At 69.0% G+C, this 113960-nt stretch carries 121 protein-coding genes, 1 tRNA gene and 5 pseudogenes (1 of these 127 running past the window's edge); 97 read left to right on the top strand and 30 right to left on the bottom strand.

Features of this window, described 5'->3' with window-relative positions; genetic code table 11:
* Together OG883_RS43085 and OG883_RS43080 are read right to left on the bottom strand one after the other, a co-directional pair.
* Positions 1-6604, bottom strand: partial view of a UvrD-helicase domain-containing protein gene (locus tag OG883_RS43085; protein ID WP_266553723.1) — the beginning only. The gene continues 25841 nt to the left of window position 1, outside the view; the window shows 6604 of its 32445 coding nt (coding positions 1-6604); its start codon is at positions 6602-6604; its stop codon lies off the left edge, out of view.
* Positions 6605-7087, bottom strand: coding sequence for a hypothetical protein (locus OG883_RS43080; RefSeq protein WP_266553721.1), 483 nt, complete (start codon positions 7085-7087; stop codon positions 6605-6607). It lies immediately after the preceding gene.
* A gap of 1318 nt (positions 7088-8405) precedes the next feature.
* On the opposite strand from OG883_RS43080, the gene OG883_RS43075 reads away from it, so the two are divergent.
* The 4 genes from OG883_RS43075 (at position 8406) to OG883_RS43060 (ending at position 14548) form a co-directional block, all read left to right on the top strand.
* Positions 8406-8945, top strand: coding sequence for a hypothetical protein (locus tag OG883_RS43075; protein ID WP_266553718.1), 540 nt, complete (start codon positions 8406-8408; stop codon positions 8943-8945).
* Positions 8946-9464 carry a helix-turn-helix domain-containing protein gene (locus OG883_RS43070; RefSeq protein ID WP_266553715.1) on the top strand — a complete coding sequence of 173 codons (519 nt, stop codon included), beginning with the start codon at positions 8946-8948 and terminating at the stop codon, positions 9462-9464. It begins immediately after the preceding gene.
* A gap of 3405 nt (positions 9465-12869) precedes the next feature.
* Positions 12870-13850 carry a ParA family protein gene (locus OG883_RS43065; protein ID WP_266553713.1) on the top strand — a complete coding sequence of 327 codons (981 nt, stop codon included), beginning with the start codon at positions 12870-12872 and terminating at the stop codon, positions 13848-13850.
* Between the two features lie 71 nt (positions 13851-13921).
* On the top strand, positions 13922-14548 hold the full coding sequence (locus OG883_RS43060) for a hypothetical protein (RefSeq protein ID WP_266553710.1): 627 nt from the start codon (positions 13922-13924) through the stop codon (positions 14546-14548).
* 125 nt (positions 14549-14673) lie between these two features.
* On the opposite strand, the gene OG883_RS43055 is transcribed toward OG883_RS43060, so the two are convergent.
* The 3 genes from OG883_RS43055 to OG883_RS43045 form a co-directional block, all read right to left on the bottom strand.
* Positions 14674-16140: a helix-turn-helix domain-containing protein gene (locus tag OG883_RS43055; RefSeq protein WP_266553707.1), complete on the bottom strand. Its 1467-nt coding sequence runs from the start codon at positions 16138-16140 to the stop codon at positions 14674-14676.
* A 598-nt stretch (positions 16141-16738) separates the two neighbouring features.
* Entirely contained in the window at positions 16739-17545 is an 807-nt protein-coding gene (locus tag OG883_RS43050) for a hypothetical protein (RefSeq protein WP_266553704.1), read from the bottom strand.
* Positions 17546-18088: 543 nt separating this feature from the next.
* A complete protein-coding gene (locus OG883_RS43045) occupies positions 18089-18397 on the bottom strand; it encodes a hypothetical protein (RefSeq protein WP_266553701.1) in 309 nt (102 codons plus the stop codon).
* Positions 18398-19358: 961 nt separating this feature from the next.
* On the opposite strand from OG883_RS43045, the pseudogene OG883_RS43040 reads away from it, so the two are divergent.
* Positions 19359-20411 (top strand): annotated as a pseudogene (locus OG883_RS43040) (MinD/ParA family protein); the annotation flags it as partial.
* Between the two features lie 315 nt (positions 20412-20726).
* Here OG883_RS43040 and OG883_RS43035 read toward each other — a convergent pair.
* From OG883_RS43035 to OG883_RS43025, 3 genes are read right to left on the bottom strand one after another with little or no spacing between them, the layout of a single operon-like run.
* Entirely contained in the window at positions 20727-22178 is a 1452-nt protein-coding gene (locus OG883_RS43035) for a helix-turn-helix domain-containing protein (RefSeq protein ID WP_266553699.1), read from the bottom strand.
* Positions 22175-22972, bottom strand: coding sequence for an SAM-dependent methyltransferase (locus OG883_RS43030; protein WP_266553697.1), 798 nt, complete (start codon positions 22970-22972; stop codon positions 22175-22177). Before OG883_RS43030 ends, OG883_RS43035 begins: the two co-directional genes overlap by 4 nt.
* Positions 22969-23814: a DUF5753 domain-containing protein gene (locus tag OG883_RS43025; protein ID WP_266553694.1), complete on the bottom strand. Its 846-nt coding sequence runs from the start codon at positions 23812-23814 to the stop codon at positions 22969-22971. Before OG883_RS43025 ends, OG883_RS43030 begins: the two co-directional genes overlap by 4 nt.
* Before the next feature lie 374 nt (positions 23815-24188).
* Here OG883_RS43025 and OG883_RS43020 point away from each other — a divergent pair, with 374 nt between their 5' ends.
* Positions 24189-24863 (top strand): hypothetical protein, encoded by a 675-nt coding sequence (locus OG883_RS43020; RefSeq protein WP_266553691.1) that lies wholly within the window; start codon positions 24189-24191, stop codon positions 24861-24863.
* The gene (locus tag OG883_RS43015; protein ID WP_266553688.1) at positions 24856-26133 is read left to right on the top strand and encodes a DUF6545 domain-containing protein; all 1278 of its coding nucleotides are present in this window, start codon (positions 24856-24858) and stop codon (positions 26131-26133) included. The genes OG883_RS43020 and OG883_RS43015 overlap by 8 nt, the downstream gene beginning before the upstream one ends.
* Positions 26134-26163: 30 nt before the next feature.
* Here the strand turns inward: OG883_RS43015 and OG883_RS43010 are convergent, their stop codons facing one another.
* The gene (locus OG883_RS43010; protein ID WP_266553685.1) at positions 26164-27855 is read right to left on the bottom strand and encodes an ISAzo13 family transposase; all 1692 of its coding nucleotides are present in this window, start codon (positions 27853-27855) and stop codon (positions 26164-26166) included.
* A 241-nt stretch (positions 27856-28096) separates the two neighbouring features.
* Between OG883_RS43010 and OG883_RS43005 the strand changes: the two genes are divergently transcribed.
* Positions 28097-28477 carry a VOC family protein gene (locus OG883_RS43005; RefSeq protein ID WP_266553682.1) on the top strand — a complete coding sequence of 127 codons (381 nt, stop codon included), beginning with the start codon at positions 28097-28099 and terminating at the stop codon, positions 28475-28477.
* Here OG883_RS43005 and OG883_RS43000 read toward each other — a convergent pair.
* Positions 28474-28932 (bottom strand): annotated as a pseudogene (locus OG883_RS43000) (IS5 family transposase); the annotation flags it as partial. The gene OG883_RS43005 and the pseudogene OG883_RS43000 sit on opposite strands and share 4 nt — an antisense overlap.
* 87 nt (positions 28933-29019) lie before the next feature.
* Here OG883_RS43000 and OG883_RS42995 point away from each other — a divergent pair.
* Positions 29020-29940 (top strand): squalene/phytoene synthase family protein, encoded by a 921-nt coding sequence (locus OG883_RS42995; RefSeq protein ID WP_266553679.1) that lies wholly within the window; start codon positions 29020-29022, stop codon positions 29938-29940.
* Positions 29941-29961: 21 nt separating this feature from the next.
* On the opposite strand, the gene OG883_RS42990 is transcribed toward OG883_RS42995, so the two are convergent.
* Entirely contained in the window at positions 29962-30708 is a 747-nt protein-coding gene (locus tag OG883_RS42990) for a helix-turn-helix transcriptional regulator (protein ID WP_266553676.1), read from the bottom strand.
* Positions 30709-31356: 648 nt separating this feature from the next.
* On the opposite strand from OG883_RS42990, the gene OG883_RS42985 reads away from it, so the two are divergent.
* The gene (locus OG883_RS42985) at positions 31357-32361 is read left to right on the top strand and encodes a helix-turn-helix domain-containing protein (RefSeq protein ID WP_266553673.1); all 1005 of its coding nucleotides are present in this window, start codon (positions 31357-31359) and stop codon (positions 32359-32361) included.
* A 183-nt stretch (positions 32362-32544) separates the two neighbouring features.
* Here OG883_RS42985 and OG883_RS42980 read toward each other — a convergent pair.
* Both OG883_RS42980 and OG883_RS42975 read right to left on the bottom strand, forming a co-directional pair.
* Positions 32545-32618, bottom strand: a tRNA-Met gene (locus OG883_RS42980).
* A gap of 55 nt (positions 32619-32673) precedes the next feature.
* Complete coding sequence (locus tag OG883_RS42975) at positions 32674-32796, bottom strand: hypothetical protein (RefSeq protein ID WP_266553670.1); 123 nt, start codon at positions 32794-32796, stop codon at positions 32674-32676.
* Here OG883_RS42975 and OG883_RS42970 point away from each other — a divergent pair.
* The 4 genes and pseudogenes from OG883_RS42970 to OG883_RS47145 form a co-directional block, all read left to right on the top strand.
* The gene (locus OG883_RS42970; protein WP_266553667.1) at positions 32795-32929 is read left to right on the top strand and encodes a hypothetical protein; all 135 of its coding nucleotides are present in this window, start codon (positions 32795-32797) and stop codon (positions 32927-32929) included. The two genes, OG883_RS42975 and OG883_RS42970, sit on opposite strands and share 2 nt — an antisense overlap.
* A gap of 193 nt (positions 32930-33122) precedes the next feature.
* A complete protein-coding gene (locus tag OG883_RS42965) occupies positions 33123-33299 on the top strand; it encodes a hypothetical protein (RefSeq protein WP_266553656.1) in 177 nt (58 codons plus the stop codon).
* Positions 33300-33580: 281 nt separating this feature from the next.
* Positions 33581-33907: a hypothetical protein gene (locus tag OG883_RS42960; protein ID WP_266553653.1), complete on the top strand. Its 327-nt coding sequence runs from the start codon at positions 33581-33583 to the stop codon at positions 33905-33907.
* Positions 33908-34197: 290 nt separating this feature from the next.
* A pseudogene (locus OG883_RS47145) lies at positions 34198-34584 on the top strand (site-specific integrase); the annotation flags it as partial.
* A gap of 358 nt (positions 34585-34942) precedes the next feature.
* On the opposite strand, the gene OG883_RS42955 reads toward OG883_RS47145, so the two are convergent.
* A complete protein-coding gene (locus OG883_RS42955) occupies positions 34943-35407 on the bottom strand; it encodes a hypothetical protein (RefSeq protein ID WP_266553650.1) in 465 nt (154 codons plus the stop codon).
* Positions 35408-35449: 42 nt separating this feature from the next.
* On the opposite strand from OG883_RS42955, the gene OG883_RS42950 reads away from it, so the two are divergent.
* Positions 35450-36226, top strand: a complete 777-nt coding sequence (locus OG883_RS42950) for a hypothetical protein (protein ID WP_266553648.1) — start codon at positions 35450-35452, stop codon at positions 36224-36226.
* Positions 36223-36639 (top strand): hypothetical protein, encoded by a 417-nt coding sequence (locus OG883_RS42945; RefSeq protein WP_266553646.1) that lies wholly within the window; start codon positions 36223-36225, stop codon positions 36637-36639. Before OG883_RS42950 ends, OG883_RS42945 begins: the two co-directional genes overlap by 4 nt.
* 45 nt (positions 36640-36684) lie before the next feature.
* On the opposite strand, the gene OG883_RS42940 is transcribed toward OG883_RS42945, so the two are convergent.
* The 4 genes from OG883_RS42940 to OG883_RS42925 all read right to left on the bottom strand — a co-directional run bounded on the left by OG883_RS42940 (position 36685) and on the right by OG883_RS42925 (position 38706).
* Positions 36685-36969 (bottom strand): DUF6087 family protein, encoded by a 285-nt coding sequence (locus OG883_RS42940; protein WP_266553643.1) that lies wholly within the window; start codon positions 36967-36969, stop codon positions 36685-36687.
* A 12-nt stretch (positions 36970-36981) separates the two neighbouring features.
* Positions 36982-37215, bottom strand: a complete 234-nt coding sequence (locus OG883_RS42935; protein ID WP_266553640.1) for a hypothetical protein — start codon at positions 37213-37215, stop codon at positions 36982-36984.
* 289 nt (positions 37216-37504) lie between these two features.
* Positions 37505-38350 carry a hypothetical protein gene (locus OG883_RS42930; protein ID WP_266553637.1) on the bottom strand — a complete coding sequence of 282 codons (846 nt, stop codon included), beginning with the start codon at positions 38348-38350 and terminating at the stop codon, positions 37505-37507.
* Between the two features lie 26 nt (positions 38351-38376).
* Complete coding sequence (locus tag OG883_RS42925; RefSeq protein ID WP_266553634.1) at positions 38377-38706, bottom strand: hypothetical protein; 330 nt, start codon at positions 38704-38706, stop codon at positions 38377-38379.
* A 78-nt stretch (positions 38707-38784) separates the two neighbouring features.
* Here OG883_RS42925 and OG883_RS42920 point away from each other — a divergent pair, with 78 nt between their 5' ends.
* From OG883_RS42920 to OG883_RS42910, 3 genes are all read left to right on the top strand, one after another.
* On the top strand, positions 38785-39369 hold the full coding sequence (locus OG883_RS42920) for a hypothetical protein (RefSeq protein WP_266553631.1): 585 nt from the start codon (positions 38785-38787) through the stop codon (positions 39367-39369).
* A 75-nt stretch (positions 39370-39444) separates the two neighbouring features.
* Complete coding sequence (locus OG883_RS42915) at positions 39445-40197, top strand: nucleotidyltransferase domain-containing protein (protein ID WP_266553628.1); 753 nt, start codon at positions 39445-39447, stop codon at positions 40195-40197.
* 353 nt (positions 40198-40550) lie between these two features.
* Entirely contained in the window at positions 40551-40955 is a 405-nt protein-coding gene (locus tag OG883_RS42910) for a hypothetical protein (protein ID WP_266553625.1), read from the top strand.
* A 568-nt stretch (positions 40956-41523) separates the two neighbouring features.
* On the opposite strand, the gene OG883_RS42905 is transcribed toward OG883_RS42910, so the two are convergent.
* Complete coding sequence (locus tag OG883_RS42905) at positions 41524-42846, bottom strand: XRE family transcriptional regulator (protein ID WP_266553622.1); 1323 nt, start codon at positions 42844-42846, stop codon at positions 41524-41526.
* Positions 42847-43181: 335 nt separating this feature from the next.
* Here OG883_RS42905 and OG883_RS42900 point away from each other — a divergent pair, with 335 nt between their 5' ends.
* From OG883_RS42900 to OG883_RS42860, 9 genes and pseudogenes are all read left to right on the top strand, one after another.
* A complete protein-coding gene (locus OG883_RS42900; RefSeq protein ID WP_266553619.1) occupies positions 43182-43592 on the top strand; it encodes a 6-carboxytetrahydropterin synthase in 411 nt (136 codons plus the stop codon).
* Positions 43589-44332 carry a 7-carboxy-7-deazaguanine synthase QueE gene (locus OG883_RS42895; protein ID WP_266553616.1) on the top strand — a complete coding sequence of 248 codons (744 nt, stop codon included), beginning with the start codon at positions 43589-43591 and terminating at the stop codon, positions 44330-44332. The genes OG883_RS42900 and OG883_RS42895 overlap by 4 nt, the downstream gene beginning before the upstream one ends.
* A gap of 56 nt (positions 44333-44388) precedes the next feature.
* On the top strand, positions 44389-45033 hold the full coding sequence (gene folE / locus OG883_RS42890) for a GTP cyclohydrolase I (protein WP_266553613.1): 645 nt from the start codon (positions 44389-44391) through the stop codon (positions 45031-45033).
* A complete protein-coding gene (locus OG883_RS42885) occupies positions 45033-45851 on the top strand; it encodes a hypothetical protein (protein WP_266553610.1) in 819 nt (272 codons plus the stop codon). Before folE ends, OG883_RS42885 begins: the two co-directional genes overlap by 1 nt.
* Positions 45848-46918, top strand: coding sequence for a hypothetical protein (locus tag OG883_RS42880; protein ID WP_266553607.1), 1071 nt, complete (start codon positions 45848-45850; stop codon positions 46916-46918). The genes OG883_RS42885 and OG883_RS42880 overlap by 4 nt, the downstream gene beginning before the upstream one ends.
* A 22-nt stretch (positions 46919-46940) precedes the next feature.
* Entirely contained in the window at positions 46941-47627 is a 687-nt protein-coding gene (locus OG883_RS42875) for a thymidylate kinase (protein WP_266553605.1), read from the top strand.
* Positions 47628-47663: 36 nt separating this feature from the next.
* On the top strand, positions 47664-48584 hold the full coding sequence (locus OG883_RS42870) for a DUF2797 domain-containing protein (protein WP_266553603.1): 921 nt from the start codon (positions 47664-47666) through the stop codon (positions 48582-48584).
* Positions 48585-48644: 60 nt separating this feature from the next.
* Positions 48645-49487 (top strand): trans-aconitate 2-methyltransferase, encoded by an 843-nt coding sequence (locus tag OG883_RS42865; RefSeq protein WP_266553600.1) that lies wholly within the window; start codon positions 48645-48647, stop codon positions 49485-49487.
* Positions 49488-49516: 29 nt separating this feature from the next.
* Positions 49517-49813 (top strand): annotated as a pseudogene (locus OG883_RS42860) (NUDIX hydrolase); the annotation flags it as partial.
* A 219-nt stretch (positions 49814-50032) separates the two neighbouring features.
* Here the strand turns inward: OG883_RS42860 and OG883_RS42855 are convergent.
* On the bottom strand, positions 50033-50533 hold the full coding sequence (locus OG883_RS42855; protein ID WP_266553853.1) for an NUDIX domain-containing protein: 501 nt from the start codon (positions 50531-50533) through the stop codon (positions 50033-50035).
* 223 nt (positions 50534-50756) lie between these two features.
* Here OG883_RS42855 and OG883_RS42850 point away from each other — a divergent pair, with 223 nt between their 5' ends.
* A complete protein-coding gene (locus OG883_RS42850) occupies positions 50757-51962 on the top strand; it encodes a hypothetical protein (protein WP_266553597.1) in 1206 nt (401 codons plus the stop codon).
* A gap of 1031 nt (positions 51963-52993) precedes the next feature.
* Here the strand turns inward: OG883_RS42850 and OG883_RS42845 are convergent.
* Complete coding sequence (locus OG883_RS42845) at positions 52994-53779, bottom strand: helix-turn-helix domain-containing protein (RefSeq protein WP_266553594.1); 786 nt, start codon at positions 53777-53779, stop codon at positions 52994-52996.
* Positions 53780-54307: 528 nt separating this feature from the next.
* On the opposite strand from OG883_RS42845, the gene OG883_RS42840 reads away from it, so the two are divergent.
* Together OG883_RS42840 and OG883_RS42835 are read left to right on the top strand one after the other, a co-directional pair.
* Positions 54308-55528: an acetyl-CoA carboxylase biotin carboxylase subunit family protein gene (locus OG883_RS42840; RefSeq protein WP_266553591.1), complete on the top strand. Its 1221-nt coding sequence runs from the start codon at positions 54308-54310 to the stop codon at positions 55526-55528.
* A 312-nt stretch (positions 55529-55840) separates the two neighbouring features.
* Positions 55841-56506 (top strand): hypothetical protein, encoded by a 666-nt coding sequence (locus OG883_RS42835; protein WP_266553588.1) that lies wholly within the window; start codon positions 55841-55843, stop codon positions 56504-56506.
* A gap of 292 nt (positions 56507-56798) precedes the next feature.
* Here the strand turns inward: OG883_RS42835 and OG883_RS42830 are convergent, their stop codons facing one another.
* Positions 56799-57167, bottom strand: a complete 369-nt coding sequence (locus OG883_RS42830; protein WP_266553585.1) for a hypothetical protein — start codon at positions 57165-57167, stop codon at positions 56799-56801.
* Positions 57168-57526: 359 nt separating this feature from the next.
* On the opposite strand from OG883_RS42830, the gene OG883_RS42825 reads away from it, so the two are divergent.
* From OG883_RS42825 to OG883_RS42810, 4 genes are read left to right on the top strand one after another with little or no spacing between them, the layout of a single operon-like run.
* Positions 57527-58063, top strand: a complete 537-nt coding sequence (locus OG883_RS42825) for a GNAT family N-acetyltransferase (RefSeq protein WP_266553582.1) — start codon at positions 57527-57529, stop codon at positions 58061-58063.
* Positions 58064-58079: 16 nt separating this feature from the next.
* Entirely contained in the window at positions 58080-58511 is a 432-nt protein-coding gene (locus tag OG883_RS42820) for an alpha/beta fold hydrolase (protein WP_266553579.1), read from the top strand.
* Positions 58471-59115: an alpha/beta fold hydrolase gene (locus OG883_RS42815; protein ID WP_266553576.1), complete on the top strand. Its 645-nt coding sequence runs from the start codon at positions 58471-58473 to the stop codon at positions 59113-59115. The genes OG883_RS42820 and OG883_RS42815 overlap by 41 nt, the downstream gene beginning before the upstream one ends.
* A 6-nt stretch (positions 59116-59121) precedes the next feature.
* Positions 59122-59802 carry a hypothetical protein gene (locus tag OG883_RS42810; protein ID WP_266553573.1) on the top strand — a complete coding sequence of 227 codons (681 nt, stop codon included), beginning with the start codon at positions 59122-59124 and terminating at the stop codon, positions 59800-59802.
* 37 nt (positions 59803-59839) lie between these two features.
* On the opposite strand, the gene mihF is transcribed toward OG883_RS42810, so the two are convergent.
* Entirely contained in the window at positions 59840-60154 is a 315-nt protein-coding gene (gene mihF, locus OG883_RS42805) for an integration host factor, actinobacterial type (RefSeq protein WP_266553563.1), read from the bottom strand.
* A gap of 374 nt (positions 60155-60528) precedes the next feature.
* A complete protein-coding gene (locus tag OG883_RS42800) occupies positions 60529-61725 on the bottom strand; it encodes an aminotransferase class I/II-fold pyridoxal phosphate-dependent enzyme (protein WP_266553560.1) in 1197 nt (398 codons plus the stop codon).
* A gap of 423 nt (positions 61726-62148) precedes the next feature.
* On the opposite strand from OG883_RS42800, the gene OG883_RS42795 reads away from it, so the two are divergent.
* The 4 genes from OG883_RS42795 (at position 62149) to OG883_RS42780 (ending at position 64217) form a co-directional block, all read left to right on the top strand.
* A complete protein-coding gene (locus tag OG883_RS42795; RefSeq protein WP_266553557.1) occupies positions 62149-62433 on the top strand; it encodes a hypothetical protein in 285 nt (94 codons plus the stop codon).
* A 182-nt stretch (positions 62434-62615) separates the two neighbouring features.
* Positions 62616-63008, top strand: a complete 393-nt coding sequence (locus OG883_RS42790; protein WP_266553554.1) for a tryptophan synthase subunit alpha — start codon at positions 62616-62618, stop codon at positions 63006-63008.
* 25 nt (positions 63009-63033) lie between these two features.
* Positions 63034-63483 carry a tryptophan synthase subunit alpha gene (locus OG883_RS42785; protein ID WP_266553551.1) on the top strand — a complete coding sequence of 150 codons (450 nt, stop codon included), beginning with the start codon at positions 63034-63036 and terminating at the stop codon, positions 63481-63483.
* 206 nt (positions 63484-63689) lie between these two features.
* Positions 63690-64217: a ferredoxin gene (locus OG883_RS42780; RefSeq protein ID WP_266553548.1), complete on the top strand. Its 528-nt coding sequence runs from the start codon at positions 63690-63692 to the stop codon at positions 64215-64217.
* 2 nt (positions 64218-64219) lie between these two features.
* On the opposite strand, the gene OG883_RS42775 is transcribed toward OG883_RS42780, so the two are convergent.
* Positions 64220-65437 carry an IS110 family transposase gene (locus OG883_RS42775; RefSeq protein WP_266553851.1) on the bottom strand — a complete coding sequence of 406 codons (1218 nt, stop codon included), beginning with the start codon at positions 65435-65437 and terminating at the stop codon, positions 64220-64222.
* 371 nt (positions 65438-65808) lie between these two features.
* Here OG883_RS42775 and OG883_RS42770 point away from each other — a divergent pair, with 371 nt between their 5' ends.
* Positions 65809-66090 carry a dsDNA nuclease domain-containing protein gene (locus OG883_RS42770; RefSeq protein ID WP_266553545.1) on the top strand — a complete coding sequence of 94 codons (282 nt, stop codon included), beginning with the start codon at positions 65809-65811 and terminating at the stop codon, positions 66088-66090.
* Positions 66091-66153: 63 nt separating this feature from the next.
* Here OG883_RS42770 and OG883_RS42765 read toward each other — a convergent pair whose 3' ends face one another.
* Together OG883_RS42765 and OG883_RS42760 are read right to left on the bottom strand one after the other, a co-directional pair.
* Positions 66154-66891 (bottom strand): TIGR02391 family protein, encoded by a 738-nt coding sequence (locus OG883_RS42765; protein WP_266553542.1) that lies wholly within the window; start codon positions 66889-66891, stop codon positions 66154-66156.
* Between the two features lie 25 nt (positions 66892-66916).
* Positions 66917-67147 (bottom strand): hypothetical protein, encoded by a 231-nt coding sequence (locus OG883_RS42760; RefSeq protein WP_266553539.1) that lies wholly within the window; start codon positions 67145-67147, stop codon positions 66917-66919.
* A gap of 329 nt (positions 67148-67476) precedes the next feature.
* On the opposite strand from OG883_RS42760, the gene OG883_RS42755 reads away from it, so the two are divergent.
* The 12 genes from OG883_RS42755 (at position 67477) to OG883_RS42700 (ending at position 74910) form a co-directional block, all read left to right on the top strand.
* Complete coding sequence (locus OG883_RS42755; RefSeq protein WP_266553536.1) at positions 67477-67695, top strand: hypothetical protein; 219 nt, start codon at positions 67477-67479, stop codon at positions 67693-67695.
* 53 nt (positions 67696-67748) lie between these two features.
* Positions 67749-67964, top strand: coding sequence for a hypothetical protein (locus OG883_RS42750; RefSeq protein WP_266553534.1), 216 nt, complete (start codon positions 67749-67751; stop codon positions 67962-67964).
* A gap of 436 nt (positions 67965-68400) precedes the next feature.
* Complete coding sequence (locus OG883_RS42745) at positions 68401-68985, top strand: TerD family protein (protein WP_266553849.1); 585 nt, start codon at positions 68401-68403, stop codon at positions 68983-68985.
* A 322-nt stretch (positions 68986-69307) separates the two neighbouring features.
* Complete coding sequence (locus OG883_RS42740) at positions 69308-69754, top strand: hypothetical protein (RefSeq protein WP_266553532.1); 447 nt, start codon at positions 69308-69310, stop codon at positions 69752-69754.
* The gene (locus tag OG883_RS42735) at positions 69754-70419 is read left to right on the top strand and encodes a hypothetical protein (protein WP_266553530.1); all 666 of its coding nucleotides are present in this window, start codon (positions 69754-69756) and stop codon (positions 70417-70419) included. Before OG883_RS42740 ends, OG883_RS42735 begins: the two co-directional genes overlap by 1 nt.
* A gap of 295 nt (positions 70420-70714) precedes the next feature.
* Positions 70715-71005, top strand: coding sequence for a hypothetical protein (locus OG883_RS42730; protein ID WP_266553528.1), 291 nt, complete (start codon positions 70715-70717; stop codon positions 71003-71005).
* Between the two features lie 121 nt (positions 71006-71126).
* Positions 71127-71252: a hypothetical protein gene (locus OG883_RS42725; RefSeq protein WP_266553526.1), complete on the top strand. Its 126-nt coding sequence runs from the start codon at positions 71127-71129 to the stop codon at positions 71250-71252.
* Between the two features lie 276 nt (positions 71253-71528).
* A complete protein-coding gene (locus tag OG883_RS42720) occupies positions 71529-71909 on the top strand; it encodes a hypothetical protein (RefSeq protein ID WP_266553524.1) in 381 nt (126 codons plus the stop codon).
* The gene (locus tag OG883_RS42715) at positions 71906-72307 is read left to right on the top strand and encodes a hypothetical protein (protein WP_266553522.1); all 402 of its coding nucleotides are present in this window, start codon (positions 71906-71908) and stop codon (positions 72305-72307) included. Before OG883_RS42720 ends, OG883_RS42715 begins: the two co-directional genes overlap by 4 nt.
* Positions 72308-72370: 63 nt before the next feature.
* The gene (locus tag OG883_RS42710; RefSeq protein ID WP_266553520.1) at positions 72371-72544 is read left to right on the top strand and encodes a hypothetical protein; all 174 of its coding nucleotides are present in this window, start codon (positions 72371-72373) and stop codon (positions 72542-72544) included.
* Positions 72545-72746: 202 nt separating this feature from the next.
* Positions 72747-73679: a hypothetical protein gene (locus OG883_RS42705; RefSeq protein WP_266553518.1), complete on the top strand. Its 933-nt coding sequence runs from the start codon at positions 72747-72749 to the stop codon at positions 73677-73679.
* 445 nt (positions 73680-74124) lie between these two features.
* Positions 74125-74910 (top strand): hypothetical protein, encoded by a 786-nt coding sequence (locus OG883_RS42700; RefSeq protein ID WP_266553516.1) that lies wholly within the window; start codon positions 74125-74127, stop codon positions 74908-74910.
* 103 nt (positions 74911-75013) lie between these two features.
* Here the strand turns inward: OG883_RS42700 and OG883_RS42695 are convergent, their stop codons facing one another.
* Positions 75014-75253 carry a hypothetical protein gene (locus OG883_RS42695; RefSeq protein ID WP_266553514.1) on the bottom strand — a complete coding sequence of 80 codons (240 nt, stop codon included), beginning with the start codon at positions 75251-75253 and terminating at the stop codon, positions 75014-75016.
* A gap of 61 nt (positions 75254-75314) precedes the next feature.
* Between OG883_RS42695 and OG883_RS42690 the strand changes: the two genes are divergently transcribed.
* The 19 genes from OG883_RS42690 to OG883_RS42600 all read left to right on the top strand — a co-directional run bounded on the left by OG883_RS42690 (position 75315) and on the right by OG883_RS42600 (position 91645).
* Entirely contained in the window at positions 75315-75545 is a 231-nt protein-coding gene (locus OG883_RS42690) for a hypothetical protein (protein WP_266553512.1), read from the top strand.
* 479 nt (positions 75546-76024) lie between these two features.
* Positions 76025-77377 carry an IS4 family transposase gene (locus OG883_RS42685; protein WP_266553511.1) on the top strand — a complete coding sequence of 451 codons (1353 nt, stop codon included), beginning with the start codon at positions 76025-76027 and terminating at the stop codon, positions 77375-77377.
* 140 nt (positions 77378-77517) lie between these two features.
* Complete coding sequence (locus tag OG883_RS42680; RefSeq protein ID WP_266553510.1) at positions 77518-77781, top strand: hypothetical protein; 264 nt, start codon at positions 77518-77520, stop codon at positions 77779-77781.
* 152 nt (positions 77782-77933) lie between these two features.
* Positions 77934-78419 (top strand): hypothetical protein, encoded by a 486-nt coding sequence (locus OG883_RS42675; RefSeq protein WP_266553508.1) that lies wholly within the window; start codon positions 77934-77936, stop codon positions 78417-78419.
* Between the two features lie 202 nt (positions 78420-78621).
* A complete protein-coding gene (locus tag OG883_RS42670) occupies positions 78622-79620 on the top strand; it encodes a hypothetical protein (RefSeq protein WP_266553505.1) in 999 nt (332 codons plus the stop codon).
* A gap of 216 nt (positions 79621-79836) precedes the next feature.
* A complete protein-coding gene (locus OG883_RS42665; protein WP_266553502.1) occupies positions 79837-80538 on the top strand; it encodes a hypothetical protein in 702 nt (233 codons plus the stop codon).
* 272 nt (positions 80539-80810) lie between these two features.
* A complete protein-coding gene (locus OG883_RS42660; protein ID WP_266553499.1) occupies positions 80811-82067 on the top strand; it encodes a DNA cytosine methyltransferase in 1257 nt (418 codons plus the stop codon).
* A 316-nt stretch (positions 82068-82383) separates the two neighbouring features.
* Positions 82384-83328 (top strand): hypothetical protein, encoded by a 945-nt coding sequence (locus tag OG883_RS42655; protein ID WP_266553496.1) that lies wholly within the window; start codon positions 82384-82386, stop codon positions 83326-83328.
* Between the two features lie 300 nt (positions 83329-83628).
* Positions 83629-83892: a hypothetical protein gene (locus OG883_RS42650; protein ID WP_266553493.1), complete on the top strand. Its 264-nt coding sequence runs from the start codon at positions 83629-83631 to the stop codon at positions 83890-83892.
* Positions 83893-84049: 157 nt separating this feature from the next.
* Positions 84050-84676, top strand: a complete 627-nt coding sequence (locus tag OG883_RS42645; protein WP_266553490.1) for a hypothetical protein — start codon at positions 84050-84052, stop codon at positions 84674-84676.
* A 200-nt stretch (positions 84677-84876) separates the two neighbouring features.
* Positions 84877-85275, top strand: a complete 399-nt coding sequence (locus OG883_RS42640; RefSeq protein WP_266553487.1) for a hypothetical protein — start codon at positions 84877-84879, stop codon at positions 85273-85275.
* Positions 85276-85457: 182 nt separating this feature from the next.
* The gene (locus OG883_RS42635; RefSeq protein ID WP_266553484.1) at positions 85458-85895 is read left to right on the top strand and encodes a hypothetical protein; all 438 of its coding nucleotides are present in this window, start codon (positions 85458-85460) and stop codon (positions 85893-85895) included.
* Positions 85896-86099: 204 nt separating this feature from the next.
* Positions 86100-86858: a hypothetical protein gene (locus tag OG883_RS42630; RefSeq protein ID WP_266553481.1), complete on the top strand. Its 759-nt coding sequence runs from the start codon at positions 86100-86102 to the stop codon at positions 86856-86858.
* A gap of 341 nt (positions 86859-87199) precedes the next feature.
* The gene (locus tag OG883_RS42625; RefSeq protein ID WP_266553478.1) at positions 87200-88282 is read left to right on the top strand and encodes a DNA cytosine methyltransferase; all 1083 of its coding nucleotides are present in this window, start codon (positions 87200-87202) and stop codon (positions 88280-88282) included.
* Positions 88283-88540: 258 nt separating this feature from the next.
* On the top strand, positions 88541-89329 hold the full coding sequence (locus OG883_RS42620) for a hypothetical protein (RefSeq protein WP_266553475.1): 789 nt from the start codon (positions 88541-88543) through the stop codon (positions 89327-89329).
* 87 nt (positions 89330-89416) lie between these two features.
* Positions 89417-89587 (top strand): hypothetical protein, encoded by a 171-nt coding sequence (locus tag OG883_RS42615; RefSeq protein WP_266553472.1) that lies wholly within the window; start codon positions 89417-89419, stop codon positions 89585-89587.
* A 798-nt stretch (positions 89588-90385) separates the two neighbouring features.
* The gene (locus OG883_RS42610) at positions 90386-90526 is read left to right on the top strand and encodes a hypothetical protein (protein WP_266553469.1); all 141 of its coding nucleotides are present in this window, start codon (positions 90386-90388) and stop codon (positions 90524-90526) included.
* Positions 90527-90596: 70 nt separating this feature from the next.
* Positions 90597-90887 (top strand): site-specific integrase, encoded by a 291-nt coding sequence (locus OG883_RS42605; RefSeq protein ID WP_323181084.1) that lies wholly within the window; start codon positions 90597-90599, stop codon positions 90885-90887.
* On the top strand, positions 90884-91645 hold the full coding sequence (locus OG883_RS42600; protein ID WP_266553464.1) for a site-specific integrase: 762 nt from the start codon (positions 90884-90886) through the stop codon (positions 91643-91645). The genes OG883_RS42605 and OG883_RS42600 overlap by 4 nt, the downstream gene beginning before the upstream one ends.
* 47 nt (positions 91646-91692) lie before the next feature.
* Here the strand turns inward: OG883_RS42600 and OG883_RS42595 are convergent, their stop codons facing one another.
* On the bottom strand, positions 91693-92586 hold the full coding sequence (locus tag OG883_RS42595) for a hypothetical protein (protein WP_266553462.1): 894 nt from the start codon (positions 92584-92586) through the stop codon (positions 91693-91695).
* Between the two features lie 14 nt (positions 92587-92600).
* A complete protein-coding gene (locus OG883_RS42590) occupies positions 92601-94232 on the bottom strand; it encodes a caspase family protein (protein ID WP_266553459.1) in 1632 nt (543 codons plus the stop codon).
* 324 nt (positions 94233-94556) lie between these two features.
* Between OG883_RS42590 and OG883_RS42585 the strand changes: the two genes are divergently transcribed.
* The 26 genes and pseudogenes from OG883_RS42585 (at position 94557) to OG883_RS42460 (ending at position 113660) form a co-directional block, all read left to right on the top strand.
* Positions 94557-94958 carry a hypothetical protein gene (locus OG883_RS42585; protein WP_266553456.1) on the top strand — a complete coding sequence of 134 codons (402 nt, stop codon included), beginning with the start codon at positions 94557-94559 and terminating at the stop codon, positions 94956-94958.
* A 426-nt stretch (positions 94959-95384) separates the two neighbouring features.
* Entirely contained in the window at positions 95385-96635 is a 1251-nt protein-coding gene (locus OG883_RS42580) for a hypothetical protein (RefSeq protein ID WP_266553453.1), read from the top strand.
* Positions 96636-96758: 123 nt separating this feature from the next.
* Positions 96759-97190, top strand: coding sequence for a hypothetical protein (locus OG883_RS42575; RefSeq protein WP_266553450.1), 432 nt, complete (start codon positions 96759-96761; stop codon positions 97188-97190).
* A gap of 564 nt (positions 97191-97754) precedes the next feature.
* Positions 97755-98516, top strand: a complete 762-nt coding sequence (locus tag OG883_RS42570) for a hypothetical protein (protein ID WP_266553447.1) — start codon at positions 97755-97757, stop codon at positions 98514-98516.
* A 331-nt stretch (positions 98517-98847) separates the two neighbouring features.
* Positions 98848-99183, top strand: a complete 336-nt coding sequence (locus OG883_RS42565; RefSeq protein ID WP_266553444.1) for a hypothetical protein — start codon at positions 98848-98850, stop codon at positions 99181-99183.
* Between the two features lie 72 nt (positions 99184-99255).
* A protein-coding gene (locus OG883_RS42560) for an IS5 family transposase (protein WP_266553441.1) occupies positions 99256-100130 on the top strand; the annotation gives its coding sequence in 2 pieces (ribosomal slippage) (positions 99256-99600 and positions 99603-100130; 873 coding nt in all).
* 43 nt (positions 100131-100173) lie between these two features.
* Positions 100174-101337 (top strand): IS701 family transposase, encoded by a 1164-nt coding sequence (locus tag OG883_RS42555; RefSeq protein ID WP_266553438.1) that lies wholly within the window; start codon positions 100174-100176, stop codon positions 101335-101337.
* Between the two features lie 11 nt (positions 101338-101348).
* Positions 101349-101495, top strand: a complete 147-nt coding sequence (locus OG883_RS42550; RefSeq protein WP_266553435.1) for a hypothetical protein — start codon at positions 101349-101351, stop codon at positions 101493-101495.
* A gap of 285 nt (positions 101496-101780) precedes the next feature.
* Positions 101781-102260: a hypothetical protein gene (locus tag OG883_RS42545; protein WP_266553432.1), complete on the top strand. Its 480-nt coding sequence runs from the start codon at positions 101781-101783 to the stop codon at positions 102258-102260.
* A gap of 357 nt (positions 102261-102617) precedes the next feature.
* Positions 102618-103022: pseudogene (locus tag OG883_RS42540) on the top strand (HU family DNA-binding protein); the annotation flags it as partial.
* Positions 103023-103110: 88 nt separating this feature from the next.
* Positions 103111-103287, top strand: coding sequence for a hypothetical protein (locus tag OG883_RS42535; RefSeq protein ID WP_266553429.1), 177 nt, complete (start codon positions 103111-103113; stop codon positions 103285-103287).
* A 488-nt stretch (positions 103288-103775) separates the two neighbouring features.
* The gene (locus OG883_RS42530; protein WP_266553426.1) at positions 103776-104342 is read left to right on the top strand and encodes a hypothetical protein; all 567 of its coding nucleotides are present in this window, start codon (positions 103776-103778) and stop codon (positions 104340-104342) included.
* 286 nt (positions 104343-104628) lie between these two features.
* On the top strand, positions 104629-105318 hold the full coding sequence (locus OG883_RS42525; RefSeq protein WP_266553423.1) for a hypothetical protein: 690 nt from the start codon (positions 104629-104631) through the stop codon (positions 105316-105318).
* Between the two features lie 9 nt (positions 105319-105327).
* Complete coding sequence (locus tag OG883_RS42520) at positions 105328-105594, top strand: hypothetical protein (RefSeq protein WP_266553420.1); 267 nt, start codon at positions 105328-105330, stop codon at positions 105592-105594.
* A gap of 215 nt (positions 105595-105809) precedes the next feature.
* The gene (locus OG883_RS42515) at positions 105810-106271 is read left to right on the top strand and encodes a hypothetical protein (RefSeq protein WP_266553417.1); all 462 of its coding nucleotides are present in this window, start codon (positions 105810-105812) and stop codon (positions 106269-106271) included.
* 228 nt (positions 106272-106499) lie between these two features.
* Complete coding sequence (locus tag OG883_RS42510) at positions 106500-106784, top strand: hypothetical protein (RefSeq protein ID WP_266553415.1); 285 nt, start codon at positions 106500-106502, stop codon at positions 106782-106784.
* A 224-nt stretch (positions 106785-107008) separates the two neighbouring features.
* Positions 107009-107314, top strand: coding sequence for a hypothetical protein (locus tag OG883_RS42505; protein WP_266553413.1), 306 nt, complete (start codon positions 107009-107011; stop codon positions 107312-107314).
* 211 nt (positions 107315-107525) lie between these two features.
* Complete coding sequence (locus OG883_RS42500; protein WP_266553411.1) at positions 107526-108167, top strand: hypothetical protein; 642 nt, start codon at positions 107526-107528, stop codon at positions 108165-108167.
* Positions 108168-108780: 613 nt separating this feature from the next.
* On the top strand, positions 108781-109083 hold the full coding sequence (locus OG883_RS42495) for a hypothetical protein (protein WP_266553410.1): 303 nt from the start codon (positions 108781-108783) through the stop codon (positions 109081-109083).
* Positions 109084-109210: 127 nt separating this feature from the next.
* Positions 109211-109384, top strand: a complete 174-nt coding sequence (locus OG883_RS42490) for a hypothetical protein (protein ID WP_266553407.1) — start codon at positions 109211-109213, stop codon at positions 109382-109384.
* A gap of 187 nt (positions 109385-109571) precedes the next feature.
* The gene (locus tag OG883_RS42485; RefSeq protein WP_266553405.1) at positions 109572-110042 is read left to right on the top strand and encodes a hypothetical protein; all 471 of its coding nucleotides are present in this window, start codon (positions 109572-109574) and stop codon (positions 110040-110042) included.
* A gap of 279 nt (positions 110043-110321) precedes the next feature.
* On the top strand, positions 110322-110570 hold the full coding sequence (locus tag OG883_RS42480; protein WP_266553402.1) for a hypothetical protein: 249 nt from the start codon (positions 110322-110324) through the stop codon (positions 110568-110570).
* A gap of 459 nt (positions 110571-111029) precedes the next feature.
* On the top strand, positions 111030-111233 hold the full coding sequence (locus OG883_RS42475; RefSeq protein ID WP_266553399.1) for a hypothetical protein: 204 nt from the start codon (positions 111030-111032) through the stop codon (positions 111231-111233).
* A gap of 514 nt (positions 111234-111747) precedes the next feature.
* A complete protein-coding gene (locus OG883_RS42470) occupies positions 111748-112176 on the top strand; it encodes a hypothetical protein (protein ID WP_266553396.1) in 429 nt (142 codons plus the stop codon).
* Between the two features lie 228 nt (positions 112177-112404).
* A complete protein-coding gene (locus OG883_RS42465; RefSeq protein WP_266553394.1) occupies positions 112405-113166 on the top strand; it encodes a hypothetical protein in 762 nt (253 codons plus the stop codon).
* A 296-nt stretch (positions 113167-113462) separates the two neighbouring features.
* On the top strand, positions 113463-113660 hold the full coding sequence (locus OG883_RS42460; protein ID WP_266553392.1) for a hypothetical protein: 198 nt from the start codon (positions 113463-113465) through the stop codon (positions 113658-113660).
* Positions 113661-113960: the final 300 nt, after the last annotated feature.

The following is a 113960-nucleotide window of genomic DNA, read 5'->3' as shown; positions in this document are numbered from 1 at the left end:
CCCAGCGCGGGTCGCGGACTCCGTTGCTCAGGTGGTTGCGGGCGGAGGCCACCGAGGTGAAGCGGTGCTCGGTGCGGGCAGGTCGGTTTGCCTGAGCGGGGCCCTCTGTTTTCTGAGGGGTGCGGGAGCCGGTGGCCTTCGTGGATTCGTTCGGCGTGTGGCTGAGGCCTGCGTCCCCTTCGGCGAGTGGGGCTGCGGGGGCCGACTGCGCCGAGGGATCGGGCGTCGCTTCCTGTGTCGGTAGCGCCGCGGCGGGTGCGTCTGCCGTGGACGTCTGCTCCTCGGTGGCGAGGCCTGCCTCTCCCGCAGGGGCCTGTGCTGCTTGCTCAGCAGTTTCCTGGCGAGTGGCGGCGGGGGCTTCGAGTGGTGCGGCCTCCACCTGGGAGTGCGCATCTTCTGCGGGTGCGTCCGGTGCCTGATCCTCATGGGGGGAGGCCGGTGTCGGCGACGTTGTGCCCCGCGGGGCGTGGGGGTTGAACGGGGGCAGCGTGACAGGGGACGGCCCTGCTACGGGAGCGGTGTCGGGTGCCTCCACGGCGGGGCTGCTCGACTCTGGAGTTCCGGGCTTGGTCTGCGTCGGGGTGGACCGTCGGGCGACGCCGAGGAATCGGGCGTCGTTGGAGACGGCTTCGAGGCGGGAGCCGTCACGGTAGCGGGCGGTGAGGTGGCGGCCTTCGCTGGTGACGGCGTGCAGGGCGGGGCTGTCCTCCATAAGGCGGCGCAGCAGGGTGTGGGCAGCGACGGGGTCGGCGCCCACGGTGTACTTGGCGGACAGCCCGAGGTCGTCGAGGCGGATGTACTCGCGGCCGTCCTCGGAGCCGGACTGGTCGGCGCGCGGCTCGGTGGACTCCTCCCACTGGGTCAGCGCCAGGGGGGTGTTGAGCGTGGCGGTCCAGCGCTGTTCGTGCAGGGTGGCCAGGCGGCCCAGCCGCTTCAGATCGGTGGCCATGGGGTTGGAGCGGCCCAGGGCCTTGGTGGCTTCCTCGATCGCGGTGCGCCACCAGTCGGGCGGCACGATCGCGGCCGCCGGGGCCAACGGTTCACCGTCCAGCCGCTTCTGGCGCAGACTGCGGCTCTCCTCGTGCAGTTGCTCGACGGCCCTGGCGAGTTTGCGGCCGCCCGGGCTGGTGGCGGCGTCGGGGTGGGTTTCGACGACGGCGCGCAGGGCTTCGGCCAGGAGCCGCTCGGCGATCAGCGTGCCGAGCCGGTCGGTGTAGTGGGGAAAGTCCTCCTGCTGGTCGTCCGCGTCCGGGCCGCCGTCGGCTGATGCGCCGCCGCCCCCGCCGCCCCCGCCGGAGCGGCTGCGCGAGCGGCCACCGCCGCCTCCTCCCCCGCCGGAGCGTGCCATGGCCGGTCCGTCCTCGGCGCCTGCGGTGGCGTAGCTGGGCACGGCCCCTCCGGGGCCGCTGCCCTGGACGGGGGCCTCGGTTTCCAGCTCTGCCATCAGGGCGGCGACCTTCGCCTTGGCCTCGATGAGGTTGTCGTCGTCGTGGTAGACGGTGCCGAGGTAGGACTGCGCGTTTTCGACCTCGCCGAGCGCGTGGGCGCGCTGCGTCTGGGCCTTGGCCAGGTCGTCTTCGAGGTGGGCGAGACGGTATTCGAGGGACTGGATGGTGCCGGAGACGGAGGTGGGGTCGGCGGTCAGTTTCTTGCGGTCGACGGTGACGTCCTCGCCGGCGCCGAAGTCGAGCTTGAGGTCGAGGAAGTCCAGGCGGGCGAAGACGGGCACCCCGCCCAGTTCGGCGATCTCCAGCGGCGGGTGGTTGCGCTGGCCGCGCATCTCGTCGATGGCGTCGATGAGCCGGTAGTGGAGGGCGGCCGCGGCGTCCTTGCGCTTGGTGTAGGTGCGCTTGGTGCCGTTGCTCCCGAGGACCGTCATGGAGAAGTCGGTGTCGCGGGTGGAGCGACGGGTGCCGGCCGTGGTGGTGTCGCCGACGATGGTGGTGAGCCAGGCGATACTGGCATCGAGCTGCTCGGCGCGCAGGGTCTCGGTGTCGATGGTGTGGCGCAGGCCGTACTGGGCAGCATTGTGGGCGTGCTTCTCGGCCTCCAGGCCGAGGATCTCGTTCTGGAGCCGTCCCACTTCCTGCAGGCGCGGGTCTCCGGCGCCGATGGCGACCGCTTCGAGCATGTACTCGTTGAGGTCCATCGAGATGTCGTCGATGGTGCGGTCGGTGAGCTTGCCGCTCATCAGCTGCTGGATGAACTTCGCCTTGCCCAGGACGAGTTGCCAAACGTAGGCGTCGAAGGAGTTCTCGGTGACGTAGTTGTAGACGTGGACCTCGCGCTGAAGGTCGTAGTTCAAGTTCTTCTGGCGTACGACGCGGCCGGTGCGCTGGTGCAGGTCGACGGGGCGCCACGGGCAGTCGAGGTGGTGCACGGCGATCGCGCGGCGCTGGACGTTGGTGCCGGTGCCCATGGTTTCCGTGCTGCCGATGAGGACGGAGATCTTGCCGTTGCGGGCGTCGCGGAAGAGGGCGGCCTTGTCCCGGTCACTCTGGGCTTCCTGCATGAAGCGGATGCCGTCCGTGGGCACACCGCGGGCGGCGAGCTCCATAAACAGGCCGTCGTAGACGGTCCACTTGCCCTGCTTGAGAGCTTCCTTGGAGGGGGTGCCCAGGTCGGCGAAAACGAGCTGGAGACTGCCGGGGAGCTCGTCGGGCGCCTCGTCCTTGGGGCCCTGGTAGATGTCGTCCTTGTGCTGGTGGTACAGGGCGGCGATCTTGTCGGCGGCGATCGAGATCTTCGTGATCTCGTCCGGGTCCAGGGCGTAGCCGACCAGGCGCGGGTCGAGGGCGGCCTGGCGCATCCAGGACGCCAGCTTGAGCATGTTGTCTTCGCTGGGTTCCACGGCGCGCGAGCGGATGTCGCGGGCTCGGACCTTGGCTATCTCGGCTATCTCGGCATGGACGCTGGTGGCCGGGCACTTGATCATCTGCGGGCCGCCGCCGAAGACGTCGGGGACGGGCAGTCCGAGGTCTTCGGCGGTCTTGACGTCGGTGGGCACCCACCAGGCCGTCAGAAGTTCGGGCATGTTGGTGAAGCGGGCGAAGCGGGACTTGGTCTGCAGGCCGCCCTCGGGGGCGATCTCGATGCTGGTGTCGATCTCGGCGTGGTTGGCGACCCAGTCGTCGAAGTTCTCCAGGCCTTCGGCGGCGAGGATGTCGGGGCGCAGCAGCTTCATCCACACGTACGCCTCGGCGATGGAGTTGACCACCGGCGTCGCGGAGGCTCCGGTGATCACGCGGGCGCCGTACTTCTCCCGCATGTATTCGAGCTTCATGTGCAGGTCGGTCGCGCGGATCGACCCGGCAATCGACAGCCCGGCGTTGTTGGACGGGTTGTACAGGTTTTTGAAATTGTGGATCTCGTCGACGAACAGGTAGTCGATGCCGAGCTGCTCCCAGCTCAGGCCCCCCTCGCGGATCGAGCGCATCCGCTGGCGCAGGGCCTGCTCGCGCACCAGCTTCTTGCCCTCGACCTCCTTGACGGTGTCGTCTTTGTCAGGGTCTTCGCCTTCGGCGATGAGCTTGGCGCGGCGGCGTTCCAGGTCGCGGTCGAACTCGGCGAGCTGGTTGGCTATGTAGTTCTCGTGCTCGGCCGCGGAGAGCGGGATCGCCTTCATGACGCCGTACGTCATGATGATCGCGTCCCAGTCGCCGGTGGCGGCCTTGGCAGCGAACCGCTTGCGCTTACGCCGGGTGGAGAGGTCCTTGGTGGAGGCGGTCAGCACCTTCGCACCGGGGTAGGCCTGCAGGAACTCCCTCGTCCACTGCTCCGCCATGTGATTCGGGACGACGATCGCGGGCTTGCGGGCGAGCCCGAGGCGGCGCAGCTCCATGGCGCCCATGGACATCTCGAGGGTCTTGCCGGCGCCGACCTCGTGGGCGAGCAGCGCGGAGGGCTCGTTCAGGATCCGGGAGACCGCGGCCTGCTGGTGCGGGCGGGGATCGAACGCGGTGGACAGCCCCGGGAAGGACAGCTTGGGAGCCTCGTCGTAGTTGCGCAGGACGAAGCTGTTGAAGCGGGTGTTGTAGAGGCTGGCGAGGGTTTCGGCCCGCTCCTCGTCCTTCCACAGCCAGTTGCGGAACTCCTCGTTGATCCTCTCGGCGTATTTGTTGGCGATGGTCGTCGCGGTCATAGCTTCGGCCCGGATCTGCGCCTTCTCCGCGGCGGTGGCCTCTTCGGGGAAGGAGGGGACGATGCGGATGGGCCGCTGGTTGAGCAGGGCGCGGATGATCTGGACCGCGTTCATCGCCTCGGTGCCCCACACCGCGGTCGTCATGACGTTCTGCTCGACGTTGCAGTCGAGCGTCCATGTCGATCCGGCGGCGCGCTCCACCTTGATCGACTCGTCGCGCAGCAGCCCGCGCAGGAACTCCTGCACGTAGGTGGCGTCCACCCACGGGGCACCGAGCTTCACGCGGATCTCGCCGGGCGGGACGTCCTCGGGCTGGACAGCGGTGAGGGCGTCGACGTTCGCGGCGAACCGCGCGTCGATGGCGGCGGCGTCCTGGGCCTGGGTGAGCTTGAGGCGGACGTTGCCCGACAGGTACTCGGCGGCCGGCACCAGCCCCTCGGTGTGGGGCTCCTCGTACACCACACCGATCAGCGCTGTCCGTGCGGCCTGCTCGTCGGCCAGGTCCAGCAGCCGGGCGACGACGTCGAGACGGATTTCCGCGTGCAGGTCGAGGCTGATCGCGGCGGCTTCCTCGGCGGTCTCCGCCCGCTCGGGCAGGGTGCGGGGGGCGGAGACGCGCTGGGTGAAGATCTCGGACTTGCGGGCGGTGCCGGTTTCCTCGTCGTAGTCCTCGAGCGCGTAGACCAGCGGGGCGTGCGGGTCATCCGCGAAGCCGCCCTGCGGCGGCGGTACCCGCGCCCAGACCTTGAGCTTCCCGGCCTCGCGCAACTCATCGCGGACCGCCTGCAGTTCAGCCAGGCTCTCGCGCAGGGCGGCCGGTGCCTTCGTCGCGTCCCAGCCGAGGAGGACCTGCAGGTCGGCGTCGGTGAGGACGCCGTCGCCGAGGTTCTCGATCGCGGCCTGCTGCTTGGACCCCAGCCTGCCCGATACCTCCAGGGCCGCGTCCATCAGCTGCTCGGACAGCTCCTCGGGCACGTCGTCCCAGGCGATCTTGCGGGTGCGCTCCTGCCGGGTGAAGCGGCTGACCGGCCCGAACGTCTCGACATACTCGTCGTAATGGGCGTTCAGGGTCGAGCGCAGGAAGGTCAGCCAGGCATCGTCGACGTCCGTGGAGGTCTCCGCGTCCAGCAGGGCCGAGACCGCGTCACGTATCTGCAGGAGCGCCTTGAGTTCGTCGCGCTGGGTCTTGGGGCACGGGTGGGGCTCGCTGTCCTCCAGCCGTGCCGACCAGAAGCTGCCGTCGGGCAGTTCGGTGATCCGGCCGTCGAACCGTTCGGCGTTCTCGCCGAACAGCTCGCGTGCGTCGGGGCCCTGGGCTTCTTCTTCGCGCCGTACGGGGTTCTCGGTCATCGCCAGACCGGCCTCGATGGCGGCCGCGATCTCGCGCTGCAGCTCCTTGTCCAGGCGCGCGGCGGTGTCGCCGCCGCGGGAGAGGACTTCCGAGCGGTGCTTGCCGCCCCGGGCCCGGCCGGGAACCAGGGTGCCGAGCACGTTGCGCGGATGCTTCTGGTAGTACTCGTTGACGTCCATCCGCTTGTCGTCTTCGGTCTTCACTTCTTCGGTCTTCGCGAAGACGACGCCTTGCTTCTTGTGCGAGGGCGCCTTGCGGCGGAACACCAAGAGGTCGGTCGCCACATCGGTGCCGGCGGCCGCGGCGTGCGCGCCGTTGGGCAGCCGGATCGCGCACACCAGGTCGGCGAGCTCGCCCATCTCGGCGCGGGCAGCCTTGCTGGACTTGTCGAGCGTGCCGGTCGAGGTGATGAACGCGGCCACTCCCCCGACCCGCACACCCTCCAGGGCCTTGATGATGAAATGATCATGCATTGGAAAATTGCCGGGATTGTGACGAGGGTCCGTCAGCCGGGCGGAGTGGAAGGGGACGTTGCCGATCGCCGCGTCGTACTCGCCGGTCTTGACCCGCGACTTCTCGAAGCCCTCATTGACGATCCGGGCCTGCGGATACAGGGCCTGGCTGATCGCCGCGGTCACCGGGTCGAGCTCGACACCGGTCATCTCGGCACCCTCGGGCGCCATCCCGATGAACGTGCCCACCCCGGAGCCCGGCTCCAGCACCCGGCCGCCCTTGAACCCGAGCGCCTGCAGCGCCCGCCAGATCACCTTCACGAACGCCGCATCCGTGTAGTGCGCGTTCAGCGTGGTCCGCTTCGCGGCCGCGTACTCCCTCTCGCTCAGCAGCTCCCGCAGCTCCGCATGCGCGGCCTCGTATTTCACCCGGCGGCTCTTGGTCCGCTCCCGCGAGGGGGCGAACAGATTCGGCAGCGCACCCCACGACGACCACCGAGCCAGGACCCGGCGCTCCTCGCCGGTCGCATCCCGGTTCTCGCCCTGGATCAGCCGGAGGACCCGCAGTGCGGCGAGGTTCGCCTCCAGACGGGCCATCGGCGCGGCCGGCGCAAGATCGTTCTGATCGTTGGGGCGGAACGCCCCCTGCTGGGCCGCCATTTACAGCAGCCCCTGACGGCCAAGGGCCTCATCCGAGAGCCCCGTCAGCTCCAGGAGCCGGGCCGGAGCACCGGCGCGGAGGCGGACACGCTCCGCGGCGCTGAAGTCTCCCGGCCTACTGCGGCCGGCCAGCAGGTCGTGCAGGTGGCTCTCACGCCACTGCTCCTCGGCAAGCTCGCCCTCAGTGAGGTGAGGGTCGTCGGCAAGGTCAACGTCGTCATCGGCAGGCAGAAGCACGAGCTCGCGCAGAACCTCGGCCTCGGCCTCATGGCGTATCTGCTGCAGCCGGCTGGCCCGCTCAAGGTAGGTCTCCCCCGCCACAGCGGGCGCGGTCAGGCGCTCGGCCGTGCAACGAACCCGCACCTCGTCCTGGACATCAGTGCCCAGCTCGGCGAAAAAGGCCTCGGGGTCATCAATCTCCGCGATGCGCCCCGGCCGGAACTCCTGCCAGTGCCGCTGCGCGAGCCGCCCGTACTGATTCACGTCCACCACTCCCCACGTCCGGTGGGCAGCGCAGAACGATCAAGGATTTGGAGAGGCTCCTCCTACGCCACCAGCAACTGATGGTTGGTGGGCGAGCAGCCAGAAAGTGGGTCTGAGCTGCTTAGTTCCGCTGGACGGGACCGATGAGGGAAGGACCTTTGCTCGCGGTCCGCAGCACGGAACGGCAGGCCTGAAGAGGCTGCAGCGATCTAGCAAGGAATGCAGGGGTGTTGATGATTCAACGCGTCTCTTGCATAGTGAACTGCGGACCGTACATCCCAGGGGCGCTGCCCCTGGACCCCGCCAGGGGCAAGCGGCCCCTGGACCCGCGTAGCGGGGGCCAGCCCCCGACCCCGACAGGGGGCGCCGCCCCCTGCACCCCCTACTGGGGGCCTGCTCGCCCCCCAGACCCCCAGCGCCAGGCCCTTGGCGGCCTGGACCAGCCCACCCCACGCGCCCTGCGCCAGCTCCTAACGTCGCTGACGCACCACTCGGGCGCTGAGCGCCCTCCCTGGGCACGTGGGCCTGCTGACTTAGGTACTTGCTGCTGAAGATGAGCAGGAACTGAGCTGAGCTGGTGCCTACGTGCTGACCATCCCGAATCGCTGAGTGAACTGCCGTGGCGAGTGGGTTGGTGCAGGTGTGTGAAGGGCGTTACTCGGAGAGTCCAGCTTGAAGAAGGTCGCTGCCGTCTGTCACTGGGTGGATGAAGACGGTTGCTGCTGACGGGAGTTGGTGGAAACAAAAGGTGGACGTCGGAGATTCACAGGCGGATGTCTGGACCGCGCGGGTTGTTCGTTGACTTCCATGCTGCTGTGAGGTATCAGGCGCGCGCGCACGATATAAGATTTGGGGCGCTACATCGTTGCAGGTCAGAGCCTTATTACTCGCGAGTAAGGTACGTCAGAGGCAACGTTGGGGCAGGTTGAAGTTGCCTCCGAGGTGCCCTCGTTGAAGGTTTTGCAACATATAGTTGCAGCATTGGCGGCTGGTGACGTCGAGGCGGTGGTGACGTCGAGAGCCAGCCTTAAATCGAGTACGTGTGCTACTGCGATTCGGGCAAGATCTGGAAGGCCGCGCGAAGGTACCTCAGGGGCTACCTTCGACACGCGCGATGCCACTATGCATGGCGTCTTTGCCACATATAGTTGCGCTGAGTAGGGTGCTAATCGTCTGGTATCGATCATGAGGAGCACATGCACCCATGTCAGCACTCCCCTCCGAGGACCCTCAGCGGCAGCGGGCTCCCGATCGCGAGGCAGAGCCAAAGCCGAGGCGCAACGCGCCCGCCCCCAGTCCGTACCGCAGAGCCCGTGCAGTGCCACGCACCAAGCCGGCGACAGTCGTCAAGCTGCCTGAAGGCCACCGTGCGATCGTCGAGAAGAACCCAACCAGTGTGGGATTCCTGGGCGGCGCCTTCAGCATGGACAGCCTCGAGTTCTTGAAGTGGATGGCCGTCTACTTCCACGACGACATTGCATGCCTTCGGTCCTTGCTCTACCTAATGGGGAGCCAGGAGCCGGGCGGAACGATCAGGGCGACACAGAAGCAGATCGCCCATGACCTGAAGCTCAACCGTGTCCATGTCAACAGGGCCATCGGCCGCCTTTTCGGGCTGGGCCTGGTCCACATGGTTCAGCGTGGCCTGTACCAACTGAATCCGCAGGTCGTACTCCGGGGTGGGACGATTGAGGTGGATGAGCCTGGGCGATCATCGACCAGGAAGCCTGCGACACGGAAAGTCGATCAACTCGAGCTCATTGAGGAATTGGCTGAAGATCCGGCTGTCCCTGAGGAGTTCAGACAGCTCATGCTTCCCAACAGGGCACCCAAGAAGCCCAGAGCGTCGGAGGGATAGATGACAGCACCACAACCTGCCGAGGAGCACGCTCCGGAGCTGTGGACGTCGCCCAGCGCTTTTGCCTATGTTCCCAGTGTTCCCGGGCCTGCGCTGCGCGTGATGCTGTTCCTGCTGGGGGTTCAGGAGCCTGGCGGTCGCATCGTCATCACACAAGAGGACATCGCGTCAGCCCTGGGCATGAAGCGCTCAGCGGTCGGTCTGAGTCTCCAGCACCTGCAGTTCGCTCGGATCGTGTGGAAGGAGCGGCAGGGCGTCTACCAGCTGAATCCGCAGGTGGCTGGCTTCACCACGCCAGCCGAAGCGGGTGTAGCCATCAGGCAGATGGATGAGGCGTTCTACCTGGACGTCGAAGACTTCGAGGAGCGCTATCAGGCCGCAGTCGAGGAGCATCAGGAAGCCCTGAAGCGGAAGGCCGCGATGCGGAAGATGCCTGCCATGCCGCCTACAGACTTGGCAGCTCATCGCCAGCGGCGCAGCCGTCAAGGGCGCAGAGCGCAGACGGCCTCAGCCGAGTAGGGCCAACGACAGGCAAGCACCAGGGGCCCTCGCGATCGCGAGGGCCCCTGGTGTGTCTGGTATCGATCAGAGTGTAGCCACCGACCACGGGAGTGGCTAGTCGATCAACGGCACGGGGCACAAATCTGCCCAACCCCGTCCACGTCGTAGACGCAGGTGCGGGCCTAGTCGACGGGAATGAGCCCCTCGATCTGCAACGACAGGAGGCCCTGTCGGGCGACCTCGCGGCTAATCCCGACGTACGAGACGGCGAGATCCGACGGTACCTGGAACTCGGAGTCTCCTGCGATCTGCGGCCGAAGCCGCCTGGCGGCCCAGGCGGACCGCACCACTCCCCCACGCCCATGCCTCCCGAGCCATCGGCCGGAGCACATTGCTCCTGTGCGCTCCGCCCCCTCAAGAGCCACGCACGGCGGACCTGCGGGATTCCTGATGCCGCGCACCCAAGTCCCCGTGGGGGCTCGCGATGCGGTGGAGGTTTCCCGTGGAGACCTGCTGGTCCTGACGGCCCGATTCTGCGCGCCGCAGCCTCCCGACCGTCAGAGGTACCCCCAGAGAGGCCGCAGGCGGCTCTCTAAACGCCTTTCTCGCGCTGGTAGGGGAATTCCTCCACCCAGTCTGAGATAGCGCCTCCAGCAAGAAAGGTGCAGGTCAGAGGGCATGGGAAAAGCGCTTTCAGGGGGTGCATTTCGGATATTTTTGACCCTGGTGAGGGCCCCGCGGTCTGACCACCCGCGGGCTCTATCTTCGTCGAGGAGCGGCTTGTCGGCCGTCGGCGGGTCCCCCATATAGCCGTCTACTATCGGTGGGCGTGCGTAGCCAACAGGCACGCCCCACAGCCGTTTCGGTCGCGTCTTCGCGGCGACCCAAGTTGTCGGCATGGAGCTCAGGAAGCGAAGCCTGTTGGTCGCCGGCTTCAACTCTCCCGACAGACGGTGTTCGGCCGACAGGTCCCTCATAGCAGCGGGGTACGCTCGGCTCGGCCGTCCCACCTGGCCCCGATCGGCATGGAGATGGCATCCCCCGGCAGGCGGATGTAAGGGCCGGGTAGTCAGACTTCTGCAGCGCGGCGGGCCCGGAGCGCAACGCCGGCTCCGCCCTCCCCCTCGCCGCTTGGGCGCAGACCGCGGCCCGTGCACCCGTCCTGTCGAGACGGATTCCCGGTCTGGCTCACTTCCTCGTGACGGTCGCGATCGCATACCCCGCCTGGCGGCGATGGAACGAGTCGATCCCACATCGCATATTCGACCTCCTGAGGAGCGACGCCCTTCAAGCCACCCTCAGGGAAGTCAGGGGGAGCAGCGGAGAGGGGTCGGCCCGATAGCGCCGTCAGTCGCGACCGTGGCGAGGCAGACCCGCCGATGCTGGAGCCGGACGGATCGCTCGACTCCCAGTACTCGGGCCTCAATGCGGCCTCGCGTCATACGAGGAGCCGAAGCTGAGGTCTCCGAACAGCCTGGTCAGTACGTGGTGCCAGGGCCGTGCACCAACATGCTTTCGTGTCCCTGGTGAGGAGGACCTTCACGCCGGTGTTTCCGCTCTTACTGGAGCCGCGGGGGGAGGCAATTCGACGCCACGCCTCCACGGCCTTAGATCCCGTGCCAAGAGGACCAGGTTGTGGAGCGCTAGCCCCACTCGACGCATCTGTGGGTTGGGATTGGGGTTCATACTCCCCCCATTCCACTCCTCCCGGGAAGGTGAACCTGCTCACGGCTTCAGCTTGTATCAGCTGCTCGGGCGGATCCCCTTCATCAGTTGGGTGAGGTAGGGCCGCAGACGATCGCATTGATCAAGCTCTCAGCATCGTGAGGGCAGGCCCCTGGTTGGGTTGCGCTCATACAGACTCTCCGGCGCTGCGGATGACCGATGCCCGAGTGGATGTGAACGTGGCGAAACGCATATGTGGTCGGTGGAAGGCCAATAGAAGCCGACGCCTTCCGCGCTCCGAAGGGCCTTGCAGCTGCCCTACGAGCATTGCCGTTCTGCTGGGTACTTAACTGAGCCCCTATACGCCCGCCTGAGGGCCTATCTCACCCCTCCCAGGGGGATCACCCCGGGACGTCGCCAGTAGGCCGCCTGAGCGCATTTCCGCAGGTCAGGAGGGGTTTTCCGTCCGCGATAAATGCATGGAAAACGGGCAATTCGAGGTGCGGTCGGAAGCCTGTCGCACACAGCATTTGCTTGGCTTCAGGTGATTAGACAGGGAATCAACACCTGGTTTCTGCTTCACGCTTACACACGGTTGACACACTCATGGGAGGCGGGTTGAGCAATGTAATTGACACTGCCGGATTTACAGGTCGCTTAGACCTGTGGCAACACTCCTGCCCTGCAGTTGCTCAACTATTCAGTTCTCACGTGGATGTTGGGCCATGAGGAAAAGCGTGGAGTGGCAGATTGGTACCCCTCCTTTTTAATGTGCGGTATCCAGACAAGCGAAACACGCATAGCTCTATTGAGGGAGACTCATGCGCTACCACCGATTGAAATCCACGATGTGCCCCTTTATGTACCTACGTTACTCACGACTTGAGGAGAGTAGGTTTTATCTGAGTGCCAAGCGCAGGATTTGCTAGTTGTCTGAGCGAAGTGATTCCCATGGATAGAGCATGACTGCATGATGTGTCTAGAAATAGTCGTTGTAACTACCTTGCATCACCCGTTCTTCTCTGCCTTTGTTAGAGTAGATATAATCCGTGTTATGCAGGGCGGGGTAAATTGAGCGAGAACTAATTGAGAGACGCCGTTATAGACAAACTGACCCCCTGCTGGGTTCACCGCTCTGATCCCCTGGTTGCGAACGGGGGAGTCGCATCAGTGTCATGCGGTATTGAGAGCGTCAGTTACCCACTGGCTGGACACATGGATAGCCAGGGAAGGGAATAGGTGTGTTCTACCCCAGTGTGTCACTCTGAGTGATCCATGCGTACTCGCAAGGGGGTAACTCTGAGGGGTCAGCCAAGTCTCTGACCAGCTCGCAATGGCGGTGAAAATAGCTGCTCTGAAGGAAGGCATGCAGGACGTTGTGCAGGAAGTTGTGAAGGTCGTTTCCGCAGGTCAAGTCTCGGATGTTCAGCTGAAACTCATCCCCTTTGTTGGCGACTCTGTATCTCATCTTGTTGAAACGTCCCTGGATGCACCGGTTGACTCGGCAGTTGAGTCTAGGTAACTCTCGGTGATGGCGACAGGCGGTAGGGCCCTGGTCTACTCAGCTGACGACATCGGGGGGCTCTACAGAGCGGTCTCGTGGTTGAGATCGGTCTTGTCAGCGTGTTGTGGCCACTTCGATGTGATCATCGTGGTTCAATGCCTCCTGCGTGCCATCGCTAGGCCCTGGCTGTCCCAGGGGTAGCTGGCTCGAAGCGTGGAGCGGGACCGCTCCAGACCTGAGCGGAGGATGACGAGTTGAGCCTGACCTTGCCGCAGAGCATCGTGCTGACCGAGTACGACAAGGACTATCCAGTCGAGGTGCCGTGGCTCGACTTGTGGCACGTCTACGTCGTGGCTAACGACAAGGGCGGGGCCGGCAAGACCTCGACCGTGGCGAACCTCGCCCTCATGATCCTCAAGAAGCTGCGCCGCGGAGATCCGAGTAAGGGCATCCCTGGTGACCCGGAGGCTCGGGTCCTCGTCATCGACCTCAACGCTCAGGGCAACCTGACGGTGCACGAGTTCGGTGCCAGCGAAGAGCAGAACGACCACGGCAAGGGTCTCTACGATGCCCTCCACGCCGGCTCGCCGCTCAAGCCGATCACCGTGCGCCCTGGCCTGGACCTGGTCCCGGGCGGAGGCGAGTGGCTGAAGGATGACGTGGCGACGCTGTACCGCCGTCTTCGGGACAAGTACGACGCGAATGCGGATCTCCGCCTCCTCCAGTGCTTGCTGCCGATTGCTGGCGACTACGACTTCATCCTGATCGACACTCCGCCGGAGAACCCTCCGCTGCAACGCCTGGCCATGGGGGCTGGTCGATGGATCATCACGCCCGCCAAGACGGACAACGGCTCTCTCGACGGCGTGAAGGAAATGAGTGAGCAGTTCAAGAGGGTGCGGAAGGTCAACCCGCTCCTCACCCTCCTCGGGGTCGTGCTGTTCGCTACTGGGCGGAAGTCCACGCAGATTCACCAGAAGGCGGAGAAGCGGCTGCGGGAGATCCTGAAGGCGCGGTACTTCAAGTTCGGAACCAACATTGGCCACAGCGAGGCGGTCGCCCAGGAATCGCGCGACGTCGACGGTGAGCCCTTGGTCGCGCTCTTCGAGCGTGCAGAAGGAGGCGACACCAGTCTTCCGGAGACCGTGCGGGCAGTGCACGAGGACTATCGCAAGCTCACCGATGAAGTGATCGCCCGGTCCGCTGAGATCAAGAAGCAGATTGAGGAGTCCTGACGATGTCGACTGAGACCGAGCCGACAACCACGAACACGGACGGGGACGACGACCTCTTCCCTCAGGCCTCCATGTCATCACTCGCCGGGATGAGCGGGCGCCGGAAGAATCCTGCGGCGAGCGCTTCGCCTGCTGCGCGTGCTCCCGAGCGTGAAGAGCCGGCCGAGGACACCGCGGACCAGGCGGGCTATGGAGGACAGCCCCTGGATGACGAAGAGCAAGCCCCAACACGTCGTCGGCGTCCCCAGCAGCGTGCCCCGCGTGCCAGGCAGCCTCGGCCGGACAGCGATGAGTCGACCGATGTACCGGTAAGTTTCCAGGTCTCGGAAGGTGTGCGTCGGCGCCTCGACAAGGCCCAGTCGCAGGCTCTGACGAGCAGCCGGACCCGCAAGGGGCACCTGGAGTTCATCCTGGAGGCACTGGACGCGGGCGCCGAGGAGGGCTGGGAAGCCGTCGTCAAGGCATCGGTTCCCGAGAGGAAGGCCTCCCGATTCGGTGGCGTGCGGCCGCTGAAGGATCGTGACTACGCCGGAACGGGATCGGAGAGCCTGTACGTGCGAATGGAGCCAGAGATGGTGGCCGAGCTCGACAGTGCTCTTGAAGAGGCGAAGGTTCCTGATCGAAACAAGCTCGTTGCCATGTGCTTGAACCGGTACCTGCCTGGGCGGAAGGAACGGCCCACGGGCAGCGGCAGCTGACTCTCTCGCCCTCACACCCTTCGGCGGCTCATCCTTTTTGCGAGGGATGGGTCGCCGGACGTGTTGATGAGATGAGGAGAGCCAGCACTACGTGAGTCCATGAGTGCCGAGAGGCCATCGTGGACTCACGCTGCATCCCAGACCCAACAGCCGTCAGTCGCCACGTACAGACCCACGATGACCTCGCCCGTGGTGGGGTCGATGGCGCAGCCGTCGGCGCGCAGGTACTGCGGCTGGGCCGCGGCCGGGTGGGGGAGGGGGGTCTGCTGGGCGGCGCGGCGGTGCTCAGCGAGGCGGACTTGTTCGTGGCGCCAGTGGATCCGCTGGGCCTCGTGGTGCCGGCGTCGCCGTTCTGCCGCACCGGCGGTGCCCAGGCGCTCGGCGGTCTCGGTCCAGCTGGCGACGGGGTCGGCGCAGTCCTGGGTCGGCGTGCCGATGCCTTCCAGGGCGGTGGGGGAGAGGTGGTAGAGCTCTCCTTCGTGGTGGATGAGGCCGAGGTCCTTGAGTTTTCCGAGCTGCCGGTAGGCGGTCGGACGGGAGATGGAGGCGCTGGCCCGGAGTTCGGTGAGGCTCTGCCCGTCTCGTTCGGCGAGGGCTGACAGGACGGCGAGTCCGCTGCCTCCGAGGCAGTGGTGTGCGAAGGCGTCGAGGTGCATCAGCTGGCCGGCCGTCCGGGAGTCGATGTCGGCGCCGGTGTCGGGCTGTCTCACGACTGGGCCACTCATGGCCCCCCCAGCCTCCGGCCCTTTGGGGGTGGACCAGTGGTGAGACGTGGTGGAAGGCAGGCGGGAGAGGAGCATCCAGCGGGCGCCTTCGGTGGGGGAGCCGTTGTCGAGCTGGCGCAGCATCTTGTTGTGGAGGAGGCGCTGGTTGGAGTTGTGGGCGGTGGTGCGGCTGCAGCCCATCCGTTCGGCGAGGTCGCGTTCGGAGACGGTGTGGTCCCAGCTTCCGGCCCGGGCACAGATCTCCATGCGTGCAATGAGGTTGCGCAGGTCGGTCTTGCCCGCGATGCCCTTCCAGGGGGTGCACTCGATGCGTGAGCGGAAGGCCGCGAGCGCGGCGTGGAAGTCCTGGCGGGTACTGATGGGGTCGGTGGACTGGACGTACTGCTGTGCGCCGTCCCAAGCTCTTTGGAGCCATGCGGCGGCCTTGTCGTAGCCGCGGCGGTGGTGGAGGGTGCGGGCGTGCTGCCCGGCCTTGTACGGGCCGTCGAGCATGACTTGGAGGAAGGCGGCGCGGTTCCATCCCACGCGGACAGCGTCGGCGGCCACGGCTCGGGTCATAGCCCAGGCGTGGTCGGATGCGGCGGTGTTCTTCCCGCCGCGCTGGAGGTTGCCTGTCGCGTACGCGGCGTCCTGGTCGCCGAGGACGAGGAGCTTGTGCATGCGGGCGGACAGGGGCGGGAGCGGGGCGAGGAGCCCGGTCCTCTGCAGCGGTCGTCCCCCGAAGTGGGCATCGAGGCCCGAGGAGCTCGCCTTGGCTGGCCGGAGCGACGAGTGCACGGACTGCGACGCGGGCAAGGCGGGGGAGTGGCGGGTCGAGGGGAGAGGCCGTGCTCCGGCCGCGGGGAGGGTCGCTATCGCACTGGCCATGATCACAGCACCCCCGCCGAGATCCACGAGCGAGCGGTGGAGAACGCCCGCGGGTGGGGGCACAGCGCCGCGGCTCCGGTCTTGGTGCGGCACTGGGAAGGGTGGGGGAGGAGGCCCGGATGGAGGGCATAACGGGATGATTGGGGCAGGGGTGGGTGACAAGCGGCAGCTATCTGCTGCATCATGAACGCGATCCGTTCCCGGTGTCGTGGAACGTCGAGGCCCCCTGGCAGGGGCGTGAGCTCCGGAGTGGGAGTGATTTCGCCCGGCTCCTTCGGCAAGGAGAAGCCGGGACTCGCTCGACTGGCAGGTCGGGCGATGTCGAAGGGCCGGCGGCTGATGGGGTGGTGGCACACCGCATCGAGCACGAGGCCGGGCCCGGTGTGTACTGGCAGACAGCACCGGGGCCGCGGGGCGCTAGGTCATCGGATGCTCCCTGCGCAGTTGTCTGCCGTTCCTGACTGACACGTCGTCCTCCTTGGCTGGGCGTGGCCTTCGCCGAGGCCAACGTGCGTATGCGCCCGGCAGCGTGGACCGCTGTGCGGGCGTCGGAGGGGCCGCTGCGTGGCTCGTGAAGGGCAGGCGGCCCGGGTCTGGGTCACGCGGCCTGGGCGGCCGCGAAGCGGTGGTGGGCGATGACGACGCTGGACTCGATGGCCGCCTGTACGGCGTTGCGCATCAGTCGCCCGTAGGCGACCAAGGGGTCGCCCTGCGCGTGATCGGGGGCGAGGATGCTGACGGCGGCGACCACGCGCGGCTCGGCACCGGGGATGGCCGGGGCGCCGGGCAGGCGGCGGACCGGGACGGAGACCAGGATCCAGCCGGGCAGCGGCGACTCGGTGAGCGCGACCTGGGCGGACCGGATCTGACGCAGGTCCTCGCGCAGCGGAGCGTCATGGCCGGCGAGGTTGGCGAGCATGACCAGGCCCGGCGCGTCGGAGTCGAGGGGGGCCCGGCGGAGTCGGTCCACGGCCCCAGGGGTGAAGGCCAGTTTGCGGCGGAGGCGCACGTCGTGGGCCCCGGCGGCGGCAATGCACAGGCGCTCGCCGGTGACGGGGGAGTAGGTGTGCAGCAGCACGGCCTGCTGGGTGCGGTTGTGAATGCCTTCGAGGAGGAGGGCGGCGTCCAGCAGGGGAGTGGTGCTGGGGTGCACGAGCTCCGGTGTATCGGTCGGAGCGGCCGTGGTGGGGCGGAGCTCCCAGTACCCGAAGCGCGGCCGGTAGCAGACCTTGGCCTTGAAGAGCTGGAGCAGCCGCCGCCTGACTTCGTCTTCGTCCATGGTCGTGCGCGCGGTGATGTCGCGGGACTTGTGCGGACCCGGGCCGAGCTGGAGCAGGGCATGGAGCACTGCGTTCGTGCGGTCGCGCTCCCTGCGCTGATGCGAACTACGCGAGCCGATGTCCATAATTCCTCCCCGTTGCGCCAAATCAGCACGTCAGCCGGGGCAGTTGGTGCTGTTGGTCTGCCCACAAGATCTCTATCTGGGTGCACGTGGGGCTGACCAGGAACACCCCCTTCCGGAAGACCCTCTTCCTGTGACGGAAGGTGATCAGCAGCTGTGAGATTGCGGCGTAAAGAACGGGTATCAGTCCATTCGCCGCTGTTGCTGTGAGTCAGATGTGTGGAAACTTTCACGTTCCTGACGGAGTGAAATGTCGATAGATAGTCGTCGTTCGCCGCGTGCCTTCTACGACCAAAGAGGAGATGCGTGCCCGACAGATCCGGCATTCGTCTCAAAGTGGAACGCCACTGGTGTAGGCCTTGCCGGTGTGGTCCCTCCGTCGCGCAGGCTCCTGTGCCCCGGAAGTCCAGGCAATTCCCGCTGTTTCACGATCATTTGTGCAGTAATAGCGGAAACGCCCGGATGTGTGCGCAGTGTCAGGGGCGTGCGCCCGCGCTGAGGGCGATCGGCGGGATCGTCACGCCCTCGAGTTGGCCGGGGCCCACCTCATCGACGATGGCGGCTGCGGCCCGGTAGACGGTGCGGCACAGCGCTCGGCCGGGAGGATACGCCGGCTTCACCAACGGCCTTTTCGAGCCGCCAATCCATCAGCTCCGACAGCTCGAGCCCGGACAGCGCCACGCGCACGAGCCCGGTGCCGGCCGGTTGCTGCATGCCCTCGGCGAAGTGCACGGTGCCGTACCGGCGGGCACATCGGATGAGCATCGCCGACCACACAGACGGCGCACACACCAGCTCGATCCGCGCGATGCCCGCGGCGACGTTCAGCCTGCGGCGCCGTCGCACCCACTCCATACCGTGACTCCGGTTTCGGATTTCGGACCTTGGCAGCCGCCGACATGCGCGGCACCGCCCCGCCCACCCACCCACTCACGCGCCCAGCGGCCGCGATGGCCGCCCGGCCTGTCTGGTGGCAGCGGGCGGGATCCGATTTCAACTGGTGTTCCTCCTGGCGGGAAGAAGCGTGCTGGCACGCCGATCACCTGTGGTTCCTCGGGCACGCTGGCTCTGACCGCACCGAACCAACCGCCGAGAAGGGGAGACGTCGCAGCAGGCGGGCGTGAGCGAGCAGCCGCGGTCAAGGGGGCCGACCAGAGCGCCGGAACCGCAGCGCCGCTCACCTCCTGGTCCCGCATCAGATCCAGGCTCGACGCCGCGAACAGCACCGCCCACCCGGTGGTTGCTCAGATCAGGAGGAAGCATGCACAGCCAGCCAGCAGGGGGAGACGCGGGCTGGGCTCCGAGCGCACAGAGCCAGCCGACCAGCGGCGACGACGCCGCACCCGACCATGGGCCCTTCGCCGTCACCTACACGGGCCCGGCCTGGTACGGCCAGGCCGCCCCCCAGCCCGTTCCCGCCCCCGCGCCGCCGGCGCCGAAACCGACCGCTCCCCAGCCGCAGCAGGCCCCCGTGCCCGCGGCGCCCGCGCCCTGGCCCAGCCAGCCCGTCCACCACGCGGCGCACCCGGAGCCGGTGCAGACCATGCAGCCCCCGTCCGCGAACTACGCAGCTCAGCCTCCGGCGGCCGCGTACCCGCAGCAAGGGCCGCCGCCCGCGCAGGCCGGGTACGGATACCCGCCAGCCGTCACCCACCCCACCCCCGCCGCTCCCGCGTTCTCGGCCAGCGGCCCCGCGCCAGCAGCCGCCGCCTGGCCGCCGCAGCACACCGCGTCCGCCGCCATGCCCACCGCCGCACCGGCGGCCCCCGCGGCCCCGTATGTACCGACGCACCAGGCGCCTCCCGGCCCGGCGCAGGCACCACTGGGGCACAGCGCCGCGACCGAGCTGTCCTCCGAACGGCTCCTGCGCGGGGCCCCGCCCAAGCCACGCAGCGCCCGCCCCGGAACCCGCCCCTCACGCTTCCGGATCGGCGGTGCGCGCGAGGACGCCGAGATGCAGCGCAAGCTGGAGGTCATCCGCACACCGGTCCACTCCTGCTACCGGATCGCCGTGATCAGCCTCAAGGGCGGCGTCGGCAAGACCACCGTCACCACAGCGCTCGGCTCCACGCTCGCCAGCGAGCGCCAGGACAAGGTCCTGGCCATCGACGCCAACCCGGACGCCGGAACCCTCGGACGGCGGGTGCGGCGCGAGACCGGAGCGACCATCCGCGACCTGGTGCAGGCGATCCCCGCCCTGAACACCTACATAGACATCCGCGCGTTCACCTCGCAGGCCCCCTCGGGCCTCGAGATCCTCGCAAACGACGTCGACCCCGCCATCTCCACCACCTTCAACGACGACGACTACCGCCGCGCCATCGACGTGCTGGGCCGCCAGTACCCGATCATCCTCACCGATTCCGGCACCGGCCTGCTCTACAGCGCGATGCGCGGAGTCCTCGACCTGGCCGACCAGCTGCTCGTCGTCGCGACCCCGTCGGTGGACGGCGCCTCCAGCGCCAGCACCACCCTGGACTGGCTCAACGCACACGGCTACACCGACCTGGTCAGCAGGGGCCTGACGGTAGTCTCCGGCGTGCGAGAGAAGGGCCGGATGATCAAGGTGGACGACATCGTCGCCCACTTCTCCGCCCGGTGCCGCGGCGTCATCTCGGTCCCCTTCGACGAGCACCTGGCGGCCGGTGCCGAAGTGGACTTGGACCTGATGCGGCCCAAGACCCGCGAGGCGTATCTGGACCTGTGCACCCTCGTCGCCGAGGGCTTCATCACCCGCAGGGCCAACCCGCACGCCGCTACTCCCGCCATCCCGGCGGCCTACCCCTTCTCGCCCCAACCGGCTGAGCAGCACGGCTACGGCGTGCCGCTCGGGTATCCGCAGACCAGCCCCTTCCCGCCGCAGCCGCACTGACCACCCGGGCGCGCGAGCAAGGGCGACGCGAAAGGCGCCGGGAGCAGCCAAGTCCGCCTCGGGGGAGAGGGGTTCATCCCGTCTCCCGCCGTGCGGGAAAGCTGGATGAGCCGGACGCCAGGGAGCTCCGTACGGCCGCCGGCTGCTTGGTTCGGCCAGCTCGTCGGCGGCTGGCCCCGGCCTGGACGAGCACGATGGTATGGAGGTATTCGTGCAACTGACCGGTTCTACGCTGCTGGCTGCGGCGGGTGGTTCTCACCCCCGAGTCGGCGGGGGTGGCAGCGCAGACATCCCGGGCGGCGAGGCTTCCCCTTACGTCCGTTGCCCTCGATACGTTCTGCCTCCGCGTCGCGGCAGCTGGGTGGGCGTGTCGTCAGGTGTCGCGATCGTCTCGGCGGCTAGATGGAGTTCCGCCCTCACCGTCGCGGACGACAGGTCCAGGCGCAGAGCCTTGCCGCACTTTGTCAGCCAGTCGGTGAGCGTGCTCCGGCTCAGGTTCAACTCGGAGGCAGCGGGAGCGGTGCGGCCACGGTGCTGGAGCCAGCATCGAAGGGCGATGCGCTGGGGCTTGTCCAGGGGTTTGAGACGTGCCGAGGCCCAGCGATGGGCTTGGTCGGGGCTGAGGAGATCGGTGGGCAGTGGCGGATCGGGGACGAGGCGCGCGGATGAGCAGATCTGCACCGGCGTGGCCGGTGCGCGCACGGCCAGCAGGAGTTGCGCCTGCACGGTGGGGTGGTCCAGTTCGGTGGCGAGTAGCGTGCTGATCCCGCGTAGTCGTGTGCGGACCGTGCCCTCGGACACGTCCAGCACCGATGCTGCCGCCTGTGCGGATCCCGACCGCAGGGACGCCTCCAGTGTCCGGTGCTGCTCGCGGTCCAGGGGCTGCAGGATTGATGCGGACCAGGCGGCGAGGCGATGTTCGGGCACGACGCGGAGGAGTCCGTGTGCACCCATGCCGGTGGCGGATGTCAGGCAGCCGCCCGCTGAGCTGTGACGTGCACTTCCGGCCTCGGTCCACGCTGTGGCGACCATGTCGAGCGGCACTGGGCCCGACACGCCGGCTGTCAACTGGTGCTGCTCGGCGATGCGCCTGACGAGGGGGAGTGCACAGTGGTGGTCATCGCCGATGCCGTGGAGGGCGACGACCACCAGTTCCTGTCCCTCCACACACACCAGCATGCGGGTGTTGCTGAGGGAAACGCTGGGCTGTGTTGCTCGCAACAGAGCCTGCTGCGCGATTTGCACGGACTGCCCGGTGAGACGGAACACCGTGGCATGCGTGACGGCGGGGCCGCCCAGCACGTCGGTAGCCAGGTGAGGCTGGCAGCTGAGCAGGAGGTGCAGAACCGCGGTGTGCAGCCGCTGCTCGGCTTGGTGCGTCTCTTCCGCCCGACGTACCCGGGCCCGCATTCTGAGCAGATCGACGGTGGTTCGCGCGATCAGGTCGGTGCGGGACGCGGGTGCTGTCGAGCCTGGGCCGATGACGAGGACGGCACCGGTCATCTTGCGGATAGTCAGGTGCGGGTGGACCTGGGGGTGCGCGGCGGCACGCACCCCCTCGGGTCCGGCTGTGTCGGGTGCGCTGCAGACGAGGCGACCCATGTGGTCCGCTAGAACAGCCCAGCCGTCGGACAGCGCCGCGGCTTCAGCGATCAGCTGGGCGTCGGAGTGGGCCGCTGCACGGGTGAGCCGTCGCACCACCTGGTACCGCGTCACCTCCTCAGGGGAGGAGGGAGACACGGGCCCCAAACTGCTCGTGGTCATGTTATCCGCGCTACCCCGCCCCAACCCGCGCGGTCGGTAAGACGGCCGGTGTTCGCGTCGGGGCGCCAGCGAGGCCAGCTCGTAAAGCCGGGCTCGACGAGTTCCGTGCCCTCGAAGAGCTCGATGGCGACCGATGGCTCGCGGAAGACGTAGGGAATCGCTCCGGAGTTGTTGTATTCGTCCTGCACCGCCTGGTGCTCCTCGTCCGCGGCGGTGGAGTGGCTTAGGGACAGGTAGCTTCCCGAGGGGAGCTGGTCCACCATCTTGCGCACCAGGCCCCGAGCTTCGTCCCAGTCCACGATGTGGCCCAGCACGTCGCTGATGACCAGAGCGATCGGCTTGGTCATGTCCAGCGTCTTGGCCGCGCCCTCCAGGACGGCGTCGGTGTCACGCATGTCCGTCTGCACGTAGGCGGTAGCGCCCTCGGGGGTGCTGGTGAGCAGCGCATGTACGTGCAGCAGCACGATGGGGTCGTGATCTATGTAGACCACTCGGGAGTCGGGCGCAATCCGTTGTGCGACTTCATGGGTGTTGTTGCGCGTGGGCAGCCCGGCTCCAAGGTCGATGAACTGCCGAATGCCGGCGTCCTTGGCGAGGAACGTGGTGGTGCGCCGCAGGAAGTCCCGTGATTCCCCGGCGAACGGCACGATGTTGGGGTACTTGCTGCTGTAGGCGTCGCCGGCCGCCTGGTCAGCGGGGTAGTGGTCTTTGCCGCCCAGCCAGTAGTTCCAGACACGCGCGCTATGAGCGACGGAAGTGTCGATCTGAGGGGACGGGCGAGTCGGTTCGGTCATGCCAGTGCTTCCCTTGACTTGTCGGGATGAGGAGCGATAACGCAGGAGTGGTCCATCAGTACGTGATACGCCGTCACCACGTTGAGTGCGTCGGATACGTCGGCGGTTCCGGGGAGTCCTCCTTCACGGACCACGTGATCGGGGATCTCTGGCACGTCAACCCGGTAAAGGGTCACCGTCGGCATGCCGCTCATGACGTGGAAAGGCGCTTCCAGTGGGTGAATCTGGAGAGTCACATCGGGGCGCTGTACCGCCTCCCGCAATGCCTGCCGTTGCTCGGCCATCACGCTTTCGCCGCCTACGGATGTTGCGAGCGCCGTGGCTGACATGAGCGCCCAGATGCGGGTGTTCTGCTCACGCAACCGCTCCTGGCGTGCGAATAGCAGTTCGGCTCGCCGGTCCTTGTCTGCGGAGGACAGGTCCGGTCTGCGGACGTCATCGACGGCGCGAGCGTAGGCCGAAGTGCGCAGCAGCGCGGGAATGAGTGCGGGCTCCCACACGCGGATGATGCGGGCTGCGGATTCCACGCTCATCAGGTCCAGCTGCCATGGGTCCATGACGGAACGCCACCGATGCCACCAACCAGGGAGGTTGGCAGTCGCGAGCTGCCCGAGGAACTCCCCAATCTCCGTAGCGCACGCTCCGTACGCCGTCAGCAGCGTGTGGACCTGGCCCTCGTCCAGGGAGGTCTCGGCCAGTTCGATGCGGCGGACAGTCGCCGCGTGGGCTCCCAGCGCCTTGGCGGCCTCCGCTCGGGATACCCCTGCGGCTTCGCGCAGGGTTTTGAGCCGGGTGGCGAGAACGAGGTGCGCGACGGTCCTGCCAGACCTCTCGCGGGCCACAGACTCTCCTTCCGACACTTTGCGCAACTTGCAGGTAGTGCACAGTTTGTATCTTGCAATCTGTGTTCGCAACCCGTTGAGTATGTCCAACCTGCTGCAGTGACTTGGCAGTTACAGGTGGTGAATGCCGCGCGATTGACGCGAGCACGCCACCTCGGGGTGCTCCACCGGTTCGCGTACGCCGCGCCGAACCGGTAGAGCGAGTCGGGTGTGGTCGACCCCCACGGGGAGCAGAACGGGGAGCGCGAATGAATAGGAGTGATGCACGACGGCCGGCCCAGAACGGGTGCGCTGTCAAGCAGCCGCGCCTCGGAGCCCGCCACTCGATGGCCGCCGAACTGCATGACCGGACCAGCGCGTGCGCTTTCGCCCCCTTGTCTGCCGCAGAGCCGACCTGGGCACAGGCATGGTGCGACTGCAGGAGCGAGGGGGGAGCCGACGCCAGGCTCAACGAGGGTGTCCGTGAAGCGCGACCCCACCGCGCAGCTGCTCTTGCCCGCCGCACCACCCGCCGGTGGAGAGACCTGCTCGACAGCTTCGCCATCTACCGCGACACCCGCCGGACGGCCCGGGCCATCCGCAAGGACGTGGGGTTGTTGGGCGTTTGTGACATCGACGCCCTGATCGAACTCGTCTCGGCCCGGCGTGGACGGCCGATCAACGTGCGCGCCGAGCCTCTGCCGGTCAGTGCGGCATGCGGCTCCAGCCACTACTTCGACTCGATCGTCGTCGACTCCGACGCCAGCGAGCTCACACAACTCCACGCGAAAATCCACGAGTTAGGGCACCTCCTGTACGACGCGCCCAGTCGCGGGTGCCACCGCTCCGCAGAGGCTCATGAGCCGATGGCCCAAGACCTGGCCAGGCAACTGTTCCCGGGCTTGAAAGCCGACGAGGTGAGCGCCTTCTTCAAGCGCTCGCACTACGACAGCAAACAGGAGCGCCGCGTCGAGATCTTCGCCACCGTGATGCTCGAACGCCACCTGCTCCTGCGCGGGAGCGCCGACTCCGTCACCTCCACCTTCACCCACAGGAGGGCCGGTGTTTGACCCGACGACTGCGGTCTATCTGGCGATGGCGGTCATCTTCCTGGTCATCGCCGGTTGGAAGGCCCTCGCCTTCCTGCGTGAGCCCTCGCTCCCTCTCGCACTCATAACGGCGGCGTTCTTCGTCGGGGGCGTCGTGTATGCCATGGCCTCACCCGCCGGGTACCGGATCCTGGGCGCGGAGTTCGGCGAACCGAGGATTGCCACACTGCCCGTCTACGCCGGCATCCTGCTCTGCTACGCCGACACCCACATCCTCACGCTGCTGTGGACGCCTGCCCGCGACACACCCCGCTCGATCGTTCGCAGAACCGTCGCGCTCTGGACGGCCGCCTACGGGCTGGCGATCACAGCGATGACCGCCGCGTTCCTGCATGCCGACCTCGACGGTCCCGCCGACCCCCTCCGGTTCAACACCCAACAGGCCGACGAGCCATGCGTGCTCGTCTTCCTGATGATCCTGCTCGCCGTCCTCACCTGCGGAACACTCAACACCTGGCAGCGTTCGCGACGCACGGCAGGCACCGACCCCCGGGTCCGCCACGCGCTGCGCTGGTTCGGCGGCAGCATGCTCGTGACCTTCGGATACGTCCTGTGCTCGGCGCCCGCCATCCTTCTCGCCGCCCTCGGGCACCAGGAGCTTCAGACGCTCGGCGTGGTCGGCTCCTACTTCGGCATCCTCGGCTGCCTGGGCACCTGCTACGGCATGAGCGGAGCCGCCGTCACCGCCTGGCTGCGCGAGCGCCGGGACTCCGCCGCGCTCCAGCCCCTGTGGAAACTCGTCGTGGGCGACATCGACCAGGGACTCATGTACAGCCCCACCAGCGCGAAGCCACACGTCTGGGGAATCCTCCGCATCGTGCTGACCCGCAGGATCATCGAGATCCTCGACGGCATCCGCACCGTGCAGCCCTGGGCCAGTGCAGAGGTCGTGCAAGCAGTCCACGACCTCACAGACCGCACGCTGCCCGAGGACGAGCTGGAGGCGATCGTGACCGCGGCTGCCCTGCGTGACGCCGCCGCCCGCTACCAGGCATCCGCCGAGGCCGCGCAACCGGCCGGTGAGCAAGCCCGTGCAGCCCAGACCGCTCAGGCCGCAGGCGTGCTGCCGGGATCGGGAACGGCAGCACAGGACGAGCGCGCCCGACTCGTGCGCGTCGCCCGTGCACTGCCGCATCCGCTCGTCGTCGCCGCGCTCGAACTCACCGCGATCAGGCGGAGCGCGGCGGCCAGCGACTTCTCTCACGAGGAGTCGGCCAGCGGGCACCGATAGGACACGCGCCGCCTAAGGGCCCGTAAAGAATCAACACGTTGGTTTGGTCTCTGTCGTGAGGGTCGCGCCGTGTGCTGTGGCGTGGACGAGGAGTCCTGCCAGGGTGTTGAGGTGTGCTGCTGGGGGCCGGGGGGTGTGTGCGTGCTGGTCCATCAGTCGCCGGATCTCGCTGGTGGTGTGGCGGATGGTGTCCTTGCTGACGGTGAAGAGGTGAGCCAGCGCGGTGGGCGGCAGGGCGAGGTTTTGTTGCAGCACGGTGAGCAGGACCCGGTCGGCCAGGTCGAGTTTGGCTTTGCGGCCGCCCCCCGGGGCCCGGCGTCGTTCACCGCCGTCGCGTCGTGTGGTGGCGTCCTGTTTCTGCAGCGCCTGCCAGTCAGCGGTCAGGGTCTCGGTCAGCCTGGTCAGTGCGGTGCGGGTCATGCCGGTCAGGGCGGGATGTGACAGGGCATCGCGGTCGAAGACCAGCGCCCGCCCGGGGGTTGGCCCGGTGGGGTCCGCCGGGCCGGCCGGGCGAGGGTGGACGGTGTAGTTCCATTCGCCGTGGAAGGCATGGCCGGTGACCGGCACTGCGTTCAGCTCGGTGTCGCTGACCTTCACACCGGTGGGATAGGCGCCGGTGTCGAGTTCGGCGTGGACGGTGAGGCCGGTGCGGGTGGTGGTCGCGGCGATGGACTGCACGACGACCTCGTGGCTGTTCAGCGGTCTGCCGCGCCAGTTCATGGTGATCGCGGAGAACAACCGATGCTCCACCTTGTTCCACTTCGATGTGCCCGGCGGCATGTGGCAGACCGTGACGGCCAGGCCGGTCTGGGCGGCGAACGCAGCCAGTTCGGTTTTGAAGGCCCGGGTGCGGTAGCCGTTGGAGCCGCCGGCATCGGCGGTGATCAGCAGACGTCTGGCCTGCGGGTAGTCGAGGCACCCACGCGCCTGCCACCAACGGCGGATCGATTCGACCGCGAAGGTGGCGGTGTCGTGATCCGTACCGACGTTCACCCAGCCGGTGTCCGCCGCCAGGTCGTAGATGCCGTAGGGCAGGGCCTTGCCCAGTGCATCACCGGGGAAGTCATGGACGTCGACCCGCACCGGTTCACCGGCCGGCCGCCATTGACGTCCCGCATTCTTGAACTCCCCGACGACTTCCTTCTTTTTCGTGTCCACACTGACCACCGGCTCGCCGTCCGCCTGGTGGTCCTTGACCTGGTCGTTGATGTACCGGAACTGCGCGTCCTGGTCAGGGTGTTGAGTCCCCTCAAGGGTCTTGGCATTGGCCTGCAGACTGAACCCGTTCTCCCGCAGCAGCCTGCCCACGGTCGGCGCCGAAGCGGCACGGCCCTGCCGCGTCAGCTCCCCGGCCAGAGACCGCAGCGACTTGGTCGTCCACCGCAGCGGCGACATCGGATCGCCCCGCTCATCCGGCTCGACCAGCGCCAACAACGCCGGAACGAGCAGCGGGTCAAGCTCCTCGGCGCTCTTGCGACCGCCGCCGTCCCGGCGGACCCGGCCATCGGGCAGTGGGTCCTCACCGCCCTCCAACTCGAAGACGCCCTTCCGCACCGTCGTCTCGCTCACCCCTGCGGCACGCGCGACGGCCCGGACCCCACCATGCCCCAGCAGCCGGGCCTCGGCGGCCAGCGCCAGCCGCTGCTGCCGCTCATTCAGATGAGGGAACAACACCCCGAATCGAAGGGCAAGTTGGTCACGAACCTCGATTGATATGCGCATACCACACCAACGACAGAAACACCGTGAAGCAACGTGTTGATTCTTTACGGGCCCTAAGAACGGCTAACACAGTGGAGTAGATCGAGCTGGATCGCTTGTCTGGGCGGGGAGTTGGGCACGCTTTCGGGGCTGGCGCCTCGTGCATGCCAGTAGGCTCTGGGGCCTGCCTGGTACCGACGAGAACCCTGGAGTACTCCCCGAGATGCGCGGACGCCCCAGCCACAAGCCCGACAGCCCTCGCATGTCGAGACACGATTGGTGGGGCGTCGTGCTGGAGGCCCCCGATCCGCAGGCGCTTGCACGCTTCTACTCGGAGCTGCTGGGCTGGGCGATTACGAAGGAAGAACCTGACGGTGCCGCTATCGCGCCACCAGAGGGCGTGGCCTACATCGCCTTCCAGCGATCGGATGGATACGTCCCTCCGGTCTGGCCCGCCCAGGCGGGCGCTCAGCGGATCACGATGCACCTCGACTTCGAAGTGGTGGATCTGCACGCCGCTGTTGCGCACGCGCTCGAACTCGGTGGGTGGGAGGCCGAGCATCAGCCGCAGGACAACGTCAGGGTGATCCTCGATCCGGCCGGTCACCCCTTCTGTCTTTACGTGGATGGCGACAGCAGCTAAGACAGTGACCGGAGTTGCCGGTGGGTGATGAGGCAGCAAGCCAGTTTGAGGAACGCTTCGTGGATGTCTGCCCGCCGTTCCCAACGCACCCGGAGACGTCGGAAACCGTGCAGCCAGGCGAAGCTCCGCTCTACCACCCACCGGTAGACGCCGAGTCCGGTGCCGTGCCGGGTGTTGCGGCGGCCAATGGCCGGCACGATGCCTCGGGCACGGACCTGGTCGCGGTACATGTCGTGGTCGTAGCCGCAGTCGGCGAAGAGCGAATCGGGCTTGCGGCGAGGGTGTCCGACACGGCCGCGGATGGCTGGGATGGCGTCGAGCAATGGCAGGAGCTGGGTGACGTCGTTGCGGTTGCCGCCGGTGAGGATGACCGCGAGCGGGGTGCCGTGGCCGTCGGTGATCAGGTGATGCTTGGAGCCGGCCCGGCCCCGGTCGACCGGCGACGGGCCCGTCTTGAGCAGCCCTCACGAGCCCGCGCGTCCTGCTGCGCACCACCCGCACGCTCCTGACTCAGTAACCACCAGCACAGCAAGGAACACGAAATGCCCACATGGACCCGCACGCTGCGACAGGCCGGAATCGCCGAGCCGGACCTGCAGGCCGCGTACGGCCACCAGCGCACCCTCGTCAAGCGCTTCAAGACCGAGGAGTACTGGACGGTTCGGCTCCTGCTGCCAGCACACCTGCACCCGCCCCTCATCGCCGCCGTCGCCTTCATGCACGAGACGGACCAGCGCATCGACACCGGCACGACCGACGCCCGCAGGCGAGCGCTGGGGGAGTGGGCGACCGCCACGCGAGACGTACTCAGCGGTGCGCAGACCAGCAGCACAACCCTCCAGGTCCTCGGGGACGCAGTTTCGCGTCAACCACAGCTCCAGCAGCGTGTCGAGGACTTCCTGCAGGGAGCTCACCACGAAGTGGACTACGCCGGCTTCGACACCGAGGACGAACTGCAGACCTACATCGACGGGTACTCGCTGCCCGCCTTCATGCTCCTGGCCTGCCTGCTGGATCCGAACTCCGAGGCCGCCGACGAATTCGAACACCGCTGCCGTGACCTCATCGAGGCGATGCAGCGCGTCGACTTCCTCGACGACCTCGCCGAAGACGCGGCGGCGCAGGGTCACGTCGGCATCCCGGGCAAAGACCTGGCCCACCACGCCCTGTCCGTCACAGACCTGCGAACGCCCACGGACGCCGTCCGGGCGCGGCTTGAGCAGCTGGTCGAGGAACAGGCTGAACTGGCACACCTGCGCCTGGCCGTCAGCCGGCAGCTGACCAGCTTGGTGCCACGGCAGACACGCCCCTTTATCACCGCCATGCTGCGAGTCCAGGAGCTGCGGCTGCGTGCGGTCAGGCGGAAGGGCGGATGCCTGGCCGACGGAGGCGCACGTCCGTCCGTCCCCGGGCTGTTGGGGGTGCTGGCACGTCAGTACGGTGCGGCACTGCGGGCGCGGTAACGGGAAGGGCAGGCAGCAAGGTCACTTCTTGAGATGATTTGGCCCCTCGGGCGCGCCGTCGTGCGCCAGGCCCAGAACCCCTCGCACCACGTTCATGACGCTGCGCCGACGTCCGGCGGGCAGCGCGCGCATCGTTTCCGTGAGCTCGCGCAATTCGCTGTCCTCGGGCTGCGGTTCGGGCGCCGGCGTGGGAGGGGCGAGCCCGCTGAGGAGGGCCGCCCGGAGTTCCTGCGCCAGTTCGTCGTCGCCGGCCGCGATACTGCCGCGCAGCGCCATGTGCTCGATCTGGACGCCCTTGAGCTTGGAAAGGACCAGTACCTGGTCGCTCACGCGCGCAAGCGCTTTGACCAGCGCTTCTTCGCCGCTCATGGTCAAGAAGCCCGGCGATACGTGAAAGATCCGCTCCAGTTCCCTGTTCACATCCGGGTTGGGGTTGCGGTCACCCCTGATGTACGCGCTCATCGTCGGTTTGGCGATCCCCACACGGCGCGCGAGCTGTTCACCGGAGTACTGCTTGCCGTCATCTCGCGGGCGGGTGCGGCGCAAGAACTTCAGCCGCTCCGGGAACGAGTGGTCGAGCTCGTCCGGCGTGACCGCTTCACCAGCGAACAGGCGCCTTACGACGTCGGCCGGGATACTCGTCGTCGACTCGATGTGATCGAAGTCGATCAGGACTTCGGGCGTGCGGTCCAGAGCCTCAATCTGCTTCGTGAGCGCAGCTACAACCGCCGCAAGGTCCTGCCCCCCGGGGGTGTCGGGAGTGTCCATAAAAGGGCGGTCTCCTGCTCTCTGTTTAAGATCCGTGGCGTTCAGCGGGCGTCACGCTACCCGCTCTCCGATGTACCTCACATCATCATCGGTCAATTTTGTAGCCACTCTGGCGCATTATCGGCCACAAGGGCTACAAACGTTGACACTCTCGGTGGTGTGCAGCATGATCGCTGCTTGTGGGCGAACTGTCTACCCGCTCCATTTCGGCGGGTGCAGATTCGACCATCCATGCCATGACGCGACCCCGCGGTGTCGCGTCCTGTGCCGGGTCCGGTGAGCAGGTCTTGCGGCCTGAGGCACCAGACCCGGCGTCATGACCCTGCTTGGAGATCCTTCATGAGCCCTGCACCACCGAGGCCAGACACGGACGGTAGCCGCGCATCGCGGAATCCGTTCGCGCCTGGGCCGGTGGTAGCGAACACTGGGAGCCTGCTCGCGTCGTACGCGGGTACAGCCGTCAAGTGGGGCCTTCGGCTTGCCGGCACCGGCAAGCCCACGACCACGCACATCGTGGCGGACCAGGCGCTGGGACTGCGTACGGCGCGTCGGGCGGGAGCTGGTAGCGACCGTACTTCTCTGGGTGTGCCCCAGCAACGGTCGCCAGCGCGGCCGGGAACAGAGCCGCATCGTTAAGGGGGAGCCGCAATGCACACCGACGTTCAATCGGACGCCGGCCGGGAGGAGACCGCGGAGTTCTTGGCCTCAGAGATTCAGGCCAAGCGGCTGCAGCACTTCCTCAAGGGGCGCCGTGATCACCTCGACCTGAGCCAGGAAGATGTCGCCGAGCGGCTGGACATCAGTACCCGCTCCTACGGGAGCTGGGAGAGGGGCCGGGTCACGCAGTGGGCCGACGAGAAGCTGTACGACCTGGCGGAAGCCCTCGAGATGTCCGAGTACCAAGTCACCCGCCTGTTCCTGTACGCCGTCGGCCGCGCACCGCAACCTGACCTGCGCGCCCGCCGCACTGAATCGCAAGACCCCGACGTCGCCGCCTTCCTCGGCGACTACACCGTCATGCTGGACGCTCTGTCGCTGCCCACCTTCGTCATTGACCAGCGGTGGGACGTCAGGATGGCGAACAAGGCCTACCGCGACCTGTTCCGTGACGTGCGCGCCCACCCGACCGCGATGCCCTCTCGCAACTTCCTGAGGTTCGGCCTCTTCCACCCGGATGCCCCGTCGATTTTCGTCGACCACCTCAAGTGGCAGCTCGCCATGCTCGCGCAGCTCTCGTCCAGCCTCGAACGGCACAGTGAGGACAACGGGCTCCAGGCCATCCGCCGCGACGTGTACCGCCACCCCTCGCTCCTCGACGCCTACCTCACCGACATGCCCAACTGGGTCCTGGGCAGCGGCGCCGACCTGGTCCACCACGAAGGCGCGGTCCGCGAACTGCGTCACCCCGACCCGCACGTCGGCCTCCAGGGATGCCGACTGGTCGAGGAGACCCCGCGGTCACTGAAGCGCCTCGGGTTCCTGCGCCTCACCCTGGTGCTCATCGACCTCGACGAGCGGTTCATGTCGGTGTACGACAAGTCGCCGCGCCCGGTGACGGTCGATGTCTTCCAGGGCGAATCACTGGTGCTGCTTCCCGAGAAGGGACAGCCCGACATTCTGGATTACCGCTACGCCCAGACCGGTTCCCGCTGACCGCGCGATGGCGCGCACGGTACCGGGACCGCGCAGGGCGCGATGCCGTGCCCTTCTTCCGGCGGCCAGCGGGCTGCAGCCGGAGCGCCCGCTGCGCCAGCGGGCCGGTGGCGGCGAGGAGTTCGGGGAGCCGGAGCAGGAAGCACTGAAGGGACCCGGCTGGCGCTGGGTCCCTTCGTCTCGTAGCGGGGACAGGATTTGAACCTGCGACCTCTGGGTTATGAGCCCAGCGAGCTACCGAGCTGCTCCACCCCGCGTCGGTGGTGCCACTCTACACAGTGGCCCGGGGCGGGGCGGCGGGGGTCGCGACCGTCAGCGGCTGCGGACGATGTTCTCGGCCTGGGGTCCCTTCTGGCCCTGCGTGATGTCGAAGGACGCCAGCCTCGGTAGCTGCTGCATCCCGGCCGCATTCACTTCCAACACCGTCGACGCCATGGAGAAGACCTCGACCGACAGCGACCGCCTCGCGGAGATCGAGGCCCGCGAGCAGGCCCTGCCGCGCAGCGGCTGGCAGCGTCAGTTCCCGGCCCTGTCCACAGGTGGCTCGCTGCAGGCTCCTGGTTGGTAGGGATCTCAACGGCGGAAGCGCCGCGGCAACTTCTACGCGTGGCGGTTCAGGTCGGTCTGGGCCTTGCACCCGAGCGCCGCTGACAGTGGGGCGTCAGGTGCGGGCCCGCTACCCGACCTACAACAGCGTCAACCGGCCTGCCCTCACTCACCGACCTCTTCAACCAGATCAACGCCTGACCGGAGGACCCGACATGTTCTGCATCATCCGCACCAGCGTCAACCGGCAGCTCAACCAAAGCATTACCGAACTGCATGACCGGGCCGTCACCGCCGAGAACCGCATCGCTCAGGCCCTGGAACTGCTCGAGGGCCAGGACACCGCGCAGGCTAATCAGATGCGCGCTCTGCTGAAAGGGCACCAGCTGTGACTACCACCGAGCCGTCACGCCGTCATCAAGGCCCACGGATCGCCTTGCGGCCACGTCCACGTCCACGTCCGGTGATGACGTGTATCCGCCCGCCAATCTCCGACGCCGTTTACGACCCCAGCTTCGGCTGACTGCTTGCGGCGGCAGTTAAGCCGCTGGGTGCGACGGCGTAGAAGCCCCGTGGCCCAGTTCTGCGACGGCGGCCCGACTTCGAAACGGAGCAGGATGTCCAACCCCTCGCCCAGATCCACCGACCCATACGCGCCAAGACCATCGGAAACTTGCTCATCAAGAACAGCGGCGGTCAGCTGCAGCGCCGCCGGAAGATCGGTGTCGGCCGGACCGGTACCCGCTCGCCGCGATGCTCCGGCTTCCGCGCCAACCAGCGGTACTCCGCCCTCGTGCACGTCCACTACGTCCACGACGAGGGAGACGACGCTCCGACCAGCGAGCGCATCGAAGCCGTGCGACATCGCCAGATTCAGAGCCTGCTGCAGGCGCTGCTGTGCAACGACCTCCTGATCTTCGAGGGCACCGGTGGATCGTCGCCCGACGGCAGCCTTTGCGCCCACCGCCCCATTCCGCCTGCCGGGCGAGCGACCGCATGAGCCCCCGCCAGTTCTCATGGAATGGGGTCCGTGTGCCTTTCATCGCGTCCTGGTCGAGCGAGAGGGTTCGTCCGGGCGCCATGGTGTTGCGGCGTGGTGTCGGCGGCGACGGAATCGGCTACGCGGACGAGTGCAGCAGGGCCGACCGTCGAAACGGCACGCTGTGGATCAGGGTGCCGGCCACGCGCGGGCGTGGGAGGCCGTTTCTCGCTGGCGTGCACGCGCTGCGCCAACGGCAAGCCATTTCCCTATAGCCTCCGCGTGTTGAAGGGCTACAGGAGGGGTGGCGCGTGGATCGGTGGCGGGTGTTCTGGGTGGGCTCCGATTGGGGCGACGAGCGGTCTGGCGCCCCGTATGTCGAGGGCGCCGGAGTCGGTCTGCGGGTGGGTGATCCCGTTTTCGTGGCGCCGGACTACCGAATTGATTCGGGGCTTTGCCGGTACGGCCAGTCTGTGACCTTCCGCCGGTACACCGGGGAGACAAAGCGGAATTACGCCACCGATATCACGCTGCTGTTGACGTTCCTGTGGAGCCGTGGGCGCCACTGGACTGACACCCGCTCCAAGGACCTGGATGATTTAGAGGATTGGCGGCTGAGGGCACAGCAGAACCCGCAGCGAGTGGGCGGATCGAAATGGAACCGCGAGTTGTCCGCGTTCTCAAGCCTGTTCAGGTGGGCGAGGAAGCAGCGGTACATCTCTGAGAACCCGGTGGCGATGCGGGAAGTCTCGGATCCCAACGGCGTGATCCGGGAGGTCCCCGCCGGTCTGACGAAGGTGGCGTCGGCGAGGATGCACTGGCTGACGCCTCGATCGTGGCGGTTGTGGACCGACATCGGGCTGAGAGGCCACACCGCGAACGGGCTGCTGGAGCCGGGGTGGTTGGGGCGGCTGGAGGACCGGAACACAGCGTTCACCCGATTGCTGGTCTCCTCGGGGCTGCGCCTGCAGGAGGGCGGTTCGCTTCTGACGTTCGAGGTGCCGACGACACGGTTGCGCAGCAGCCGCTACTGCCGGGGGCAGGTCTCTGCCGCGGTTACGCGGGCGAAGGCGACGAGTCGCCGGCCATCCGTGGCGCAAGGCCATCGACTACAACGAGGCCATCGCCCTGCGCAAGCATCTCGTCGCAGCGGCGTTCATCGTCTGCTCGTACTTGACCGGCGCCCGCCCCCAGGAGGTGCTCGGCATGCGGTCGGGCTGTTGCCGGGAGCCCAGCCAGGATGGGAACCCGGGCCGCCATCTGATCCGCATCCATCCGGAAGACGTTGCCGATGACCCGGGAGAAGACGGCAATGATGGTGACGAGACTGAGGACGCCAGCGAGCCACACCTTCTGATTCGCAGCCACCACTTCAAGACCGCCACCGACCCCGACAGCGGAAACTACCACCCAGCCGAACGGCCGGTTCCCTGGGTCGCCATCACTCCAGTGGTCAACGCCATCCGTGTCCTGGAACGCATCGTCCCAGAGGGCGAATTGCTGTTTGGCTCGGCCATTCACAATCCCTCGTGCGCGCACCTTCGCACCGGGGCACTGGGGCAGTTGGCCGTCCGTGAGCGGATCGAGGAGTTCGTGGCATGGGCGAACGACGAGGCCACGGCCCAGGGGCTGCCCGGCGAGGTGATCCCGCCCGACGCCTACGGCGGTTTCGGGCTCGCGCGCTTCCGCCGAACGCTCGCCTGGCACATCGCCCGCCGCCCCGGCGGCCTGGTAGCCCTGGCGATCCAGTACGGGCATCTGCGAACCGCCTTGGACCGGGACGAATCCGGTCGCTACGGCAGCCGCAGCCGCCGGGGCATCCATGATCTGGTCGACGTTGAGACGGCCCTGGCCACCGCTGACGCCGCAGCAGACTTGCACGAGCGCTTCCAGGACGGGGAGGGGATCTCCGGTCCGGCCGCCCGCCGGGCTCTGCTGGAAGCATCGACCGGTCCGCTGTTTCGCGGCGCGTTGGTCAAGGCCGACTTCGCCCGCAAGCACGTTCTCGCCCGCCGTCACCTGGCCCGTGACGGCGGCGTCCTCTACGACAACCCGCACGCGCTGCTGCTCTGCCTCTACAAACGCGACCGAGCCTTGTGCGAGCAGGATGGACAGCATGACGCCCCGAGCCTCGACCGGTGTGTCGCCGGCTGCGGCAACACCGTCCGCACCGACCAGCACGCCGCCCTGCTGCGCGAGCGCGCGTCCCACCTGGAGCGCAAGGCCGCGCGACTGCCCGGCCCCATCGGGGACCGGCTTCGCCGCAATGCGGGAAAGCTCCGCAGCTGGGCCGACGAGCACGACCGCACCCGATTCACCCGTCAGGAGACCACCGCGTGAGCCCCGCACTCGACGAACGCGACCGCATCCGCGCGGCGATGGCCCGCATCCTCGACGGCACGCCGGAACGCTCCAACGGAGCCTTGACTATCGTCGCCTTGGCCGTCGAAGCCGACGTCCCCCGAAACGCCTTGACCCAGCGCCACCTCGACCTCAAGAACGACTTCTACGAACGCGTCAAGGCACGCGGCGGCACCCCGGACGTCGAAGCAAGGCTCCGCAAGAGAGTCGTCGAGCTGAAGAAGACCATCGCGAACAAGAATGACGAGATCACCCAACTCAGGGCGGACGTCCAGGGGTTCCTCGCCGAGAACACCAGACTCACACTGGAGAACCAGGAGCTGCGCGACGTGCTCAGCGGCAACAAAGCCAACGTGACCCCGCTACGTCCCACCCCGAACCCTGACCGCTGACGCTTCGCGGCCCGCAGCGTTGGCGCCGGCCCCAAGCCGTGCCGGTTACTGCCGGGGTTCCGACTCGGCCTGGGCCATCCATGCCACCGCCGCCGCGAGTTCGGATGCCGTCCCGGCGGGGACGTAGGTGAAGCCGTCCCACTCCTCCAGTACGCGCGGCTCGTCCGGCCGAAGGTGGCCAGCGCCACCATGTACCGGCCGGTGCCGCCGGTAGATGTCCATCGGAGGCCGGCGCCGCTTGTTGTACGCGGCCAGCGGGTCGCCGGCGCCGACGTTCGGGACGGCGCGCGACGGCTGGTTCGGTGGCCCGGGTCGGGAGTGCTTGCCCATGGCTCGATGGTCTCAGGCCGCGACGGCGGTCGGCCGGGCCGCGGCGAGATCCGCCGCGCGGGCACGCACCTCGTCCACCGCGGCGGTCTTGTACGGGCGGGCGGCATCCAGCAGCGTGTTGAGGCGTGAGACGACCAGGGCCGAGTCGACGCGGGCTGCCTCGTCCAGTGCCTCCTGGGCCGACGTGGCGCCCTGCTCGGCCTCCCCTTCGGCGAACAGCGCGGCGGCCAGGCCGACGCGGTCCATGACCTTCACCCGCTCGAAGCCGGGCCTGCGCAGCGCGAGAGCGTCGGTGAAGTGGATGTGTGAGCGGTCACGGATATCCCCACGATCGTGATCTCCAGCGTCACCGAATTCCCCACCTGGTCACGCTCGTTGACGGGCCGCCCGACTCCTGAGTTTGGGGCTGGACAGTGCCCTCAAGGGCGCCTTCGGCGGCGCTCCGCGCTGGGCATACGCCCACCCTTGACCGCCCTGACCAGCCCTAATGATCGGCAGCTATCGAGCGGCCCGAGAACCCTGGCGCCTGTGGGGATCACGGAGCAGCTCCGCCGTTCGCATGGGGACGAAGGCGCCACCTCCACGATGTCCCTGGCCCATTCCGTGACGTTCCAGATGGGGAATACCGTGACCGTTCACAGATGCTCGCGGGACTGCGGGGGCGGCCGATCCCGGCGAGATCGCGGGCGGATACCGCGCGGGCGCCAGCGTGCTCGGCGGCGTCGAAGTACGCCACCCATTCCGGCACGTCCTGACCGAGTCCGTCGGCCACCAGTTCGTCAGCGCTACCGAGGTACCGCTCGGCTTCGCGCTCGTCGCCGAGGGCTGCGTGTACCCGCCCGGTCTGGGAGGCGACCAGCGCCTTGACCGCGGGCAGGTTCGCCTTCGCCGCGGCCACCCCGAGCAGGCCGAGTGCTGCCGCTGCGGCCGCCGCAAGCACAAGGCCGGCCACTGGCCCGACGGATACATCTGCCGGACATGCTCGGACCGAGCGGTGCGGAGACGGGGCATTTGCCCGGGATGCGGCCAGGACCGGGCCCTTCCCGGTCGCCGCCCCGCCGACGGCGCCGCGATCTGCACGACCTGCGCCGATTTCTCCCAGACCTTCGACTGTGCACGCTGCGGCTTCGAAGGGAAACTCCTGGGCGGGCGGCTCTGCGAACGCTGCACGCTCGCCGACCGGCTCACCGCCCTCCTGGACGACGGCACCGGCCGCGTCCGTCCCGAACTGACCCCGCTGTTCGACCTGCTGGTGGCGATGGACAAGCCCAGCAGCGGCCTGGCCTGGCTGGCCCTGCGCCACGATCAGCCGGGAAACGCCTCTGAGCGACTGCGGCAGCTCGGCCTCGGGCAGATACCGCTGACCCACGACGCCTTCCACGAGCTCCAGCCCTGGCGGTCAGCCGCTCACCTGGAAGAACTCCTGATGACAAGCGGGGTCCTGGCGCCGTCGACAAGTACATCTGCTCCTTCCAGCGCTGGCTGCCCGGTCATCTGGCCGACATCGCCGACCCCGAACACGCGAAGACGATCAAGCTCTTCGCGACCTGGCGCGTCCTTCCCCGACTGCGGGCACGAGCCGACCGCAGCCACATCACACCCAGCATCCGCCGCTTCGCCGCCGAGCAGATCAAGTACGCGACCGCCTTCCTGCAATGGCTCGGCGAGCGGAACACCTCCCTCGCCTCCTGCAGCCAGATCGACATCGACGCCTGGTGGGCCGAGAACAACGAGCACGGCCGCAACTGTTTGAGGTCCTTCCTCAACTGGGCCATGCAGAGCCGCCGTTGCCGACGCTCCCTCTCCATACCGCCGATGAAAGCCACCCGACGAGCCGCGCTGAGCGAGGACGAACGCCTGGACACCCTCGGCCGGCTGCTGACCGACCCGGACATACCGAAGAACCTCCGCGTCGCCGGCGTCGTCGTGCTCCTCTACGCACAACCCCTCACCCGGATCGTCCGGCTCACCGTCGACGACGTGGTCCACGACGGAGAAGCAGTACTTCTCATGCTCGGGGAGCCGGCCTCACCCATCCCCGAGCCGGCCGCTTCCCTGCTGCTGGACCACATCGCCGACCGCGACCACATGAACACCGCCACCAATCAGGCATCCCCCTGGCTGTTCCCCGGCCGCCGGGCGGGCCAGCCCTTCCGCCCCGACCACCTGTCCGCACTCCTCAACGGGATCGGTGTCCCAGTAGCTGCCGCCCGCGGCGCCGCCATCCGACAACAACTCCTTGAGATGCCCGCTCCCGTCGTTGCGGACGCTCTCGGCTACCACGACAAGACCACCACCCGCCTGCTCAACGAGACCGGGGGGACGTGGAGCCGATACGCCGCTGGAAATCACACACGGGCACCAGCAGGCTGGGTTCCACGACGAACTGGTGACCGTTGATTACGAGAGCGCACCAGCGAGTTTCGCCCAACCATTCCGCCTTGATGTTTCTCGTCATGTGGCCAGACTGTCCCCATGGCAGATCAGATCACCGAGCGGCTCCTCGACCGCTTCGTCAGCGCCCTCCGGCCAGTCGTGCCGCTGGTCTCAGCCTGGGCACACGGGTCACTCGCCGGAGGCGACTACCAGTCGGGCCGTAGCGACCTCGACCTGATCGTCATCCTCGGCCGACCGTGTACGGCAGTGCAGGAACAGCGACTCGGTGAGGTGCACGAGACCTTGGGCAGTGTCATCCCCCTCGCGTCGAAGCTGCATTGCAGCTATCCCGCGCTCACCGAGTTGGACGATCCTCTACGTTCGCACCTCACGTGGGCTCATGAGGAGCTGATGCACCGGCCGGTCACACCGGTGACCAGGCGCGAACTGCACGACTTCGGACTTGTCCTGTACGGCCGGCCACCCGCTGACCTCCTGCCACCGGTGACCGACAGGCAGCTCGCTGATTTCATCGTTAAAGACTTGCAGAACTTTTGGCGGCCAGCTCTGGACCATCCGGAGCGGTGGACGCGCGACATCTGGGTCGACCTCGGCTTGCTGACCCTGGCCAGAGCAACAGTGACCTTGCAGGACGGCAAGCTGATCACCAAGGCCGAGGCTCTCGACGTACTCGCCGAACTGGGTGCCCCAACGGCTGTCGTGGACGACATCAGGCAGCGCCGTTACGGCGCTCCCGGTCCCGCCAACGAGCAGTGGATCAACCGACGGGCAGAACTGACGCTCGCCTTCCTCGGGCCCGCGATCGACCAGGTTGTCACTGCTTCCCCCTGACGAACTGACGAAGCGCATGCGCCAGTAGCCGCCGACACTGCCATCAGTTCGTAATCACCGGCCGGCTGGCCAGCCAGCATGAGAAGCCTGCCGGCATACCCCTTGGTGATCACACAAGGTCACTGTCCAGACCACCGCAATGGAGAACTCGCGACAGTTGAATACGCGAGCTCACCAGTACCAGGGCCACAGTGCACGGCTCGTGATCCGTCGATTCCTACGTACAACGACCCTCATGCCGTTACAGACGAGGCGAGGTCGCCCCCGCCGCGAGTTGCCGCCAGCTTCCGACCGCGAGGGGACCAGTGCCAGCCGTACCGACTGCTCAACATGCTGACTTGCCAGGGAAGGCGATGAGCCACATGCTCTGCCAGGTCTGCGGCGAGAGCACCTTCGGCAGAAGCGACGGACGCCATCTCTTCTTGGCGCGCGCCGCGGACGGACAGCAGATTGCCGAAGGCGAGAAGACAACGACACCCCCAGTACACGAGGACTGCGCTGCCGAGGCCGTGCGGGACTGCCCGCACTTGCGGAAGGGCTATACCGCGTCGCTCGTGGAGTTCGCCCCGGCCTGGGGCGTCGCCGGCATCGTGTACGACCCCAAGACCCTCAAGCCTCTGCCCTGCGACGACGGGCTCACTTTCGTGTCGTACGGAGACTCGAGGATCCGATGGACCCTCGCCGCACGTGACGCCGTCGCCCTGCAGGGCTGTACCGCCGTCGACCTGGACGAACTCGTGGCTCGCGCCGCGGCCTAGATGACCGCCCGGCGGGCCAGCTGCTTCGGCCCAGCCCGTTGGGCGGTGCAAGCCCTCGGCGCGGGGTGAAGGCTTCACGCCCCGTCCCGCGAAGTGCGACCCCTCGTCGGGACACAAAGTGCACGCTCTCAGCCACCCTCGGTGCGCACCTCTCACGAAGGGCAACCCGGTGAATAGCCTCCTTCACGTGGACGCCGCCCGGCACCAATACGGTGATCAGATAGCCATTGGTCGCAATCGCCTCGCCCGACAGGAGAGCGCGGCGGTCGGCACACTGCTGGGCATGCTGTGAACTTCCCCTTCGGCACGCCCCTGCTCTGCCGTGCTCGGCGGGACGCTCCCCTGTCGGGCGCGGTGACCAGCCCTTCACCTGGCGCTCCGCCTCCCCCGTAGCGGGCGCCGGGTGAAGGTGACCGCATTGGACGAGAGCTGGCCGGTGATCACCATGCCTGCCGCTCCTGCTGTCCCCAAGACCAGTCCGCCACACTGTCTTGGCTTGCCACTGAAGGCGCTGGTGTCCATCACTGAGGTTTCACCCTGCGGCTTCAGCAGGGTATTCGGCAGGCAATCAGGCAGCGGCCATCACAAGCAGTTCGGGGACGCCCTGGGCAGCGGAGTAGTGGCGGAAGCGCGGGAGAAGGTCCTCCACCAGTTGTACGCACCGGGGTGCGCCGATGCGCTGTGCGAGCTCCAGCGACTCCCGCGCGGCGGCCGCCGCCAGCTCAGGTTCGCCCAAATTGAGATGGCTGTCTGCCCGGTACGCGAGAAAGACACCGCGGGTCTTGTTCCGAGCGGCAGGAAGGAGTCCCTGGCCTTCACCGATGAGCTGGTGAGCACGGGCGGTGTCGCCGAGGTCCAGAAGGCATTGCCCGGAGTCGACCGCGAGGTCCGCTTCGGACAGCCACGAGCACCACGCCGGCACAGGTCGGCCGGAGGCCGTGCCCAAGAAGTGCTCGGCTGCGTCCAAGGCACGCAGGGCCGCCCTTTTCTCACCTTTGGCTGCGTGGGCTCGTGCGAGGCGGAGCTGCAGCAACGAGCGGGCGGCGGGGTGCTCGGTGCGGGTGAGGGCGTGTTCGAGGATTCCAGAAGCGGTCTTGCTGTCCTTGCGCCAGGACGCTTGATAGGCCAGGTCGCCAAGGAGTCCCGCACCCATGTCGTGGTCACCGCTGGCGTGGGCGCTGTGGAGCCCAGCGACCCAGTACTTGGCGGCAACGGGGTGGTGGCCGAGGTCGAACCGGTGCCATGCCACGGTCTGGGCCAGGCGCGCGGCCAACGTGTGAAGCCGCAGGCCGATGGCCGGGGAGTAGCGGCCGTTGGCAATCAGATCGGTCACCGTCGACAGATGGGCGTCCAGGAGCGGTGCGGTGTGCTGTCGCTGCTCGGTGGCCAGGCCGGCGAGCTTGGCACTTGTGTCTTCCAGCAGTTCTACTACCTCGTCACCGACCGGCTTGCCCATCTGGGCCTGGGCCAGGGCGTGAGTGTCGCTGGTGGCCCACGTTGCGGCCAGGGCAGTGAGGGCTGTGCCAGAGATGGCGAGAAAGGTTCGGCGCGATTCCATGGCGGTGCTCAGGGCCTCTCGAAGGGCGGGAACAGTGCTGGCTGGACCGAGCGGGATCACGCCGCCGTCGATCCGGGTCCGGGGCAGCCAGTTAGGCCAGTCGCCGGGGTCCACGGCGTCGGCCGGAATGCCGAGGGCTTCTGCGATGTAGGTCTGGGAGTCCCGGTCGGGTGTGACCCCGTGGACTTCCCACTTCCTCACCCGTTGTTTGTCCACGCCCGAGCGCAGCCCCCGTCGCAGCGCTGCGGCACGGACTTCGCGGGCCAGGTCGACGCCGGTCATGCCCCGGTCGGCTCGGGCGTGGGCCAGGGGGTGGCGGTTGGGCTCGTCCACGCAGTCATCCAATCACCGAGCGTACTTAGCAGCGTAGCGGCGACGGCAGCGGGACTACCGCGGGACTACCGGCAACTCCTAGATCGAGTAGGCCAGTTGACCGACACTCGATCTACTGAGCGAGACGGCTGGCCGCCGCTTCCCGCGGTGAGTCTCGGCCGACGGCGGGTACTGGCAGCGCCCGCACCGCCAGGTCCATCCGTAGCCGTAGCAACGCTCCACGTGCGAGCAACACCTGGCCTCGGGCCTTTCCTCCCGGCGGCCACCAGACCCGTCTCTTGCGACGGTCCGGAACGTTCCCGGCCGTGCGCATAGCCGATCTGAAGGGGGAGTCCATGGACTTCAGCTCTGTAGTGCTTCCGCCCGGCACGTTCACCATCGGCAAGCTGTTCGACTTCGAGGCGGGGCATCGGCTGCCCGGCCTCCCGTCCGCGCACAAGTGCTCACGGCAGCACGGGCACAGCTACCAGGTCGAGGTCACCCTCTCCGCCCCCGCACTGGAGGGACCGGGCTTCGTCACCGACTTTGGGGACCTCACGCCGTTCAAGAGGTTCCTGGACACCGAGCTCGACCACCACAACCTCCACGAGGTCCTCCCCTTCGAACCCACCTCTGAGCGCCTGGCCCAATTTCTGGCCGGCTGGTTCATCCACAACGTCGAGCCGGACATCCCCGGCCGGCTGGTCGCGGTACAAGTCCGCGAGACGGACCGCAGCTGGGCCCGCTTCGACGTGGAGCAGCGATGACGGCCGCGGCCACCGGCAAAGTGGCGATGCGGGAGGATGCCGATTCTTCTCTGATCGTCGCCGAGTGCTTCGGGGTCACCCAGCCGACGTTCCAAGGAGAAGGGCCGAGCTGCGGGGTGCCGGCACTGTTCATCCGCCTGTCCCGGTGCAACCTGACCTGCGGCTGGTGCGACAGCCGATTTACCTGGGACTGGAAGAAGTTCGACCTCCGCAAGGAGTCGAAGCGGCGGACGGTGGCGGACCTGCTTGCCTGGGCTCTCGGATCGGACGTGGAGCTGGTCGTAATCACCGGCGGCGAGCCGCTACTCCAGCAGGCGTCGGTGATACCACTGGTGCGCGGGCTGCTGACCGCTGGTAAGCGGGTGGAGTTCGAAACGAACGGCACCGTGCTCCCAGATGCGGCGCTGCTGGTCGATGGTGTCTGCTTCAACGTCTCGCCCAAGCTCGCCAACTCCGGTGTCGCCGAGGTCAAGCGGATCGTGCCGACCGCGCTGGAAGCACTCGCGTTGAGCGGGCGGGCCGCCTTCAAGTTCGTCACCCGCACCGTGCCAGAGCTCGACGAGATCGGGGCGCTCGTGGACCGGTATGGCCTCGACCCGGTGTACGTGATGCCGGAAGGCACCACGGCCGAGGGCCTGATCGCGACCACCCGGGTGCTCGCGGACGCCGTCGCGGCCCGCCGCTGGCACTTCACCCAGCGCCTGCACATCCTCGCGTTCGCCGATGCCCGTGGACGCTGACTCACCCCCCTTGCTCGGCCCCCTGTTCCCAGACCTCTGGAAGCGAGGCAAAGTCCATGACCCATGCCGTCTTCAGCCCGGCAGCCGACCACATCCCCGCGTCGCCGACGCGTCCCGGCCGGGTCGTGCCGGAACCGGTCGACGCCGAACGCGTCGCCGATCTCGTCGTCCAGCTCCTTTCGGCTCTCGGTGAGGATCCCGGGCGAGAGGGCCTGGTGGACACACCGGCTCGCGTCGCGTCCTGGTGGCGCACCTTCTTGTCCCCGGACCCCTCGGCTGCAACCACGTGCTTCACCGAGACTCAGCTGAGCGGGCAGTTGGTCGTGGTCGGCGGCATGAGCGTCTGGTCGCTATGCGAGCACCACCTGCTCCCCATGAACTTGGATGTCGCCGCCGGGTACGTAGCCGACGGCAACGTGGTGGGCCTGTCGAAGTTCGGGCGGATCGCGCAGCGGCACGCCGGGCGCCTGCAGGTGCAGGAACGCTTCACGCGGCAGGTAGCCGACGAGATCTGCGGCGTCATCGGCGGCCAGGACGTTGCCGTCGCCGTCCGGGGTACGCACCTGTGCATGAGCATGCGGGGGGTGCGGATGGAAGCCGCCCGCACCACCACGCTGCAGGCCACCGGCCGGTTGCAGACCGATCCGGCGCTCTCCCGGCAGTTCCTCACCCTCGCCACTGCCCAGTGGAGGGTTGCGTGATGGCCAAGAGCATCGACGTGTCCGTGATCGCCCCGCCCAACTACCTGGACACTTTCGTCGCCCAAGAGCCCGCCCGCGTCCACCACGTGGCCGCCCAGCGGGTACTGACTGACTCCGCCTACCGCGCGTTCTTTCGCCGCGAGGCCACGCGCGGCGCAGAGATCATCGTCGACAACGGCGTTTTCGACCTCGGCCACGCCCTGCCGGCCGCCGATCTCATCGCGGCAGCTCGCGCGGTCGACGCGCGGGAGATCATCCTTCCGGATGTCATGCGGGACGGGCCCGCCACCATCAAGGCCAGCGACGAAGCAGCCCGTGCGATCCGTGATCTGGCCGACGGCTTACGCCTGTGCGCCGTCGTGCACGCCGCGGACGACGAGGAGTGGCTGCGCTGCTACGACCACTTCGCCTCCAGCGACTATGTCGGCGCGATCGCGCTGCCCGCCTCCCGGCGACCCGCCCCCGAGGAGCAGCTGTGCCGCACTCGGTGGACGGCCACTCGCTACCTCGAAGACCGCGGCATGGTCGAGGACCGGATTGTCTACCGGCTGCTCGGCCTGGGCCGGACCGGGCACCTCGAGATGGTCGAGCAGCGCGAGCACGAGTGGATCGCCTCCGTCGACGGCGCCGCCCCGGTCATTCTCGGCGCGATGGGCATCGCGATGCTGCCCGGTGGGCCGTACGACAAGCCCAAGACCCCCCGCATCGAGGACCTCGGCCCCATCCCCGAGGACCGGTTCGACCTGATCAGACAGAACATCGCCGTCGTACGCGAAGCGGCGGGCAGCAGCGTGCGGATTCCGGAGGCCCGCTCATGAGCGTTCTCCCCGACCCGGTCATGACCGGCGGCGCGCCCACGACGCTCTTGGCTTCGCCGATCGCCGTGGTCGGGCACACGATGGGTCCGAAGAGTCTGCTGCGCTACCTGCAGATCAAGGTCCATCACCTCATCCAGGAACAGCCCTGGGACACCATCCGCGTCGTCGGCGGCTACGACCGCACGTGCACCATCTCCAGGCACGAGAAGACGGGAAAACTGTTCAACCGGGAGCGTCCCACCGCCGAGACTCGGGGCCGTGAATTGCTCATCAAGTGCTTCCCGGGTGTCGACTACGTCCACCACTACGGACTGATCCTCGCCACCTACCTGGCCATGACCGGCAAACGGGATGACAGCATCGTCGCCTACGAAGTGCCCGACCCGGCTGTGTGCCATGCAGCGGTCCAACAGCTCGACCTCGAGCTGGACGGCGACCTTGTCATCGTCGGCTGGGGCCTTCAGCACCTCGCCCCCGCCGGCGGCGTGTGGACCCGCGGCCCGGGCTACGCCTGGCAGCGCACTACGCTGCACGGCCGCCGTGTGGTCTACCTCGGCTTCCTGCACAGCATTTGGGGTGACGTCGCCGGCCGTGTCGTCGGCCGACTGGCCGAGCTCGGCGCACGGGACGTCGTCTACGTCGGCAAGGTGGGGGCCCTGACCCCCGAGATCGGGCCCAACACGCTGCTCGCCACCGGCAATGCCAGCCTCGTGGGCGATGTTCTCATCACGTGGGACGACTTCTTCGGCACGTTCGCCGCCGCCCAGCCAGGCGTGCACACCGGGGTCCACGTGACCTCGCCGTCGATCCTGCTGGAGGACCGGGACTGGCTGGCCAAGCACGCCGAGCACGCCTTCGTCGACCCGGAGATCGGCCCCATGGGGGCGGCCGCGTGCCACGCGGGGATCGGATTCGGCTACCTCCACGTCATTTCCAACAATCTCGCCCGCCACTACCCGGCGGACCTGTCCAATGAGCGTCACCGCGAGGTGGTCCGACGGCGCGCTGTCCTGGTCGGCAGGATCCGCGACATCATCGCGGACCGCCTGGCCGCACACCCCAACTGACCACTCACGGAGGAACACGACCATGACGGTCACACCACACGCCAAGCGGGGACGAATCATCACGGTCACCGGCATCGACGGCGCTGGCAAGTCCACCCTCGCCGCCCGCCTGTACCAGGCCCTGACCGACGCCGGTCACCCCTCAATTCTGGTCGGCAAGCACAGCACAGAGGTCTCCATGGATCCGGAACTGTCGGCCTACGTCGACCGCCTCAACGAGCTCGTGTACCGGCGTGATGCGCGTGTCGCTCAGGCATGCGGTGACCACTACTGGTTGCTGGCGCTGGCTGCTTGGTACTCCCTCCAGGACACGCTCGTTATCCGGCCAGCACTCGCCGCCGGCACCCACGTGATCCTCGACAACGCCCAACACAAAATCCTCGCCCGTTACGCCGTCAACGAGAGGGTCTCCACTCGGCTCGCCGAACAGGTCTTCGCCCACCTCACCGAACCCGACCTGGTGTTCTTCCTGCGCATCGGCGCCCGCGAAGCCCTCCGCCGCAAGGGCGAGTTCACCTCACTGGAGACCGGCCACTCCGGTGCCGAGGACAAGGACTTCATCCGCTACCAAGACAGCGTCTTGGCCCAGCTGCGCGAGCAGGAGCAGTGCGGCGGATGGCTGTCGCTGGACGTCACCGGCATGGACCGCGACACCGTCTACAAGACCGCCTCCGAGGCTCTGGCCGACCGCCTGCAGCTCACCATCTGACCCCGACCCGCACCCCACACGACGAGGAACACACCCATGCCAGCGACCCCGCCCCGAGACGGCGAGCATGTGTGCCACGGCGTCACCTGGGCAACCGGAGACCCAAGGCTCCTGCTCGCCCCCGCGCCCGGCGGGCCGCTGGCCCACGCCGAGATCATGAATCAGCGCCTCGGCTACCAGGTGAGCGGTACCGGCCGGTGGTGCACCGGCCGGTACCAGTTCGCCGACACCATCCGCGTAGAGCCGCTCGCCTGTCCCGACCGGGCACCGGCCGTGCAGAGCGGCCAGTGCGCCCGGTGCGCCGGCCAGGACGACTTCCGCTTCGCCCACCAGGTCCACCAGGGCGGCCACGCCCCCCAAGCCCTCCTCCGGTACATGGACCAACCACACTGGCTGTACCTGGCCACGTTCGCCGACGGCACCACCAAAGTCGGCACCGCGGCCGAACCGCGCAAACGCTCCCGCCTGGACGAGCAGGGCGCCCTGGTCGCCACGTACCTGGCCAAGAGCCCCGACGGACGCACCGTCCGTCACCTCGAAGACGCCCTCACCCGCCGCCTACAGCTGACGCAGACCATGCGGGCCACGGCAAAACTTCAGGCGCTTGCCGACCTGACCAACCTGTCCCCAGTCCGCGCCGCGCACGACCAGGACGTCGCCCGCGCCGCCGACGCACTCGCCGAATTGAAAATCCCCCCGGTGCTCGAGCCATGGGCCCCGCCCGCCGAGGGCGACCGCCTGCGCACCAGCATCAACCGGGTGCTCTACCCGCACGACCCTCGCCAGGGCGACCACGGCTTCATGCCCCTCTCATGCATCGGCAGCCAGATCCTGACCGCCCTCAACAGCGACGACGACGCGCACTACGTGCTCGACCTCGGTGCACTGAAGGGCCGCCGCATCACCCTCGGCCCCTTCACATCTGCCGGCACAGCCGTCCAGGCATCCCTGTTCTGACCCCAAACCGCGGCCCGGCCAGCCGGGCCCGAGCCTTCCCGTGAAGCGAGGCAGCCCACCATGGCACCCCACGACGCCGTCCTCGGATGGAACGAGGACACCACCGCCGAGGCCTACGCCGCCTTCACCCGCGACTTCCCCATGTACAGCGCCACCAGCCGCGACCTCGCCCAGCGCGCGCGCCTCACCGACAGTCGCCTGGTGCTCGACCTGTGCGGCGGGGCCGGCACGACCGCTGCGGCCATCCTCGAACTCGCCCCGCTTCAGGCCCGGGTCATCTCCCTGGACAACGCCGCCGCCATGCAGCGCGCAGGCAAGCGCACTATGACCGACCCACGCCTGACCTGGATCACCGCCCCCGCCGAGGACCTCGCCGCCCACGTCCCCAGCCCGGCCGACGCAGTCGTGTGCAACTCGGCGATCTGGAAGACCGACGTCCCGGCCGTGTTCGCCGCAGTCCATCAGGTCCTGCGTTCGGGCGGCCGCTTCGTGTTCAACATCGGCGGTGGCTTCGCCGGAGTCAGCCATCCCGACGAGACTGGGCGTACCGGGCCTTCGCTGAACACCCTGATCCGCCAGATCGCAGCCCGCGACTACGGCTACACCCCGCCGCGTCCCGGCGCAGACACTCCTCCCAAGCTGCCTCTTGAAGCCGTCACAAAGCATCTGTCTGCCGCCGGGATGACCGTCCTCGAAACCGAGATCGTCGCCCAGCACAGCACGATGGCCGAGAAGAAGGCGTGGCTGACGATCCCGGTCTTCGCCCGGCCCGACGGCGGCGACTTCACCCACGAGCAGCGCATGGACATCCTGAACAAGGCGTACGCCCTGACCACGCCCGATACGGCAACCACCACGAGCTGGCTCGTGGTGGTCGCCCAACGACCCAGGGAGGGACGCTGAAAGCCCCGCCCCCTCTCGCTAGCCGCGACGTGACGCACGCCTGCAACCACACCAGCGTCGGGGTGCTCATCGCCTCACCGGCCGGCCTCCTGGTCTTGCGGGCGACTCCCCCGGCCGGAATCGCCCCGGTCGCCGGTCACGTTGACCAGCACGAAAGCCCCGAGCAGGCCGCCCGAGCGGAGGTCGGCCTGGCCGTCACCCATCTGCACCTGCTGCTGACCGGGTGGCGGCACAACCGGTGCCGCCGCCCAGTCCCCAGCCCTGCGGGGCATCGCTGGTGGATCTACGAAGCCCGAGTAGCGTCCCGACCGATCCGGCCCTCCGCGCAAGAGGTACGCATTCCCCGATGGCTACACCCCGACCAGCTCCAGCAGCACGCGCACCGTACGGCAAGGTACGCCGAAGGACACCTGAGCGAAGAGGAGTTCACTGCTCTTGCGCCGTTGTGGGTCTGTTTACTGCTGAATCTCAGTTCCTCACGATCCCCAACGACACCTGGACCTGATCAACACAGTCATCTGAGCGTGGCCCAGCAGTGGAAAGACTCAGCGCGCCGTGATCGAGTGCCCCGCCGCCAGTCCGCGCACGTGCGCGCGGATGCGACCGCGGTCCTCGGGAAAGGCACTCTCCCACTCGTCGTCGAGGGCAATCCATGCCGGGGGCTGGCCGCGTTCCCCACCGAGCGGCAGGCCGCGGTCGACGACAGCGGCGTACGACAGGCCCAGCGTCGGCGACCAGCCGGCACGGTAGGAACGGACGGATACGGCAGCCGGCACGGGCAGCAGTTCGGCCGGGACCCCTGTCTCCTCCACGAGCTCACGAGCCGCTGCGGCACGCGGAGTCTCGCCTGGCTCGACTTTGCCGCCGGGCGGAACCCATCCGCGCCAGCGATGCTTCACGAGCAGAACATGGCTACGGGCAAGGTCAGTGACCCAGACCTCGGCCGCGAGCGGCTCCATCGGCTCTCTGCGAGCCCGTTCCAGCCAGGCCCGAGCGTCGTCGAACTCCAGCGCAGCAAGTCGAGCATCGGCGACCGCCGCGTCCAAGATCATCTGTCCAAGTCCACCGTGTGTCACCCAGCACACCCTATGACGACACCGCATGCGTGCCGGGGAGGTGGCTGGCACCGCCTCTGTGACGACGACCGTCCGAGGAGCACCCGCAGTGCACATGGCCGTGGCCAACGGGTGGGCGCGCGGCACGACGTCGTCAAGTCAGTCAACGGCAAGGGCACCGCAGCGGTGCCCGCATCGGGAAGGAGCACCAGCCGTGCGCAGTGACACGGACACGCGAGGCGCCTGGGTTGTCCTGGGCGGAATCCACCTGCTCAACGGAATCTCGCCCCGCCGCGCGGACGAACCGATCCTGCTCGTCCAGGTAGCGCCACAGGAGGTCTGCTTACCGAGCACCACGGTGGTCATCAAGTGGGACACGCTCGGCGCGTGCCAGGTCAGCGCCCTGACCGCGGATGCCAGCCCCCTGCGAACAAACCGGATCGAGGGCGGGTCGCTGTTCCCCGACGCCATCGCAGGCCACGCCTTGCGTGAGCTGGCCGGCGACGATGCCCCGGCGGGCCTCGTACCGCTGTGCTACCTGTCCGAACACCCCGGCGGTGGCTACCACGTGTACGCGCAGATCCACTTCTACGCCGAGGACGCCTGCTTCGTCCGCACCACCCACACTCCGGTCGGCGAGGGTCCGGTAGAGGCGCTGCGCTGGCTGAATCCCGCACTTGATGCGCATGCCGAGTCGGCGCTCCGGCTCAACAACCATCTGCGGTACTTCCGTACCCACTTCGCCGGCACAGAGCTGGAGTACAAGTACAACCTGGAGGCAGCGGATATCTGGGAAGCCTCCTTGGAACTGCTGAAAGCCCTGCGCCGCGGCGAACTAGTCGACTGCCGACCCGAGTACCGCAACGAGCTACAGACCTACTACACCGAGAACCACCTCTACGACGTCACAGGGCCCCCGGCAGATCTCGGCTACGCCTCCTTCATTCCCACCGTCGACGGCGGACACGTACTGAAACGCAAGTGGTTCGCCGAGGACTCCTTTGCCCGCCGCGAGCAGCTCTACACGGACCTCAAGGTCTCCCCAGACGGCTTTGAGGACTACCTGTGCTCGCAACTGGGCCTGGAGGTACGGGCCATGCCGCCCTTCCGGCGCGTCCGCTACGACGTCCAGTGCGAATCAATGCGCACGGGCCACGTCTATGGGATCTTTTTTGATCACTGCTCGCTCCTGGCGGCACCGGAGGTCGTGCTCTCGCAGTGCGAGATGGAGTACCGGCGCTCGCGCAGCCTCCTGGACCATCGCCAAAGCGAGGTGCTGCGGGAGATGGAGCGTATCGATCGCTGGCTCCTGGGCTATCTGGCCGAGCGAGGCTGGGCGAAGAGCCGCACGTTCTATTCCAAGCGCAGCTTCTTGCGTGACGCCATCGCCGCCCGTCCTGAGCTGATCCCGAATCACTGACCAACCACCAAACCGTCACGTGACGTTCAGATCGGCCGCGACGTCCTTCAACGTCCGCCTGCCGGCCGAAGCCCGCCACAACGCGATCGCGTCGGACCGGAACTCCGCACTGTACTTCGAGGGCCGTGCCACGTAGATCTACACCTTCCAGGATCAACAAGATCCATTGTCAGGTGTGTCCACACCACGGGGATCACCTCAGTCTCTGGGCAACCCCCACCCGGAGTCGGCAGGTAGGTTCGTGGCATGCCCTCGCTGCGCCGCGCCCGGCATCAGGCGCGCAGCCGCTACGGGCACTGACCTTTCCACACTCACAGGTTGATCCCGTTCCCGCTTCGAGACGACCGGGAACAGCCATCTCGCCTGATCTGAAGGGTGAGGATGGTTTGCCCGGCGGGCGGCTTGCCGCGGAATCCGAGCAGAGCGAGACCAGCACCATGGAGGAACACGCGAGCCTTGCGTCCCGCAATCCCCGATCGCGGCGCGACACGGTGGGAGGCGGAGACAGTCATCCAGGCCCTGCTGGGCGACCGGGAGATTCGGCGCCTGGGCGAGGAGATCCGTCTAAAAGAGATTCGGCTCGGGCTACAACTGCGCCCGAAGTATCAAGCCCTCCAGGTCGGCATGACCAGGCGGCCAGGGACCTCAACCACGCCGTTCTCCAGCGGGCTTGCTCCGGCAAGCACGGTCGGTGGGGACGTATCTGCGTCCTGAACGAGGGGCATGAAGCGTCGGATCCGCATTGGGGCATCAACGGTGAAGGACAGCCCGTTGCGTGACTCGGGAGCGCCCCGGAGGACGACTGAGTACCGCATCCTGCGGCGGATCGAACGGCTGCTGGCCGGTCGAAACACCAGGGGGATCCCTGCCCGAAGACGGTTGCCACGGCCTCGTTGTGTGCCGAGCAACCGGGTACAGTCATGAGTCGTCAGCGGGCGAAGCCGAAGCATCCGAGTCCCGCGACCGCGCGAGGAGTCTCCCTGCTGCTCGGCGGGACGGGCCTCGTAGGCACAGGTGCAAATCCATGCGGCTCAGCTCGCCAGGCGCATGGCGCCGCTCCCCAACTCGCAGCGAGCGCTCAGCCGTGCGGCGCAGGCCAGCGCGGCCGCGGCGTACTCGCGACGGTTGCGTTCCATCTGCGGGCGCAGTCCCATGACCACGAGCGAGCCGTACACGGTCGAGCCGCGCCACAGTGGCACGCCGAGCATCTTCCAGTCCGGCAGCGGCGACTGGGTCAGCACGTAGCCCTCGGAGCGTATCTCTCGCATGAGGTGGCTCTGGGGAGCGCCGTCGAGGTGCGAGAGGATCGCCAGCCCGGCCGCATCCGCGGTGAGCGGGGCGTAGCGTAGGGCCACCTTGGTGTCGACGTCGGCGTGGTTGAACGCCGCCTGGAAGTCGCTGCGGCGGCCGTAGGTGTGGTCGAGCATCAGCCGGCCAGGGGTGTCGTCGATCAGCACCGCACTGAACGCCATCGCCACCTGGGCCGTCTGTCGCTGCAGTACCGTGGTTTCGCGGTCGAGGGCGCTGTCGTGCGGCAAGTTGAGGTGGACGCTCGCATCCGGGCGGTGGTTGGCCACGTCGGTGGCGATGCCATAGCGGCCCGGCTTACGGTAGGTCAGGTGCTTGGCCTCCACCCCGGCGCTCAGGATGCGGTGGACGGTCGACTTGGTGACTCCGGACTCGTCGATGATGCGCCGCAGTGGGTGCAGCCCGGGGCCCATGCTGTTCAAGGTCTGAAGTACGAGATAGACCCGGGCGTGGGCGGTCATGCCGTCGTCCACCGTGCTGGCGGCCTCGAAAAGCTCGGTGTCGATCACTGACAGTCCCTCCTGGTAGGCGCTTGCGGGGCTTGATCCCGCCTCACGGGTCCCGCCAAGCACATCTCTACCGTGCGTACGGGATCTTGTGGAGGAACCACCTCTTCCAGGAAGAGGGTCTTCCAGTGCACCCCCAAACACGCTGCGCACAACCAGAGTTGACCACCACCAAGCAGAAGAATCGCAGGTCAGGGCCTGTTCCGTCGGGGTGCGGGGCCCCGGCGGAACCATCGGACGTTGGGGCGCCGAGGCGTGGCCGGGGGTGTCACCCCGTGGCCCCTCGTTCCACGGGCACCCCATGTGACCTGGGGTAATGCCACCTTCTCCCATCGTATGGACCGCGTCCCGCCAGCCGCAATCGGAGATTCAGTTCACGTCCCGCTATGCGACACAACGAGCCTCTTGTCGACCGCAGCCAGGGAACCTGAGCGAGGAGCCATTGCCCCGCCCCAGCCGCCCGGCGAGAGTGATGAAACCCCCTGGCACCGCCAGCGAGCGCATCACTTCCTCGACTCTGGAGCACCGCCCGTGAACACCCACGCGCCCCACCGGGAAGACAGCCCCACGGGGCATCTGGTCGTCCTGGGCAGCGGACCGCAGGCGGAGTGGGAGCATGCCATGCAACGCCTTGCCGCAGTCGGGCCACTGCTTCTCATCGATGCGGAGGCGCCGACCTGGCAGCGCCCTCATCTTGCCGACGCCCGGACCGCCAGCCTCCTCGACCCTCCCCGAGTCCTCGACGAGGTACGAAAGTTCGCCAGCACCCGGCCCATCGCCGGCGTGCTCACCTTTGACCCCGCCCATGCCCGCACGGCCGCTCTGCTGCGCCAGGAATTCGCACTGACCGGACCATCCACCGCGACGGTCGAAGCGACCACCCTGCGCCACCGCACGGCCCAACTCCTCACCGGTGCTGGCGTGGACAACAGCGGAGCCCTCCATGCGGACTCCTACGACCAGGCCCTGGAAGCAGCGCATCAGGTCGGCTTCCCCCTGGTGTGCAAGCCCGCCTCCCCCCGCACGCGGCACGCCGCGCGCCAGGTGACCGGCATACCCGACCTCGCGGAAGCATTCTCGGCGGCCACCGCCGTCACCTGGCCCGGCACCGGCACGGTGATCGAGCCACTGCTCGACGGGATCGAGGCCACTGCCTACACCGCCGACACCCCATCCGGCCCCAGGGTCGTCGCGATCTCCCACGCCACCTTCGACCCGCAGGCCGAACCCGCGCTGCTCCCGGTGGAAGTCGTGGTCGACGCGGACGACGTCTGCGCCCCTGCCGTCGAGGACTCGGCGAGCCGGGCGCTGTCCGCCCTGGGGCACCGCTCAGGCCCGGCGCAGATCCGCATGCGGCTCACAGCAACCGGACCACGGGTCATCAGCGTCACGACCCACCTCACGGACCCCCTGCTGGGCATGCTGATCGAGCAGGTAACCGGGATCGACCTCATCGCCCAGGCCGGCCACCACGCCCGCGGACGGACGTTCCTCATCGACGAGAGCCGCCTCGGAGCGACTGCCGTGCGCTTCCTCCAGGGCCCCGGCCCCACCCCGCTGTTGCCTCCCAACGCGGCAGCACATCCCCACGTCACCCCGTACGCCACCCTTCAGCAGTATCCGGCCGAACGCCGTGTGGGACCCCTACGGCGTAGCGGTCACCTACTCGTCTCCGGCACCGATTACCCGCAGTGCACCGCGCGTTTGCGCAGCGCCGCCGCCGAGATCCGCGCTGCCCGCCTGTCCGCGTAACCGACAAGGAGCCCCGCCCATGTGTTCTCGTTCGTTCTTCACCGCCGAACTCTCCGAGTCCCTGCGCCTGGGCAAGGCCCCGTCCCTTGTACAACGCCCGCGCACGAGGTCACCGACCATGCTGCGGCTCGCGCAGCGGCAGGGCCGGACGAGAGCGAGCGGAGCCGGTTGCCGGGTCAGCTCGCCGAGACGGTGGGCTGACCCGGCAACCACCCGCCGCATCGCTGAAGGCCGGGGACCCCACTGCACCGCTGGGCGCGCCTGAGCGAGAGGATGGCGGCTGCTCGCGCACATCCCAGAAGGGGGCTCACCATGCACAACGCCGTGAACGAGGCACTCGCGGACATCCGGGTCGAGCCGGCCGGGCACCTACTGGGCCGCCCTGAGCCGGGCCTCACGTACGCATCCTGGACCCACCTCCTTGAGCAGCTGGAAGCAACCGGCCGCTCGATCGTCCCGCGAAGCATCCCCACACGGCCGGCGTGCGAAGTCCTCACCTTCCGGTTGCAGAGCACCTTTGGCTTCCTGCTCGACGCTGCGGCACGCTTCCTGGACTCCGGAAGCAAGGAGGACGCCGAGCGCACCGCGCACGAAGCCCGCACCGTCAAGGCCCTGACCGTAGCACCGGCCCTGCGCCACCACCGGGAGGAAGCCCCGCCCACCGGCGGCACGAGGGAGGAACTCCTCGAGCACCGTGTCACCGCCGAGGGCAACGGGTTCCTTGCCCTGAGCGTCGTCGAGCTCACCGCAGCCATCGGCCCGGACCGCAAGGTGCGGGGACTTCTGCCTGCCGAACTACCCCTGGATCCGGCGGCCTTCGTCGTCCTGTGGAATCGGATCAGCGCCCCCGGGCTCATCCTGGCGGGCATGAACGCGGCCCACACTGACGGCGAGCACGGTGCCGCCCTCCTGCAGTCTCACCTCGCCACGGCAGCCCAGGCGCTCGTTCCGGGGGAGACCCGCCACGACTGGCAGTGAGCCGCAGAGCGCTGTCCGGTCCGCGCGCGCGAGCACGCTCAGCAGGTCCAAGGCGCCGCGAGAGCGCCGAGCCGGGCTGCGGAGCTGTCTGCTCAGCCGACTAGGCCCGTGTTCCGCACATGTCATTTCGGTCAAACCGGGCGCTTGTGAAGTTCGGTCGACTCGATCGGATCCGGTCGCTACGCCCTCGCTCTGCCCAACGAGTGGGCGCGGCCTTGGTCATGGAACCGGTCAAGAACGATCGGTCGAGCCCGCGACCGTCACCCGCCGGAGTGACGTGCGGAAGACAGGACTAGGCGGGGGTCAGCTCACCGGTCTCGCGCAGCCGGGCGAGTACCTTCTCCGCGAGTCCGGCCCCGTTGTCGCGGTCGTACTGGCCGACCTCGACGGTGTCCTGGTCGACGACCAGTCCCAGTGAGTGCCCGCGTAGGTAGCGGCCCGTGTGCACGCCGCCGCCCGGCTCGACGTAGCCCTGGCCGGGCTCCGGGAGATCGGTGACGGCCCGGGCCGTCATCGTGTCCAGAATCTTCTGGGCGTCGGCGACCGAAAAGATCGTGTGGGCGAGCGGAGCGCGGGCGCCCATCCCGAACGGCTTCGTGTGGTTGAACAGCGCCGCCAGCACGGCGGCTGAGTCCATTCCTTCGATGCTCTGCTTCGACATGGACTACAGCCTCCCACCGCGGCCGGCCCCGGTGGTCTGCTTCCCGTGGCCGGCGCCGATCGGGCCGGACCGCGGTGAGGACGGCGGGCGGCACCGCCACGGCCGAGGAACGGCAGGGCTCGACCACGGGCGGGAGGCCGCCGTGGTGCTGAGCGCTTCCCACGGAGATGCTCGCCTTCTGCGGCATCCTGCGGCGGCCAACCCCCTGGCATGGGGTCGCGATCCCGCCACGGGATACGGCGCCTCAAGTGGTGGTGCCGGGCCCCGGTCAGTAGCCCCCAGCGGGGCTACCGACGGTTGCGGCAGTCCAGCACCGTGTCCTGAGCCCCCGTTGCCCCGACCCCAAGCTGAGGACTACCGTGCCCACCCCTGCCCTGACTACCACCACGACACAACAGGCTGCCGCCACATCCGGTCTCACGCACTCCGACACCCAGACCGTCACCCGCGCCGCGACGCTCGATGACTTCGACGCGGTGAACGCGCTCCACGAACGCTGCTCGCTCGAGACGCGCTTCTCCCGCTACCAGGCCGCTCGGCGATCCCTCCGCCTCGCCGAGTTCCATCACCTGACCCGCCCCGACCGCAGCCTCACCTGGGTCACCCATCCCGAAGACGATCCACACCAGATCGTCGCGACCACCAATCTGGTCCGTACGACCGAGGCCGGTGAGGCCGAGCTCGGCATCATGATCGAGGACCCGTGGCAAAGCCGGGGCCTGGGCACCTCTCTGGTGCAGTACGCCCGCACCCAAACCCGCGACTTCGGCTGCTCCTCGATGGTCGTCATGACCGGCTCCGACAACGTGCGGATGCTCAAGATCATGAGGACGCTCGGCGCCGTCCCGCCGGCCATCCACAGTTCGACCGTCGACCTCACGGTCCCCGTTGGGTAGTCCGATGGACCTCACCATGGCAGCAGAACCTCTGCACCTGTCCCGGCCGGACGGTGCGCGCCTCGCCGTCTACCGGCGTGAGCAGAGCGCCACACCCGACGTGACGCTGGTCCTGGCGCACGGCTGGTCGGCCTCCTCCGCCGTGTGGGACGACGTGATCCGCCACCTCCCGGTAGACGCCCGGGTGCGGCTCCTCACCTTCGACCAGCGAGGCCACGGAGCCTCGACCCAGGGCCGTACCCCAGCGGGCATCGACGTCCTGGCCGACGACCTGGAGGCCGTGCTGAGCGCCTTCAGCGCGGACACCCCGGCCATCGTGGCCGCGCACTCGATGGGGTCGATGAGCGTGCTGGAGAGCGCCGCGAGAGGCGCGCGCACCAAGCCCGCGCAAGATCGCGGGCCTGCTGTTGGTCAGCGCCAGCAGCGGCCAGATCGACCTGCGCCTTGACGGACATCCGCCCCTTGCCCGCGCCGTGGGCAGCGCGCGCACCGCCATCGCCGAGGCCTGTACCCGTGCTCCGCGCTCCACCCGCTACCTGCGAGATCTCCTGTCCCCTTCGGCGACACCGCGGCCGGCCACCGACGTGGCGGCCGCCTGGTTCCGGGCGATCTTGGACTTCGACGTCGCGGGCCGCCTCGCCGCACTGGAGGGCACCTCTGTCCACCTGGTCACCGGGGCTCAGGACCGGGTCATCCCACCCGTCCACACCTGCCGACTCGCCGCCGAGCTCGCCCACGCGCGCGTCCACGTGGCCGAGGGGGCCACCCACCGGGTCCCGAGCGAGCAAACAGCCCTGTTGGCATCGCTCTTGATGGACCTGGTCGAGCGCGCCCGCGACCAGCATCCCGCTCCGCCACGCGACGCGGACGGCATCCTGCGGGCCGCCGCCCAGCTGCTGTTCACCATGCGGGCCGCGCGGGCTCGGCGGACGCCTCCCGCGGATCGAGACCTGGCCCGCCCGACGCCCCGGTACACCGACACGCGTGGGGCAGGAGGCACTGATCGATACGAGGCAGTAGTGTCATGTCCCGGTAATCGGGGAGGGAGTTGAGTCTTGATGCGCATCTCAACGGCCGGGACACGACGGTGGATGCTGGCCACCGCTCTGTGCGGCGTACTGATCACAGGGTGCAGCAACGGCAGCGGGGGAGGAGGCGGCGACGCGAAGCCCCAGGCCAAGCCGGCGGCGGAACCGAAGCCTCTCGCCGAGGGTGCCTTGCGCCCTCTGCTGCTCTCGCAGGCGGACCTCGGCACTGGATACGTCCAGGTCCAGGAGAAGTCCGACAGCGGGAAGTTCGACGACGTCTCGGTCCAGGGGTGCTCCGCGCTGGAGAAACTGGGGCAGAGCGGCGACGAGACCATGTTCGCCGCGAAGGCGGAGACCAGCTTCACCTACGATGACACGGACGCCACGCTCGGCGAGGAGCTGCACAGCGACCGTCCCTCGGTGCTCTCCAGCAAGCTGCGCGGATTGTTCGGCGCCTACACGTCGTGTCCCACCTACACGATGACGGCAGGCACTACCCCCATCGAGGTGAAGGTCGCAAAGTCGGCCACCCCGGAGCTCGGAGACGAGCAGTTCGCCTACACCTCGACGATGGAACTGCCCTCCGGAGCGCAGGTGCTCAAGACGATGGCGGTACGCAAGGGCAACGTCGCGGTGATGCTGGTGGGCGCACCCGCCCTGGTGGACCGCCACATGAAGACCGCCGTCGGCAAGCTCCCCGCAGGCAGCTGACCAGGCCCGGCGCCGCGGCGGCCACCAGACAGATGGTCTACGCGGCGGCCGGGAACTCCTCCAGGAGCTTGGCGCGCTGTGCGGGCCCCAGGCTCTGCACGCGACGTCCCTCCGAGATGCCCAAGGCGTTCATCGAACGGGTGGCGCGTACCTGTCCGATGCCGGGCAGCGCGGTCAGCAGCTGTCGTACCGGCATGCGGCCGACGACGCTGTCGGACCGGTTCAGCACCTGGACGAGCGTGAGAGTTCCGGCCTTGAGGCTCGCCCGGACCGCGCTGCGGGCCTGACGGGCGAGGATGGCCTTCTGGCGCGCAGCGTCGCGGTCGTCGTTGGTGAGAGTGGGAAGGGCCATGGTGTTCCTTACGCTGTGAGGTCTCGCGCTCTCGCGGACCTCGGTGGATCGGGCAAGCCACCTGCCCGGGCGGTCCCGGACGAGACCGCAGAGCGTGGCGGCTCGGTGAGTCCTACCGAGCCGGCTCCGCCGCCGCTGTGGTGTAGGCGGGGATCTCTAGCGGCTCGATGTCGTCGTAGTACGGCACGTAGGTGTGCCGTCGCTACACGAACCAGTACACATAGCCGCCGCCGCGGATCAGCCCGAGCAAGACGCGGATGTCAGATCGCTGATCATCATCTCTCCATGAGCTGCTCGGAGTTGGTGTGCCCGGGGGAGGCGAAGTGCTGCCCGATGCCGCAGCTGGCTCCGGTGACCATGGCTGTCGACACGGGTCAGGCCGCCTGGCGGTAGCGGGGGAGCAGGTCCTCGCGCAGCGAGGCGAAGACACCGATCGCCGCCTCCAGCACGTCGGGGGTGTGCGCGTCCGTGCACGCGATCCTCAACTGGTAACCCTCGCAGGCGGGCGGCAGCACGGCGTTCGTGTAGACCCCGTGGTCGACCAGAATGCGCTGCGCCGACAGCATCGCAACCTGGTCGGGGAACCGCACCCGGAGGACCGGACTGGCGCTCCCGGCTACGTCGTACCCGAGCGCGTCCAGCGCCCGGCGCAGGTGCTCCGCCGCCGCCAGCGCGTCAGGCTCGGCATCGGCCCGCCGACGGATCTCGCGCAGCGCGGCGTGCGCAGCCGCGGTGTCGGCCGGACTCAGCCCGGCCGAGAAGATCTGCGGCCGAGAGGTGTGCCGCAGGAAGTCGATCGTCTTGGCGTCGGCCAGGACCGCACCGCCCTGCGAGGCCAGAGACTTGCCGAACGTCAGGGTCATCAGCGGCACCCGGCCCTGCATCCCGGCCTGCTCGATCACACCGCGGCCGCGCCCGAACACCCCCACCCCGTGAGCGTCGTCGACCAGCAGCGTGGCGCCGTACTCCTCGCAGATCGCGACCAGCTCGGACACCGGAGCCAGATCACCCTCCATGGAGAACACCCCATCGGTGGCGACCAAGACCGACTGCGTCGGTGCGGCCGCCAGCTGCCGGGCCAGATCACCGGGATCGTTGTGGCCGAACCAGCGCACCACCGCGCCGGAGGCCTTCGCCAGCCGCGCCCCATCGATCAGCGAGGCGTGCGCCTTCTCATCCAGATACACCAGGTCACCGCTCCCGGCCAGGGCGGACACGACACCCAGGTTGGTCATGTAGCCGGTGGCGAACACCAGGGCCGCCTCGTAGCCGAAGAAGTCCGCGAGGTCCGCCTCGAGCTCCTCGTGCAAATCGAGGTTCCCGTTCAGCAGCCGGGAGCCGGTCGCGGACGTGCCGTACAGGGCGATCGCGTCCTGTGCGGCACCGATCACCTGCATATTTACGCTCAGCGCCCGGTAGTTGTTGCTGCCGAGCATGCAGACCTCGGCGCCGTCCAATACCGCCTGCCCACCTTCGGCAGGGCCCTGAAAGGCCGGGTAGTACGGGTAGAGCCCAACATCGCGTGCCTCATCAGCCCGCATATAGGCGCGGCACTTCTCCAGCAGGTCCATCAGGTGAGGTCCGATCTGTTGCGCGGGTCAGCCGAGTAGCGGCACCACCGTCACCCCGCCGCGCGCCGCATGGGCTCACCGGCCGCGAAGGTCCCACGCCCTGGCGCCGCGATTTGCTGCTGCGTTCCGCCCCACGGGACACGGCCGCCCGATCACCGATCCGACGCCACCGAGCACCCCGCCCGCGGTCCGACGGCATCATGGGCGCCGAGCTCTGGTGACCGTGCGACATGGTCCGCGCCACGGAACCCACATGAAGGTCGTCTCCCACAGGGCGGCGCCACCGGCACCAGCGCACCCCAACCTCCCTCATGTTCCCCGCATCCTCAGACCGAGCCCGTCCGGCCCTGCCGCGGCCGGCCGCGCAGCACACGCCTGCGCCTCCAACTCCCTTCTTAAGTTTCCAAGGAGTAGCGGTGGCCCATGACGGTGGTCGAACGCCTCGCACCCGACGATGCCCGGGGCCGCTGCACCGACATCTGGGCCTCCACGATGGGCATCTCCGCTCTCATCGCCCCGCTTATCAGTTCCGCCGCCCTCGATGCCGGCGGACCGGAACTCATGTGGACCACCAGCCTTGCCCTGGGCGTCCTCGCCGCCGTCTGCCTCGCTCTGAAGCGGCACATCGACACCCCCTCCACCCCACGACGCCCGACCCTGCGGACCTGGACCTCGCGCCCACCCGCGCGTGCCCCGTTGCCCGGCTAACGCAGGCGCTCCCTACCGTCCCCTCGCTCGCCCTGCCGGACCGACCGGCGGTACCGACACCGATCGCCCACATGGGGTGCTGTTCCGCCACGCGGAACAGCACCCCCGAACGCGGAGCCGAGAGGTGAGACGCGAAGGCCCGAGCACAGTGCCGGGGCCGCGCGGTCTGGTTGCCTCCCCCCATGAACGCGACTTGGCGCGGCACAAGCCCTCCACCGGAAGGACCCGCGCCCGGCGCGCCCGCGCGATTCGACCAGGTGCTCGCGCGCGCCCGTGCCGACAACCGGGCGGCCCTGGCCACCTACCTGCCCGCGGGCTACCCCAACCAGGCCCAAAGCCTGCGGATCCTGCACCGCCTCGCCGGTGTCACCGACGTGATCGAACTCGGCTGGCCGTTCAGCGAGCCCACGCTCGACGGCCCAGTGATCCAGCGTGCCGGCGCCCAGTCGCTCGCCGGCGGATTCCGCGTCCGGCATCTCCTGGAGATCATCCGGTCCCTGGCCACGTCACCGGCGAGCGTGCTCGTGATGGCGTACTTCCCCCCGCTGTTCAAGTACGGGCCGAGCCGCGCGTGACCTGGCGCAAGCAGGCGCCGCCGGGGTGATCCTGCCTGACCTGCCGATCGAAGAAGCCGACGCGTGGCTCACTGCTGCCCAACATGTCGGCCTGCACACGGTGTTCGTTGTCGCACCCTCGACAACCGACGCCCGCCTCGCCCACATCTGCGCCGCCGCCAGCGGCATGCTCTACGCCCCCGCCGTCGCCGGAGTCACCGGCTCCACAAGCCCCCTCCACGGCGCGCTCCCCGCCTTCGTGCAGCGCCTGCGGGCCGCGACCGACTTGCCCATCGGCGTCGGCATCGGCATATCCACCCCCGCCCAGGCCCCGATCGTCAGTCGCATCGCCGACGTCACCATCGTGGGATCCGTTCTCATCCGCACCATGGACGCGGCACACGGGCCCCGTCAGCAGGCCGACGCTACGGTCAACCTCGCGCGCACCCTCAGCGCCCGACTCCGTCGCCCAGACACCCCGCGGGCCGCTGCATGAGCTGAAGGCGCTACCACCCCCAGGCGTACACGAACGGGCTCCAGCAGCATTACTCGGCTCCGCCAACCAAGCGGAACACATCAACTTGACAGACATCCCATGAGCTGGAGAGTCAAACGGCGAGCGCGTGAGCCCAGGGGACCAGGCAGTCCCCTTCCCATCGGCGGCCCGTCGTTCAGCTCGAACGGATGCCCTAGTCTCGGCGGGTGACGCTCTACTTCGACCCGGTGGCCATCCTCGGCAAGGACCGCGATGCCTTTCGGGGCCGTTGGGAAGACCGACTGTGGCTCAACGTCCCCGGGCCCTTCTACGGCGGGGAGACCGACACCTGCTGGACGGGACGGCTTTCGGCACCCGCTCACGTCCTCTATGGGGGCGAGTACCTCAGCGAGTACGTCTATCGCCAGCCCAGAACGCCTGCGGACACGGCCCTGCTGGTCGAGGCGGCAGACAACGACCCGTTCCTCGGGTACGGCTGTGATGGCGACTCGCGATGGATACCGGAAACGGTCCGGGAGTGGTGGCGTAACCGCAGCCAGGTCGTGCAGTACCTGTCCGATCAGCGGAGCAAATGGGATGAGAGCGATGCCTGGGCAGGCCAGGGCATAGCCGCTGCCGTCCGCGACTTCGAGCTCTACATCGCCGGTGACCTGGCAACTGACCTGCGGATCTACCTCTACTGGCTGGAAGAGCGGCGGTCCCCCACACCCGTTGACCGGTTGCCCGAGCTGTAGCGTCACGCGGCGAGTGCGTGGGCTCGCTGGGACCAAGCTGTCGCCTCGTCGTACGGTGTACCGGCTTTGAGACAGCCGTGCAGGATGCCGACGAGCCGGTTGGCGAGTTGGCGCAGAGCGGCATTGAATTCGATGCCGCGAGCTCGTTGCCGCTCGTAGTAGGCCCTGGCTCCGGCGGAGGCCCGCAGTGCGGAGAAGGCCTGGGCGATAAGGGCGTCGATGAGCCGGTCATTACGGACGTACCGGGCGGTCACGACCTTCTTCCTGCCGGAGGCGCGGGTGATCGGGCTGGTGCCTGCATAGTTCTTACGGGCCTTCGCACTGGCGTAGCGGTGCGGGTCGTCGCCGAATTCTGCGAGGACCCGGGCGCTGAGTATCGGGCCCAGTCCGGGCTGGGAGCGGATGATCTCAGCGTCCGGGTGCTGGCCGAAGAAGTCCTCGACCTGCCGGTGCAGGAAGTTGACCTGCTCGTTCAAGGTGACCATCAGCGCGACAAGAGCGCGCACCGAGTCAGCGTAGGCCGCGGTCACAGCGGCGGGCTGGCCCAGGTGTTTGGCACGCAGGACGGCCTGGATCTTGGTGGCCTTGTCGGCGATGTTGCGTCGGCGAGCGCGCTTGAGGACCGCACTGATCTGTGTGGTCGTCAGCTTCGCTGCGGTGACCGGATCAGGCGCTTTGGCCAGCAGCTCCAAGACGTCGGGGGCGTCCAGGTCCTCGAACGCCTCCAAGGCGGCGGGGAAGTAGTCGAGCAGGGCGTGCCGCAGCCGCTGCATGGTGCGGGTCCGCTCCCAGATCAGGGTCTTGTGAATGCGCGTTACCACCTTGACCGCTTCAGCGTCGGCAGTGTCCCCGGAAACCGGGCGCAGTTGGTGGGAGTCGGTGCGCACCATGTCGGCGAGCATGTGCGCGTCGGCCGCGTCACTCTTGGCCCCCGACACCGCCAAGCGTTCCCGATACCGGGAAGCCTGCAGCGGGTTGACCGCGTACACCGTGTAGCCCGCGGCGATCAGCGCCTGCACCCACGGGCCCCGATCGGTCTCGATCCCGATCACCACCTCGGCCTTGCTGTCCTCGCCGAGCTCGGCCCCGATCATCGCGTGCAATCGCTCGATGCCCGCCACGCCTTCCGGCAGCCGAGCCTTGGACAGCCGGCGACCTGTGGCGTCCATCAGCTCGACGTCGTGGTGGTCCTGGGCCCAGTCGTCCCCAACGAACAGCAACTCGTCCTCCGTCATCGACCTCGATCGGCAGCAGCCCGCAGGAGAACCATCAGCGACCTAATAAGGCTGTGCTCACGCCGCAATCGGGCGGGCACGACATCCCATCAGCGATTTCGCTCCTGGCCGACCGACAGGGGCACGATCTGTCAACAGGACTCGAAGTCCAGGGAAGAAAGAGTGCTCACCCGTCGGCGGCTACCAGGCACCGAGTCTGCCGGATGGAGCCTCGGTAGGTCTTATTAGGGAAGTTCACAGGCGCGGGGCGAAGTGCGAACGGGCGCGCCTGTGTGACGTTGCGAGTTTTGCCGAAGTGATCGACTGATCCGTGTCGCACCGCTTACGCTGCGTGTCGGGGAGTGTCAGGGGGGCGTGTGGCTGATCCGATTGAGACCGTTGCGCCGGACGATTCGGGTTCGGTCATGCTTCGGCGGTATGAGTACCAGGTCCATGTGGCTGCGCAGGCGGTCTTGGAGATGCTGGCCGACCAACGGGTTGACCACGTGACCTGCGAGCACATCGAGGATGTGATCGTTGCCCGCACCGACGACAGGGCGATTGCTGGTGGAGGTCTCCTCTGGGACTTCCATCAGGTCAAGACGCGAGATACTCCGGTGCCTTGGGCTTCCCTCAGACCCCTCACACATGTCGCTTGACGTCCTAAGCGCTAGATCGTGCACGCTTCCACCTGGGAGCGCAGGGGACGAACAGCCCACTGGCTACGGCGCGGTCTCAACATCTGCCTCGTCGACCCAACGAGCCAGAATGCTGAAGGCGGCCAGTTGTTCGAGCGCCTGATTCTCCTCCAGTTCGTGATCAAGCTCGTGCGCGATGGGGTTGCGGATCGCCGAGTAGACGCCGCGGGCAAAGCTGCCCGCACCCTCGTGACGGCTTCTGAAGGTGTCGCTGCCGTCGTCGGCACCCAAACGGAGCCGCGGGTGCCCATGGATCGGCGGCTTGGTGGAGAAGGCATCCCCCAGGAGCTTTGCCTCGGAAAGGTCCCTTCGCCCCAGCTTTGCCTGAGCCTGGGCGTTGACGGCCTTGCCGGCCATGCCTACCGCTTCGCGGAAGTGGCCACTGCCCCAGAGTCCCTGGACGCTGCCCCAGACCCAAGGGTGGAGCGTCGCCGCATCGAGTTGAGGGGCACCGCTTCCGAGATTTTCAATCAGCTCCTGCTCAGCTTCCAGCTGAGCGATGGACCGATGAGCGGCCTCCCGCTCACGCCAGTACGGCTGCCTTTTGCCCTCAGGCCAGTCAGCTATTCGCCACCCGGGCAGGACTCGATCCAGGATCTGCTCAGTGATCTGGGCCGCTGCCAGGACCTCGGCTTTGGACTTGTCGAGTTTGTAGTGCCCAAACCCGACGGACTGCGGAGGGCTTGGCACGTAAGTGATGGACGCCGTCTCAAGGAAGGACTTGAGCTTGCTGATCGCCCACTCGCGATTCATCTGGGTCATCGCCCAATGATCCATGTTTCAACGGCTAGGAGGAGATGGTTTTCACCGCATCGGCAACACAGCCAGGATTGACACGGAAGGGGAGTTGCCGGGCGTTCGGGAACTGGCTCGCCGCCAAGCCGAGCGCTACGGAATCCCGTTCCTCGTCGTGACCCCCGGCGGCGGCTTCCTGGGCATGGTCGAGAACCGCCAGCAGTGGCCTGACGCCAAGCGGCGACTCCTCCACGCTGAAGCGCGACCCCACTGGGCCTGTCATCACCGCCTGGGTGAGGGAGCTCGGCCTCGACCGCCAGGCCATCGTGCTCAACGTCATGGGCGTCCGCGGCGCCGAATCCACCTCACGCGCAGGCACCTCCGGGCAATGATGCGCCGGCTGCAGACTAGCCCTCGGCAACCGTACGACGAGCGCCAACCGGCTCGTACTGGCCTGGAACATCATCCACGAGCTGTCCGAGCAGGAGGTCCACCAATAGCATCGCCACCAACGGCCTGGAGTACCACGCCATCTACGACACCGGGCTGCCCCGACTCTCCTGCGTCTACTGCGTCCTCGCCGGACCGGACTGGCTGATCCTGGCCACCCGGATGTGCTTCGCCCTCGAGCTGCCGCTCCCGGAGACCTACGCCGCCCTGGAACGACGGATCGGCCACAGATTCAAGCAGGACTTCACCTTGAACGCCATCATCGCCGCAGCCCGCATGCTGGACGCACTCGACGGGCCCGTCACCTGGCGCCGCGGCGACGCCCTGCGCCGACACCTCGGGCCGGCCGCAACCGACCAGTACCTCGCAACCCTCACCTAGCACCCTCCACTCCGCCCCGTTCCTCACCACCTACCCACGAAACGAGCCCTCTGATGACCAGCTCCTTGACCGCAGCCCCGACCGACCCGCAGGAGACCGACTTCCACCCCGGCCACAGCCCGATCCTCGAGCCGCCCGAGGGACCGGAAAGCGCCCTCGCCTGCATCTGCGGCGGTCTCCTCGAACTCAAGCCAGACACCAAGCCCGCCCAAATGGGCCGCTACTACCTGCACCTGGAGGAAGTCCGACGCGAAGCCCTCTTCGCCTAGAGACCAAGACCAGTCGGCCTCGCCGGCTCCGCGCCCCCCTGGTGGTGCATCCGACATGGGTGCACCACCAGGGGGCGCTTGCGTGCGGCGAGGATCACCGCTGCCGGGCCTCGATGCCGCTCCCGTACATCAGTCGCTTCAGTCGCTCCGTCCGCTCCCGCAGCACCGCACCAATGGACCGGATCCCGCAGAGCGGGACATTGAACCTGATCGCAGTGCCAGCGGGCGGGAGAACTGAGGCAGCAGACGTCTCAGCCCGGACCCGCTCCCTACGGTCGGCATGGCCATCCGCTGAAGCAGATGGTGTCCCAACCGGGGTTGCGGCGCTAACACCCCGGTCAGCCACGGTGATTGAGCAAGGCCAGACAGCCCTGCATCTCAGCACACCCCTACACCGGAAAGGTTCACAACCATGACCACTCCCGCCACGCCCGGCATCGTCACCCTGACCAAGGAGCACGGCGCCGCCGACCTCGACGGCGTGACGAAGATGGGCATCGGTGCCTCCTGGGACACCACCACCGGCGGCAGCGGCGCCCTCCTGGGCGCGCTGCGCAAGGCCCGCGGCACCGACCTGGACGCGTTCGCCATCCTCATGAGCGGCAACGACCCGGTTCGCTTCGCCGGCCTGGACGTGACCGACCCGCTCCAGAACGGTGCCGTCACCTCCACCGGAGACAACCAGACGGGGCGCGGAGACGGCGATGACGAGCTGATCGAAGTGACCTTCGACAAGATCCCGGCACACGTCACCAGCATCGTGTTCGTCTGCGCCGCCTACAAGAAGGGCAGCGACTTCAAGAAGGCCGCGAACGTGTCCTTCAAGGTCTACGACAGCTCCGGCGGTGCCGCGCAGCAGGTGGCCGACATCTGGCCGTCGCTTCTCGGCAACGGCAACGCGGTCGCCGTCGCGAAGGCGTTCCGCGTCGGGACCGCGTGGAAGCTGGAGGTCATCAACGAACGAGGCACCATCAAGCAGGGTGACCAGGACAGCCTGTTGCGCTTCGCGGTCAACAAGTAACGCTACTCTGCTCGACTGCGTGCCCCGCACCCCTCGTCCGAGGAGTGCGGGGCATAGCCATGTCAGGCCGAAGCCGAAAGGAAAGGCGCGGCGAGTGTGGGAAGTGTGGACAGTGCCCGTCACCCCATGCCGACGGGCAGCAGCCCGGCTCGGCCAGCGCCAGGCCACGAGAACGGCAAGGCTGCCCCTCTGGACAGACCGCCCGTGGAGCGGCCAACACCGCCAGGTCCGCAAGCGGGTTGCAGGCCTAGCTACCGGGTTCCCGACGCTCGCTCGAACCGACCGCGACACAGCGCGGCCAGCCGATCGAGTGGAGACCGCCATGCCGTATGCCCCCTGGGTGCTGCACACCCTCGCCGCCTACAACTCGCCTCTCCTGCACCCTGAACCATCGCCCGAGCAGTGGGACGAGCTCTTCGACAGTGCGCCCCCGCTGACCTGGGGTGACTCGGAGAAGCTCCTGGCAGCGGCACCCGCCCGGACCGCGAAGGTCACGTGGGCCGAGCCGCTTCTGGTCTGGCCCGAGGTGGGAGATCCCGCAAAGCCGGAGGCCGCGACACGGATCTCGGCCCACCCGCCACACGAGCTTGCTCAGTGCGCGGTGGGCCGCCGCCGTCCCCCGCTGCTGGTGCCGAAGAGTTGCGCCGCTTGGCATCAGGTGGCCGACAGTCCTGGCAGCCGGTCGAGCCAGGCCCTGAACAGGACCGCTCCCCGGCGCCCCAGGCGCCACCCGCGCCCGGGGACCGCCCCTTCAGGAGCTGAGAAGTAGTGACGAAGACCACTGCTCGCCGTCCCGTTCCCGGGCTGCCTCCCCACGTGGGCCGCATGCTGCGCCGCGCGGGCGCTGTCGCCAGCGCGGCCTGGCAGGGCTGCCCGGAGGAAGGACTCCCGCCGGTACGGATGCTGCGGCAGCCGGGTTGGCTGGGCCACGTTCGAATCTCCGGGGAGCACACGGACCCCTGCGCGGTGCAGGCCGGAGCCGAGAAGGTCACCGACTGGCGATCGGCCTACACCGCGCACGGAGACAAAGACCCCGCCGAGAACGAGTACTTCGGACTCCCCGAGGACCTCTTCGACCCCGAGGACGACAACGCTCTGGACCGCGCGGTGGAAGCCATCGCCCACCTGCCCGTCGTGCTGCTCAGCGGCCTGTACGACGAAATGGAGAACGGACTCGCCCGGACCGAGGCGCAGTACGGGGGCGGTGAGGACCGCTGGTCCTTGATCGAGGCGTACGTCCGGCTCGGTCTGGTCCCCCCTGCCAACGTCCTGTACCCCCCGCACATCCCGGACCCGAAACGCCCGGAGCGGCTGACCGCCTATCTCATCGCGGCCTACCTGCGTGCGGCCTGCCACCAGGCGACCGGACAACTGCGCAGCGACGGCCGGATGGTGCGGCGGCTCCTGTCTCAGCCCCGTACTCCGGTCGCGTAGTCCATTCCGCAGTGCCCCGCCCGCTCGGCCCGCGCTCCACGCGCGGGCCGAGCGCATTCCACCCGCCAAGCGCTTGCGCCGCTTGGCGCCTTCACAGCCACCGTGCCACCCAACTGGGTCCGCGCCCCTGCACCGCCCTGAAGCGTCATCGGCCGGGCGCCGAGGAGCGGCCCGGCGAGTCCTTGAACGCCGAATTCTCCTGGAGGTCTTTCGTGTCCAACGCCGCCCCGTCCCTGCCCGCCTCCCGGCGCCCCACGGCGCCTACGAGGGCCGACGCCCGCGCGGGGGAGTGAGCATGTCCAACCAGACTGAGCGCGACACCCTGGGGGAATTGCTGTTCCGGGAGTTCCACGCCTACGCCACAGCCCTTGCCGAGCACGGCGAGGACTGGGCGCGATCGTGGCCCTCGGCGAACTGGCAACCCCACACCCCTCTGGCCGTCCTGCAAGGCAGGTTCGCCGTCGCTCGCGAGGCCGCAGCAGTAATCGGCGTCAGACCGAGCGACAGCGAGATCACCGAAGAACACCAGGTGCGCCTGGCGTACCGGGCGATGTTCCCCGACGGAGCGCCGGCCCTCATCGGCTGATCCGGCCGGCGCCCCTGCGCCCGGCCTTCACCCCAGCGGCCCCGGCCTGCCTCTCCCAGAGGCGGACCGGGGCCGACGCATTCGCCCACGACTCCCTGCGGACGACCGGGCGACCGCCTCCATGGCCCTGCGGGAACTGCTCCAGCGACACGGCGGCCGCAAGTACCACCTGGAGGGCGAGGTCATGTCCCCCTCCGGCCGTCCTCTGAACAGGGAGCTGTGGATCGTCCACGGGCCGCAGGACTGAGCCCCCCATCCGTGCCCGGGCCCTTCTCGGCCCGGGCACGGATGCGCCAGTTGCGCCGCTTGCCCTTTCGATCCGCACCGTTGCACTCGTCGGACACGCTCAAGCCCGACCCACCCAATCCTGCAAGGAGCCGACATGCCCTTCCGCGTCAGGCCCACCCGCACCACCCAGAACCTCCAGCCCGCCGCGATCGCCTTCGCCAAAGTTCACCGCCGACCACCCCCACCTGTATCTCGACCCGGCGATCAGCTATTTGAAGAGCCTGGGGGAGTAACCATGGAGCTGCTCGACCCGATGCGGGTACACCGTCGCTGCAAGGGGACCGGCGTCTTCCAAGCCGCTAGCGGCCCTGTCAGCTGCTCCCCGTGCTCCGGAACCGGCAAGATCCTGTCCGCTCGCGACCAGCGCCGCCTCGATGCCGAAACCACCCGTCGCTACCGCCTCCTCAAGGTCATGTACGCACGGGCCGAGGAGCGCGACGGCTGCCGCGCCGGCGACATCGACTTCCAGACTCATCAGGGTTACGGCCTGCTGGAGCAGAACGAGCGGCATCGCCTCGACGCCCTGTTCGGCTCGCTCGCCGCCGGACGCATCGACGACGTCATCGACGCCCTGGTCGCCTACGGAAACGCACACACCGAACGGGAGAAGAAGTGACCAAGGGACAGCGGTTCGCGAAGGACATGCGGAAGAACCTCAGCATCGGAACCCGCACGCACCGCTGGAGCAGCAGCACGTTCCCCGGCAGCGACATGCACGAGATGATCCTGGAATCCATCGCCCACGCCACGCACCACGACAGCTGGTACGGCGAAGCACGCACCGAGCTCTTCCGCACCGCGTTTGCGGCCCTGTGCTCCTACGAGAAGCACATCTGGAGCGGGCGCGCCGACGCCGTCCTCGTTGCCTACTGCAACAACCTGACACCCTGGCAGCTGTGCAACCTGCTGGGCGACATGGTCGACGCCAAGATCACCAATGTGGGCGAAGGGGAACGGTTCTTCGCTCAGTTCCTTCAGCGCAACCAGGCCCAGATCTACGCCCGGCTCAACTGACCCGACCCTGGGGCAGCCGACCGCCCGCGCTCGTCAGACCACCAACAACCAGGAGAGAACAACGTGATCACCCCGACCAACCTTGATGAGGTGGGCACGGATGAGCTGCACGCCTCGATGGCCGAGGCCATCCGCGAGCTGCCCGAGGAACATCCGGTGCGCGCGCTCTGGGAGCGCCTGGACGAAATCCTGACGGCCGGTGGCCCCGAGTGCCTCCCCGCCCCCTGGGACGAGTAAAGCGAACCGGGAACGTGAGGAGCCCGTCCAGCCCGACGCCCCCGGTCTTCTGACCGGGGGCGCCGGAGCCTTTGCCGTTCAACCACGGCGGGCCAGGCGGCCCCCGGCCAGCGGCGGCGCCAGAGACAGCAGCGCGGGGTTGACCAGGTTGCTCCGCTCTCCTCCACGGTCCAGCTCCCCGACCCAACAAGGGAGCAACCCCATGCCCGCCACTACGAACCGACACGGCGATGAGCCCCCTGCTTGGCACCTCACGCTGGGCGAGACCATCGACCGCGCCGAACTGCACCACCGCTACGGCGGACGCATTCACCCGAGGATTAGTCCCTCACGCTCGACCCAGAACGTCTTCCTGTTCACCACGCCCGCTGGGCTCTTCGACGGTTGGACAGGCGAGCACGTCCACTTCACCGGCGAGGGAGGCACCGCAGGAACCGACCAGGTGCTCACCCACGGAAACAAGTCCGTTCTGCACCATCACGCCGAGGGTCGCACCCTGCGCCTCTTCCACCAGCGGCCCGACACCATGGCCGTGACCTACCTCGGACACCTCCACCTGGACAGCGACCGCCCCTACCTGTGGGCCGACGCGCCTTGCGACCCCCGCAGACCGCTCGAGATCGCCCGCCGCCTCGTATTCCGATTGCGACCTGTCTTCAGCCCGCCGCCCGCCTTCCTGCCCACCGCACCTCCGGCCGCCTTGATGCCACAGGTGCGCACAGATTCCGCCCCGCGACTCCTCCCGGACCCAAGCCCCGCGCAGCGAGCCGAAGCCAATCTCCTCGCCGCCTACAGCCGATACCTGCGCGCGGTGCATGCCACCGACCTGGTCCACTACGGCGTTCGGCCGGCGGGGGCACTCGCCGAGCTGTTCACCCATCACGACACGGCCCGCAACGAACTCGTCGCCGTCCGCCCGACCTTGGCGCGTACCGCCATCTGGGCGGCCCTGGGTGAACTCCAGGACCTCACCCGGTTCATCGCACCCCGCCCTGATCGCGCACTGCTCCTGCCCAGCGAGCCCGACGACGACCTGGCCGAGTTGCTGCAGCACGCGGACGCTGCCGGGATCTGGCCCGTTGACCGCTACCTCTTCACCCGCACTCAGCCACCGAGACGCGCCGAGGAGCGCTAGCACGGCCGCTCCCTCCGACGTGGCCACTCCACATGCCACCAGGGCCCGCCCCGAGCCGCCGCCCCGGCCGGGAGCGGGCCTGGCCCATGTCCGGACCTGCCAGCGAGCCAGCAGGCCGCAACCCTCACCGCCCTCGTGGACCGGCGGGGTTGCGGGGCTTGCCGCCGGGAGAGCGACTGTGAGCGCGCTGGACCGGCCCACTGCGCCGCGTGGCACGTCACTTCCATCTCAGCGGGGGCCGGTCCAGCTCGTTGCGCAGCCCACCCCACCGCCTTCTACCGCCGACGCGGGGCCCTTGGTCCCGCAGTCCGGCGTCTGCGAAGGGCTCGGGCGCTGGCATGGCACCGAGACAGCACCGTGGCCCGCGGCCGGGCTGTCTCACCGACTGCCTCCTACACCGCACACCACCCCATCCGACATTCCTGGACTCGTGGAGTGCCCCATCATGGCCACCGACTGGCTGCTCTCGCAGAACGAACGAATGAAGAAGCAGGGCATTTTCAACTGGACCCTGCCTGCCGGGGCCGTGCGCCTTGAAGACAAAGCCCCGGACGGAACCACCACCGTGCGACCGGTCAACGTCTGCCCCTCCGCCTCGGTTTGCTTGAAGCATTGCTACGCACTCGGCGCAGACTCCGGATACATCCGCTTCCCGGCCGCTCGCGCCCGGCACCTGCGCAACCTGCGGATGGTGCTGGACACCCCGCTCCGGTGGCAGGAGCGCATGGCCGCCGAGCTGCGCCACCCTCGTTACCAACCCGACGCCGAGAAAGGCAAGTTGGGGCATATCAGGATTCATGACGCCGGAGATTTCTTCGACGATTCCTACACCCTGATGTGGCTCCAGATCATCCGTGGCGCACCGAAGGGTTTGACCTTCTACGCGTACACCAAGGAGGTCAGCCGGTTTCGCCGCCTGGTTGAGCCGAATCCGCCCGCCAACTTCAAGTACGTCTTCTCGCGGGGCGGCAAGGAGGACATCCTGATCGACCCGACGCGGGACCGGGACGCGGACGTGTTCCCAACGCAGGACGATCTAGAAGCGGCCGGATACTCGTCCCAGGCTGCCTCCGACCTCCTGGCCGTACATGGCCCGCCCCGCGTCGGCATGACCGTCAACCGTCCCCGCAAGGACCTGACCGCGTCATTCGGGGAGCTTCAGCGGCAACGGAACGCCGAGGACGCCGCCCGACGCGAGCGCCAGCAGTCGAAGGCCCGCGCCTCCCGCTGAGCTGCTGCCACCCGCCCCAGGCCCGCCCTGCGCCGTCACCACGGCCGGGGCGGGCCCCTGCGGTTCACCACAGCCGACACCGGGTGCCGAGCCGGTTGCCGGGCTAGCCCCAGCCGCGACCAGCGTCGGCCAGACCGGCGCGGCACAGTACCGCGCCCGACCTCTGGAGACCTTCATGCGGTTCCTGATCACTGATGACTCCCGCCGAATCCTGACCGCCATCGACGTACCCGACATCCCCGACGGAGAGGCCGCAACCATCGGCATCGAACGCGCCGACCGGCCCGACCTGCTGTACGTGGGCGCCGACCTGTACGCCGACGGCACGATCAGCGTCGGGCACTGGCCGGACGGTGAGGACTGGGACCGCCTGGTGCACTGCCTTGCAGCGCGAGGGAGCGGGCGTGTGGTACGCGATCGGCACACTCGCCGACCTGGCACGCTTCGTCCCCGCGCCCACGCGGAACATCCTGGTGCTGCCCGCCGAGCCGGACAGCGACCTTGACGGCCTGTGCGCGATCCGGTCGATCATGCCCGTGTGGCCCGTGGACGGCACCGACACCTTCACCAGCCACGGGGCGCAGTCCCGCAGCAGCGAGCCGCTCTTCTACCCCAACGGCGAGCCGCCGCTCTGACCAGCTGCCTCCTCCGGGCCTGCTCCCTGCCGCACCAGCCGGGAGCGGGCCCGCCGCATGCAGTCCCGCCCGCCGGCGCTTGCCCGGCTAACCCGCAGGCAGGGCACCGTCGTCCTGCCGGGCCGCGCCCCGCACGGCTCCCCCTCCGTGCCCCGGGAGCGGTCCGGCACCCGCCCCCGCAACCCTCCCCGCGGCGGTTCCGCCTATGGCACATGAGCAGATCCGGCGCCAGTTCCCGGAGCTGCTCCGTCTCAACCAGGGCAGCTGAATTAGACCACCCGACCTCTTCCTCCCGGGCCCGTCCCGCCGCGAATTCCGCGGTGGGACGGGCCCGTCGCCGTTCCCTGGCGTTGCTCGGCTAGCCCCAACGCCGTTCAGTTAGGTGTGGGGGCTGTTCGTCAAGGCTGGTGAACGAGGCAGCGGAGCTGCTGTAGAAGAGGTCTGTCCTCCAAGACATCCTCACTACAGGAGCTCCGCTGTTGGAACAGGCTGCCATAACAAGGACGGGCGGGGTAGCGGCCGGGGTGTTCGCGCCGGGGCATCTCGGTGAGCTGACCCGGATCGTGCCGTTCGAGATGGTCGACGAGGTGCTGGCGGAGACCGGTGCGGTGCAGCGCAGGGTCCGGCTGGTGCCGGCGCGGGTCACGGTCTACCTGCTGCTGGCCGGAGCGCTCTTCAACGGGCTGGGCTACCGGCAGGTCTTCGACCGGTTGCGCGCCGGGCTGTCGGACCTGGCAACAGTCCGGCCCAGCGGCAGCGCTCTTCGCCAGGCCCGCCAGCGGCTGGGGCCGGCACCGATGAAAGCGCTGTTCCACCTGGTGAGCGGGCCTGCGGCCACGACCGCTGCCGCCGGGCGGTGGCGGGGCCTGAGAATCGTAGCGGTCGACGGCACCCTGCTGCCGGTCCCGGACTGCCCGGCCAACCTCACGGTGTTCACCCGGCAGCGGCTCGGCAACGGGATCTCGGGCTATCCGCAACTGCGCCTGGCAGCGCTGGTGGCCTGCGGGACCCGGACGCTGATCGGGGCCGTGTTCGGTCCGGCCGCAACCGGTGAGCTGGAGTACGCCCGCCGCCTGGCGGTGGACCTGCGAGCCGGGATGCTGCTGCTGGGCGACCGGAACTTCGCCGCCGCCACACTGCTGAACCAGCTCGCCGCCACCGGCGCCGATCTGCTCGTGCGCTGCAAGACCAACCGGAACCTGCCAACGGTGGCCCGCTGCCGCGACGGCTCGACACTGACCCGCGTCGGAGCGCTGACCGTGCGGGCCATCAACGCCGAGATCACCATCCGCACCGCTCAGGGCACACGCACCGGCCACTACCGGCTGCTGACCACCCTCACCGACCCTGCCACCCACCCGGCCGGTGAACTCGTCCGGCTCTACCACGAGCGCTGGGAGATCGAGACCGCCTACGCGGAGCTGAAGTCCACGCTCCTGGGCGGGCGCGTCCTGCGGGCCCGCACCCCGGACGGCATCGAGCAGGAAGTCTGGGCCCTGCTGACCGCCTACCAGGCATTACGCACTGCGATGACCGACGCCACCGACAGCGTCCCGGGCACCGACCCGGACCGGGCCGGCTTCACCACCGCCCTCGCCGCCGCCCGAGACCAGCTCGTCCTGGCCGCCGGCGTCATCACCGGCACCGACATCGACCTCGTCGGCACCATCGGCCGCCACATCCTGGCCCACCTTCTGCCGAGCCGGCGGGTCCGCACCAAAGACCGCATCGTCAAACGCGCGATCTCCAAATACAACGCACGCGGACCCGCCATCGACCGCACCACCTACAAAGCCACCATCAGCATCGCCATACTCACGAGCGGCCCTTGACACCCCCGGCCCCGCCCTAACTGAACGGCGTTGCGGCTAGCCCTGCTCCACGTCACGGTCCGTCCAGCGCCGGGCCGTGGGCACCCACGTGCCCCCGGCACGCTGCGGACGACGTACGCCCCATCACTGGAGACATTGACGTGACCCCTGAAGCTGCCGACTGGGTTCTCTCGAACGTTCTGCCTGCCCTGTACCGCGACGCGGAGGGTGTCGAGGAACTGCGGACCTGCGTATGCCAGGCCCCGCCGTCCGACTGGCTCGGCGGAATTCAAGCACCCGAAGCCCGCCTGTGGGACCGCGACGGCCGAGCCATCGCAGACGCCGGTGGCCTGATCGAGCTCTGGCGCACCGACGGCACCTGCACCCGACGCGGCACCACGCCCTGGACGAGACCACGAGCCTGACCGACATCGCACCCACGCCCGTCACGAGCGTGGGCGATGCACCGCTCCCCACTGCCCGGCATGCGGTTGCGCCGGTTGCCCCGCCGCCAGCCACGGTCAGGACCGGCCGCCAACGACCTGGCCACCCACATCCGTCTGGAGGACCAATCACCGTGACCGACACCACGAGCACCCACCACTCCACGCCCAGGAGCACAGGCCCTGGACAGGAGGAGGCCGACGGCGGCCCGGAACTCGACAGCGCCGACCGCGAAGCAGTGCGAAGGCTCGCCGAACGCGCCGGACTCATCCCCGCCCGCAAGAAGCCGCACGCCGACGGCGGAGCCCGCAGCCACCAAGGCCCGACCAGCGCCCAGGTATGGGAGATCGCCGATCTCCTGGTTGGAGCAGGCGTCACCCTCCCCCTGAACATCCTCGCCGTCATCGCCGACGCTCGGGCGTCCTGGCAGGACGACCTGGGCGGCAAAGCCGCCGCCTCCCAGTACCGGCACTGCGCCCACCACCTACGGCAGGCCGCCGAGACCATCGATCGCGGCGAGGATGCCACCGACGAGGAACAGGACGCCACCGCCGCCATGGCCAGCGCCTACGTCGAAGCCGCCGCCACTCACGCCCGGGAAGCCGACCTGACCATCTGACCCAACCGCCGCGCCCGCCGCCCCGCCCCGACCCCGGGGCGGGGCGGCGCCGTCTTCCCTGCCTCTGTCCTCCGGCGCCCGCCTCGCCGCAGTGCCTGTTGCGGGGCTTACCCCGCCGCCAACCACGGTCCGGCCACCGGCCCGCAGCCGCCCAACCGCTGCGCGCCGACGCCAACTCCCACCATCACGTGAGGACTCGACCGTGCCCAACACCACCCTCAAGTACGACCCGACGACGCCCGAAGGCCAGGCCATCAGCCGCCTCTTCCGCGAATGCAAGAGCATCGAGGACGGCGACGGCGGCTGGAACGGCGGCGACACCGTGGACCTGGTCTGCGACTTCTTCATCCGCCTCGGCATCGACATCAACCGCGGCGACTACCAGGTCGACGCCGTCCTGCCCCAGGCTGTCTCACCCGAGGCCGATCCCGACACCGTCGCCGAACTCCTGGCCGCTCACCAAGAGTTCACCACCAACGGCTACCCAACGGGCAACCAAGGCTTCTTCTACGCCGAACCCGACAGTGACCGCGTCGCCGACTTCACGCTCCTGACCTTCCCCACCGCCTCAGCTGCCCGCGTCCGCACCGCCATGAGCGTGCTCCGCGCGGCCGGATACACCGCCACCGAGCTGGCCCCCATCACCCCCGAGGCCGCAGTACGCACTCTCCGCGTCTACGCCGGGGTGCTCCGCGCCCTGCCGGACGGCGCCCTGACCACCGAGCGCGCCACCCGCCTGCTGCAGGACGCCGGATTCACGCAGCACCCTGACACCAGCGACAGGGCCCAGGTCGTCAGCCACAGCACCCCCACGCCTGTGATCTGGCGCCCCGGCTGGGTCCAGATCGACGTGACTGCTCCGCGTGTTACGGGCCGCGACGCCCGAGAAGAGGCCGCCCGGGCCATCGCCGCTACCCTGACCGACGCCGGCTGGACCGTCGACGTGCGCGGCACCGAGACGCTCCACACCACCCCGCCGCCCGCCGAGCCCACCCCCACGCTCCCGAAGTCCACGCCCGAACCCGTCGGGGAACCGGAGCTGGTCCCGGCCGACGTCATCGCCAGCGTCCACAACGTCCTCGACTACAACTGGACCAAGGAACAGCTCGACTATGACCAGCAGGCCCCCGAGGACCAGAAGGACCACATCGCCAACGACCTGAACCGGATCGCCAGGCACTGGGATCTCTACCGGGTCTAGACCGGCCTGAACAACCGGCAACCACCGGGCCGTGGGCGCACCCCAGGTGCGCCCACGGCCCGGCGTCGTCTCCTCCCCGCACGAGCCATCACGGCAGTTCCGCCAAGCGCCCGCGGCCCACCCGCCCGGTGCTCTTGCCGAGCTAGCCGGCCGTCCCTCCACCTTCTCTCTCGCCCCGCCCAGATGCAGGGCGCCACGAGAAGGGACACCCGCCCCATGACCACACCCGACCTCAATGCCGGAGACCTCCCGCACCTGTCCGCGGACCGGCCCCGCCACCGCTCGTCCACTCACTGCACCACCCGCGAGTTGTTCGGCCACGACGGACAGTTCTTCACGGTGCCCGGCACATTCCCCGGCGGCATGCCCGACCACATCGGCTTCACCCCCGCGGTCTACGCCGTGCTCCGCACTCCCAACCTTGGAACCGGCGAGGACGAGTTCACCGTCCGCGACGTCGACGGCCACCGCCACACCCTCGGAACCCCCGCCCCCGACCGGGGCACCGCCGTCCGCAGTGCCCTGTCCGCTCTGGCTGATGACCGCCGCGCCCACGCGCAGCGGGTCGAGCACAATCGCGTCCACATTCTCGGTCTGGCCCCGGTCCCGCCCGTTCGCATCGGCCACATCGACACGGGCACCTGTGTCGTCCCCGTTCGCTGCTCCTGCCTGCAGGTCGAAGGGCTCGCCGCACACTTCGAGCACGTGTCCCTGGCTGCCGGCAACTGGCTCGACGAGACCCCCACTACGCCATGGGAGATCTGCCCCACCTCCCCGACCCGCGTCACAGCCCCCAGCGGAAGCGGTCCTCTCACCGCAACGTTCCGCAATGCCGAAGGCGCTGCAGTCGTGGAGTTCGAGCACCCGGACGGGCACCGAGAGGCCGTCGCCCTCGCCCGGGTGAACGACCTGGCGTAACACCCATCCCCGCGCAACTGCCGACGCGGCCCCGCCCCGTGCGTACTCCAGCCACGAGGCGGGGCCGCCGCCGCAGGTCCACCCCTGGCCCGGCCCGGTCTCGCCCCGGCGCACCGTCGGCACCCGTCCGCCGCCCACCGGGCGCGGCTCGCGGGGACGGGGAGTTGTGGAGCTAACCCCGCCGCTCCGCAAGGTGCCGTCACCGCCCGGCCAACCCCTCCCCTTCTGGCTCCGGGCTCTCAACTCCCCGGCTCCGGAAGGAACCTCCCACGATGACGGCAGCAACAACCGCACAGGCGGCGACGATAGCGGCCCCCCTGGCGGACTTCACACACACCTCAGTCCACTTCTTCACAGGCGGCAACGGGGACATGCTCGGCTTTACTCAAGCCGGGTACCTGTCCCTGTACGCCGCGAACCACCACCCGGCTTCAGTGGAAACGGCCCGCATCAACTTTCCCGGCCTGTTCGTGAACTCGGCCGACGTGCAGACCATCGACATGCGCTGCGTGCCCTCCGCGCAGGTCCTGGTCGCATCGCCGATCTGCACCGAGGCGTCCCCGGCAGGCGGCAAGGTCGCCCCCCGCAAAGCCGTGGAGCTGGATGAGAACGGCCGCCCGAAGCCGGGCCCGGACTGGCCGCAGACCCGCATCACCATGTGGGAGCCCGTCCGCTACGCCGAGGTCCACCGCCCCATGGCCTACGTCGGAGAGAACGTCGCACAGTTCGGCACCTCCCCGCTGTTCAAGGCATGGCTGCTCGTCTGGGAAGCCCTCGGCTACACTCCGGTCATTGCGTCGGTGAACGCCGCGCACTTGAAGGTCGACGGAATTCCCCCACTGCCTCAGTCCCGGGACCGGGTCGTGTGGTGCTTCCTGCGCAACGACATCGCCGAGGCGCACGGCCTGCCCGATCTTCGGCCGACCTGCGATGCGATGTGCCCCACCTGCGGCCCCGTCGAGGGCATCCAGCACTGGAAGAAGAACCCCGACTTCCCCGTCGGCGAGTACGGCCGCAAGAACCGCCAGTACTACTACGTGTGCCCCAACCCCCGCTGCGGAGCGTACGTCGAGCCGGTTACCCGCGGCATCGGCGACGTCATCGACCCGAGCGTGCGCGGGGACAGGTTCGGCGACGGCTACTTCGATCACTTCGAGCGCGCCTACGTCCCCTATGTACAGGCCACCCGCGACCGAGTCGCCATCGGCCTGGAGCGCTACCGCGGCAAGCCGTTCATCGTCACCCTGCGCAACAACTGCTCGGCCAGCTCACTGGACGAACCGATCGGCACGCTCACCGCGAAGGGCGGCGGCCACCACTACCTCGTGCGCCCGACCGCTGACCTGAGCATCAACGAGTGCGAGTACCGGCCGCTCACCATCCGGGAGAAGGCCCGAGCCCAGGGATTCCCCGACGACCACATCTTCGCCGGAGACGAGGACGACCAGCGCCTCCAAGTCGGCAACGCCGTCCCCGTCAACGTCGCCACCTGGCTCGCACGGCGCGTCAAGGCCGTCCTGCCCCACTGACCTAACCCACCATCCCGCCGCCCCCGCGCCCACCGGTCCGGGGGCGGCGGCATCACGCCTGCCCCCGTCTCGGCCACTGCTGCTTTCCGTGCAGCGCCCGGGGGTTGCGGGCCTAGCCGTCCCGAGCGGCACCGTCTGGGCAGCCGGAACGCCCCGCACGAGCCCTCCTCGTGCACGGCGGCGACCGGCCCCGCCGCCAAATCGCGGCCCCACCACCGCCCCGGCAGCGAAGCCGCCGACCTCACCCAGCCCCCCCTTGCGCCGGGCTGCGGCGCGGCCCACGGGGCAAACCACGCGCGAACGGAGAGAAAGACCCGTGAACCCCACCCGTAAGACGATCGCCACTCGCGTCTGTATCGACGACATGCTCGGCCCGTTCGACTGCACCCTGGACCCGACCAACCGGTGGAACGGCTGGCTGAGTCCCCACTTCGCCCTCGACGCAGTCCGAGCCCTGTCCAACCAGACCCTCCGTATGGCCGACGAGGACGGCTACGACTGCGTCGACACCATCCACGTCATCGAGGGCCGCGCGGACAGTCAGGACACCGTCCACATCATCGAAGGCGGCCCCAGCCGGAACCGCGAAGAGGGTGAGGAGATCCAGGCCGTCGCCGTGCACGTTCCCTGGCGGGGCCTCAGCCGAGGCGCGAACGCCTCGATCACCACCGCCACTCCGCAGTCCCGCAAGACAGCCCGCAAGCGCAAGGTCACCGGCCGAGGCGCCCGCCGCGCGGTCGTCGTGCACATCCGCTGGCAGTACCTGGACGAAGGCAGCGATACGGCCGCCACCATCGTCAGCCCCGACGCCGAGGGCCTGTACCCGATCGGCGGCTGGGAGTGGACATGGCACTTCGCCTCCTGGTGGTGCGCCTGCGGCAACGACTTCGACTGGCACGAGACCCAGTGCCCGTGCGGCCTCACCCGTGACAGCCAGCCGAAGGCGCCACTGGGCACCGCAGGCGTCAAGGTCGGCCAGATCCTGCGCCAGGCGGCGCCCGAGGCTACGTCCGCTCTGATCGACCTCACCGACCTCGCCCGCGTGTGCGCTGTGTTCGCCGGGAACAGCGAGATCGACACAGCCGACGACACCGGCCCCTTCGACACTGAGACGCTCGGCTGGGCCGACGAGGTGCTGCGCATGGCCATGGACGAAGCCGCAGTCCCCGAGGACATCAACGCGTCCGGCTGGAAGCTCGTCCCGGACCAGAAGTCCACCGCCCTGTACCGAGTCACCTTCCCGATCCCGATCAACCTCTGACCAACTAGGGCCCGCTCCGGCCACGTGACCGGAGCGGGCCGTTCGCGCTCCCGGGACCTCGCCACCGCGCGCCACGCCCCCGGCCGAGGCACGGTGCGTGGCCGCCGCGCTGGGGGTTGCGGGTCTAAGGGTGCCGCTCTCGAGAGTGAGCTCCAGCCGGAACGCCTCCGCACGAACCCCCTCCGTGCCCGATGGCGACCGGCCTCGGCCGGGCTGCGCCGCGTGCCCCTCGCCCCGCGGCCCGGCCACCTACCGCAACTACGTCCCGACGCCCCGTACCCGCGATCCAACGGAGAACCCATGACGCTTGCTGAACTCCGCAGAGAGCTCGCCAAAGTCGACCACCTACCCGGCGACACGATCGTGATCCTGTCCAAGGACGCCGAAGGCAACGGCTTCTCACCGCTCGACGAGGTCGACCCATCGATGTACCACGCCGAGACCGAATGGAGCGGCGAGCACTACATGACCGAGGAGGCACGCCAGGCCCAGGACCGTCCCAACGACTACACCAAGGCCCCGGACGACGCCGTGCTCGCCATCTGCCTCTGGCCCACCAACTAGACAATGTTCAGGCCCCCGACGCCCGCCATCGCGCGGCGCCGGGGGCCGTCCCGTGTTCGCCTCCCGGTGTTGCCCGGCTTGCTTACCGGGCCCCCACCGTGGCCCCGCGTCCGGCACCCCTGCCGGACTGCGCGCCGCACGGAAGGACACCAACCACGTGTTGACCCCGCCGCCGGACATGTACCCCGGCTGTACCTGGGCCGACCAGCCCGTCACCGCCACCACCGCGTTCGGCATCGGCTCGGCCGCCACCGTCGAGCCCCGGACGGGACTGACCACCCGCTACATCGTCCACGCCTTCGACCCACACACCCGCACCGCGCTCATCGCCCCAGACCAGAGGGAGGACCGCGCCGGCGTGGTGCGCCCCGTTCCAGACAATCAGCGCACCCGCCGCCCGATCGCAATCGGCGACCTGGACGAGCTACGACTCATTCACCGCCGGACCCGCGACGACATCACCCTCCTGCACACCAACCATTGCCGCCACACCATCAAGGCGGCATTCACCGCTGGCGGCGACCGTGGAGTGCCCGCCCGTCGCCGGGTGTACCGACTGTGGATGCAGACCAGCAAGGAGCACACCTACCGGTTCCTGGTCCGGGCTCCCTCTCAGGAGGCGGCCTACGCCCTGGCCCGCTCCTGGTGGCAGGGCACCCCGAGCTCCACCGGATTCAGCGGCGGGCGCCTGGAGGACGGCGAGACCATCGACCTCCTGACCTGCCAGGGCGCCCGCGACATGCCCATCTGGCCCTACCCCGACCCGATCGCCGATCCGGTCTAACACCCGGCGCCCGCCCCGGCTGTCTGCTCCACGAGGACGGCCGGGGCGGGCGCCTACTCCCATCGGCCCGGCGCAGGGCGCACCCCACGCCTCCCCGACCGCTGCAGTTGCCCGCCTTGCCCGTCACGCCACGACGGTGCCCACCTCGCGGCTGACCGCCGCCTCTCCGAACTCAAGTCCCGGAAAGGGCCCGTCTGTTCATGTTCAAGTACACGCTGCACGCACACGACTTCACCGCCCAGGCCGCGCACCTCTCCTTCGAGCCCGCCTCCACCGGCGAAGTCCAGACCCCGGCTGTCGACGACGCGCACAACCCCACCCGCGTCACCGTCTACACCACCACCGGTGCGGCCGCCGCGCTGCGCATCGCCCAGCGCCACCTCACCCTCATCCACGCCCGCCGCGCCTACACCGATCCCGACCCCGTCGACCGCACTGCGGCCGACATCGTGTACGCCCAAGCCCGCTCCCTCGCCGAATCCCTCACGCCCGAACAGCGCAAGGCCGAGAGCTACAACACCATCCACGGTGAAGACGACGCGCTGCGGCTGGACGCCCTGACCGACGTCATGGAAGAGCGCGGCGAGCTCGACACCTAAACCCGCCCCCGCTCCCGGCCCTCGAACCCCCGGCACCCCTGCGGGTTCGAGGGCCCCTGTCTGCCGCGACGTTGCGGGCCTTGCCGGCCGCCCGGTCATGGTGCGGCCACCAGCCCCGGGGAGCGGTGACCACCGCCCCGCACCCTCGGGCCCGACCTATCCCCACGCCCGGAGGTCCCGCCATGCCCGATTGCGAACCCGCCGTCCCCGCCCTGCCTGGTGCCGGGCACCAGACCCTGCCCCGGCCGGAGGGCGCCGGACACGACACCGAGGATGATGACGGGCTGGCTTGCCCGAACGGCAACCGCCCACCGGAGTGCACCGAGCTCGACCCGTGCGAGCCGTGCGCCCAGGACGAAGACGCGGAGGCTGAGCAGATCGAAGCATCCATGGGCCTGAGCAACCGGACCAACAGCGGCGCTTGCCCAGACCCTGCGGCTACCTACGAAGTAATCGTGTTCCGCACCGAGATGATCGCCTTCAGCCTGCCTGCCGCCTCCGTACAGGACGCCGAGGAGCGCTACCTCCTGGACGGAGACGAGACCGGCGCCGACACCGTCGCGCTGCGCGTCGACTCCATCAAGCGCCTGGACCAGGACCAGGAGCAGACCCGGAACTGACTCGCACCACGCCGGACGGCCCACCCCCGCACCCCGGGGTGGGCCGATGCCGCGTTCACCCCGCCGACACCTGTGTGGTGACGGCTCCTGCTTGCGGGGCTTGCTGGCTGCCGGGCCACGGTACGGGGCACCGAGCGGGCAGGGGTGTCACCCGTTCCCCGCTCGGGCCACCTCACCGGACCAAAAGGATGCAAGGAACACCACATGGACCGTCGCAATGTCACCGGCCTCAACGGCCTCGTCCACGAGGGCCTGTTCAACTCCCACACCGGCTTCCTGATCGACGTCGCTTGTGACGCCAACCGCTACGCGGTCGTGGAGCCGTACACGCCGTTCGACCCGGTGCTGCTCACCGGGGACCCGGCGACCTGCACCGGCTGCCGCGCGCTCCTCGACGGCGCCCACCGCGCGCCCCGCCACCCGGCCGACATCGCCCGCGAGTGCGCACACGCCGTGCTCGCCGACGCCGACAACCGGGGATACCCGCCCGCCCTGGACGACGAGGGCATGCGGCTCGCGTTCGTCCGCCTCGCTCCGGAAGCCGGGGACCTGCGCCCGCTCTTCGAGCGCATGGCCCGGGGCGTATACGACCCGCAGAACTCGTATCGCACAGAGCCGCTGTACGCCCTGACCCGGGAGCACCTGGTCGACACGCTCACCGAGCGGGCTCTGGAGGTGCCCGCCGGTACCCCTGAAGTGATGATCCGGTACACGCGGTACACCGGCGGAGAGATCCAGGCCCCCGTGGGGGTAGGCGACCGGCTGACGTACGACGGGCTCGCCTCCGGCCACTGGCCCACCGGCACGGTCACCGCTGTGGAGGACTCAGGCGTCCTCGTTGACTTCCACAACGGCTTCCCGCCCCGCCACTACAAGCGGCACGAGGTGTCCCGCTGGTTCGCATTCAAGCTGGACCGCGCTCCGCTCGCCGCCAAGTCGCTGGTCACCATGCCGCGTTCCTGACCCTCCGCGATCGCCGCGCCAACACTGGCCTGTCCCCTGTACACCTGGGGGCGGGCCGTTGCCGCGTTCGCCCCCGTGCCCCTGCCCGCCCCCGCGCCGCGCCTGCCGCCGCCGCCCCCGCGTCCGTCGCGCCGCTGCCGTGCCCCGTCCGCCGCGCCTGCCCCGTGCGTCCTGCGTCCGCCCGCGTCCCTGCCGCGTCCGCCGCTGTGCCGCGCAACTGGCGGTCTGTGTACGGGTGTTGTGTGTTTGCGGTGCTTGTTCCTGTTTGTGGCTTTCTCGGCTGGTCCATTCCGGCCGGGTGCTTTCCCGGTGACCCGCATCGAGGAAGCGAGAACCCACCCATGTCTGAGGATGCAGCCCGGGTTGAGATAGTTGATTTGTTCGGTGGCCCGGGAGGCTGGGACGTCGCCGCGACCCAACTCGGCCTGTCCGTGACCGGTATCGAGCACGACCATGCCGCCTGTGAGACCCGCCGGGCCGCCGGGCTCGACACCGTCGAGGGCGACGTCCGCGCCTACAGTCCCTCCGATTTCCCCACCGCGACGGACTTGATCGGTTCACCGCCGTGCCAGCCGTACTCGATCGGCGGGAAAGGCGCCGGGCGCCGCGCCCTGGACACGGTGCTGCACTTCGCGTCCCAGCTGGCCGCGCGCAAAGACATCCGCGCGGGTCTGGCCACCCTGGACGACGAACGCACCGGCCTGGTCCTGGAACCACTGCGCTGGGTCCTTGAGGCCCTGGACACCGGACGCCCGTATCGCACCGTGATGCTGGAACAGGTGCCCACCGTGCTGCCCGTGTGGGACTCGATAGCCGCGATCCTGCGATGCGAGGGCTACACGGTGGTGACGGGCCGCCTGCACGCCGAGGAGTACGGCGTCCCGCAGACCCGGGCCCGCGCCGTACTCGTGGCCCGACGGCACGACGAGGACGACGAGGCGGTACTGCCCGCGCCGACCCACCGCCGCTACGCCCGCAGCACCGACCAGGACGGCGGCAACCCTGATCTGCTGCCGTGGGTGTCGATGGCGCAGGCACTGGGCTGGGGGATGACGCACCGCCCGGCGCTCACCGTCGCGGTCGGCACCGCAGCGGGCGGCCCGGACCCCTCCTGCGTGGGCGGCTCCGGAAGCCGCGCCACCCTGTACGGGGAACGCGACGCGGGCCGCTGGATCGCGGACACCCGTCTGGTGGACGCCGATTCGCTGCCCGCCTACCGCGGCGGCCGCAAGGACATGATCCGGGTGTCCGTCGCCGACGCGGCCGCGCTCCAGACCTTCCCGCCGACGCACCCCTTCCAGGGCACCCGGACCAAGCAGTACGAACAGGTCGGCAACGCGATGCCGCCGGTCTTCGCGGAGGCGGTCATCCGCCGGGCGATGGCCCCGCAACTCGCCGCCCGCCCCGGAGCACAGGCAGCCTGACCTCCAGCCCCCAGCTCCCGCATCGCGCGGGCTGGGGGCTGTTGCCGTACCCGGCGCCCGCCGCCGTGCCCGGCCACCCCGGCTCGTCCGGTCCGCCCGGCCGTCCGGCCGTGTTGCTCCGCTTGTCCCGTGCACCGGCACTGTGCGGTCACCGGGCCGGGGGAGCGGTGACCACCACCCCGCCCCCTCGGCCCCGTCACCAACCCACCACCTAGCCAACCCGGTTGCGCACACCGCGCGTTCGAAGGAGAACCCCGCATGTCCATATCCACCGCCACCGCCACCGCCGCGACCCTGCCTGCCGGGACGCTGCCTGCCGCCCCGGCCGCGACCGCGGCCCGCGCGGCCGCCGCCGACACGGCCGACGCCACGACCGCCGGGCCCCGCCGGTACCCGCATATCCCCGCCCTGGCAGGCAACGCCAACGTCCGCGCCCTCCTCGGCCAGGGCATCCACCCCGCCAGCCGACAGCCCCTCACCGCAGCCCCCGGCGCCGACTGCGGGAACTGCGCCCTCGCCTACCGCATCCAGCTCCCCACCCGCGTCGGCGACGGGGGCGGTGCGGGCAGCGCCGGTGAGCGCCTCAAGTGCTCGAAGGCCCCGATCAGCCGCCGAGGCCGCCAGGGCATCGACCTGCGCCCCGCCACCAGCGACCAGCCCGCCACCCCCGCCTGCACCCTCCACTGCACGTTCGCGGACTGGCCGTACGACCCCGACGGCCACGACCAGACCGCCGCCGACCAGATCGGCACCGCCCGCGACCACGCCGACGACTGGGGCATCTACGCCGTGTACCGGATCTACGGCATCGACCCCGAGCACCAGCGCGCCTGGGTCGAACTCGAAGCCGAAATGGTCCCCTACGCCGCCGCCCCCACCGGCTACATCGCCCGGCCGCCGCACTACTCGCGCCCGGACAAGCCGCACCTGTACCGGTTCTGGACCAACTTGTCCCGCCTCCACACCGCCCAGCTCACCCACGCCGCCGACGCGGGCGACTGCACACACCCGCTCGTCCGCAACGGCCGCATCCTCTCCAGCCGCTGACCACTCCGACCCGGGGCCCCGCCATCGGGGCCCCCGGCCCGTCCCGCGAGCCTGCCCCGCCCCTGCCCCGCTACCGGAGGAAGACTCATGCCACTCAAGCACCACACCCACGCCAGATGCCTTAAGACCCACACCCTCAACCTCCGAACCCTCGTGTGCCATAAGTCCCCCGAGCACATCCACGACAAGAACCCCGTCGTTCGCGAGCACTACGACCCCAGCGCCGAGGAACGCTGGAGCGATACGCCCGACGCATAGAGCCCTCACCGCCGAGGACGGGCACAGGTTCCGCATCCTGCCGCCGGAGCCCACGTCGTCGAAGACCGCCGAGGCACGAGCGGCCGGTCCTGACGAGGCCGCCGAACCGGCTGCGGGTCCTGTGTTCTGACTGTGTGTCGTGTGTCGTGTGTCTGTCGGCCCGGCCTCATGGCGCGCGCCCGGGACCCGGGCCGCCGCCCATCCACTGTTTGCGCGGCTTGCCGGCCGCCGCTCCACAGTGCGCGTGTACGACGTTCTGTGCACCATCCGACCCGTCAAGGAGCATGAGGCCACCCAATGACCGTGACCCGATGGTGTGTAAGCACCCACAGCGGCAAGACCATGACCACTTTGTGGCCCGACCGCTCGTACGCCCCGGTCAACGTCTACGAGAATGGCTGGCTCGTGCGTGTAAACGCCCGTGTACGCACGGGACACTGTCGGACCTGCCTCGGTGCTGGCTGTGGGAAGTCCGAGGTCAAACCGTCCTACGACGGCCCGTACTCGCGCGTCCCCTACGAAGTGATCACACGCGGCCGAATGCTCATGCCTGGTTGGCAGGCGGACCCCGCCGAACCAGTCGCGAACACCCCCAAACCGCATCCCGCCAGCGTCTGACGGTCCACTCAAGACGGTGCGGGGCTTTCTGCGAGATCCGGGAACCGCCCTGCCCAACCGCTCGCACCCTCACCATCAACGGCCCGCCCCTGCTGGGGCGGGCCGTCTGCGTGCCCGACACCGCCCGGCCCGCCCGTGCGCCGGGTCGCTGACGTCCTCGGTATCTACATGGTCCGTGACATGGCCCGGCAAGCCGTACGCAACGCCCCCGCCGTCCTCAAGGCCCGCGCGGAGTATGGGCCAAGGGCCCGCGCCCTGGGCGGGACCCCGCCAGCGGCGTGGCTGACGGGACTGTCGCACCGCCCCAACGTGTTCCGCTGATCGCCCGTGGAAGGCCCGGCGGGATGAAGCCGCCCGGGCCGGTGAGCCGTTCGACGAGAAGCCCCCGCCCCTGGGATGGATCCAGTTCATCGGCGACCTCATATGGGAGGCGACCCCGATGCACGTCGATGCGTGGCTGAACCAGTGGAAGGACGGTGCCCCCCGCTCGCGCGCCCGGCGCCGCTCCGCGCTGTTCTCGTTCTACGAGCACGCCGTGCGTGAGGGCATCGTGCCGGGCAACCCCGTACGCGCGATCCGGCCCGGCGTCTCCTCCGACATGCCCGGCCGCCCGGGGCCCGGGTGGGCAGAGAGCTGTGCGGGACAGAGCCCTGGTACCTGGGCTCCATCACCTCGGACGTGATTCCAGCGTGGCGGCAGTGGACTGACGACGTCGGCCTGGGCCCCCGTAGGGTGAACCGGCTGGCGTCGTCCCTGACTTCGCTGATCGAGTTCACGAGGTTCAAGACCCGTCTTGAGCTGATCAATCCGATCACGAAGTACGATCGGCCGCGCATCGACCCGCACGACGAGACGTCGATGACGCCGATCCTCGAAGTTCCGGAGTTCCAGCGGGTGGTGGACGCGTGCACCACGGCGCGCCAGGCCCTCGTGCCCGTGCTGATCTACACGCTCGCCGGGCGGGTCTCGGAGTGCTGCAACGCCACCATCAACGACATCAAGAGCGTGGGCGGCGAATGCAAGCTCGACCTGAGACGCAAGGGCGGCAAGGGTCGGGATTTCACTCTGCCACCGCGGCTGTGCGAGCTGGCCGACGTCGCCTTCGACGGGCGCACTTCCGGACCGCTGTTCCTCGACGACGACGGGCGGCCCATGGACCGGTTCGCCGTCGACCGCCTGCTCAATCGGCTTGGCCGCTTGGCCGGAGTATTCCCGGGCCGGGAGCTCACCCCGCACGTGCTGCGCGGCTCGAAGCTGACGCACATGTACGACGCCGGCACCAAGCCTGATGACATCCGTCGGTACGCCGATCACTCCAGCATCGCGACGACGATGCGCTACATCCGGCGCCGGGACGACGCCAGGTTGAAGCGGGAACACGCGGCGGCCGCCGTGGCGGTCTACGACCATCTTGTGGACCGATGGGCACCATCCGTCTGACCGTCATTGACGCACGCTCACCCTGGCACGGCCCCCCGGCGAACGAGCTAGACAGTGCTGTCGAGCAAGGCGTCACGGATGCGGCGGGCCACTTTGGGGTGCTCTAGGTAGCCAGTAATTCCATGTCGATTGGGAGTGTCGTTGCGCATTCCGCTGAAATTTTCGACGCCTGGATCAACCGGAAAGTGGTCGTGATCTAGCGGATGGAGCGCCACAACGTCTTGCGGATCGAAGGCGTTGAACCAGTCATCGATACCGTATGGCCGGTCGATGGGCCGTAGGTGGCTGACGATCGCGCCAACCGCAAGTGGTGACCCTAGAGTGACAAGGGTCGGAACCTTCCAGTTCTGCTGTTTCGCATCGCGTTTGAGCATGTTGTAGGCGATCACAGTGCCCAATGAGTGGGCAACGACGACGCATTCCTCGCCCGATGTAAAAGCCGGCCGTACCCCCTCTTCGATAGCCATCTGGATGCCTGACTTGCGCATGTAGCTGTACACATCGCTAGTAACCAGTGCGAGGGTGGCACCTGCGAGACCCGGCACCTTGTCGATGGCACGCAAGGCGGCCTTCACCCAGGGCCAGTTCTGCACACCTTTTTCTATGGTGACGGAGGGGTCTGCAGCGGCGCGGATGTCCGCTTCAGATATGCCATGCGTCTTCACAGCCTCTGCCACGACAGCAGCGAGAAATTCCTGCTCACCTGCGCTCGGCTCCCCGTAGCCTTTGATGATCACATCAGGCGTGGCACCGGGCATGTCCTTCGCCAACCGGTGCAGAGTATCGCCGTAGTAGGGGAAGCGGATTTGCTTGTCCGGCACATCCAGTGTGACGTCCGCGTTGGCTAGTCCTTTGCGCAACGCTTGAACCCACTCTTCCTTCAAGTCGGCGGCGTCTTTGAACTGCTGAGAACGTCCGTGAAGGAGGATAAGCTCGCGCATCACACCACCTCCGACTAGTGGAGAAGCACCGCACGCAACCGAGAAATATCGGCTTCTGCAAAGAGCGTCCAATGGGAGGCCAGCGGAGTCGGCACGTCCGGCATCTCACCCGACGTCAGAGAGCCGAGCAACGCCCACCCCCGCGAAAGTAGCGGCATGAATGGAACCACCGGAAGACCCCAGTCCTCTGAGAGAAGCATGACGTCGAAGAGTATTCTGCTGCCCACCTGGTCGTCTTCCGCGAGCATCCCACCGACGAGGTCTCGGCGCCCAAGGCCTACCAAGGCGTAAGCGAGGTACACCGCCAGTGACGGGTCGTCCCGGCCGTACTTCTGGAACGACTGGACCAAGTCATCGGGGGAAGAGTCTTCCCACCACCTGATGCCAAAGCGTGAAGCCGCAGCGATCCACGCTCGGTGTCTGACGTAACTCTCGTCAAGCGGCTGCCTACGGCCCCTAGTGCCCTCGGTCAGAGGAGCGTACGACACGTCGACCAGCTGGTTGCCCTCGACGGTCATCGTGGCCACGCGGCCGAGCAGCGCGGGCACGATGGCGCAGTGGCCGGACGAGAGATGCAGCAGAACGTTGCAATCGGGGCGGCCGTCGTCGAGCCGTACCTCCACGAGCCCCTCCGCCGCCTGCTTAGTCTCTGCCTCGCCGGCGTCCACCGCCTTGACAGTCGTACCCTGCACGTGCACAGCGGCGGGTGAATAGATGTCGCCGGGATCGGATGGGTGCGCGAGGCGGCCGGCAGCGTCAGTGGCGTCATCGAGCGCTGGATCGGTTGGCGGCGTGGTGGTCGTCGTTTGGGTGGCGTCATACTCGCTTGGCGCGCCCAACTTGCGCGGTGCCGAGATCCTCGACAGCCACGCAACTTGCTGGTCAGAGGTGACCTTGCCTTCTGGTACCTGTTCGGTCATGGGCGCCTTCAGATCGAGAATGCGCTTGCTCACGAGCCTCGGGAGAGACTTCTTCAGCGGGTAAGGGCGCACAACGTGGAACTCCGTGTCGCGGTTCTCGACACGTTCAAGCAGCTCAGAGTAGTCGCCGTCCAGCGCCTCGGCGAGAACCTCCGTGTAAAGAGCGCGGTAAGAACTGCTCGACTTCTCGGGATCATCGATCTCGTGGGCAGCTTCGCCGAGTCTGCAGGCGTAGAACTCGTCCACACTGGCAGCTAGCCCGCTGACTGGGCGGTTCGGAAAGATCGAAGATCCCGTGACGTTGTTGGCCCTGATGCTCGTCGGCGCCGTGCGGCACGCGTCTGAGATCAGCACCACGTGCGGCACCCGGCACCGCTCAGCAAGAGCTGCGCTGACCGCTACGTTGACTGCCTCGTTCGGATTGTCGGGAGCCTCCGAGAGCAGCCAGTACTCACTGTAATGGTTGTTCACTCCGTGTCCGCAGAAGTACACAATAAGTTGCCCAAGGGACCGCCGGTCCACAAACGATTGCACGGCGTCGTAGACAGCCGTCGCCCGCACGACTCCGCCGTCGTTATCAGAAAGAGTCTCGACGAGGTCATCGGGGATGTTCTGGCTGCTCGCCCAGTTCCGCATGGCAGTGATACCAAGATCCACAGCCTGGAGTTCGACCAAATCCCCAGATCTGTGCACCCCGATCAGGATGACAGCACGCTCCAGCTCCATGCCTTCTCCATTCGCGCACCCCTCTTCCGACCGTAACGCGGATCATGAGGAGGCACCCGGCGAGGCGACGCCTGGCCGCGCTCCGGGGCGGTGCGGGCGATCAGCATGCCCGCTGTACATCCCCGGCCCCCGATCCCGCCTCCCGCGCGGGAGGCGGGGGCCGCGCCATGCCCGCCGCGCCCCGCCACCCGTCCGGAACTGGTCTTTGCGTCGCTTGCCGGCCACCGGGCCACAGTGCGGCCACCTACCGGCCCCGGCAGGTGCGGTGACCAGCCGCCCCCTGCCGCGCCGCCCAGTCGTTCAGCCGAGTCGAGGAGACCGCGCGTGACCACTTCCTCCCACGTCCAGACATTCCACTACGGAGCCTGGGTGTTCAACATCGACAGGGCCCTGACCATCGTGGAGCAGCCACACCACGACCCCGTGTCGACCTCCGTCGCCGCCTGGGCAGCCGCCTACCACCTGAACCAGCTCGGCCCGGACTATCAGGGCGCGCTGTGGTGCCCGGTCTTCGGTCCGGACCAGTCACATTTCAACGTCGAGCACGCGATGCAGACCGACCTCGACACACCAGTGATCATTGCCACGATGGAGTTCGACGGCAATGAGGCAGTCCTGCTGATCGATGGCGTCCACCGCATGTACCGGGCGATGGTCGAGAACCGGCCGACGCTGCCCGCCTACCTCCTGACCACCACGGAAACCATGCAGGTCCGCGAGCGCTGACCCTGCTCACCCCGCTTCCGGCCCCACCTCGTCCGCGGTTGACTGGCGGCGCTGAACAACCCCTCCCGGCACCACCAACGGCCCGTCCCTATCAGGGGACGGGCCGCTTCGCGCTCCCTCGCCCGGCCCCGCGCGCCCCAGCTCCCGCAGCTGCGTTCCCCCCGGCCCCCGCGATCCGCGTCCAACGCGAGGGGCCGCCCCACGTCCGCCCCACGTCCGCCCCACGTCCGCCCCGCACCCCCGCACCCCCGGCCCCCGTGACCTGTGGGGGTCGGGGGTGCGGCGTGTGCGGTGCCGACTCCCGCTTGCGTGCCTTGCCGCACCCCGGGCCATGGTGCGGCCACCGGCCCGGGGTGCGGTGACCACCGACCCGCCTCTCCCGGAGCCCGCCCGCCACCCATGTCCACCGGCCGTAAGGAACCTGCCGTGTCTGCCACCCTGACGTACCACCATGACCGTGCCGATCTCACCTTCACCTGGAACAGCGACACCGGGATCAAGATCCGCGCCGGGAACACCGTCCCGCACTGGGGTGTCTACCCCGACCGGATCAGCGTCGGCGAGCTGCCCTTCACCCTCAGCGCATTGCGCGACGTATGCGATGCCTGGTGGGAAGGCCGGGAGATCACCACCGGCCAGAACTTCGCCGAACACCCGTGGACGACCCACAAGTTCAGCGGACGGGTACAGGTCCGCTACCGGGGCGGCCCGGTCATCGAGGCAGCCCTTACCGAGAACTGCCAGCCTGTCCCCGCCGACAGCAAGGACTGGCAGCCGATCATCGACCTCGCTGCGGACGGCCGTACCCCCGAAGCCGTCACCACCGAATATCTGAGCCGCCGCACCCAAGGCTGGTGCACCGGGGTACTGGAACACCTGGGCATTCACGCACCCCAGCAGGTACCGGACCCGGCCCGCTACGGCGACCACGCGGATGGCTCGGTCATCGCCTGGACGATCTGCCACCTGCCCACCCAGGTGAAGGCCGACAGCACGTGGGGCGCCTGGACCACCTGGTTCGCCACCACGGCACGTGAGGTGTGGGACGCACCGCAGGGCCCCGAGCAGTGGCGCAACGCCGGTATCGCCACGCGGCCGGTCACCGACTGGGCACCGTGGACGTACCAGGACACCACCGCCGACGGCACCCGCTTCAACTTCCTGTGGCTCGGCGGGAATTGCGTCTACATCACCAGTCCCGACAATCCCCGCCTCGCCACCCTGGACGACTCCACGTTCCTCCTCCACCCGCGTGAGCAGGCCACCGGCCCCCTGCTGCCCTGGCTCCAGGAGCAGGCCCGGCAATGGATCGCCACCTGCACCACCACGCAGACCGTCGCCGACATCCTCGCCTCGACCCCCGGCAACGCCCTCCGCCACGCCCCCTGGCGGATCGAACTGACGGGCCCCGGCCTCCGCATGCACGCCCCGTACCTCACCGAGGAGGAGGCATACGAAGTGGCCCGCCGCGCCCGGGACAACGCCGCCAACGACCAAGGCGTCACCTTCCGCTCCCTCTTCCACTACAACGACTCCGCCAACGGCGTAAGCAACGTCTGCGTCCAGCGATGGAACCCCGAAGAGAACCTCTGGCAGACCCACAGCCGCCCCTGGAACAAGAACACCCCGGCCCCGGACGCTCTCATCCCTTACCCCAGCGCTGCGCCCGCCAGCTGACGCCACCGCCCGCCCCGCCCCCCTCCCGGGGGCGGGGCGGGCCTCGTTGCAGGGGTAGCCCGCTGTCGGGCCACGCTCGTCCTGCACCGCTAACCCCACCCCGCTGACGATCGGAACCCCGCCATGCCCGACCCCCGTTTCCTCGCCATCATCACCGACACCAGCCAGGGCCCCGTCCTGCGGCGTATCGAGCCGTACGACTACGACCGTGCCCTCAGGATCGAGAACGCTGGCTGCACCGTGCGCGCGATGAACGAGGCCGACCTACCGCTGCTGCGTCCCCTAACCGCCTCCGCACCGCTCACCTACCGGCAGGTGCGCCGCCTCGCCGTCCTGGGCCGCACCCGCCTCGACCCGATGCCCCCACTGGTGTGCGTCGAGTGCAGTGAGGACCTGGAGGACTCCACCGTCCCCTACGGCGACTGCGTGGGCTGCGGCTGGATGGTATGCGGGAACTGCGACGCCGGAGCCATCCCCGCAACCGGGCAGTCCGTGTGCCCGGCTCCCGAATGCCGCGCCAACCCCGACGCGGCCGATGCCGAGCACACCCCCTGACAGCAGGGCCCCTGACGGCCCGCCCCCGGCACCACCACCTGGCGACCCTCGCCGCGACCTTCACCACCCTGACCCGCACGCCACCGGCCGGGTGTGGTCGAGCCCCACCGGCGAAAGCCCGGCCGGACGCGCTCTCGCACTCTTCCCGCCACCCCCGCACAGGAGTTGCCATGCCCGCGCCCGCCCACTCGATGGCTGCCGCCCCGCGCACTACGCGACTGACCACCCCGCCCCTCCCGCGCGTACGAGGCCCACCCCGCCCCCGGGGTGGGCCTGTTCGTATTCGCCCCGCCCGCCGCCGCTGCCCCGACCCAAGCGCCTCGCGCCCCCGACATCCTCAACCAGGCCTTGCGCGGCTTGACCCCGCCCCAGGCAGTGTCGGTGGGGCCGGAAGGACGCTCCCGCACCACCCCCTCACCGTGCGGTCGAGCCCCCGGCCGCCGGGCCGCCCCCACCCCCCTGGGGCGGCCCGGCCCCCTCGCATCCCCGCCCGGCCACCGCCCCCGGCGCGCCGCACCCGTCACCGCCCGCCGCCCGCAGCTCCCAGAAGGAAGGGCCCTGCCCGTGTCTGAACGCATCCTGTCCCTGCCCGACCACGCCGACCAGTTCGTGGTCACCGACCGTCCCGCCCCCACCCTCACCGACCGGTACCGGATGCTGCCCGACGGCATGACCACCCGCCACGTCACCGTGGTCCGGGCACACCAGGTACGCACCGGCGACGTCGTCGCCGCCTTCTTCACCGACGGCCCCGGCATCCGCCGCACCCAGCACGTCCCCGAGGCGTTCACCGCGCACCCCCGCGCCTTCGGCAACTGCCCGGCGCAGTGCGAGGAGTGCGAGGACGCCCACGCCGACGGCGCCACCACGGACCGGTACGTGTGCCTGGACCCCGCCGACAACTATGCGGCCTGCGTCATCGTCTTCCGCAACACCCCGATCGCGATCATCCCCGCCGACACCGCAGCCCACTTCCCGCCCCTGGACTCCGTCCCGCCGCTCCCCGACCTGTTCGCCCTCGACAACGAGCACGGCCCCTACGAAGCCCTGCCCGTCTCTCGCACCTGGGGCCCCTGGGACGCCATCAGCGTCACCCGCACCACGGCCGAGCAGATCACCACCGACCTGCCCCTGAGCCACGCCGGCCGCCACCTCACCTGCCGCTGGCTGGGCGACGCACTGCTCATCGCCTCCGACCCCCGGCTGCGCACCGAACCGGGCCGCCCCGGGCGGATCATCCAGCCGGACGCGGACGGCCGGTACCGGATCGGCGGCCTGTGGCGGTGGGAAGAGTGGCCCGCCGAAGACGACGACAGCAACGACTAACCGCCAACCCGCACCCCCCGGGCGCAGCGACCACGCAGCGCCCGGGAACCGACTCGTGTGCCGACCGCGCCCGCACCGTGCCGCCTTGCCCGCCCCACGAGCCCGAAAGTCCGCACCCCCGGCACCAGCCCCCGCCCGCGCTGACGCCGTGCCCGGGTTGGGGCTGGTGAGTTGTGTGGCTTGGTTGCCCGCCCGCCATCGTCGGCGCAGCCGCAGAGGCACACCACCGGCCCCGGCCGGACCGCCGCGGCCGCGCCCCCTTCCTTCCGGGCCGGAGCGAACGGGCGCACCGGCCCTGAAACCACCACCACATGAAATGAGGAGACGCGACATGCCCGACCCCTTCTGGACGGTGATCGCCGAACAGCACACGGAACTTCAGTCGGCCCGTACCGCCGACGACGTCATCCGCATCCTCAGCCCTGACCGCAACCCGTACGGCCCCAACTGGGACGGCGCCGTGGGTGACGGCTTCTTCGCCGGTTCCGGGGGAGACGAGACCGTCAGCGAAGCCCTGCGCACCGCGGGCTGGACAACGGTCTGGGCGGAATCCTCGCTCTACTACACGATGCGCGCCCCCGACGGATCGATGGTCACCTACATCGAGGGAGACATCATCCGGGGCGACCGCCGAGGGAACAACCCCGAGCAGGACAGCCCCAACTGACCGCCCCTGCCCCTGCTGCCGCGTACTAGGGTGCGTTTCAGAAGTGGATCTTGATGTGTCAAGATCCACTTCATGGGGCGGCACGATCTGACGAATGCGCAGTGGACGAAGCTGGAGCCCTTGCTCCCGGTCGGCAAGAAGCCTGGCCGGCCGCCGGTGCACACCAAGCGGCAGTTGATAGACGGCATACGCTGGCGCACCCGCGCCGGTGCTCCCTGGCGGGACGTGCCCGAGCGGTACGGCCCGTGGGAAACGGTCTACGGCCTGTTCCGGCGCTGGCAGCGGGATGGCACCTGGCACCGTATCTTCGAGCAACTGCAGGCTCAGGCCGACGCCGAAGGACTGATCACCTGGGACGTCTCGGTGGACTCGACCATCGCCCGCGCCCACCAGCATGCGGCTGGTGCTCGCAAAAAGGGGATCTGCAGATCGAGCCGCCGGGTGGTGTCTTCACCGAGCCCGAGGACCACGGGCTCGGACGCTCCCGGGGCGGGCTGACCACCAAGCTCCACCTGGCGGTCGAGCAGGCCCAGAAACCGATGTCGCTGGTCATCACGGCCGGACATCGCGGCGACTCCCCGCAGTTCGAGGTGGTCCTGGGGCGTATCCGGGTGCCCAGGCTCGGGCCGGGCCGCCCGCGCACCCGGCCGGACAAGGTCCGCGCCGACAAGGCGTACGGGTCCCGCGCGAACCGCGCCTACCTGCGCAAGCGCGGTATCCGATGCACCATCCCGGAGAAGCGCGACCAGATCGCCAACCGCAAGAAACGCGGCTCCCAGGGTGGCCGGCCACCCACGTTCGACAAGGCCGACTACAAGGAGCGCCACGCGGTGGAATGCGGAATCAATCGCCTCAAACGCCACCGCGCGGTCGCCACGAGATACGACAAGCTCGCCGTCCGCTACGAAGCGACCGTGCTGATCGCAGCCATCAACGAGTGGCTGTGACCAGCACTTTCAAAACGCACCCTAGTACTGCAATCACAGTTGTATGTGGTTGAGTTGGTGTGTGGCTGAGCTCGGGGTGGGGTTGGTTGAGGGGTGGGCCGGGGTGCTGGCGGGGTTGCATGCCCGGTTCGCGTCGCGTTTCGTGAGGTCGGAGCCGCGTGGGCGGGCTCTTGCGTATATGCGGGGGTTGATCGCTCCGTTGGAGCGGAAGAACGGCTGGACGCTGGCGGAGCGGGCCGGTGACCGGCTGCCGATCGGGATGCAGCGCCTGCTGGGCGAGGCGGACTGGGACGCCGATGGTGTTCGTGACGACGTGCGGGACTTCGTCGTCGAGACGATCGGCGACAAGAACGCGGTCTTGATCGGTGACGACACCGGCTTCCTGAAGAAGGGCGTGCGCTCGGCGGGTGTCCAGCGGCAATATTCCGGAACGGCCGGACGGACGGAAAATTGCCAGGTCGGCACGTTCCTCGCGTACGCGTCGGCGAAGGGCCGGGCTCTGATCGACCGGGAGCTGTACCTGCCCGTCTCCTGGACGGATGACCGCGAGCGGTGCCGGGAGGCCGGCGTCCCGGACGAGGTGTTGTTCGCGACGAAGACGGAGCATTTCAAGGCCATGCTCGTGCGTGCGGTCCAGGCGGGCGTGCCGTTCGCGTGGGTCACCGCGGACGAGGCCTACGGGCAGTCGAAATCCCTCAGGTGGTGGATGGAACAGCGGGCCATCAGCCATGTGATGTGTGTGAAGACCAGCGACACCGTCATCACCCGCGGTGCGGGGGAACGCCGTGTCGACGAGCTGGTGGCCGCTCTCGCGCCACAGTCTTGGAAGCGTCTGTCCGCTGGGAAAGGATCCCATGGTGAGCGTATGTACCAGTGGGCCCGGATCCCCATCCGGATCTGGTGGGAGAACGGCCACGGCCACTGGGTCCTGGCCCGCCGCAGCCTGAAGGACCCCACTGACCTCGCCTACTACGTCTGTTACGGGCCCGTCAGCACCCGCCTGAAAGACCTGGTCAGGGTGGCCGGCGCCCGCTGGGCCGTCGAAGAGTGCTTCCAGACTGCGAAGGGCGACTGCGGCCTGGACCACTACCAGGTCCGCCTCTACCACGCCTGGTACCGGCACATCACCCTCGCCATGGCCGCCCTCGCGGCCCTGACCGCCGTCCGCGCCCACGAACTCTCAAAAGGGGCAACCACGGTGGCCTGATACCACTGTCCGTGGCAGAGATACGCCGCCTCATAGGCCACCTCCTCCACCCCGCCCACCTCACCATCCACCACCATCTGCACTGGTCACACTGGCGAAGACTCAGCCAGACACGCGCCCGCGACAGCCACTACAAACAACGCGGACACACCCCTTAACTGTGATTGCAGTACTAGGCCCACCCCGTCGCCGGGGTGGGCCTTCGCGTTCGTCGTACCCGCAACCGTCGCGCCCCGACCCGTGCCCCGCGCTGCCGCCCGGCGCGTCGTGGCCGGTCGCGGCCGTGTTGCACGGCTTGCCCCGCCCGCCGCCACAGTGCGGTCCGCCGGCCCGGGGGAGCGGTGCCCACCCATTCCCCGCTCCCTCGGCCCGCATCAGCCCTCACCGGCCGCGCCGTGCCCGGCGCCGCCGGTGAGCCCCGCCACCATCCCGGAGTCCCGACCATGACCCTTCCTGCCGCCCTGCTCGTCACCCCGCTCCCGTTCGCGCCGACCAAGTCCACGCTCTCCGAGGGAAGTACGCCCCTTCACCTGCCCGCCGACAGGCAACAGGACTGGCTGGAGGGGCAGATCGGCGGTGGGGTCAGGGCAGTCGCCTACCACCTCCACGCGTCCGTGCACGTGAACAGCAACGCCATCGTGCTCGGCCAGCAGCCCAACCCGGTCCTGTGGACCCTGGCCTGCGCCTGGCGCGACCGCATCCTGCCCTACGCACTGCACGGGCCCGCCCTGATCACCGGACGCGCCGACCTCAGCGGCACCTACCTGCCGCTGACCGGGCAGATGGCCACCCAGACGCAGGCGGCACTGAAGGCGGCGACCGGCTGGTGGCTGGAGCACGACTACGACATCCCGCTGTGGCCGGTCAACCCCGCCTCCCGCCGCTTCGCGGAGGCAGTCGCCGTGACCCGAGCCACCCTGTAGCCCGTGGAACAGAGCAGCCCCCGGCACGCGCCTTCGCGAGCCGGGGGCTGCTTCCGTACCCGTCGCTGCCCGGCGGCCCCATGCCGCACCGCGACTCTGCCGCGCGGCCCGCGCCGCCGCACGGCCTCTGCCCGTGCCGCCGCGCCGTCCGTCGCTGCCTGCCGCGGTGCGCGGAACGCCGCCTCGCGCTCCGACCTTCCCGACCAGAAGTTGCCCCTGACCCGGCAGAAAGCGTTGCGCGGCTAACTGCCCACCCTGCCAAGGTCATTCACACCCAGCCCGGACCACAACCCCCACGGGGCAAGGCCCGGCCGCGCGGCAACAGACCCAGCACCCGAGTCCGAGGGGACACACACCATGAACAAGGCACAGCTCGTCGAGGCGATCGCCGACACGATCGGCGGCCGACAGCAGGCCGCCGACGCCGTCGACGCCGTACTCGACGCCATCGTCCGCGCGGTGGTCGCGGGAGACCGGGTCTCCGTCACCGGCTTCGGCTCCTTCGAGAAGGTCGACCGCCCGGCCCGCTACGCCCGAAACCCGCAGACCGGCGAACGGGTCCGCGTCAAGAAGACCTCCGCCCCCCGCTTCCGCGCGGGCCAGGGCTTCAAGGACCTCGTCGCCGGTACCAAGAAGCTCCCCAAAGCGGGCCAGATCTCCGTCCAGAAGGCCCCCAAGGGCAGCCTGCCCGGCGGTGCCGCCACGAAGGACAAGAAGGCCACCACCCGGAAGACCGGGAAGGCGCAGAAAGCCACGGCGGCCACCACCCCGGCCCGATCGGCCGCCGCCTAGAAACCCGGCCCGCCGTCCCCTGCCGCCCCCGTGCCGCGCCCGAATGGAGACCCCTGCTGTGTCCGCCCCGTCAGCCCACCACGTGCACCGGCGATGCCACGCCACACCGTCAGACGGCCGACCCGGGATCTGCGCCAAATCCCCCGGCCACACCACCAGAACCCCCGACCCCGACCCCGACCACTTCGACCCGGACACCGAAGAGACCTGGCGCGACCACGACCCCGGCCAGTGACCCCGACCCGTTCATTGCACCCCTAACTCCCCACCCCGGCATGGTCTCGGTGTCGGGCCGGAACCCCTGCGGACTCCGCTTTCCGCTCAAGTCCGGCCCGACACCACCATCCGACCGCCGCGCCCCGACCCGTGCCCCCGCCGCGCCGCGCCGCGCCGTGCGAGGCCAACGCCCCCGCACCCGGCGCCGGGGTCGCCCCATGCCCCCCACGTACCGGCTCCGCTCGCCTCGTCGCCTGCCCGCCGAGCGGGGGAGCCGGGGTCGTGTCGCTTACCCCGCCGTCCACCACAGTCAGAGCAGCCGGGAACGCCCCGCACGAACCCCCTTCCGTGTGCTGCGAGCGACCGGCAACTGCCGGGCCGCGTGCGACCGCGCATCCCCCCTCTGCCGCACCGCGCGGTCCGGCATCACCTGCCCCAGGCGACGCCCCAAGGCCGCCGCGCCCAGCCCACCGCCCGTGCAACCGCCCCCTGAAAGGACCGACCGTCATGGTTTCCACACCCGCCCAGCTCCGCCACACCCAGGAAGCAATCGAGCGCCTGACCGGGCACCTTGCCGACCTCGGCATACCAGCAGCAGCGATCCAGGCCCTCCTCGACAACACCGACCCCGGCCCGTGCAACGACCTCAGAGGCGGCGCCATCTGCCAACTCGATCTCGGCCACCCGCAGAAGCGCCATCTGGCCGTCTGGCCCCCCGCCCCGGGCACGAAGACCCAGACCGAATGGGCCAGCAGCTGGTCCGAACACGACATCAAGAAGCACGGGGCCTACGACAATCCCTTCACCCTGCCCGACGCCGCGACACCCGCTATGCGCGCGCACACCGAACTCGTCGACGAGCCCCGGGTGCTCATCTGCCAGCCCGTCACCGACACCCTGCTGTACGTACACATCAGGCTCGGCAGGAACGACACCGGCCTGACCTCGTGGCTGCGCCGCATCGGCCTGAAGCACGGGCAGGCCACCCGTACCGAACACGGCGACTACCTCGCCCGCGGTCACCTGAACGGGGCCCGCGTCGCACTGATCGCGCACGCCCACTCCTACCGCTGACCCCCGTACTACCCCGAGCCCGCCCGCCCCGCCCTACTCCGGCCAGGAGGGCCCGGCGTGTTGCGGACCCCCTGACTGGTCTGGCCCCCGGACGCAGCGACCACGCAGCGCCCGGGGGCCGACCCATGTGCCCCGCCGCCCGCGCGAAACCAGCACCGCCGCATCCCCGCCGGCCGGGTTGCTGCCCTAACCCGCCGGACCCCGACAGTGTCACCACCGGCCGCCGCACCGCACGCCCCAACGGGCGCCCCGCGCGGCCCCCAACTTCCCGGAAGGCAGCCCCGGCATGTTCCTGCACCTGACGACCCTCCTCGACCTCGACCAGGAGCCGATAGGCACCGTCAGCGCCCAGTTCGTCGGCGGCGCCCGCACCAACACCTGGCTCGTCGTCGCCAACACCCCCAACGAAACCGGCGACCATGTCGCCCTCCACACCTACGGCCCGTTCGCCACCGACGACGACGCCCGCGCCTGGGCCGCCGCCCACCTCACCCCGTACAGCACGTGGACCATCGCCCCCCTCGCCATCCCCTACACCAACGCCGAGGTCAACGCCGAACGCCGCAAGCCGCTGCGCCACTCCACCACCGCGCGCCGGGCCCGCGCGGACACCATCGCCGCCTACCTCACCCCGTACGACGGCCTGACCCGCCTGCCGCGCAACACCCGCCCGGACACGTCCCGCCACGGGTTCACCGCCCGCGAGAGCGAGCACCCCGGCCTCGGCCCGGTCGTCGAGCTCACCGCCCTGGGCCCCGACGACTACCGGCGCGAGGACGACCACCACCGCATGAAGGCCATCCTGCGCCGGGACTACCCCCACTTCGAGATCACCGACCAGGACACCCGCCTCCTGGTGCGCCGCCTGTCCGATGCCGAACTCCACGACCGCGCCGACCAGGCCGCCGCCCGCGTTGCCCCGCACCTCGCCGCCCTCACCACCAACACCCCGCCCGCCACCGACATCGAGAAGTGAGGAACTGCCGTGGGTCATCAGATCATCGAGCAACCGGACGGGCTCCTCGCCGTCTTCTCCAGCGTCGTCGGCTCCTTCGTCGTCACAGATGCCACCCCGGAGGAACTCATCGACTGGTACGCCGAGGAAGCCGCCCGCGAAGCACGGGAGCGTACGAAGCGGCTGCTGGATAGAGTCGCCGTAGGAGGGCAAGTCGCTTACGGGCAGCATGCGTTGACGTGGGAGGAAGCCTCCCAGCTCCACCAGGAGTGCAGCAGCGACCCAGACGAGAGCTGACACACAACGGTGCCCCGCCGGGGGTGCAGGGCGGCACCCCGGCCCACCGCGTGGCTCTGGCGCGGCCGGCCGGGTTGCGGCGGTTGGCGTCCGCCCGGCCAGCCTCACCCCCAGCGGCCCGAGCGGAGCAGTGACCAACCTGCCTGCACCGCTCGGGGCTCCGCACCCCAAGGGCGTCTCCACGCCCCCACCGAGCCTTGACGACGGGACGTTCCGTGAATTCCGCTGCCCTCCGACCGCACGCCCTACCCCCGCGCACCCTGACCCGCCTGACGCCCGCCGACTGCACGGCCACCCATTGGTCGACAGCCAAGGCGAAGGCCGACGCCGGGAACCGAGTCCTGGCCTTCATCGAGAGCGGCCTCCACCCCGACTCCTTCACCGACGACCTGTACCGCACCTGCTCACAGCACCTGTTCGCCCACATCGCGCACTTCAACCGGCACGGCTTCGCGGACGTCTGGTTCACCACCCCTGACGACAAGGCCGCCTTCATCCGGCACGCCATCAACGCCCGCAGCGGCGGCGATCCCGCCTGGACGTGGTCCGACGTCGAGCAGCACCTTCAGGACACGCTCGCCGACCACCCCCGCCTGCAGGAGCCGTCAGCCTGGACCGGCGCCACCCGCCCGCACGACTGCCCCTCATGCCACTGCACCCCCCAGCCCCCCGCCTGACCCCCCTCCGCCCACTGCACCTTCACCGGCCCCGGCCCCGCCCCTCGCGGTCCCGGGGCCGCGCCATGCCCGCACAGCTACGCCCCTCACACGGGCTGACCCCGCCCGCACCCCACCGGCCCCCGGCCCATTCAGATTGCGGCTGTTGCCCCGCTGCTGGCCAGGGTCGGCGTACAGCCCACGCCCGAGGCGGGCCCCGCCCGCCCCTCCGAGATGCGGAACATCATCATGGCCACCACCCCGTCCACCACCGATACCGGCGCCCTGTGGCAGAACCTCGCAGATGCCCTGAACGCCCTCATCGACGCCCGGCAATTCCCCGACTTCCACGACCTCTACGGGGCGCGCAACAACTGGCAGCACCAGCCCATCGCCTCCACCGCTGCTCGCAGTGACGCCCCGTGGGTGGTCTTCGACCTGTCCACCCGGCAGTTCACCGTCTCCAGCCGCGAGCGAGTCCTCAACGGCGAACACGGCCGCCGCAACCGCCGCTCCAGGAAACAGCGCCGCTGACCCGCTGCCCCCTCCCTCGGCCCCCGCCCGGCGCCCCGCGCCCCTGCCGCATCTGCCGATCTGCCGGCGGGTGCGGCAGGCGGCAGCTTGCGGGTCTTGGCCGCCGCCGGGCCACGGTACGAAGCACCGGCCCGGCCGGGGCGGCGCCCACCCCTCCCGCCGCCTCGGGCCGAGCGACGACGTACCGCACCGGCCCACCCTTTCCACGAACGAGGAGACGCATCATGCTCGACACCTTCTGGGCAGTGATCGCCGAACAGCTCCAGGAGCTGCGCACCGCTAAGACCGCGGACGACGTCCTGCGCACCCTGGCCACCGACCACGGCCCGGACCGCGGGTTCTTCGCAGGCTCCGGCGGAGACGAGACCGTCAGTGACGCCCTGCACACCGCAGGCTGGCAACTGGTCTGGGCGGAGTCCTCGCTCTACTACACGATGCGCGCCCCCGACGGATCGATGATCACCTACATCGAGGGCGACATCCTCCGAGGCGACCGCCACGGCAACAACCCCGCCCCGACCGCCGACTGACCTCCCGCCCACCACGCTTACGCGCACAAGGCCCACCCTGTCGACGGGGTGGGCCTTCGCGCTGCCCTGCCCCCGCCCCCTTCGGACGGGCCGCCGCCCCCGCACACCTCACCCGGCAGCGCAGGGCAGGAGCCGCGAGATCTTGCCCGGCTTGCTCCCTCCCGCTCCAACCTCCACGGCACCCGAACAGCACCAGCCAAGGAGACCCGCTGTGGGATACGAGCTGTACTACGAGGGCTGCCTCACCTTCGACCGGCCTGTGAGCCTGGCCCGGCCCGACGAAGACCGCCTCTCCGATCTCGCCCGCTTCTTCACCCCGGTGTTCGAGCAAGCCGAGGGCACGCCGACCGGCCGTCACGTCACCGGTTTCCAGGTGGACGAGGAGACCGCCGACTGGGCCAAGTCGTGGCCCTGGCACGAGGACTTCGCGGCCATCGAAGAGTTCGCTCGATGCCACCAGGTCACTCTCACCGCGCAGTTGCGATGGCAGGGCGACGGCTGCCCCGCCAACCCCGCCGACGACCGCGGCCATGTCGTGTTCGACCTCCACGGTGACCACCATCAGGTCCCCGACAGCAGCAACGACCAGGCCGTCGAAGCCCACCGCCGACGCTCCTGCACCTGCTACCGCGACACCGCCCCGCGTCCCGCGCCTGCCCCGTCACCCGCACCCGCACCCGCACCCGTGCCCGTGCCCGAGCATCCGGCGGTCGGCCCGCTCACGCCCATCCGCAGCGGCCAGCTGACCGACTACGCCGCCCACTGCACCGAGCACGGCCAGATTGTCTTCATCCCGGACGAGAACCTGGCCCGCTCACTGCGCGACGAGCACGTCGCCCGCCACCACAGCTGACCACCCCGCCCCGGCTTCCGGCCCCGTCCTGCACCCCCGCAGGCGGGGCTGCTTGCCGTTCGCTCCGCGTCCCGGCCCGTGCCCCGGTGCCGTCACGCTTGCCGGCCTTACCCCCGCTCCTGCGCATGGTCCCGCCGCACCCCTCCACACGACGGAAGGACCCCACGACCATGCCCACCTCCTCAGTGAGCACGGCCAGATCAGCGGTCACTGTGAGGCCGCGCGGGCAGAGACCCGCGTTTTTGGCAGCGGTGACCTGGACAAGGACGTGACCGCGTTCGCCGCCTGGGTCGTTGACCTCGCTGACCGGCACGGCAAGGCTCCCCAGTAACGTCCGCTCGCCTCTACGGCCCCGTCTGCCCCGCCTGGGCAGACGGGGCCGCCTGCCGTTCCAGGGCTGCGCACCGCACTGCACCGCCGTGTCCTGCGTGCGACACCTTCCGCCGCGTGGCCGACCAAGCGGGCGGGCCGTCTCCAGGACACGTCACCGCCTCCGGCCCGCGCGCCTGTGGTGTGTTGCTGGGCTAACGCTGTCCGGCCGCAGGGTGCTCCCCGTCAGCCAGCCACGGGCCGTCGCATCCCGACGCCCCTGCCGCACGAGGAGCCCTTTGCCATGCTGCACACCGAACCCCTTGAACCCGCCGACAAGCCCGCCCCCGCCCTGTCGGCAGCCGAGGTGACCGCGACCCTGTTCGTCGACAACTTCGAGTCCCGGTGCGGGAACTGCCAGAAGCCGACCCTCCTGCACGGCATGCACCGCCACACCGACATCTCCGGATTTCAGCCGGAGCCCGGCGGCGGCTGCGGAGCCCGCTTTGTGAACATCGCCAGCCGCTCCCGCGCCGTGTCCGACGCCCGCCTGCGCGAGCTGCGCCCCGACCTCCCGATGCTCGGCCACAACGAGGACGACGCCTGACGCCTTCCACTCCCGGGCCCGGCGGCCCGGGAGCAGCCGCATTCGCGTCGCCGTGCTCCCGCCGCCCCGGCCGTAACTCCCTTCGCGCCGACCGGCGCTATCCCTGCCACCGAAGGAACCTGCCCCCGTGGCCGATCACGACGACGACATCGAGCTGGACGCTTCCGACCGCGCCGCAGAACGACGCCTCGCTGAACGGGCTGGACTCATCCCAACCCGTCGGCACAAGACGCGACCGACCGTCCGCGAAGCTGCCGAGGCCCACCCCTGTCCCGGCGAGCAGAATCCCAAGACCCTGTAGCCCCCGCCCCCTGGCACGCGCCCACCGCGCGCCAGGGGGGTTCGCGCCCGCCCGCCCGCTGACGGGCGCCGGGAAGCCGCCTCCTGCGGGGGTTGCGCTGCTTGCCCGCCGCCCGGTCATGGTCGGCACACCGGCCCGGGGGAGCCCTCTCGGGCCGTCCCTCGCCCCGCTCACCCCGTGGAGAATCATGCACTTTCCTGACGCACGTGCCCCCTACACGCCCTTCCTCGGACTACCGGTCGAGGGCATTGCCGAGTACGGCACCCGGCAACGCTCCGTCGAGGAGCTGCGCCCACTGTTCGAGGGGGTGCTGAACGATCCAACCGTCGTCGAGTTCGGGTGGCAGCAGTACACGCCGTACGACCCGGGTTCCTTCGGCGTCCGCTACATCTGGGTGCGCCCCGTCGAGGAGCCACCCGCCGCGACGGAGCGCGATCTGTGGCTGATGGATGGCTGTCCGAGTCTGGGCGACACCTACGGCCCGAATCGTGAGCACTATCGGGGCCCGGACCGCGACCGCTTCGAGCGCGTCATGGCGCTCCATCATGCCTTGGAGGAAGGCGGTTTCGACGACGTGCTGCGGCAGGCTTTCGGTGACCCGACCGCCGTGACGGTGCGCCGCGACGGTATCCGTGTGGCCCCCTGCAACCACGATTGACCCCGTTCTTAGGCCCCGGCTCCCGGTGCCCCTCCGTGTGGGCGCCGGGCCCTGCCCCGCCCCCCGCCCTGCCGGCCCCGCGCCGCCCCGTGCGCCCCCCGGCCGGTCGTGGTTGTGGTGGTTGGTTCGCTCCCGGTCATGGTCAGCGCACCGGCCCCGGGGGGTGCGCTGACCCCGCCCCGCCCCCTCGGGCCTCCCGCCCCCTCGGGCTTCGCGCCCCTCGGGCTTCGCGCCTGGCATACCCCGGCATGCCGTGACCGACAGGAGAGTGAACTGACCATGAATACAACCGAGTTCCGCATGGTGGCTGAAGAAGGCAGCATCGAAACGTACGCCACGTACGAAAGCGCCTACGCCACCATGACCCAGGCCGCAGTACGGGACATCGCCGAGCACGGCGAGGAGAACGCCCGCGACTCCGGGGCCCTGCACCCCTACGGCTACTCCATCGAGATCCTCCGCGACGGCGAAGACATCACCCACGCATGGGAAAGCAACTCCCCGGACAAGCCCCTCGCTCTCGCCTGACGGACACGCCCCCGACGGCCCGCCCCTCCCCGGAACCCCCGGAGAGGGGCGGGCCGTCCCGCGTCCCCGCTCCCACTGCCTGCCGCGTCACCGGGAAGCCACCGGCACGCCACCCCCGCCCCACCCTCATCGGAGCGGTCACGCTCTCCGGTCGCCCCTTGCCGGCCTAACCCCCCCGAGCCCCCGAGCCCCCGACCATGTGGCCCGCCGCGCCCCGCGCCCGGCACCACTCGACACCCGACGGCGAACCCACCACCCACGTATGGGCTGTTCGTCGCCTACAGGAAGGACCCGCAGTCTCATGCCCTTGCCGTCCTGGCTCCAGTCCCACTTGCCAGCCGCCATGCCCTCGCCGTACACCTTCGAGTCGTTCGCTGACGAGGTCGCCCGACTGATGGGCCTGCCCCCGGCACTGCGCACAGGGAGTTCGAGCTCAGCTCCGAGACTGATCATGTCTGGATGCTGTGGAAGTCCGACATGGGCGGGGCGATCCTCGTGCTGGACCGGCCGCAGAAGGAGCGGCGCGAGGCCCTGGTCATCAAGATGACGTGGTGCCTCTCGCCGGACCCGGCAGACATCGCCGCGATGGTGCGGGTGTACCAGCGGCGCGGCCGTGTCCGCTCGCTCCGGTCCCTACTGGGCCGCGTACTGCGCCGCGACTGACCTCGCCGAGGCACCCCCCAGCCGCCGGCCGCCGGGCATCCCAGCCGCCCCGCCCGCGTACGCCCCCGCGCCTCGCCGCCTCACGCGGCCGTGCGCCGCACCGCCCCCGAAGCGTGACGCCGCGCCCTGCGCCGGCGGGAGCACCAACGGCCCGCCTCCCTCCCCGGAACCCCCGGGAGGGGCGGGCCGTCCCACGTCCCCCCGCTCCCACAGCACTGCCGCGTCACCGGGAAGCCACCGGCCCCACCCCCCGCGCCGCCCACGCCGAAACCCCCGCCGACAACTGACTGACAGACCCCAACCCCCAACCCTGGCCCCGGCGCCCGCGCCCCACCGCGCGGGCGCCGGGGCCGCCCCGTTCACCGGCCGCGCCCCGCCGGGCAGGGAGAGCCCCGGGCACCGTTGCCGTCCTTGCCCCGCACCCGGCCATGGTCACCACATCGGCCCCGGGGCGGTGACCACCCCCGCCCCTTCGGGCCGACCCACCGCATCCGTCCACCTGTGGAGCCTCCCCGTGACCGTGACCAAGCTCGATGCCCTGCGCGCGACCGCCCTTAAGAGCCTCACCACCGCCGGGTTCACCGACGCCACCGCCACCCGGCACAACACCACCACCGTCATCGCGACCGTCCCCGTCGCCCGCGCCGCGTGGGCCGACTTCGCACTCGCCTCCCACACGGTGCTGCGCCTGGCCGACTGGGCAGGCCGCGCCCGCTACGCGCTCTTCCCCGCCCGCGACAGCAGCGCCCCGTACACCCACACCGTGTACTTCCGTGCCACCGGCCCCGGCCTCGCCCAGCAGGACGTCGGAAAGGTGCTCTGCCACACCGTCCAGATCGTCCCCGGCTTCAACACCGAGGCGGACATCCCCAAGGCGCTCGCCACCGCCCTGTTCACCGACCCCACCCGCACGGGCGACATCACCATCAGCCGCCTCGCCTGACCCCCAGCAACCCCCGCCGCGCCCGGCCCCGTGCTCCGGAACACCACCGTTCCCGGACGCGGGCCGGTGGCGCGCCGCCATCCTCCGCCCCCGGCTGCGCCACCTCCCAGGGACTGGCCGGCACGGGGCCGAAGGGTTGCGCGGGTTGGCCCTTCCGTAAAGAGCCTCACATCCCACCACCGGCACGCCGCGCCACCCGCGATGCCGCCCCGAGCCAAGGACCATGTGATGACCGAGACCACCAGCACCCCCACCTACACCGCCGACGCAGTCGCCGCCGGAACGAGCCTCTACCCGCACCCGAAGCCACTCCTGGACACGGGCGCTCTTGCCGAGGCGATCCGGGTGCAGCTTCGCACCTGGGTCCCCGGCGCGTACGGGATCACCATCCCCACCCCCGAGACATTCGCCGCAGCGCCCACCGAGCGCACCGCGGGACTTCTCGGCGAGATCACCGGGCACATCCGATTTCGGGGTGCGGAGCAGGATGACGCATCGCCGTGGGCGCTCGCTCACCTGTTCAAGGCCCACCGCGACAGCCTGCACGCCGACCATGGCCGTGGTGACGCCCACCTCTTGGGTGCGCTGTACTCCCTCATCGTCGCCCGCGCCCACGTGCGGGACGGGTCCGACGGCCGGTTCGACCTAGACCCGTTCGGCGCTGACCGCTCCGCCATCGACGAGAGATCGCTGATCGAGACGATCCGTGTCCAGCTCGCCACATGGGTGTCCGACACCTTCGGGACGATCGTCCCGATCCCGAACCGGTGGGAGATGCGCACTGCTGCCGACCTGTCCGACCTCATCGGCGCCGTGATGGGCGCGGCGGAAACGAAGTACGGCGACATGGACGACGACGACAGCATTCAGGGCATGGCGCACCTGGCCAATGTCCGCGTCCACGGCCTCAAGGCCGGATACGGGCACGGTGACGCGCACCTCTTCGCCGCCCTCAACTCGCTGATCCTGGCCGCCGCCGCCCTCACCTGACAGACACCCCGCCGACACGGCGTCCGACGAGGATCGTCCAACCCGAAAGGAATCCCGTCCCGCCTCGGGCCCCGGAGTCGCGTCCCGCGATGCCGGGGCCGTCGCACGCCCGCCGCCGCGCCCGAGGTGCGCCGCACGCCCACCGCGCCGACTGCCGACGAAGCTGGCGGGGCTAACTGCTCGGCTCCACAAGGTCTTCGCACCGGGTCACCGACCTGGCTACGACCGAACGGAGCCACACCATGCCCACCCCCCTCGCATCCGTGTGCCGCAACCCACACTGCGGTGGCCGACTCATGCCGCGCTCTGAAGACACTCCTGACACCTACTGCATCGCCTGTGCGGACCTCGCCGACGATCACGATCAGGGCGAGCACGACCACGACAGCCATGAGTTCTGCCCTGCCTGCCTGCCAGCTCTGACCGGCGCCACCCGCGCCCTGCTCACCGACCCCGCCCGTACGGGCGACATCACCGTCACCCGCCTCGCCTGACAGCACCCCCCGCCCCGGCCCCGGCCCGCGTACCACCGCGCGCGGGCCGGGGCCGCCGCGTGGCCGCGGCCGGCCGGGGCGGCCGCCCCTTGACCGGCTTGCCGACCGCCACCGCACAGTGCGCTCACCCGGCACGAGCCACACCGGCTCGCACCCGCCGACCACACCGCCTCACCAAGGGAGTTACTCGTCATGCCGTGGAACAACGTGGTTGATGTCCTGCTGTTCGCGGCCCTCGCTCTGGGCGCGCTGTGCTGGGCGCTCGACCTGGGGACCCACAGGAGCCGTCTGGTGTTCCTG

It is taken from the genome of Streptomyces sp. NBC_01142 (assembly GCF_026341125.1).
Classification (GTDB): Bacteria; Actinomycetota; Actinomycetes; order Streptomycetales; family Streptomycetaceae; genus Streptomyces.
The sequence above is the reverse complement of the archived record's forward strand: the minus strand, read 5'-3'. Positions and strand labels throughout refer to the sequence as shown.

Excerpts from the sequence above, each read along its gene's own strand:
- OG883_RS42720 (WP_266553524.1), top strand. The coding sequence starts at position 71,529 with ATGGAGCTGCTCGACCCGATGCGGGTACACCGTCGCTGCAAGGGGACC.
- OG883_RS42700 (WP_266553516.1), top strand. The coding sequence starts at position 74,125 with ATGGCCACCGACTGGCTGCTCTCGCAGAACGAACGAATGAAGAAGCAG.
- OG883_RS42830 (WP_266553585.1), bottom strand. The coding sequence starts at position 57,167 with ATGTCGAAGCAGAGCATCGAAGGAATGGACTCAGCCGCCGTGCTGGCG.
- OG883_RS43045 (WP_266553701.1), bottom strand. The coding sequence starts at position 18,397 with ATGGAGTGGGTGCGACGGCGCCGCAGGCTGAACGTCGCCGCGGGCATC.
- OG883_RS42625 (WP_266553478.1), top strand. The coding sequence starts at position 87,200 with ATGTCTGAGGATGCAGCCCGGGTTGAGATAGTTGATTTGTTCGGTGGC.
- OG883_RS43055 (WP_266553707.1), bottom strand. The coding sequence starts at position 16,140 with ATGGCCAGTGCGATAGCGACCCTCCCCGCGGCCGGAGCACGGCCTCTC.
- OG883_RS43060 (WP_266553710.1), top strand. The coding sequence starts at position 13,922 with ATGTCATCACTCGCCGGGATGAGCGGGCGCCGGAAGAATCCTGCGGCG.
- OG883_RS42665 (WP_266553502.1), top strand. The coding sequence starts at position 79,837 with ATGACCACACCCGACCTCAATGCCGGAGACCTCCCGCACCTGTCCGCG.
- OG883_RS42660 (WP_266553499.1), top strand. The coding sequence starts at position 80,811 with ATGACGGCAGCAACAACCGCACAGGCGGCGACGATAGCGGCCCCCCTG.
- OG883_RS42990 (WP_266553676.1), bottom strand. The coding sequence starts at position 30,708 with ATGGACACTCCCGACACCCCCGGGGGGCAGGACCTTGCGGCGGTTGTA.
- OG883_RS42755 (WP_266553536.1), top strand. The coding sequence starts at position 67,477 with ATGTGCTTCGCCCTCGAGCTGCCGCTCCCGGAGACCTACGCCGCCCTG.
- OG883_RS42800 (WP_266553560.1), bottom strand. The coding sequence starts at position 61,725 with ATGGACCTGCTGGAGAAGTGCCGCGCCTATATGCGGGCTGATGAGGCA.
- OG883_RS42460 (WP_266553392.1), top strand. The coding sequence starts at position 113,463 with ATGCCGCGCTCTGAAGACACTCCTGACACCTACTGCATCGCCTGTGCG.
- OG883_RS42640 (WP_266553487.1), top strand. The coding sequence starts at position 84,877 with ATGTTCAAGTACACGCTGCACGCACACGACTTCACCGCCCAGGCCGCG.
- OG883_RS43030 (WP_266553697.1), bottom strand. The coding sequence starts at position 22,972 with ATGACCGAACCGACTCGCCCGTCCCCTCAGATCGACACTTCCGTCGCT.
- OG883_RS42870 (WP_266553603.1), top strand. The coding sequence starts at position 47,664 with ATGCCAGCGACCCCGCCCCGAGACGGCGAGCATGTGTGCCACGGCGTC.
- OG883_RS42940 (WP_266553643.1), bottom strand. The coding sequence starts at position 36,969 with ATGGGCAAGCACTCCCGACCCGGGCCACCGAACCAGCCGTCGCGCGCC.
- OG883_RS42975 (WP_266553670.1), bottom strand. The coding sequence starts at position 32,796 with ATGGCGTCGACGGTGTTGGAAGTGAATGCGGCCGGGATGCAGCAGCTA.
- OG883_RS42575 (WP_266553450.1), top strand. The coding sequence starts at position 96,759 with ATGCCCGACCCCCGTTTCCTCGCCATCATCACCGACACCAGCCAGGGC.
- OG883_RS42795 (WP_266553557.1), top strand. The coding sequence starts at position 62,149 with ATGACGGTGGTCGAACGCCTCGCACCCGACGATGCCCGGGGCCGCTGC.
- OG883_RS42590 (WP_266553459.1), bottom strand. The coding sequence starts at position 94,232 with ATGGAGCTGGAGCGTGCTGTCATCCTGATCGGGGTGCACAGATCTGGG.
- OG883_RS42505 (WP_266553413.1), top strand. The coding sequence starts at position 107,009 with ATGCTCGACACCTTCTGGGCAGTGATCGCCGAACAGCTCCAGGAGCTG.
- OG883_RS42615 (WP_266553472.1), top strand. The coding sequence starts at position 89,417 with ATGCCACTCAAGCACCACACCCACGCCAGATGCCTTAAGACCCACACC.
- OG883_RS42705 (WP_266553518.1), top strand. The coding sequence starts at position 72,747 with ATGCCCGCCACTACGAACCGACACGGCGATGAGCCCCCTGCTTGGCAC.
- OG883_RS42465 (WP_266553394.1), top strand. The coding sequence starts at position 112,405 with ATGACCGAGACCACCAGCACCCCCACCTACACCGCCGACGCAGTCGCC.
- OG883_RS42740 (WP_266553532.1), top strand. The coding sequence starts at position 69,308 with ATGCCGTATGCCCCCTGGGTGCTGCACACCCTCGCCGCCTACAACTCG.
- OG883_RS42895 (WP_266553616.1), top strand. The coding sequence starts at position 43,589 with ATGACGGCCGCGGCCACCGGCAAAGTGGCGATGCGGGAGGATGCCGAT.
- OG883_RS42865 (WP_266553600.1), top strand. The coding sequence starts at position 48,645 with ATGGCACCCCACGACGCCGTCCTCGGATGGAACGAGGACACCACCGCC.
- OG883_RS42525 (WP_266553423.1), top strand. The coding sequence starts at position 104,629 with ATGTTCCTGCACCTGACGACCCTCCTCGACCTCGACCAGGAGCCGATA.
- OG883_RS42965 (WP_266553656.1), top strand. The coding sequence starts at position 33,123 with ATGTTCTGCATCATCCGCACCAGCGTCAACCGGCAGCTCAACCAAAGC.
- OG883_RS43035 (WP_266553699.1), bottom strand. The coding sequence starts at position 22,178 with ATGACCACGAGCAGTTTGGGGCCCGTGTCTCCCTCCTCCCCTGAGGAG.
- OG883_RS42880 (WP_266553607.1), top strand. The coding sequence starts at position 45,848 with ATGAGCGTTCTCCCCGACCCGGTCATGACCGGCGGCGCGCCCACGACG.
- OG883_RS42555 (WP_266553438.1), top strand. The coding sequence starts at position 100,174 with ATGTGGTTGAGTTGGTGTGTGGCTGAGCTCGGGGTGGGGTTGGTTGAG.
- OG883_RS42885 (WP_266553610.1), top strand. The coding sequence starts at position 45,033 with ATGGCCAAGAGCATCGACGTGTCCGTGATCGCCCCGCCCAACTACCTG.
- OG883_RS42545 (WP_266553432.1), top strand. The coding sequence starts at position 101,781 with ATGACCCTTCCTGCCGCCCTGCTCGTCACCCCGCTCCCGTTCGCGCCG.
- OG883_RS42995 (WP_266553679.1), top strand. The coding sequence starts at position 29,020 with ATGCCCACATGGACCCGCACGCTGCGACAGGCCGGAATCGCCGAGCCG.
- OG883_RS42820 (WP_266553579.1), top strand. The coding sequence starts at position 58,080 with ATGGCAGCAGAACCTCTGCACCTGTCCCGGCCGGACGGTGCGCGCCTC.
- OG883_RS42985 (WP_266553673.1), top strand. The coding sequence starts at position 31,357 with ATGCACACCGACGTTCAATCGGACGCCGGCCGGGAGGAGACCGCGGAG.
- OG883_RS42650 (WP_266553493.1), top strand. The coding sequence starts at position 83,629 with ATGACGCTTGCTGAACTCCGCAGAGAGCTCGCCAAAGTCGACCACCTA.
- mihF (WP_266553563.1), bottom strand. The coding sequence starts at position 60,154 with ATGGCCCTTCCCACTCTCACCAACGACGACCGCGACGCTGCGCGCCAG.
- OG883_RS42835 (WP_266553588.1), top strand. The coding sequence starts at position 55,841 with ATGCACAACGCCGTGAACGAGGCACTCGCGGACATCCGGGTCGAGCCG.
- OG883_RS42530 (WP_266553426.1), top strand. The coding sequence starts at position 103,776 with ATGGTTTCCACACCCGCCCAGCTCCGCCACACCCAGGAAGCAATCGAG.
- OG883_RS42970 (WP_266553667.1), top strand. The coding sequence starts at position 32,795 with ATGGAGAAGACCTCGACCGACAGCGACCGCCTCGCGGAGATCGAGGCC.
- OG883_RS42765 (WP_266553542.1), bottom strand. The coding sequence starts at position 66,891 with ATGACCCAGATGAATCGCGAGTGGGCGATCAGCAAGCTCAAGTCCTTC.
- OG883_RS42485 (WP_266553405.1), top strand. The coding sequence starts at position 109,572 with ATGCACTTTCCTGACGCACGTGCCCCCTACACGCCCTTCCTCGGACTA.
- OG883_RS42565 (WP_266553444.1), top strand. The coding sequence starts at position 98,848 with ATGCCCGACCCCTTCTGGACGGTGATCGCCGAACAGCACACGGAACTT.
- OG883_RS43005 (WP_266553682.1), top strand. The coding sequence starts at position 28,097 with ATGTCGAGACACGATTGGTGGGGCGTCGTGCTGGAGGCCCCCGATCCG.
- OG883_RS42480 (WP_266553402.1), top strand. The coding sequence starts at position 110,322 with ATGAATACAACCGAGTTCCGCATGGTGGCTGAAGAAGGCAGCATCGAA.
- OG883_RS42510 (WP_266553415.1), top strand. The coding sequence starts at position 106,500 with ATGGCCACCACCCCGTCCACCACCGATACCGGCGCCCTGTGGCAGAAC.
- OG883_RS42915 (WP_266553628.1), top strand. The coding sequence starts at position 39,445 with ATGGCAGATCAGATCACCGAGCGGCTCCTCGACCGCTTCGTCAGCGCC.
- OG883_RS42635 (WP_266553484.1), top strand. The coding sequence starts at position 85,458 with ATGCCCGATTGCGAACCCGCCGTCCCCGCCCTGCCTGGTGCCGGGCAC.
- OG883_RS43050 (WP_266553704.1), bottom strand. The coding sequence starts at position 17,545 with ATGGACATCGGCTCGCGTAGTTCGCATCAGCGCAGGGAGCGCGACCGC.
- OG883_RS42790 (WP_266553554.1), top strand. The coding sequence starts at position 62,616 with ATGAACGCGACTTGGCGCGGCACAAGCCCTCCACCGGAAGGACCCGCG.
- OG883_RS42810 (WP_266553573.1), top strand. The coding sequence starts at position 59,122 with ATGCGCATCTCAACGGCCGGGACACGACGGTGGATGCTGGCCACCGCT.
- OG883_RS42595 (WP_266553462.1), bottom strand. The coding sequence starts at position 92,586 with ATGCGCGAGCTTATCCTCCTTCACGGACGTTCTCAGCAGTTCAAAGAC.
- OG883_RS42920 (WP_266553631.1), top strand. The coding sequence starts at position 38,785 with ATGAAAGCCACCCGACGAGCCGCGCTGAGCGAGGACGAACGCCTGGAC.
- OG883_RS43010 (WP_266553685.1), bottom strand. The coding sequence starts at position 27,855 with ATGCGCATATCAATCGAGGTTCGTGACCAACTTGCCCTTCGATTCGGG.
- OG883_RS42750 (WP_266553534.1), top strand. The coding sequence starts at position 67,749 with ATGACCAGCTCCTTGACCGCAGCCCCGACCGACCCGCAGGAGACCGAC.
- OG883_RS42760 (WP_266553539.1), bottom strand. The coding sequence starts at position 67,147 with ATGACAGGCCCAGTGGGGTCGCGCTTCAGCGTGGAGGAGTCGCCGCTT.
- OG883_RS42495 (WP_266553410.1), top strand. The coding sequence starts at position 108,781 with ATGCTGCACACCGAACCCCTTGAACCCGCCGACAAGCCCGCCCCCGCC.
- OG883_RS42875 (WP_266553605.1), top strand. The coding sequence starts at position 46,941 with ATGACGGTCACACCACACGCCAAGCGGGGACGAATCATCACGGTCACC.
- OG883_RS42610 (WP_266553469.1), top strand. The coding sequence starts at position 90,386 with ATGGCCCGGCAAGCCGTACGCAACGCCCCCGCCGTCCTCAAGGCCCGC.
- OG883_RS43070 (WP_266553715.1), top strand. The coding sequence starts at position 8,946 with ATGACAGCACCACAACCTGCCGAGGAGCACGCTCCGGAGCTGTGGACG.
- OG883_RS42730 (WP_266553528.1), top strand. The coding sequence starts at position 70,715 with ATGTCCAACCAGACTGAGCGCGACACCCTGGGGGAATTGCTGTTCCGG.
- OG883_RS42725 (WP_266553526.1), top strand. The coding sequence starts at position 71,127 with ATGGCCCTGCGGGAACTGCTCCAGCGACACGGCGGCCGCAAGTACCAC.
- OG883_RS42630 (WP_266553481.1), top strand. The coding sequence starts at position 86,100 with ATGGACCGTCGCAATGTCACCGGCCTCAACGGCCTCGTCCACGAGGGC.
- OG883_RS42910 (WP_266553625.1), top strand. The coding sequence starts at position 40,551 with ATGAGCCACATGCTCTGCCAGGTCTGCGGCGAGAGCACCTTCGGCAGA.
- OG883_RS42935 (WP_266553640.1), bottom strand. The coding sequence starts at position 37,215 with ATGGACCGCGTCGGCCTGGCCGCCGCGCTGTTCGCCGAAGGGGAGGCC.
- folE (WP_266553613.1), top strand. The coding sequence starts at position 44,389 with ATGACCCATGCCGTCTTCAGCCCGGCAGCCGACCACATCCCCGCGTCG.
- OG883_RS42620 (WP_266553475.1), top strand. The coding sequence starts at position 88,541 with ATGTCCATATCCACCGCCACCGCCACCGCCGCGACCCTGCCTGCCGGG.
- OG883_RS42900 (WP_266553619.1), top strand. The coding sequence starts at position 43,182 with ATGGACTTCAGCTCTGTAGTGCTTCCGCCCGGCACGTTCACCATCGGC.
- OG883_RS42475 (WP_266553399.1), top strand. The coding sequence starts at position 111,030 with ATGCTGTGGAAGTCCGACATGGGCGGGGCGATCCTCGTGCTGGACCGG.